Source organism: Bacteroides sp. AF34-31BH (assembly GCF_003602795.1).
GTDB lineage: Bacteria > Bacteroidota > Bacteroidia > Bacteroidales > Bacteroidaceae > Bacteroides > Bacteroides uniformis.
The window spans coordinates 176,062-291,404 of record NZ_QTLV01000003.1 but is presented as its reverse complement, the minus strand read 5'-3'; the positions used below and the strand labels follow the sequence as shown (position 1 = coordinate 291,404).

Sequence of the window (115,343 nt, the reverse complement as noted above, 5' to 3'; positions counted from 1 at the left end):
TTTATGCCCGTTGGATACAGTTCGGTACATTCTGTCCCATGATGCGATCACATGGGGAAGGTGCTCCCAGAGAAATCTATCAATTCGGCAAAAAAGGCGAGCCAATATACGATGCGATTGAGAAATACATTCGGTTACGCTACAGTTTGTTACCATACATCTACACAACTGCCTGGGAGGTAACTGCCAATCAGTCCAGCTTCATGCGTGCCTTGGCAATGGATTTTGCCCACGATCGCAACGTGTGGAACATCCACAATCAGTATATGTTTGGCAAATCCCTATTGGTATGCCCTGTAACCCAACCCATGTATACCCAAACAGTTTCGGACACCATCCGTGTAGAAGATTTCAGTACCGTTAAGTCTATGCGAATATATCTGCCTAAAAATACGGAATGGTATGATTTTTGGACCAATCAGAAACACTCCGGCGGACAATATATCGTGAAAGATACCCCTATTGACATTTTACCACTTTATGTGAAAGCAGGTTCCATCCTGCCAATAGGTCCCGAAGTGCAGTATAGCACCGAAAAATCATGGGACAACTTGGAGATAAAAGTGTATCCCGGTTGTAACGGCGAATTCACACTTTACGAAGACGAGAATGACAACTACAATTATGAAAAAGGAATGTACAGCACCATTACGATGAAATGGAATGACCGTACTCGCATGCTCACTATTGAAAATCGGAAAGGAGAGTTTTCCGGTATGTTGAAAGAACGGAAATTCAACATAGTAACTGCTGATGGCGCAAAAAAGGCAGTGGCTTATAATGGGAAAAAAGTAACGGTTAAAATGTAATGGTTTCTAAAAACAGCTATTAATTTGCATTATGGAAATAAATACTCGTATGAAAAAATATCATCATTATCTTACCCTTTTAAGTTTATTTATGCTGCTCGGCATCCTGAAATTGCAAGCAGCGATACAACTCCCTGCCATATTTTCCAACCATATGGTGCTACAACGTAACTCAGAACTTACTTTCTGGGGATGGGGTATTCCGGGAGAAACAATTTCCATCGCCCCCGAATGGATGAAAGGAGAAATAATCAAAACCCAAGTCAATAATACGGGGAAATGGTCAGCCCGTGTACCTTCCGGCGAAGCCGGCGGACCTTATGAGATTCGTTTCAGCGGCTCGTCAGAAGTAACCTTGACCGATGTCATGCTAGGCGAAGTTTGGCTGTGCAGCGGACAATCCAATATGGAATGGAGCGCCAACCACGGCATAAAGAACGGAGACGAGGAAACGGCAAATGCCCATTGTCCCAATCTCCGAATTTTTCACGTGGCCAGAATAGCCGCCCCGTTCCCTCAAGAAAACTGTTTCTCGCAATGGACACAGTGCACGCCCGAAACGATGCGCAGCACGAGTGCCCTGGCCTACTTCTTCGGCCGCAACATCCAGGAAGAGCTGGACGTGCCGGTAGGAATCATCGTAGCCGCATGGGGCGGAACCACCGCCGAGACATGGACGCCCCGCGAATGCGTAATGAGCGACCCGGTCTTGTGCGACTATCCGTATGAATCCAATCCTTGGTTTCCGGCTGAAACAGGCACGTTGTACAACAGCATGATTTATCCCGTGATGCCCTACGGCATTGCCGGATGCATCTGGTATCAGGGAGAAGCCAACCAAGGCCGTGCCAGCTCCTACGCCCGGGTGATGCAGCGGCTGATAGGCTCGTGGCGTACCGGATTTAACAAGGAATTCCCATTCTATCTGGTCCAGATAGCCCCCTTCCAATACCACTCCAAAGACAACGGACCGGCACTGCTACGCGAGCAGCAGGCCATGTTGCCCGAAATGCTGGACAAGGTCAAGATGATTACCGTGTCAGATTTGGTGGACAATGTGCAGGACATCCATCCACGTGACAAAAGAAGCGTAGGCAAACGTCTCGCCAATCTTGCACTGGACGATACATACCATATATATGCAGGCCCCTATAAAAGCCCGGTCTTTGAAAGCGCCTACCGCAAAGGCAACCATGTGACAATCTCTTTCAAAGACATAAAGAACGGACTGGCCGTACACGGGAAAAGGATAGAGGGGCTGATGATGGCCGCAGCCGGCCAGGAATGGCAAGAGGCCCGGGCCAGGATAGACGGGGGAAAGCTGATTGTCCCGGTAAAAGGAATCGAAAGCCCGGTTTCCATTCGCTACTGCTTCAGTGACGCTGCTCAAGGCAACCTTTTTTCAACGGAAGGCATCCCCTTAGCCCCCTTCCGGGCAGACAGCATTGCCTCTTCTGAAAACATTCCGGTTTCTACAGACAGCGCTTTGGAAGAATCTTTTGAATTCTCGCCCAAGTTCTCTACCGGCAATGCCAATCCCCTTCTCGACTTCCAATACATGGCCGACCCCACAGCAGTGGTGCACGACGGCCGCATTTATGTGTACGGTACTAACGACCACCAGCAATATGATGTAGTGGGCCGTAACGGGAAAAACACCTATCAGCACATCCATTCGCTGACGATGGTCTCTTCTGACGACATGGTGAACTGGACTTATCACGGAGTAATCAATGTAAAGGCTCTGGCTCCCTGGGGAATGGCTTCGTGGGCACCTTCCATCGCTTCGCGCAAGGAGGCCGACGGCAAAACCCACTTCTATCTGTACTACTCCAACAGCGGTTCCGGTGTAGGTATGCTGACCGCCACTTCCCCCGTGGGGCCCTGGACAGACCCATTGGGCAAATGTGTGGTAGACGGCAATACTCCAGGACTCGGCAAGTGTAAAGCTCCCTTCGATCCGGGAGTAGTCATCGACGACAAGGGCATCGGCTGGCTCTCCTTTGGCGGGGGCGACAGCGACGACTACATTCCCGGAGACGCACGCATCGTGCGGCTGGCAAATGACATGAAGACGCTGGACAGCGAAATAGTTGAAATAAAAGCGCCATACCACTTTGAAGCAAACGAACTGAACTATCTGAACGGCACTTGGATTTACACCTACAACACCAACTGGAAGAACCGGGATGCATGGCCCCACAAGGATATAGACAAGCCGAGCCGGTGCTGCATGAGCTACATGACGAGTCGCACGCCACTTGAGACAGACAGCTGGACCTATCGGGACAACTACTTCAAAAATCCCGGCGACTATGGCATGTCCGACAGCAACAACCATACACATCTGGTAAAATTTCAAGGGAAGTACTATCTCTTCTACCACTCACTGGGCTTGCAGGACAGCCGCGACCTCAAAGTGGGCGTCCGCAGTATCTGCGTGGAAGAAATAGAGGTGGACGAAAAGGACCTCACTATCCACATGGGCACAGCCACAGCCAAGGGCGTTTCACAAATCAAGCCTCTCGACCCGTTTGCGCAGCAACAGGCCGAGACCACAGCCGCCACACGCGGCGTTGCCTTTGAACCGACCGGACAGACAGGCAACATGTCTGCCGTAGGAAACAAGAGCGGACAGGCCATCTGTGTCCGCGGTGCGGAATTCCCGCAATCACCTCAAGCCATACAGATGAAGATAAAAGGGAAAGGCTCCATCGAAATACACATGGACAGTCCAGACGGTCCGCTCCTATCCACCTTGACCTTTGATACCGATACGTGGCAAACATTGACAAAGCCGTTGGACAAACAGATAAAAGGCAAACACGACATTTACTTCGTATTCGGGAACGGAAAGTTCTTATTTGACGAATGGAAATTCACAAAATAATGAATCCGTCGGCAGAATCTGCCCAGTATCTCTTCACCCTTGTGATGATATCGCTGCACAATTCGAGCCAACACACAACAAGCTAGCAAGTTACTTTGCCAGCGTTTTGCCACCATATTGGCAAAGTTTTGCCATGCCTTTGGCAAAGCTTTGCCAATGTGGTGGCAAAACCTTGCCAACTTGTCGGCAAGAAAGACAAAAGCAACATCGCTGTCCGCAAAGAGGCGGAAGCACGTCCTCAATATAATTCCGCTAACGGGAAAGAGACAGATTGGTTCCATTAACGGGCAGAAGTTTTAAAAAATGGGAAGGATTTGGCACAATAGTTCCGCGCAAATTCTCATTTATCGAACAAAAATTGTATTTTTGCCTGCGACTGAAAAATCAGTAATATCATAGAATAGACAATTCCCGAACAAATATGAGCGAAGATTTTGAAGCACCGAAAGATGATTTGGACAAGGAACTCCCGGCCGGGAGCGAAGAACACTCGGATTACAAACCTGCGGACGCAAAGGATGCCAATATAAAGCACCAACTGAGCGGCATGTACCAGAATTGGTTTCTGGACTACGCCTCATACGTTATATTGGAACGTGCCGTACCCCATATCATGGATGGTCTGAAACCCGTACAGCGGCGTATCCTCCACTCCATGCGCCGCATGGAAGACGGGCGCTACAACAAGGTGGCGAACATCGTAGGACATACCATGCAGTTCCATCCGCACGGTGATGCTTCTATCGGCGATGCTCTGGTACAACTGGGACAAAAGGACTTGCTCGTGGATTGCCAGGGAAACTGGGGTAACATTCTGACGGGTGACAGCGCCGCTGCCCCCCGTTATATCGAAGCACGTCTCTCCAAGTTCGCACTGGATGTGGTATTCAACCCCAAGACCACCGAATGGAAACTCTCTTATGACGGGCGAAACAAAGAACCGGTTACACTACCGGTAAAATTCCCACTGCTGCTTGCACAAGGTGTGGAAGGTATTGCCGTAGGCCTGTCATCCAAAATATTACCACATAACTTCAATGAGCTGTGCGATGCTTCCATCAGCTATCTGCACAACGAAGAATTCAAGCTGTACCCCGACTTCCAGACGGGAGGCAGTATCGATGTATCCAAATACAACGACGGTGAACGTGGCGGTGCGATACGCGTGCGCTCCAAAATAGAAAAGATAGACAACAAGACACTTGCCATTAAGGAAATTCCTTACGGGAAAACGGTGGCCAGTGTATGCGACTCCATCGTAAAGGCCAGCGAAAAAGGAAAAATCAAGATACGTAAGGTAGAGGACCTAACATCCGGCAGTGTGGAAATATTAGTGCATCTAGCCCCGGGTGTATCATCCGACAAGACCATCGATGCCCTCTATGCCTTCACCGACTGTGAAGTGAGCATCTCTCCCAACTGCTGTGTCATCGACGACCAAAAGCCCCACTTCCTCACCGTGAGTGATGTATTGCGCAAATCAGTCGACAACACATTGGCACTGCTACGCCAGGAACTGGAAATCCGTAAGGGAGAGATACTGGAAAGCCTGCATTTCGCTTCACTCGAAAAGATATTCATTGAAGAACGTATTTACAAGGATAAGGAGTTTGAACAAGCCAAAAACATGGATGCCGCCTGCGAACATATCGATGAGCGCCTGACTCCCTACTACCCGACTTTTATCCGCGAAGTGACCAAGGAAGACATCCTCCGGCTGATGGAGATAAAGATGGCACGTATCCTCAAATTCAACTCCGACAAGGCAGAGGAACTGATAGCACGCATGCGAAAGGACATAGAGGAGATAGACCACCATCTGGCAAACATCGTGGAATATACCGTCGACTGGTTCCGTATGTTGAAGGACAAGTACGGCAAAGCCTTCCCCCGCCGCACGGAACTGCGTAACTTCGACACCATCGAAGCAACCAAAGTCATCGAAGCCAACGAAAAGCTGTACATCAACCGCGAAGAGGGGTTCATCGGAACTGGATTGAAGAAAGACGAATTCATAGGCAACTGCTCGCCCATAGATGACGTGATTATCTTCTTCCGCGATGGAAAATATATCATCACACCGGTGGCCGACAAGAAGTTCGTGGGCAAGAATATACTTTATGCCAACATTTTTAAGAAGAACGACAAACGTACCATCTACAATGTCTGCTACCGTGACGGCAAGGAGGGGACAAGCTATATCAAGCGTTTTGCCGTCACTTCCGTGGTGCGTGACCGCGAATACGATGTGACACAAGGTACTCCCGACTCCCGTATCACCTACTTCACCGCCAATCCCAATGGAGAAGCTGAAATCATCAAGGTAACCCTGAAACCCAATCCCCGTGTACGCCGTATTATCTTCGAGGAGGATTTCAGCAACATCAATATCAAGGGACGGCAGGCCATGGGAAATATACTCACGAAACTCCCCGTACACAAGATAGCCTTGAAACAACGTGGAGGCTCCACGCTGGGCGGACGGAAAGTCTGGTTCGACCGTGATGTGCTACGTCTCAACTACGACGGGCGCGGAGAATATCTCGGAGAATTCCAGAGCGAAGACACCATCCTTGTCGTACAGAACAGCGGAGAGTTCTATGCCACCAACTTCGACTTGAACAATCACTATGACGATGGCATACGCGTATTGGAGAAATACGATCCGAACAAAGTATGGACCGCCGTACTCTACGATGCCGACCAGCAGAACTATCCTTACATCAAGCGTTTCTGCTTCGAGGCAACCGCCCGCAAGCAAAACTACTTGGGAGAAAACAAGAACAGCAGCCTCATTCTGCTGACAGACGAGTGCTACCCACGTTTAGAAGTGGTGTTTGGCGGCCACGACAATTTCCGAGAGCCGATGGTGGTGGAAGCCGACGAATTCATCGCCGTGAAAGGCTTCAAAGCAAAAGGTAAGCGCCTGACCACCTATACTATAGAAACCATCAACGAGCTGGAGCCTACCCGTCAACCGGAACCCTCGCAGAAAACCGAAGAGCAGGAAACGGATGAAGAACCGGAAATTCTGGACCCCGACCACGGTAAAAGCGAAGGGGACATACTGGACGAGATGACAGGACAGATGAAGCTGTTTTAATTACGAGATGGCACACAGATGTCTATAATCAACGATTAGTTATTAAAGTAAAATGATATTAACAAGTAAATGCAACTCAATACTCCTCCTCTACTGCCTGCTCTTCTCCAGCATCATCGGAGTGAGAGCACAAGAAGCACAATGCAGGGACTTCGACCGGGAGCTACGGGCTGACTCCACCAACCGTAACCGTATTATCACCCGTGCCACCATGTATGGTGTCGGCTTCACCAACGTGTTCGACACTTATCTTTCACCTCAGGAGTATAAGGGAATCGATTTCCGTATCTCCCGCGAAAGCATGCGGATGACACGGTTGATGGACGGCAACGTGTCTCTGCAAACTTTCTTCCAGGCAGACTTAGGATATACACACAACAAAGTAGACAATAACAATACATTCTCCGGACTGGCCAACTGGAACTACGGCCTGCATTATAATTTTCCAATCACGGGCAATTTCAAACTGCTTGCCGGAGGAGTCGGCGACTTCAACGGTGGCTTTGTCTATAATCTGCGCAACGGAAACAACCCCGCCCAAGCACGTGCCTATATCAACCTTGCCGCATCTGGAATGGCTATTTGGGACTTGCGCATCAAGAACCGTCCCATCACACTACGCTATCAGGTAAATCTTCCCTTGGCAGGTATCATGTTCATGCCCAACTATGGACAGTCCTACTACGAGATATTTACGTTAGGACATTGGGACGGAGTAGTGAACTTCACCTCCCTGCACAACCAGCCCTCTCTGAGACAAATGCTGACCGCAGACTTTCCGGTGGGACGTGCCCGGATGCGTTTCGCTTACATATGGGACGCACAACAGTCCAAAGTAAATGAAATAAAGACACATACTTACTCGCATGTATTCATGGTGGGGTTCGTAAAGGAACTCTATCTGTTTCCTAACAAGAGAAAGTAAAAAGTGACAAGGTGATAAACGATAAGATGATAAGGATAATGTGCATGAAAAGAAGATATATTTTAATAATTTGGAGTATCCTACTCACGTTATTGCCCCTATTGAACGGATGTATTCGTGAGGAAGAGTTCGACAATACCCCACAAGGCAATTTCGAAGCCTTGTGGAAAATAATAGACGAACAGTACTGCTTCCTGGACTACAAGCAAATAGACTGGGATGCCATCCATGACAAGTACCAGCCACTCATTACCCCGGGAATGAGCTACGACGGTCTATTTGAAATATTAGGTAACATGCTTGCCGAGTTAAAAGACGGACATGTCAACTTGTACTCTTCTTCCAACATGGCGCGCTACTGGGACTGGTATCTGGATTATCCTCGTAACTTCAACGAAAGTATCATTGAAAAGTACCTGGGAAGAGACTACCGCATTGCTGGAGGCGCCAAATATACCATATTGGAGGACAACATAGGATATATCTATTACGGTGATTTCTCCAGCGGCATCGGAAACGGCAACCTGGATGAGATTCTGTTATACCTTTCCGCTTGTAACGGCCTAATTATCGACGTGCGCAACAATGGTGGCGGCAACCTGACAAACGCCACCCGAATGGCACAACGCTTCACGAATGAAAAAGTACTGACGGGATATATTCAGCACAAGACCGGCAAAGGCCATAGCGATTTTTCAGATCCGACTCCCATTTATGTGGAACCTTCCAACAGTATCCGCTGGCAAAAAAAGGTAATTGTCCTGACCAACCGTCATTCCTATAGTGCAACCAATGATTTTGTCAACTCCATGCGCTGTTTTCCCAATGTCACCCTGGTTGGTGATAAAACCGGCGGCGGGTCGGGCCTGCCATTCTCTTCGGAACTGCCCAACGGATGGGGGGTACGCTTTTCTGCCAGCCCGCACCTCGATGCCCAAAAACAGCATATCGAGTTCGGCATCGACCCGGACAAGAAAGTGGATATGAGCAAAGAAGATGAGAACAATGACTTGGACACCATCATTGAGGAAGCAAGAAAAATACTGAAAGTGACTTTCTAAAACGACTTTATCTACAAAACAATTTGCCAAAACGAAAATTCTTTCTATCTTTGCTCCCGCTAATCGGAATTATTCCGCGGATGTGGCGTAATTGGCAGCCGCGCCAGACTTAGGATCTGGTGCCGTGAGGCGTGTAGGTTCGAGTCCTATCATCCGCACAATCCCTATAATAAATTTCAAAAGACAAACAACTAAGAGGGGAGGATATTCATTAAGAAGCATCCTCCCTAACCGCTTCAAGTACCTTTTTTATCTCATCAAAACACAATATTTAGAATACTTATTGTATCTTTGCTTCCAAGAAACACTTCGATTAACCTGAAAAAATGAAACAAAATACGATAAGACCGATGCTTTTCAAGTATTGGGTAGTGTGCCTTCTATTGTTCATCCTCTTCATCCAGGCCAGGGCTTCTTCCTTCATGCCCGCCGTCACCAACTATCTTGCCAAAGACTATGAAGCCGGTTATCAGAACTGGGCATGTGCGCAAGGCAGCAACGGCGAAATGTATTTCGGCAACAGCCAGGGGCTCCTGGTATATGACGGTTATCGCTGGACTCTCCACAAAGTGCCGGGGAACCATATTGTCCGTTCGGTGTATGTGAAAGAAGACCGTATCTATGTGGGGGCATTCGAGGAATTCGGCTATTTCAAGTATTCGGAGGCAGGCACTCTCCGGTACCATTCTTTGAGCAAATTCCTGAAAAATTTCCCCATGGAGAACAACGAGATATGGAACATTGTAGAGCTGGACGATCGCATCTACTTCCAGTCGTTCAGCGCCTGGTTCTCCTACGACGGGAAGATGGTACGCGCTTTCCGCAACAGACAGCAACAGCCGCTCTACTTCTACACCCAAAACGGACATATCTACACACAGATGATTGATGAGGACTTCTATGAATTCGACGGCAAGGATTTCCATCATCTCTTCCCCCGCAGCCAAGTGAACGATGACAATGTAGTGGCATTACTGCCCGACGGGGACGACAGCTTCTTGATGGTCACAGAGAATAACGGATTGTTCCGCTACAACGGTGACATCACTCCCTGGAAAACGGACATTGATACGGAACTAAAGAAACAGCGGGTGAACCGTGCTGTAATGACCAATGACTCTATATTCATGATAGGCACGGTCTTGAACGGTATATACGCCATCGACCGCAAAGGACATTGCCTTTGGCACTTCAACCTGGACAACCGCCTGGACAACAACACCGTCCTGGGGCTGTTCTGTGACAAAGACAACAACGTATGGGCAGCATTGGACGACGGCATTGCATACATCCACCACAACTCCCCCGTTATGCTGCTAACCCCTGCCAACCATGAAACCAAATTGGGTATGGTGTACGACATAGCCCATCGGGATGACTGTTTCTATCTGGCCACCAACCAGGGCTTGTACGAATACCACCAGATTACCGGGAATCTGCGCCTGCTTCCCCATACCGAAGGTCAGAACTGGTATGTAAAGGACATTGACGGGCAACTCTTTGCAGGCAACAATGCCCATACCTTATTAATAGGTGAAAAAGGGAACGTTTCCGTCATAAGCAATACCAACAGCAGTACGTGTCTGATAAAGTGCACCCTCTATGGCGAAGAGATACTGTTGGAATCATCCTACGCCGACTTGCGTATCTATAAAAAGAAGAACGGGCAATGGACCTTTTCGCATGTCATAGACGGCTTCATTGCACCGGTCATGCACTTGGAGGTGGACCAAAGCGGTGTCATCTGGGCTTCACACATGTATCAGGGAGTCTATAAAATAGTCTTGAGCGATGACTTGTCGGCTGTAAAAAGCGTACGGCACATCTCCCATTTAGGCTCGGAATATATCATCGGCCCTATCCAAGTAATGAAAATGCGAGGACGTATCGTCTTTTCCAGTCCCAACGGCTTCTATACCTATGACGACATCACCCGGCAGATTATCCCCTTCCAAAAGCTGAATGCCATTCTGCCCTATATCAGGAATGCTCATTCTGTGGTATCCGTCACGAACGACCGCTTCTGGCTGTCCGGTTCACATGAGTACGTACTGGTAGAGTACGCAGAAGGAGAGTACATCGTGAAGCAGCGCATCCTCATCGAACTGTTTGATTCTCCATGCATAGAGAACTACAACAATGTGTTCGTCGACAATGACGTTGTCTATTTTAATCTGAACAACGGAATCGCCAGTTACAGCAAAAACACAGACAGCCTCAGTCCTACTCTGGAGTCCGCCCTCTCACTGAGCTCGGTCACTGCTTCCTCTTCCGATAAAAAGGAGAAACGCCTGCCTCTGTCTGGAAATGTCGAACTGGAAAGCAATTACCGGGATTTGCTGTTCTCAGTAAGCCTGCCGCATTACAATAAATTGTCCGTACATTTCCATTATGTCCTGCAAGGAGGACAAGGCATGGCGCTGACATCGGACCTGAAAGAGCCCGAAATCCGCTACGGTAGCCTGGATTACGGAGAATACACATTCCAGGCAGAAGCCTATAATGATTTGGGACAGAAAATCGGTGAGGTGGAATATCATTTTGCCATAGCCCGCCCTTTCTACCTCTCCTATTATGCCTTTGCGCTCTATCTCATAGTTCTCACAGCGCTTGTCTACTTTTTCTCCAAGTGGCGCGCCAACCGTGCCATGGAAAAGAAACGGAAGGAGTATGAGGCAGAGCAGGTGCAGCAGAACATCAAGATGCGCGAGCAGGAGCATCTGATAACTCTGCAGCAACAGCAATTGCTGGAAGCCGAGTTGTCGGCAAAGAGTAAAGACCTTGCCAGCATGGCACTGGGTGTATTTGCCAAGAACGAGGTCCTGGAGAAACTTCGTACTGTCGTACAAGAGTCCCTGGTGAAAGGGCAATATGGACGCAAGAACCTCGAATCTCTGCTGAAGCTCATCAACGAAAACATCGAGACACAGGAATTTTGGGATGTATTCCAGAACAATTTCGACCTGATTCATGAGAAATTCTTCCGTAATTTGCGCGAACGTTATCCCAGTCTTACCGCTACCGACCTCCGTTTTTGTGCGCTGCTGCGCCTGAATCTTTCTACGAAAGACATTGCGCAAATGACCAACCTCACTATCCGGGGAGTAGAGGCAGCACGCTACCGTTTGCGCAAGAAACTGGATATCCCCGACGGAACGGGATTAGTGGATTTTCTCATCGACTTGAAATAAAGCGGCTACAAATCATTCAATCATAACAAACTGATTATTAGAAACAAGTAACACGAAAACGTAGTAAAACGGTACCCATTTTTACCCTAAACGTATTATCGTGGTAGTGTTTTTTTTTGCCTTACTTACCGTAATTACTTCCTTTGCCGGCAGAATTATTAACTCTTAAATTTAGTTTATGAGAAGGCAAACTTTATTTCTTCTATTCATGATTTTGTTCTCATTGCCACTGACAGTTTTGGCACAAGGAACAAAGACAGTTAAAGGAACTGTTGTTGATCAGAACAACGAACCGATTATTGGAGCCACGGTTGTAGTAAAAGGCTCTACTATTGGAGCAGCTACCGACCTCGACGGTAACTATGTACTGAACGGCGTCCCCGAAGACGCAACTCTCGTATTCAACTATTTGGGCATGTTGCCGCAGGAAATAAGCGCTGCGGGACAATCCGTCATTAATGTAAAGCTACGTGAAGATGCACAACTACTGGAAGAAGTTGTTGTCATCGGTTACGGTTCGGCCAAGGCGAAAGACCTGACGGCCCCGATTGACGTTGTCAAAGAGAAAGAACTTATCAATGTTCCTACCTCCTCCCCGATGGCAGCATTGCAGGGAAAGGTACCGGGTGTTAACATCATCAATTCGGGAACGCCGGGCGAAGGTCCTAAAGTGACCATCCGTGGTATGGGTTCCTTCGGTGACACTTCTCCTCTCTATGTAGTGGACGGAATGTTCTACGACAACATCAACTTCCTGAACAATTCCGACATTCAGGACATGACCATCTTGAAAGACGCATCCGCATCTGCCATCTACGGTGTACGCGCCGCCAACGGTGTTGTAATCATCACCACCAAGAAAGGAAGCCGCAACCAGGATGCCAAGATTACCTATAACGGTTATGTAGGTATTCAGAAAGCCACCAACCTGCTGGAGATGTGTAACTCTCACGAGTATGCCACCATGATGTTGGAAGCCAACCCGGAAGCTTACCGGTCGATTTTCGAAAAGTCAGTAGCCGAATTCGGAGGCAATATGGAAAACCTGCAATTCAATGCCGATACCAACTGGTATGACGAACTGTTGCGCACAGCCATGATGACCAATCACAGCTTGAATATCTCCGGTGGTACGGAAAAAGCGACCTACTCTGCCGGCATGAGCTATCTGGCACAAGACGGTATCATGGACGTGGAAAACTACTACCGCCGCTTGAACTTCCGTGCCGCCCTTGACTACGAAGCCCGCAAATGGCTGAAAGTAGGCTTCAACGGCGTATTCAGCAACTCGCAGCAGCAGCTTCCCAAGAATGCCGCATGGCAACAGGCATACAACACACCGTCTATCATCCCGGTGTATGATGACCGCCGCGACGATGCCGTGTTCCCTAAGAAGTACACATCGCCCGAGCAGGTGGGCCTGACCAACAACTTCAACAATCCGGTAGCCACTGCCAACTATTACGACAACCGGAACGAGACCTACCAAGTGCTGACCAACTTCTATGCACAGCTCAACCTCATCCCCGACAAGCTGAATATACGCAGTAGCTACAGCTACGACTACTCAATGATTCGCGGTTCTGAGTTCACTCCTACCTACTATGTAGGCACCAACCAGAAGAAAGAGGTTACCGAACTCACTAAAAAGAACACTAACTACTACAAATATATATGGGACAACGTGGCCACTTATACTGACAAGTGGGGCAAACACTCCTTTACCGGTATGCTGGGTGCATCCATGCGTCAAGAGCAATACCGCCTGCTCGAAGGTACCGCCACCAACGTGCCCGAAGGTGAGGACGTGTGGAAATACATCGCACTGGGCAACAAGGAAGGCGCTACGGTGAAAGACGACGGCTGGAAATACCGCGGTCTCTCCTATTTCACCCGACTGAATTACAACTACAACGACAAGTACATGTTGATGTTCACCTTCCGTGCCGACGGCTCGTCCAAGTACAACGACAAATGGGGCTACTTCCCCTCCATCGGTGCCGCATGGGTCATCTCCCAAGAACCGTTTATGAAGAACCAGAATATCTTCGACTACATGAAGCTGCGTGCCAGCTGGGGTAAGCTGGGTAACGACAAGATTGCTGCCAGTGCAGGCTTCGCAAGCATACAGAACGTACAGTCCGTATTCGGTCCCAATACCGCCATCGACGGATTCATCAACACCACCAACTTCAGCTGGCTGGGTTGGGAAGTAGTGAACGAAACCAACGTGGGCGTCAACTTCAGTACACTGAAGAACCGCTTGAACGCCGACATCGACTGGTACTACCGTCTGACTGACAACGCCGTGATTTCACCCAAGCTCCCGATGAGTGGCGAGCTGCTGGCCGGCAACAACGGACAGATTCTGAATACCGGTATCGACCTCTCCTTGAACTGGAACGACAAGATTGGCCAGGACTTCAATTACAACATCGGCGTCAATCTCTCTTATCTGCATAACGAAGTGAAAAGCCTAAAAGGAAACATGAAAATCATCAAAGGCGGAAAGACCGTGAATATGGTGGGCGAGACGATGAACTCATTCTATGGCTACAAGGTCATCGGCATCTACCAGACTCCTGAACAATGTGCTGCCGACCCCATCGCCGTGGCCAACGGACTGGAACCCGGCGACTTCATCTACGAGGACGTGAACGGCGACCATGTGATAGACGGAAACGACAAGCAGGTGTTGGGCTCATACGTGCCCAGCTTTACTTATGGCTTCAATGCCGGATTCTCTTATAAGAACTTCGACTTCAGCCTCACTACCTACGGACAAGCAGGCGGCGAACTGTGGAACCGTAAGCGTGCCCTGCGCTATGCAGCCGACTACTATAACTTTGACCGTGCACAGTATGAGAACCGCTGGACGGGTGCAGGCTCTACCAACGAACATCCGTCGGCCAAGGCTCTTCTCAAAACCTGGAACAAATCAGACAGTAACAACGCTTCCTATTTCGTAGAAAGCTCCGATTACTTCCGCATCCAGAACATCACGCTGGGCTACTCGTTCAAGAACTTGAAGATAGGCAGCTACGTGATGCCGGGACTCCGCCTCTCATTGACGGCCGACCGCCCCTTCACTACCTTCAAGGCCAACAGCTTCACACCTGAAGTGTCGGATGCCGAAGGTTGGGATACCGAAGTATACCCTCTGACTTCAACCTATACTTTCGGAGTGCAAATAGATTTCTAAACCCTAAAACGTAAAACAATGAAATTCTTAAAGAAAACATTCGCATATATACTTCCGGCCATGATGGTACTGGGAGGAGCTACCGCTTGCACCGATTTCATAGAAATCGATCCGGAGAACAAAGTTCCCGAACAAGGCGTGGACTTTACCAACAAGAACAATATGTACCAACCCGTAGTGGGTGCCTACTCCAAAGTACGCACACAGGGCATGCACTGGTGCAACGCACTATTGATGTTCACCCGCGACGGTGACGTGTGGTCGGGCCGTACCGATGACCAGGGCGATGCCGTGGCCTTCGGACGCAAGTTCAACTACAACAACTCATTCTGGGCACTGAACCAGGTATGGATGAACTTCTACGACATCATCCGCATCACCAATGCCGCCCTGCAAAGCCTCGACGGTTATGCCGAATATCTTGCTGCAGGAAGCGAAGATTACAAAACCTACGAATCCTATTGCGGCGAAGTACGTACCATCCGTGCATGGGCTTACTATTGTCTGGTGACCAATTTCGGTCCCACCGTCATCTACCGTGACAACCTGCAGACCGATTTTCGCCGTTCTACCGTAGAGGCCGTATATAATTATATGCTGGAAGATTTGAACTACGCCATCGACAAACTGCCCCGCATGCGTCCCAACCAGATGGAACACAAGGGAGCCGTGACAGCCTTCACCGCCCAAGCATTGGCCGCCCGCATCTATCTGCTGAAAGGAGACTATGCACAAGTGGAGACACTGACCGATGACATCATCAAGAACGGTGGATTCCGTCTCTACGACGACTTCTACCAGCTGTTCAAAATTCCCGGAAAGTTGTGTGACGAATCTTTGTTCGAATGCCAGGTAACAGACTACGGCAATGGTTCTGGCGATTACCTGGGCGTAGACCAATGGTTCAATTTCCAGGGTCCGAACATGGCAGAGAGGTATGATGAAGTAGTGAACGCAGACGGTACCATCAGCTACAAGCAAGCCGAAGGCACCAAGTCCATAGGCGGCTGGAATTTCATAGGCTATGAACCCGAGTTCGTGGCATGGGCCGAAGCCCGTGGCGAAGGTGTGCGTGCCGAAACTTCTTTCCTGAAAGCCCTGAGCAAGACGCGCGAGGGTTGGCAGGTAGGTCCCACATCGGCCACCAAGACCGACTGTTGGAACGGCAAAGGTTACCTTCCCTACAATCAGATGACTCTTCCACGTACAACCTACGGAGCCAACAATAATGTGCGTATCATCCGCTATGCCGAAGTACTGCTGATGAACTCCGAAGCCAAAGTCAGACTGGGCAAGGATGGAGACGCAGGCTACAACGAAGTGCGCCGGCGTGCAGGCATGAGCACCAAAACCGGTGTTACCCTGAAAGACGTGATGGACGAACGCCGGATGGAACTTTGCGGCGAATGGTGTGCCCGTTATGTGGACTTGGTGCGTACCGGCGATGCCGCCACCGTACTCGGTCCCAAAGGATGGACAGCAGAAAAGACTTATTGGCCCATACCGGCCAACCAGTTGGACGACCTTCCTGATTTGAAGCTGGAACCCATTGACGGAATTGCCGAATAAATCCGTTCCAATATGGTAAAAAGATTCCTAATCAGTTGTGGAATAGCCTTTGCCGCTCTGGCGGCAAAGGCAACCCCTGACGATTCCATCAAAGTGGTGAAGGGGCAAGTCAGTGACTATTACATCACTGTAACCCAAGACCGTATCGTAAAAGGACACGTACTGGACACCAACCGCCAGCCACTCGCAGGCGCCACAGTCATGTTCTTCGCAAGTCCCATGCACAATACCACTGCCCACGACGGCAGCTTTGCCATCAAAGGAGCGAAGAACGACGTGCACCTGTATGTCTACTATCCCGGGAAAAAGATAGTGAACAGAATCCTGGCACTGGATGAAACCGATATTGAGGTAGTGATGGAAAAAGAGGTACACAAGGCAACCGCAATCTGCCGCCCCGCCCAGGCGACCCGGTGGTATGACCCACAGGCGCCTCTGTCGCGCACCTTCTGCAATCCGATGAACATCAGTTACAACTTCGAGCCTTTCAACAACAATGTGCGTCCCAACGGTTCGTTCCGTTCCTCTGCCGACCCGATGGCGGTGGAATACAAGGGAGAATACTTTCTGTTCTCCACCAACCAGGGCGGTTTTCACTATTCCAAGAACCTGGTGGATTGGGATTTCGTTCCTGCCGGCTTCCAGCGCAAGCCTACGGACGATGACCAGTGTGCGCCGGCCGCCTATGTAAGCGGCGACACGCTGTTCTATACCGGCTCCACCTACGAAGGTCTGGCCGTGTGGTACAGCACGCATCCCAAAACGGGACGTTTCAAACGTGCCATCGAAAAGAACGTACTTCCTTCATGGGATCCTTGTCTGTTTCTGGACGACGACGGCAGATTGTATCTGTACTATGGCTCCAGCAATGAATATCCCTTGAAAGCGGTAGAACTGGACCGGAATGATTTCTACCCCATCAGCAAGATTCACGATGTCATGATGCTCCGCCCCGAAGAACACGGCTGGGAACGTTTCGGCATGAACAATGACGATGAAGTGACACTCCGCCCATTCACAGAGGGCGCTTACATGACCAAACACAATGGCAAATATTATTTCCAATATGGTGCTCCGGGCACTGAATTCAAAGTCTATGCCGATGGCGTATATGTTTCGGATTCCCCGCTGGGCCCGTTTGTCTACCAGAAGCATAACCCGATGTGCTACAAGCCGGGCGGTTATGTGCAAGGTGCCGGTCATGGAGGCACGTTCTGCGACGTGAAAGGCAATTACTGGCACGTGGCCACCTGCATGCTCTCCCTGAAGTACAAGTTCGAACGCCGCATCGGTCTTTATCCGGTGGCTTTCGACAAGGATGGTGTCATGTATTCGTCCACTGCCTTCGGCGATTATCCCAACTGGGCAGCACCGATGGACGTAAAGAACCCTGCAGAGCGTTTCACGGGATGGATGCTTCTGTCCTACGGCAAACCGGTGGAGGTATCATCTACGGATAGCATCCATGCAGCTTCCAACCTGACGGACGAAAGTATGCGCACCTACTGGGCAGCCCGTTCCGGCAACCCCGGCGAATGGGCCGGGATAGACCTGGGCAGTACAAAGAATGTACGTGCCGTGCAGTTGAACTTCTACGACCATAAAGCGGTTCAATACAACCGTGCCATGGATATTTATCACCAATACCGTATTTTTGCTTCCGAAGACGGAAAAGAATGGACATTGGTCATAGACAAGAGCGACAGTGACAAGGATTGTCCGCACGACTACATCGAGCTCAACGAGCCGTTGCGTGCCCGTTATCTGAAATACGAGAATGTGCACATGCCTACGGGAAATGTCGCCTTGTCCGGCTTCCGCGTCTTCGGGAACGGTGACGGCGATGTCCCGCAAGCCGTGAAAGGACTGACTGTGAAACGTGACAGGAAAGACCGCCGGAATGCCCTTATCTCCTGGCAACCCGAAGCAAGCGCCTATGGCTACAACATCTACTACGGCACCGCCGAAGGCAAGATGTACAATGCCATCACGGTACTGGGACAGACGGAATATGACTTCCGCGGACTGGATGCGGACACGGACTATTACTTCACTATCGAGGCGCTGAACGAAAACGGCCGCTCGCCATTGTGCAAGACGACAAAAAATTAAACACAAGAAATAAAGATATGAAAAAACCAATAATGATACATGTGCTGGCTTTGTTCCTGATTTCCACATTGGCGGGCTGTGCATCCTGCTCTTCCGACTTGAAGGAAAACGGGAAAGAGAACGGAAAAGAGGAAAAGCCCGACACAGAGGAAGTACGTCCCGAATCATTCGCTTCGGATGACGAAATGCTTGATTACATCCAGAAGGTACATTTGAACTACATGTGGGACGGTGCGGAACCGACCTCCGGACTGGCACGCGAACGCATCCACCTGGATGGGGATTATCCCGAAAAGGACCAGAATGTTGTCACCACCGGCGGCAGCGGATTTGGTATAGCCGGACTGCTGGTAGGCATCGAACGCGGCTTCATCCCCAGGGAAGAAGGCGTGAAGCGCCTGACCAAGATTGCCGATTACCTGAAACGCGCCGACCGCTTCCACGGCGTATGGCCCCATTGGTTGTACGGCCCTACCGGCAAGGTGAAACCTTTCGGACAAAAAGATAACGGCGGAGACTTGGTGGAAAGCTGCTTCCTGATGCAAAGCTTGCTTTGCGTACGCCAATACTTCCGCGACGGCAACGAGCAGGAAAAGGCGCTGGCAGAGAAGATTGACCAATTGTGGAAAGAGATGGAGTTCAGCTGGTATCAGAATGGCAAGGATGTCATCTACTGGCACTGGTCTCCCGAATACAACTGGGAAATGAACTTCCCGCTGGAAGGCTACAACGAAGCATTGATTGTGTATGTGCTCGCAGCCTCCTCCCCCACTTATCCCGTTCCGGCTTCAGCCTACCACAACGGCTGGGCACGCGGCGGCGGCATCAAGTCCGACTCTGCCCCCTACGGCCTGCCTTTGGAATTGAAACACAACGGAGCCGAGAAACTGGGCGGTCCCTTGTTCTGGGCACAATACTCGCACATCGGTCTGGACCCGCGCAACCTGAGCGACCGCTATGCCAACTACTGGAACGTGGTGCGCAACCATGCCCTCTCCAACTACCGCTACTGCGTGGAGAATCCCAAACAATACAAAGGTTACGGCGAGGACTGCTGGGGACTGACCGCCAGCTACTCTACCAAAGGCTATGCAGCCCACTGCCCGGGCGACAACGACCATGGTGTCATCACACCGACAGCAGCCTTGTCCAGTTTTCCCTACACACCGGAGGAATCCATGCGTGCACTGAAGTATTTCTATTCCAAAGGCGACTGGATTTGGGGCAAGTACGGATTCTACGATGCCTTCTCCGAGGGAAGTGACTGGACGGTGCCCCGCTATCTTGCCATCGACCAATGCACCATTGCCCCGATGATTGAGAACTATCGTTCCGGCTTGTTGTGGAAACTCTTCATGAGCTGTCCCGAGGTTCAGGAAGGATTGCAGAAGCTGGGATTTAAGGCTTAGGGATTTACGATTGAAGTTAGTATGCGACATGATGGAGCAGCTAAGCTTAAGTTGAATTTCTATATCACTATTCCCCTCCCCCTTCAGGGGGCCGGAGGGGATAATCAAAATTATATCATATGAAGAAATACACATTATTAGCAGCCTTGGCTTTCTCTGCCCTCACCGTGACGGCAACGCCCAAAGAAAACACATCCCAAGGCAATCCGCAGGAGATGGATAAATTCATTACGGAGCTGATGGGCAAAATGACGCTGCACGAGAAAATCGGTCAGCTCAACCTGCCGGTAACGGGAAACATCGTCACCGGACAAGCCAAGAGCAGCGACGTTGCCGGTAAAATCCGCAACGGTGAAGTCGGAGGTCTGTTCAACCTGAAAGGCGTGAAGAACATCCGCGAAGTGCAGAAACTTGCCGTAGAGAACAGCCGCCTGGGCATCCCCTTGCTGTTCGGTATGGACGTGATTCACGGTTACGAAACGGTATTCCCCATCCCCTTGGCACTCTCGTGCAGTTGGGACATGGAGGCTATAGAGAAATCGGCCCGTATCGCCGCCATTGAGTCGAGTGCAGACGGTATCTGCTGGACGTTCAGCCCGATGGTGGACATCTGCCGCGATGCCCGTTGGGGACGTGTATCAGAAGGCAACGGTGAAGACCCCTTCCTGGGTTCAGCCATTGCACAAGCCATGATTCGCGGTTATCAGGGCAAGGATATGAGTGCCAACAACGAGATAATGGCTTGCGTAAAGCACTTCGCACTGTATGGCGCCGGAGAAGCCGGCCGCGACTACAACACGGTGGATATGAGCCGCAACCGTATGTTCAACGAATACTTCCCTCCCTACAAGGCTGCCGTAGAAGCCGGTGTGGGTAGCGCAATGACCTCCTTCAATGAAATTGACGGAGTACCCGCCACTGCCAACCACTGGCTGCTGACCGACGTACTACGCAACCAATGGGGCTTCGACGGCTTCGTGGTGACAGACTATACAGCCATCTCCGAAATGATAGACCACGGAATCGGCGACCTGCAGGAAGTATCCGCACGTGCCCTGACCGCCGGAACAGACATGGACATGGTAGCCGACGGATTTATCGGCACACTGGAAAAGTCTCTGAAAGAAGGCAAAGTGACCGAAGCCGACATTGACAAAGCCTGCCGACGCATCCTGGAGGCCAAATACAAGCTGGGATTGTTTGCCAATCCGTACAAATACTGTGACGTGAAGCGTGCCGAAAAAGAAGTGTTCACTCCCGAGCACCGCTCCATTGCCCGCCAGATTGCCACAGAGACATTCGTGCTGCTGAAGAACCAGGACAACCTGCTGCCCTTGCAGCGCAAAGGCAACATCGCCTTGATTGGCCCGCTTGCCAACACCCGCGCCAACATGCCGGGTACTTGGAGTGTGGCAGCCACGGCAGACAGATACAGCACCCTATTGGAAGGTTTCAAGAATGCTGTCGGCTCCAAGGCCAACATTCTCTATGCACAAGGCAGCAACCTGATGTACGATGCCGACTACCAGACACGCGCCACGATGTTCGGCCGTGAACTGCCCCGTGGCAATGACCAAGAACTGCTGGACGAAGCCCTGAAAGTAGCCGCACAAGCCGATGTCATTGTAGCCGCCCTCGGCGAGTCCTCCGAGATGAGTGGTGAGAGCAGTAGCCGTTCCGAACTGGAAATGCCGGACGCACAGCGCCACCTGCTGGAAGCATTGCTGAAAACGGGCAAACCCGTAGTATTGGTATTGTTCTCCGGACGTCCCGTAGTGCTGACTTGGGAGAATGAAAATGTTCCCGCCATCTTGAATGTATGGTTCGGAGGTAGTGAAGCTGCAGACGCCATTGCCGACGTAGTGTTCGGAGACGTTTGCCCCAGCGGTAAGCTGACCACCACTTTCCCGCAGAATGTGGGCCAGTTGCCTATGGCATACAACCACAAGAATACCGGCCGTCCTCTGAAAGAAGGCAAATGGTTCGAGAAGTTCCGCAGCAACTACCTGGATGTGAGCAACGACCCACTATATCCCTTCGGCTATGGCTTGAGCTACACCACCTTCCGGTACAGTGACATCACGCTCAGTTCCAAGCAACTGAATGCAGACGGCAAACTGACTGCTTCCGTAACCGTGACCAATACGGGCAACTACGATGCGGATGAAATCGTGCAGCTCTATATCCGCGACCTGGTGGGCAGCATTACCCGCCCCGTGAAAGAGCTGAAAGGCTTCGAGCGCATCCACCTGAAGAAAGGCGAAAGCAAGCAGGTGACCTTCACCATTACCCCCGAATTGCTGAAGTTCTACAACTACGACATACAGTATGTATACGAACCCGGCGAGTTCCACGTAATGATTGGACCCAACAGCCGCGATGTAAAGACTACGAGTTTTGAGTTGAAATAGGTATAGTTTTGCTTTTAGGTAAGAGGGCAGTCCGCAAGAACCGGGCTGCCCTTTTTTAACACCGTCACCAAATCTTTTTTGCATTTTGATTGTTCAGAGGAGAAAACTGAATTAGTTATCCACTAAAAGATGAATGTAATGAAGAAGAACCTAAACCTTCCCAAGAAGAAAACCGGAAGACTAAGAAACCTATTTCTGACGGTGTGCCTGCTGGCAAGTGTCGCCGCATCGGCGCAGGAGAAAACAGTAACCGGTACCGTGACCGATGCCCTGGGTGACCCGCTGATTGGTGCCACCGTATTGGTGCAGGGAACCTCCAATGGCGTGATTACCGACATAGACGGCCGGTACTCCATCCAGGCCACCCCGGAGAACACATTGGATTTTTCCTATGTAGGCATGGTGAAGCAAGCTGTCAAGGTAGGCAGCCAGTCGGTAATCAACGTCCAGATGAAAGACGACTCGCAGATGCTGGCCGAAACCGTTGTCATCGGTTATGGCAGCGCCAAGAAGCGAGACCTTACGGGCTCCATCACCAACATTAAAGGCGACGAAATCGCCAACAAGCCGGTGGTCAACCCCGTATCCGCACTGCAAGGAAAGATTGCCGGCGTGCAGGTGATAAACTCCGGCAAGGCAGGCTCCGACCCGGAAATCCGTGTACGCGGAACAAACTCCATCAACGGCTACAAGCCACTCTATGTGGTGGACGGACTGTTCAACGACAACATCAACTTCCTGAATCCGCAGGACATCGAATCCATGGAGATACTGAAAGACCCGTCGTCGCTCGCCATCTTCGGTGTGCGCGGTGCCAACGGCGTGATTATCATCACCACCAAGAAGGCGAAAGAGGGACAGACACGCGTCAATATCAACGGCTCGTTCGGTTTCAAGTCCGTCACCGACAAAATTGCACTGACGGATGCCGAAGGCTTCAAACTGCTGTACAACGAACAGTTGAGGAATGAAGGCAACCCGGAATACAACTTCTCGGACTGGACGGGAAACACCAACTGGCAGGATGAAATCTTCCAGACTGGGTTCATCACCAACAACAACATCAGCATCACGGGTGCCTCGGACAAGAACAGCTTCTATCTCGGTGCGGGCTATGCTTACGAGCAAGGCAACATCAAGCACGAGAAGTACAGCAAAATCACGCTGAACATCAGCAACGACTATAAAGTGACGGACAACCTCAAGGTAGGTTTCCAATTCAACGGGGCACGCATGCTGCCCGCCGACACGAAGAGTGTGGCTACGGCCCTGCGCGCAGCTCCGGTGGCGCATGTATTCAATTCCGAGTACGGCCTCTACACTTCACTGCCCGGATTCCAGAAGGCACAGATGAACAACCCGATGGTGGACGTGGACCTGAAGGCGAATACCACGAAAGCCGAGAACTACCGTGGCTCGGGCAATGTGTACGGCCAATGGGATTTCCTAAAACACTTCCAGTTCAAGGCCATGTTCTCCCTGGACTATGCCTCGAACAGCACACGGACATACACCCCGGTTATCCAGGTATATGACGCAAGCGTCGAAGGAGACATAGCCACGCTGGGCAACGGAAAGACCGGAGTGTCCCAAGCCAAAGAGACGGAAATGAAGGTACAGAGCGACTATCTGCTGACCTACACCAACTCCTGGGGAGACCACAGCGTGACGGCCACAGCCGGTTTCACCACCTACTACAACAAGCTCGAGAATCTGAACGGCGCCCGTACCCAGGGAGTAGGTCTGGTCATCCCGGACAATCCCGACAAATGGTACATCAGCATCGGCGACGCAGCCACCGCCACCAACGGCAGTACGCAGTGGGAGCGCTCCACCGTGTCCGTGCTGGCACGCGTGCTCTACAACTACAAGGGCAAGTACCTGTTCAACGGCTCCTACCGCCGCGACGGTTCTTCCGCCTTCTCCTACACCGGCAACCAGTGGCAGAACTTCTACTCCGTCGGCCTGGGCTGGCTGATGAGCGAGGAAGCATGGATGAAGGACATCACCTGGCTGGATATGCTGAAACTGAAAGGCTCATGGGGCACACTGGGCAACCAGAACCTGGACCGCGCCTATCCCGCCGAACCGTTGCTGACGAATGCCTACTCCGCCGTGTTCGGCACCCCGTCTGCCATCTATCCGGGCTACCAGCTTGCCTACCTGCCCAACCCCAAACTGCGCTGGGAGAAGGTGGAAGCCTGGGAAGCCGGTGCAGAAGCCAACTTCCTCCGCAACCGCCTGCACTTTGAAGGGGTGTACTACAAGAAGAAAACCAAAGACCTGCTGGCCGAAGTGCCGGGCATCTCGGGCACCGTACCGGGTATCGGAAACCTTGGCTCCATCGAGAATTCGGGCGTAGAGCTTGCCTTGAGCTGGCGCGACCGGATAGGCGACTGGAACTACAACATCGGAATGAACCTTGCCACCATCAAGAACAAGGTACTGAGCCTCGTGCAGGAAGGCTACTCCATCATAGCCGGAGACAAGCAGCAGAGCTACACAATGGCAGGATACCCCATCGGCTACTTCTACGGCTACAAGGTGGAAGGCGTCTACCAGACCCAGGAGGAGATTGAGCACTCTCCCAAGAACACACTGGCAACCGTCACCCCGGGCGACCTGAAATTCCGCGACGTGAACGGTGACGGTGAAATCACCACGGCAGACCGTACGATGATTGGTAATCCTACACCCGATGTCACCTACGGCTTCACGCTCGGCCTGGGCTACAAGAACTGGGAGCTTGCCGTTGACATGATGGGACAAGGCGGCAATCAGATTTACCGTACCTGGGACAACTACAACTGGAGCCAGTTCAACTTTATGGAGCAACGCATGGACCGCTGGCACGGTGAAGGGACCAGCAACACCCAGCCGCTGCTGAACACCAAGCATACCATCAACAACCTGAACTCCGAGTATTACATAGAGGACGGCTCGTTCTTCCGCATCCGTAACGTGTCGCTGGCATACAACTTCGACAAGGCGCTGATTTCGAAGATAGGCATGCAGGCGCTGAAGCTCTACGTGAACATACAGAACCTGAAGACGTGGAAGCACAACACCGGATATACCCCGGAACTGGGCGGAAGCGCCATCGCCTTCGGGGTGGACGACGGCAGTTATCCGATGCCGGCGATTTATACGTTCGGATTTAATCTGACGTTCTAAAAGCCTCTCCCCTAAAAAAGAGTAACTTCAAACCTCCCCCGACTCCTTCAAAGGGAACGGGGAATGAAAAATATAAATTTATGAAACTGATAAAATACATATTTACATTGCTGGTGGGTGCAACAGCCCTCTCACTGACATCCTGCAACGACTTCCTGGACCGCGATCCGCTGGGGCAGTTCACGGAAGATGACTCTCCCAACGCCCTTGTAGGCGGGAAGATATTCAACGTCTACTACTTGATGCGCTCGTACGACATCACTGCCGGTATTCCAGCTTTTATGGTGCACATGGTGCGCAGCGAAGACTCCGAGAAAGGCAGTGACGCCGGCGACGGCAGCAACGAGGCCGCCATGTGGGACGACTTCGAATACACTGCCTCCAACGGGCCGCTCAGCGCCTATTGGGGACAGAACTACAAAATCATCTACCAGTGCAACGAAATCCTGGACGACATTGAGAAGAGCGGACACAAGGACGACACCGAAGCCATCCGCAACCGCGGCGAAGCGCTCTTCTTCCGTGCCTGGTGCTACTTCAACCTGGTACGCGCCTTTGGCGAAGTGCCGCTGGTCACCATCAAGGTAGTGGAAGCCTCCGATGCCAACGTGCCCAAGACCACGGCGGAAAAGATATACGAACAGATTGACAAAGACCTGACCGAAGCCGAAGAATGCCTGCCCCTGCGGTGGGACAGCGACTACACGGGACGGCTGACCTGGGGCGCCGCACGCTCCCTGCACGCACGCACCTATATGATGCGAAACGATTGGGACAATATGTACACAGCCTCCACCGAAGTGATAAAATCGGGCATCTACAACCTGAATACACCGGTCGACAAAGTCTTCACCGTAGAAGGGGAGAATTGCGGTGAGAGCATCTTCGAACTGCAATGCGAAGCCACCGATGCCATGAAAGAGGACGCCAGCATCGGCAGCCAGTTCTGCCAGGTGCAAGGGGTGCGCGGAGCCGGCGAGTGGGACCTGGGATGGGGCTGGCACATGGCCACCAAACTGATGGGAGAAGCTTTTGAACCGGGCGACCCGCGCCGGAACGCCACATTGCTCTACTTCCGCCGCAGCACGGACGAGCCCATCACACCGGAGAATACCAACCAGCCTTATGGCGAGTCACCCGTATCCACCGCCATGGGTGCCTACTTCAACAAGAAGGCCTACACGGACCCGACACTGCGCCGCAAGTACACCCGCATGGGTTTCTGGGTAAACATCCGCCTCATCCGCTACCCGGACGTGTTACTGATGGCTGCCGAAGCCGCCAACGAGAAAGGGCTAACGGGCGAAGCCGCCGGGTATCTGGAACAAGTACGCGCCCATGCCCGCGGCACACTGGCAGACGTGCTTCCGAAGGTAGAATCTGCCAGCCAGTCTGTGCTGCGTGACGCCATTCGCCACGAACGCCGCGTAGAGCTGGCACTGGAACCCGACCGCTTCTACGACCTCGTACGCTGGGGCATTGCCAAAGAAGTGCTGCAAGCTGCCGGAAAGAATTACCAAGACAAGAATGCACTGCTGCCTCTGCCCCAGACAGAGATAGACAAATCGAACGGAGTACTGGTACAGAACCCCGACTATTGATACCCGGCCAAAGGAAACAGCCGACCCAATCAATGGCAAAAGATCTGTTTTATAACTTGCTCTCAATCAAAGCATTGCTACTGCAAAGAGCTGCAAACTTTTTGCAGTGGCACTGCAAAAGTGTTGCAGTAGCACTGCACAACAGTTGCAGTGTCGCTGCAAAGCAGTTGCAGTAGCGCTGCAAATCGTTTGCAGTATCACTGCAGAGAAATTGCAGCACCGTTGCAAAGAAGTCATAGCGCCACTGCAATAGAGTGACGGCAATCTAAAAACAATGAAGGGAACATACTTACAAACAATTAATTCAATATGAATATGAAGAAAATTTTCAAGAGAACAAGTCTGCTGCTCGCGACCGCTTTAATAGGCGTCACCGTGCAGGCGCAGAAGTCTCCGCAGGACATGGACCGCTTCATCGACGCACTGATGCGCCGGATGACTGTGGAAGAGAAAATCGGCCAGCTCAACCTGCCCGTGACCGGAGAAATCACCACCGGTCAGGCAAAGAGCAGCGACGTGGCCAAGAAGATTGAGCAGGGGCTCGTGGGAGGGCTTTTCAATCTGAAAGGAGTGGCCAAGATACGCGACGTACAGAAACTGGCCGTAGAGAACTCCCGCCTGGGCATCCCCCTGCTGTTCGGCATGGATGTGATACATGGCTATGAGACCATCTTCCCCATCCCCCTCGGCCTCTCCTGCACGTGGAATATGGCAGCCATCAAGCAGTCTGCCCGCATAGCCGCTACAGAAGCCAGTGCCGACGGCATCTCATGGACCTTCAGCCCGATGGTGGACATCAGCCGTGACCCGCGCTGGGGACGTGTATCCGAAGGTTCGGGCGAAGACCCGTTCCTCGGAGGCGCCATCGCCCGCGCCATGGTGTTGGGGTATCAGGGAAAAGACCCGGACGACCAACTGAAACGGAACGACGAAATCATGGCATGCGTCAAGCACTTCGCACTGTACGGTGCCGGAGAAGCCGGACGCGACTACAACACCGTAGACATGAGCCGCAACCGCATGTTCAACGAATACATGTACCCCTATGAAGCAGCCGTCCATGCCGGAGTGGGCAGTGTAATGGCCTCTTTCAACGAAGTGGACGGTGTGCCCGCCACAGCCAACCGCTGGCTGATGACAGACGTGCTGCGCAAACAATGGGGGTTCAGCGGTTTTGTGGTGACCGACTTTACCGGTATCTCCGAAATGGTGGAGCACGGCATCGGTGACTTGCAGACCGTTTCCGCCCGTGCGCTCAACGCCGGTGTGGACATGGATATGGTGAGCGAAGGTTTCGTGGGCACGTTGAAAAAGTCGCTCACCGAAGGCAAAATAACCATGAAGACGCTGGATGCAGCCTGCCGCCGCATCCTTGAAGCGAAATACAAGTTAGGGCTGTTCGATGACCCTTACAAATACTGCGACCTCAGCCGTCCCGCACGCGACATCTTCACGCGCGAGCACCGCGACGCCGCACGCCGGATTGCCGCCGAAAGCTTTGTGCTGCTGAAAAACGAACCTTTTGAGGGACAAGGCAAGAAGTCTTCTCGTCCCGTCCTTCCTTTGGAGAAGCAAGGCACCGTCGCCGTCATCGGCCCCCTGGGCAATACCCGCAGCAACATGCCCGGTACCTGGAGTGTTGCCGCACGCCTGGACGACTATCCCTCTCTGTACGAAGGATTGAAAGAAATGACAGCCGGCCGGGTGAACATCACCTACGCCAAAGGCAGCAACCTCATCGGTGATGTAGCCTACGAGGAACGCGCCACCCTATTCGGCCGATCGCTGGGCCGGGACAACCGTACGGATAAGGAACTGCTGGACGAAGCTTTGAAGGTGGCCTCCGGTGCCGACGTGATTGTAGCCGCCCTGGGCGAGTCTTCCGAAATGAGCGGTGAAAGCTCCAGCCGTACCGACCTCGATATCCCCGACGTGCAACGCACCCTGCTGGAAGCCTTGCTGAAGACCGGAAAGCCCGTTGTACTAACCCTCTTCACCGGCCGGCCGCTGACGCTCACCTGGGAGCAGGAACATGTGCCCGCTATCTTGAACGTATGGTTCGGTGGCAGTGAAGCGGCATACGCCATCGGCGACGTACTGTTCGGTGACGTGAACCCAAGCGGTAAGCTGACCATGACTTTCCCGAAGAACGTAGGGCAGATACCTTTATTCTACAACCACAAGAATACCGGTCGCCCGCTGGCTGCCGGCAATTGGTTCGAGAAGTTCCGCAGCAACTATCTGGATGTGGACAATGAACCGCTGTATCCCTTCGGCTACGGGCTCTCATACACCACTTTCCAGTACAGCGACATCGCCCTCAGTACCCCGGTCATGGGACAAAATGGCTCCACCACTGCCGTAGTCACCGTGACCAATACCGGTAAGCGTGACGGCGCAGAAGTCGTGCAGCTCTATATCCGCGACCTCGTAGGCAGCATTACCCGCCCCGTACGCGAGCTGAAAGGCTTTGAAAAGGTGTTCCTGAAAGCGGGCGAAAGTAAGACCGTATCCTTCAAGATTACCCCTGAGCTGCTCCGCTTCTACGACTACGACCTCAACCACGTGGCCGAGCCGGGAGATTTCGATGTGATGATAGGTGGCAGCAGCCAGGCAGAAAAGACAGCCCGACTGACACTGAAATAAAATAAAATATTTAATATTGCACTCTAAAAACAAGAAAACATGAGATATACTACTTTACTCCTTTGTTTTTGCAGCATTCTGCTCCTTGGCAGCTGCAAGAGCCAGCCCTCCGCACAGAACGGACAGCCGCTGGAAGTGATGACGTTCAATGTCCGCCTGGATATTCCTTCGGACAGTGTAAACAACTGGAATTACCGCAAGGGTGACGCCTGCCGTATGATAGCCTACTACAGCCCCGACTTGCTGGGCATGCAGGAAGTGCTTCACAACCAAATGGAAGACCTAAAACGCGGGCTGCCGCAATACACAGCACTCGGTGTGGGGCGCGACGACGGCAAGGAAGCAGGCGAATACTGCCCGATATTCTTCCGGACCGACCGATTTACACTGGTGGAATACGGCAATTTCTCCCTCAGCGAGCAACCCGAAACTATCGGCATCAAGGGCTGGGACGCTTCCTACAACCGTGTCACCACCTGGGCGATACTGCAGGAAAAGAACAACGGACAAAAGTTTGTATATTTCAACACCCATCTGGACAACGACGGAAAGACAGCCCGCAAAGAGGGCGTGCAACTCATTCTCGACAAAATCAAGGAGATAGCACCGGACATGCCCGCCATCATCACTGGTGACTTTAACTGTACGCCCGGTGAAGAACCTCTGCAAACGCTGGAAAAGGGAGGAATGGAAAATGCCGCAAAGACAGCTGCCGTCACCTACGGTCCGTCCTGGTCTTTCCATGACTTCGGCCGTCTGCCGGTGGAGGAACGCGTACTGCTGGACTATGTCTTCGTGACTAAAAGCGCAAAGATAGACCGCTACCGCGTTATCCAAGACAAACCGGAGAACAGCTACCTTTCCGACCACTGTCCTATACTTGTTGAATTGACCGTGCAATGAATATAGATAAGTAAATGATAAAAAAACAAGTAAGCATTGGTACAATGAAAATACAATACTGTTTATTATTGTTCCTGCTGTTGCTCGGTTTCACGCAATGCAAAAGCCCCGCCGCCAAAGAAGACCGGCTGAGCGACGATGCCCTGATGGACACCGTACAGCGCCGTACCTTCAACTACTTCTGGGAAGGTGCCGAGCCCAACAGCGGACTGGCACGCGAACGCATCCACATGGACGGTGTCTATCCGGAGAACGACCAGAACGTAATCACGTCCGGTGGAAGCGGCTTCGGCATCATGGCTATACTTGCCGGTATAGACCGCGGCTATGTCACCCGCCAGGAAGGGCTGGAACGAATGGAGAAAATCGTCTCCTTCCTCGAAACCGCTGACCGTTTCCACGGTGCCTACCCACACTGGTGGTATGGCGATACGGGCAAGGTGAAACCCTTCGGGCAGAAAGACAATGGCGGCGACCTGGTAGAAACAGCCTTCATCATGCAGGCGCTGCTCTCCGTCCACCAGTACTACATCGACGGTTCGCCCGCCGAGCAAGCCCTCGCCGCCCGCATCGACAAGCTGTGGCGCGAAGTGGACTGGAACTTCTACCGCCAGAACGGCCAGAACGTGCTCTATTGGCACTGGAGTCCGGAATACGGTTGGGAAATGAACTTTCCCGTACACGGTTACAACGAATGCCTCATCATGTATATCCTTGCTGCCGCCTCGCCTACCCACGGCGTGCCTGCAGCAGTCTATCACGAGGGCTGGGCGCAGAACGGGGCCATTGTAGACCCTCATAAAGTGGAGAATATCGAGTTGCATCTGCGCTATCAAGGCACAGAAGCCGGACCGCTCTTCTGGGCACAATACTCGTTCCTCGGCCTCGACCCCATCGGGCTGAAGGATGAATACTGCGCCAACTACTTCGACGAGATGCGTAACCTGACGCTTGTGAACCGTGCCTACTGTGTCCGCAACCCCAAGCACTACAAAGGTTTCGGGCCCGACTGCTGGGGACTGACAGCCAGCTACTCCGTCAACGGATATGCCGCCCACGCTCCCAACGAACGCGACGACCAGGGAGTCATCTCTCCAACTGCCGCCTTGTCATCCATCGTCTATACCCCGGAACAGTCGCTGCAGGTGATGCGGCATCTCTACGAGATGGGCGATAAAGTCTTCGGACCCTATGGCTTCTATGATGCCTTCAGCCAGACGGACAACTGGTATCCCCGACGCTACCTCGCCATCGACCAGGGCCCGATAGCCGTGATGATTGAGAATTACCGGTCGGGGCTGCTGTGGAAGCTCTTCATGAGTCATCCGGATGTGCAGAAAGGACTGGAGAAACTGGGATTCTCAACGATTCCCAAATGACATCTTATGCTAAAAACGGGTGTATTGGAACAGACTATACACCATTTTTCAGACGCAGATGATGCAGATTTATTTTTCAGACAGAAGAACAAAAAGACAAAAGAGAGGAAATAAATATGTTCTTTTGTTCTTCTGTCTGAAAAATATTGCCCATTTCCACTCTCCCGAAACCCGCACTTCTCTATTCAGCAGAGAGTGCAAGCTTCAAAAAGGGATTTTTGGGCAATTCAATACCCTAAAGTTCATCTATTTGCGTCTTGATCCTCTCCACCCGGACAATCAAACTATCAAGTCTCTGTCTGTTCCTCCGGATAATTCGGGGACGAAAAACAAACCAGTTCAAACCAACCCACAGAAGGAAAACCGAATAGGCAACGACCCTGAACTGTAGTGAACTCTCCTGAATATGCTCGTACATATAAAGTCCTATTCCTACAGACAACGAGATGAAATAAAAGTTCATCAGCTTGGTTTGCATAAAGTTCTCCTTACGCCTCACGGCAAGTAACTCATTCAGATACTCCCGGTTGGATTGCTCCTCATCCACAATCCTATACAAGGGAATCATCTTATGAGTGAACACAGCAACAGTGCCCATAGCCACGATTGTCAAAAGAATCCCTATCTTCGTAACCAACAATTGCGGCTTAAAGTATATCCAGACAAACGCAACAAAGCAGATGGTCATCCATAAAACCGCATTAAGCACTATCAGTTCAAGAACCTTCTTTCTCTTGAAGTGATTTACCTCCTTGAATAATCCGGAACAGTCGGCAAATGGGACAGCCTGTTTCCGCCACAATTCTTTTATATCTATGTCACTCTTCATACGCTCTTATTTTCTTTGTCAACAATGCTTTGATTCGATGAATCCTCACCCGGACATTACCTTCAGACAGACCAGTGATTCGGGCAATCTCTGCCTGCCTGACATCTTCCAATTCGAGTGAAATGAGGATGCGGTCCATCTCCGGAAGTTCGGCAATGAGTTTGTACAACAGACGAAGCCGCAGACCGATACCCGTCCTTTCTTCTTCGGGCAGGTCGGTCGAGAGAGTAACCGGAACCATGCGGCTCTGCCGTTCCAACTGACGAAGACAGCGATTGGTGGCAATACGAAAAATCCAAGTACCGACTGCTGCCTCATTTCTGAATGACGACAGTTTCTGCCAAACGGCAACAAATGTCTCCTGAGCCATATCCTGGGCCAGACCATAATCATTCACATATCCCATACACAGACGGAACACCTTACTCCAATATTCCCTATATATAGCCTCAAACTCCACTCGTCACTCTTTTATAAAACCGGTTAGCTCATTCATAAACCACTCCTTATCATCAAACATCATGAAATGCAGTCCCTGCTCGGCATACCTTAACCGCACTCCGTGCAGATTCCTATACTGTTCATTTACAATAGATGCTATATTCTTGAAATGCGGTTCCAGCAAGACCAGGACCGGAACGGCAATACTTCTGATTCGCTCCCTCAAATCCGTGTTCGCAAAGTCACAATACATCGCGGCATACGTCTTTCTGTCAGAGGCTGCACCCCATTCCACGATTTCGTCAAACTTCAAAGAGTCCGTTGTCAAACTAGCCACACTCATTCGCTGCATCCGGACAAACTGCTCGTGGTTCATGGCAGTTATCCGGGTAATCATATCAGAACAGTCTTTATCCGCTACGGGGTTAAAGTCTGGGTGGGTCAAAGCCATCAAACAAGGCAAAGCATCCACTATGACAATCTTTCCAACGAGTGTGGGAAAGTCTGCTGCAACAGCAAGTGCCAGTCCGCCTCCCATACTGTGCCCTACGAGTATGGGGCTGTCAATCCTTTCTTCCTTAATGAATGTCGCAATCTCGTTTTTCCAGCCCTCGAAGGATGGATTTTTTTCCGGCGGTACACCGGCAAAACCAGCCATAGTCAACACGTAGCAGGTATAATGTGTTCCCAATTCCGCCACTGCCTCCTTCCAGACGTCTCCCGAACTCGCAAAGCCGGGAATAAAAATGACAGACTTCTTTCCTATACCCGATTTTATCACCGAAAAAGAGTAATCTTCTGCAAAAGAACAGACAGAAAACCAAAACAATACTAAAGTCAGAAATAACTTTTCCATCACTGTACACTTTTTAATTCACTCTTTAGATACAAAGAACTTGAAAATGTTACAATGCCGGTTACTATATTTTCCGTTCATTCCTTATCAACAAAAATACAATATTCCCCTGAGAACCAATACATATTATTTATTAATAAAAGAATTATCACTATCTTTGGGCAAATTCAAACCAATCATCATCATGAAACGTATCTTATTGGCCATCTGCATGATGGCAATGTCCGCACTATCTTACGGACAAAGTAACCGCGTCTCGTTCACTTTCGCCTGGCTCAGTGACGTACACCTCAATTCCTTCGCTTATGCCGAAGACGACCTGCGGCAATCCATTGAAGACATCAATGCCAATCCTGCCGTGGACTTCACGATTCTCAGTGGAGATGTCACCGAATTCGGTGATACAAAAGAGTTCCTGCTGCTGCAGGAAATACTGGAAGGCTTCAGGAAACCTTATCTGCTGCTGCCGGGAAACCACGACGTGAACTGGAGCGAAAACGGCTGCACCATGTTCAACAAGATTTTCCAAGCATCCCACTTCTGCTACGATTGGCAAGGAGTACGCTTCATCGGTTGTGGTGCCGGACCAAGCCTGCGCATGGGGCCTCCCCACATTCCACGTGAGGAAATACTCTGGTTGGACTCCATTGTACGGGCCACCCCTAAAGAACTGCCGGTCATTTTCGTCAACCATTTCCCACTGAACCGGGATTTAAGTAACTGGTACGAAGTGACGGATATTCTCAAAACACGCAATGTACTGGTGACTCTTGCCGGACACCTGCACACCAACCGCGCTTATGACGCCGAAGGCATTCCGGCAGTCATCGGGCGCTCCTCCCTGCGGAGGGAAGACCCGATAGGTGGCTATAATCTCGTCACAGTCAACGAAGATTCCATCACCTTCTGCGAACGCATCATCCAAACGGAAACCCGTCCCGCATGGAATGTTGTCCGCCTGAATGCAACAGCTATTGCTTCATCGAACATTCCGGGTGAAAAGAAAGATACCGTCTACTACCGCCCTGATTTCAGCATCAACAGCACCTATCCTGCCGTTCGTGAGGTGTGGAAGCAGAAAGACGTAACCGACGTTGCCTCACAAGGAAGCATTGACGGAGAACTGTATATCTATACCAATACGGCAGGAATGGTTCATGCCCTGAATGCCCGCAACGGAGAAACGGTATGGACTTATGCCACAGGAAATAAGATTTTCTCGGCTCCCTTCATCACTTCCCAACTGGTGGTTGTCACTTCCTGCGACGGGTTTATTCATGCACTGGACAAAAAACAAGGTTCCGCCCGTTGGAAATTCAACACGGATTACCCCATTGTAGCCTGCCCTACAGTAGCAAACGGCAATGTCTATACAGGCAGCAGCAACGGAAAATTCTACTCCATCCGCCTGGCAGACGGCACGCTCAATTGGGTTACCGACGGACTGAACGGCTACATCGAGTCCCGCCCGGCTGTAGACCACGAACGCATCTATATCGGAACCTGGGGAGCCATGTTCTATGCCATCGACCGGAAAACCGGGAAAAAAGTATGGGAATTCGACACCGGACGCGGAAGATACTTCTCTCCGGGAGCCTGCTGGCCCACAGTGCTGCCCTACCGGAAGAATGGAAAAGCATCAGAACAGGTCATAGTAGTCAGTTCCGACTACTTTGTACGCGCCTTCAACCCGGAAGACGGAAAAATCCTCTGGGCATCGGATGAAGCGAAAGGACGCGAATCGCTCGGTTTCTCTCCGGATGGAAAGACCATGTACATAAAAGGAATCAAGAACAACATTACGGCAGCAGATGTCTCAAAAGGAAACTACACTCCACTTTGGAATACATTGATGCCGTATGAAGGTAATTTCATCCCCACCCGCATGGAAACCACGGAAGAGTATGTGTTCATCCCTACCGAATTCGGAGTGGTCCATGCCGTGCGGACAGACGGAAGCGGGATAGCCTGGAGCCATAAAGTATCCCATTCGGCGGTCACCTCACTGAAGAAGGCAGGTGACCACCGTCTCATCGTCATGACAATGGACGGAACAGTCACCTGCCTGATATATCCGTAAATGAATTCGTAGCAGTCTATTCACCGCCGCCACCGGAACCGCTACCGCCACTCTTCACATCGTCATTGCTGATGGTGCGTGCAGCCTTCTTCACGCTTGCCTTCAGCTCGCCGATGCGGTAGCTGACGCTTATGCCGAAACGTTGGCGGCTATACTTATAGCTGCTTTCGCGTATAAAGCCGGCACCTTCGGTAGTAGAGCTCTGGTCCATATACTTCTTGAAGAAGTTGCTGGCAAAAGCGGACAAAGTGAGACGCTTGTTCAGGAATGACTTGTTGACACTCAAGCCATAATCGAAGAAGCTGCTACCCTTACCTTGCAGCATAATCCACGGCGTCTGTCCGAAGACATTCAGACTGATGCGCCAATCGTGGGGCAGCGTCTGCTGTGCACCACCGTAGGCAAAGAGGCTCCAGCCGTCGTTACGCATGCCCTCACTGCCCTCCATGTAAGAATAATCACCGCTCATGTTCATGTAGATACGTGTACGGGGAGTAGCGTTCCAGTTGACGTAAGCACTCACACTGGCACGGCGGGTCTTACCGATGTTGGCGTAGGTAGAATAGAGCACATCCTTTCCCGTGGGGTTCTTCAATCCCTCAATCTCCGTATCGGGCATGAGCTTCGTTACATTCTCAATACTGTTGTTGGTGAATGAATAGCGTGCTGAAAGGTTAATATTGAACTTCTGCGTGAAATTACTATAACTCAAATTGAATGCATGGCTCTTCTCACTGTCCAGTTCCGAATTACCCTGACTGATGTAGGAGGGGTCGGTATCATTCAGATACGGATTCAGGTACCAGATTCCCGGACGATAGATACGCATGTTGTAGCCCAAGCGCAGATTGGACATATCCGTCAGCTTGTAGCCGATGGAGGCGGAAGGCACTACGTCGTCAAAGTTCTTTGTGAAGTCCTCGCCACGCCCCACCAGATACTTCACATCCTGGATGGTATGCTCGTAGCGCACTCCCAAACGGCCGGACAGCCTTTTCACTTTCAGCCCATATCCCAGATAGGCGGCAATAATATCATTCAGATGCTTGTAGTGCGAGCTCTGCTCCTTGTTGTATTCATACTTTCCGGTATCGTCTGCATCAAAACGGTCGTCCTCCGAAGAGTTGTTGCGCAGGATGTACTTGGCACCAGCCTCCAGCGTATGCAGCTTGCCGATAGGCGTGGTATAGTCGGCCTGGAAAGTATGCTCGGTGGTGTTCTGCTCGCCGTCGTTATGCAAATTTCTCAGACGTTTCAGATAATCAGCCCAATCGGGATTATAGCCTTTGTCTATTTCATATTCCGTGTAGGAATCCGACGTTTGCGGACGGGTGTTTATCTTGTAGGAGAATGTCAGCATGCGGTCCTTCACCTTGAACAGACGCTGGTAGTCGACACCTCCATCGATGGAATACCAGGAAGACTTGCTGCGGTTGAAAGCCGAATAGCTATAAATGGGAGCGGCGTTTATGTTCTCCGGAAAGGTGGCGATGTAGTCCGTAGAGCCGTTGCTCTTGTTTCCGCCACCCCAAAGTCCGAAAGACATAGTGACCAAGCGCAGTGTATCTATTTCGTAGCTGGCCTCCATGCTGCCCGACTGGAAGGAACCGTGGCCCTTGTTACTGCCGTCATAGTCCAGATTGGAAGAATTCTCCGTAACAGCTTCCGACGTCACATGCTGGCTGCCGCTGCTGTAGTTGCGGGGCTGGTCATTATAATTGTAGTTGTAGCGGGCGCTGACAGTCAGCTTGCCGCTCTTTATCGTACCGAATGCTCCACCGCCTGCACCGCGGTTGCTGACGTTGGCACTGAACGTAGCCGTATAGCCTTCGAGTCCGCTACCCACGGTGACAATGTTCAGAATACCGCCCACACCTTCAGCATCATACTTGGGGCCGGGATTGGTAATCACCTCGATATGCTTAATGCTGTTGGCAGGCATACTCTTCAGTACCTCGGTCGGGTTATTGCTCATCATGTTGTTGGGCTTTCCGTTGACGTACACCTTGAAGCTGCTGCTCCCGTTCACCTGAATATTGTCCTCGCCGTCCACCGTCACCAACGGTACCTTGCGGAGCATCTCCAGCACAGAGTTCGACTGGGCATCAGGGTCATCCTGCACATTATATTCTATCTTGTCGATGTCCGCCTTTACCAAAGGCTTTTGAGCTACAATTTCCACTTGTCCCAGCTCATTGGAAGCATCCACGATGTAGAGTGTGCCGAAGTCCACCAGGTTCTCTCCAGCCTTCACAGAGAAATCCTTCACGATAGGGGTACGCCCCACGGAAGTGATGGTCATTACGAAGTTGCCCGTACCGGGAACTTTTTCCTGAAACTGGCCTTTCATATCCGTTACCAGCATTTTCAGCGCCTTTGCAGGGGCCTCTTTCTTCACGATTTTAATGGTAGCATAAGGTTCACCCTCCTGGGTGAGCGAGTCGAGCAAAATTCCTTTAACCTGGAAAGAAGTGTTTGCCGTGTTTTGCGCTGCAAGCAGTCCCGAAATCATCAGCATCCATAGCAGCACAGTCCATTTTGTTCTCATTGCGTTTCTTATATTTAGTGACTATTCATGTTTATTGTCTTGGTATTAGACGTTTCCCGTTCGAGTTTTGTCACAATGAATTCGGCAAAAATAGCCCCTTTTTCATGCATTTACGAGACTTTCGGAGTTAAAAAAGCAAAAAGAAAGCAATTTAGAGAAAATAGAAGAAAAGTAACAGACAGATATTTGCGGCAATAACAGAGCCGAATCCCCCCAATATCCACGGCCGCAAAGGGCTTTTTCCACCGGCAAAGAATAACGCGTAGCACATGTTTACCGCTATATTGCTGACAATAGCCTGCATGCTGCAAGCCGTAATTACCAGCACCGCCACGCTGCCCGTCCCTTGAAGCAGGTTCAGGATGAAAGGAGTGATGTCACTGAAGCCCGAAATGAAAGAGAGCAGGTTCAGCCCACCCGTACCGGCATACACCAGCGTATAGTGTGTCAAGATAGTGAACACGACAAACAGCATGGCAAAAATCAGCGCCACTTTAAACTCCAACGGATTACTGCTGTCCTCGTCCTCCGTGGTCTGCGTGCCGTCGTCCACCCGTTTCCGCTTGGAATGCAGATACCATGCCACGGCTGCCGTCACCACCGACATTATCAGCAGGTAGGGATAAATGGCCAGTAGCGTCTCCCGGCTGAAAATACCTATCAATATCAAGAAACGGAGGAACATCATACTGACCGCCAACAACATGGCCGCCACATATTCGGGAGCATCCTGCACAGAAGCCTTACGGCTCTTTCGCGCCAGTACGGAAATGGTAGCCGTGCTGCTGTACAAGCCTCCCACGATGCCCGAAACCAGAATGCCCGACTCATGGAAAACGTAACGCTTCAACAGATAAGAAAGGTAGGAAATGCCCGATACAACCACCGTGGCCAGCCAAATACTGTATGGCGTCAGGTTGATGCCGGGAATAAGATTCTCATTGGGCAGCATCGGCAGGATAATGCCGCTGATGGCAAGGAACTTGGCAAGCGTAATCATCTCGTCGTTCTTCATGCGCTGGGCCAGTTCCGTGAAGGTGTGTTTCAGCTCGGTGAAGAGCAGGACGGTCACTATGACCATGACGTAGAACCACGACGGCTGCGTGGCCACAATGGGAGCAATGCAGTAGGTGATGAGTGCAATAATGATGGTGGTTACTCCGAACACATGGTACTGTGACTGCTTCACATAATAGTTCAGTCCGAGCAGCAGTCCCAGAATGGCTCCTCCTCCCATGAACAGACGATAGCCCGTAGGGTCGAGGATATAGAGCAGATAGCCCAGAATGCCTATAAAAGTGAAGGTGCGGTCGGTACCGAAAAGCGTAGTTTCCCCTTCGCGCTTCAAGCTGATTTTACGCTGTGAAAGCCCGATGAGTAAAGAGAATACAGTGACCAAAAGGAAGGTGACCAGTTCTCTTGGCAGGTAGTCGTAAAGTTTCTCCATGACGATTAAACAAGTACGGCATACAATTGGTTTGCTACCATGTGGTGAAAGGGTGTTTCATCAGTTGCGAGTTATAGTAGCGGACATCTCCCGTCACCTCCCGTCCGATGAATGCAGGTTTCACGAAAGGCTCGTCTTCCGAGGAGAGTTCCACCTCGGCCACAGTCAGTCCCTCATTCTCGCCATAGAATTCATCCACCTCAAAGACGTGCTGTCCGCTGCGCACCAGGTAACGGGTCTTGTCGATGATACCCGGTTCGCACAGCTTCAGCAATTCCCGCGCTTCGCACAGCGGAATTTCCTTTTCCCACTCGTAGCGGCTGGTTCCCGATTCATTGGATGCACCCTTGATGGTGAGAAATCCCCGTCCATCGCGGATGCGCACCCGTACTGTCCGTCCACGTACACTGCTGATGTATCCTTGTACGATACGGCTGTGTGCATACGCTTGTGGCTTGTATTCTCCCGTCACGAGGAATTTCCGTTCTATCTCCTGCGGCATGTCGTTTCCAGTGATTTTATCAGCCCCAGTAAGAGTAAGCCACAAACATGGCGATGACCAATACAATGGCTATTACTCCCATCGTCATCATCACTTTCTTGGCTTGTTGCTCTTCCTTCTGGCTGTGCATTGCTTTCTTTTTACTTTTTCCCATGGTGTGTTTTATAGTTTAAAGTTCAACGATGAACAAAGTAAGAAGAAATTCGGGAAGAATGCAAATGAAAGGGAGAAAATTTATTCGCCACTTCCTGCAAACTCCATCAGGTAAGCTTTGATAAAGCCGTCTATCTTTCCATCCATCACACCATTCACATCACTGGTCTGGAAGTTGGTACGGTGGTCCTTCACGCGGCGGTCGTCGAAGACGTAGCTACGAATCTGGCTACCCCATTCGATTTTCTTCTTACCGGCTTCCACCTTTGCCTGCTCGGCCATGCGGTGTTGGAGTTCCTTGTCGTAAAGCATGGAACGGAGAAGGCGGAGAGCGTTCTCGCGGTTCTTGGGCTGGTCTCGTGTCTCGGTATTTTCAATCAGGATTTCTTCCTCTTCGCCCGTATATGGATCCTTATACTGATAGCGCAGACGGACACCGGACTCTACCTTATTGACGTTCTGTCCACCGGCGCCACCACTTCGGAAGGTATCCCATGACATGCGGGCAGGTTCGATGTTCACCTCGATGGTATCATCTACCAAGGGAGTGACAAACACGGATGCAAAAGAAGTCATACGCTTGCCCTGGGCATTGTAGGGCGAAACACGCACCAAGCGGTGTACACCGTTCTCACCTTTCAGGTAGCCGTAGGCATAATCGCCGGAAATCTCGATGGTACAAGTCTTGATACCTGCCTCGTCTCCTTCCTGCAGGTTGGCGATGGTGGCCTTATAGCCGTGAGTCTCGGCATAGCGCAGATACATACGCATCAGCATGCTTGCCCAGTCCTGGCTCTCCGTACCACCGGCACCAGAGTTAATTTTCAGCACACAGTCCATCTGATCGGCTTCCTCGCGAAGCATATTCTTGAGTTCGAGGGCCTCGACAGCAGTGATTGCCTTGGCATAGGCATCGTCCACTTCCTCTTCAGTCACCAGTTCGTCTTTGTAAAAGTCGAAAGCCAGTTGTACCTCGTCAGTCAAGGTCTTTACCTCATTGTAGCCGGAAATCCATTGCTGCAAGCCTTTCACTTTCTTCATCTGAGCCTCGGCAGCCTTCTGGTCGTCCCAGAAACCGGGAGCCTGGGTGCGGAGCTGCTCTTCTTCCACCTGTATCTTCTTTCCTTCAATGTCCAGATAGCGGTTCAACGCCTCGGTACGTTCTTTGATATCTTTCAGTTGTTCTGCGGTAATCATATATGCATTTACAATTTAGGAAGTGCAAAGGTATAAAAAAACACATAATTCCGCAATTGTCAATCCAATAAGTAATGCTAACGGCAAATGATTCCACCAGAACACCCTAAAGATTTATTCAAAAGACAAGGTGCCGAAAAAGGCCGGACAGTGGAACATGGGGCGTTCCAGCCCGATAGGACTCCAAGAAAGGAAGTGGGGAGTCTGGAGTTTGTCACCACACTTGTAGAAATTCCCTTTCATTGTTTTTCCGTCCAGAGAACCGACGGAATGCTGGAAGAAAGCGGAAACGGGAATAACCATGGCCAGTTCCCAGCTGCACTCGCCCAAACGTTCCTCGAAAGGTTCGCCGGCCAACGAGCTCCAACGTTTCACCATGCCCAGCACCTCCTGACTCGCCGTAGGACGGCGCTCATTGACTGCACCTCCCTGAATCAGCAGCCTGCCGGCGCAGTTACATTCGAAATTGTAATAGCGGTCGTCACCTTCGGGAGATACGAAGAATTCCACACAAGCATCTTCCCATACCCGGCCATTGTCTCCGGAGGCCACTGCACGCACACTGGCTTCCTTCACTTTGTAGTGGAGCAGGATTTCGCGCCCCGTATGGGCTATGCGGAAACTCACTTCCGGCTTGTAGGGATAATCTTTCCAGTTGACCACATCAAGGGGCTGAAACTCTATCCCGTTCTCGTCCAGCAAGGACGGCACAGCCTCACCTTCCGGTGAAGCCGTACACATTACTTTCTTTACGGACAAGCTCTTTCCACTCTGGGCATTGCAACAAACCATGCCTACCATTGAAAACACCAAGAGCAGAAGGAGTTTGCTCCCGTAATCTCTCACTATCATAAAACGTCCTTTCATTTCTTATTAGTAGAAGCCTTGTCTGCTACTGCTACATCCCAACCGGAAACAACGTCGCCGTAAAGATAGAATGTCACGTCAAAAGTAGTCTTGCTATTCTCATCCACCACTTGGTAGCAGCGTGTCGCGTCATAGGAATCCACCTCCTTGTACTCGCCCAATGCCAGCGGAGCCGGCTCTTCCTTGCCGGCAGCCTTGGCTATGATTTGCTGCATGCGTTCCTGCATCAGCTTCATAATGCCTTCATGCTTGAAGGGGTCGGGATCCGCCACTTCGGGATGGGTAGCCTTTATCACCCCGCCATTGGCGGCACGCACGACTCTGACACTGTCCGTATAAGCCTTGAACTGCCTCTTCACCTCCGGAGAACGCAGTCCATGAATGGTAAATACGGCAATTCCCTGGGCGCCGTTGTTGAGAGCGGCATCCATGCATTCGAACATCATCGGGCCGTCGGTGGCGGTCATGCCGCAGTACAGTGTAGTCATATCGTTCTTGTCGCGTACATTCTCAACCGTACAGTCGGAAATGAAGCTGGCATCGCCCGTATAGAAGGTATGGTAAACCATCGGGAACACGATGTCGAGATTCCATTTGCCCCAGTCCTGGCGCACCATGCGTGAAGCCATCTTCGGGGTGGGGAACGGGGAGGCAGCCATTGTCTTGCCGTAGGAGTGCACCACTTCGGCAATCATATTGGCCACTTCGGTTATCTGGTCGCAACGGAACTGGCGCCACTTCACATCGAGGGAAGGGTCTTCCTGCTCGCGGGGGTCATAACCATGCTGCTCCTTGAACAACCTGAGCATTTCCGGATGGTAACCGTAATCCCACGCAGCGTATTCACGGTCCTGCACAATGCCATAATGGGGCCACAAGGTGGTGGGAAGCACCACATCCACAAAACGATGATAGTCGATGGCAATGCCATTCAAGCCTTCCACTTCGCAGTAGGCCTTGATTTTTTCCTTGATGAACTCGCGGACTTCGGGCAATGCCGGGCAGAGAAACTTGTAATAGCCTACATAGGCGGTAGTGTCTGCCAGGCTCTTGCCGTTACGATTCACGCTGAACCATTCGGGATGCTCCTTCAATATCTTGTCACGGTCGTGTTCCAGATTCATGGTCCATAACCAGGCATACACTTCGATTCCGTGTTTATGGGCAACCGGTATGGCAGCCCGGTAATCGTCGGGAGTCGGCGCATTCAGCATAATTCCATCCATGCCGATGTCGTTCATCACTTGGCAGATGGAGTCGAAGTTCATGCCGGGACGATAGTCCAGCCACGTCCAGAACATGGGATATTCCTTGGTTGTTTCCTTAGCTCCCTGCTGGCACGAGAACATGCCCAGCGCAAGGAACAGCAGCAAGAATGCAGGTAAAAAGCTCTTTTTCATTCTATCTAAATTTTAAGTTTAACATGCAGTTTTTCCATCACCCACGTAACGCCGATTACCACAAAGGCAAAACAAAGGCAGTTGACCAGCCCCATGAATCCATGTGTGAACCAGTCCGGCAGGACAACACCGGTCACATCAGCAAAGCCATAGAAGACATAAGGCACCAGATAAGTGGTCAGCGTAGCCGTTCCGGCAGGGCGTATCAGGTTGAACCAACCTGTGACCTGATGGCTGACCAGATAGCCGAGCAGTGTGTAGAGCCCCACGGAAATGGCAGTCACATAGAACACCCAGGGAGGAGTACCACCCATCTTGGCCACAATCCAGAAATGGTGTGTCCCAATTCCGACCAGCAGAAGCAGAACGGCAACCGTCAGCCCATTGCGGAGTTTCCAGCCGTCACCCTTGCCGGCATAGCGGGCGCTGAGAATGGAAAGGATGACACCTCCCATTGTAAATGCGGGCAAAGCCCCGTTGCCGATATGCAGGATGGACAACATGCCCTGATAGAAGTTGCGTTCGGGAAAGGCAAGGATAGCCTCACCACCAAAGCCCTCGCGCAAAGGCGTACCCAGCAGGCATATCAGGATAAAGGCACCCCAGGCAGGCAGCAGATACTGCAACCGGTCACGGCTGAAGATATAGATTACGGCACATACCAGATAGGTCCAGCCGATGGAGCCCAATATTCCCCAATAGGCACCGAATACACCTCCCTGCGGATTGCGGAACGTGAAGGCAAGGTAAAGGAGAACCAATACTCCGATTATTTTAAAAGCACGGAAAAGGTTCTTCTGAGTGCCGGAAGCCGGTTTCGGATATTGGTTCCACACACCGATAAAGCCTATGGCCATCAGGAACCAGTATACTCCTATCGGATAGGGAGCTTCCGGTGAAAGCCGGAACTCCGAGTTCGTTATAAACGCCCCCATCACCAGCAAGGCAAAGGTGCGGGAAAGGATATGCCCCAAGGTGGACTCTGCCGAGAAGCCCTTGGCATATCTGCGCTCAATGGCGTAAGGTATGGACATTCCCACTGCAAACAAAAAGCAGGGGAATACAATATCCGCCAGTCCCATAAAATCCTCACCATAGACGGCATGTTCCAGCCAATGGGGTACGTCATGCACTTTCCAGAAGTCATTGACGAAAATCATGATGAACATGGTCAATGCCCTCAGCATGTCGATGGCCAGGTTGCGCCGTGAATAAACAGTCTTGTCACTCATATCATCTTGCTTTAGAATTCAGAAACCAACATCAGCCATCTGGCTGCCGAAGAGCCCCACACCTCTTTATAAGTAGCCGTATTGAACTGTGGCCAATAGGGCGCGTCCTCATTGAAATAGGACTGCATGCCTACGGGTATCTCTCCCACCGTTTCTCCGGGCAATGCCGTGTAGAGCTGCGGATAGTTGCTGCCTTCCCCATAAATCATGGACTGCCCGAAAGGATTCCGGCCTACAACCCAGAAGAGCTGCTGTTCTGCAATGTCTTTCAGTTCCTTGTCCTTCAGTACCCTGGCACAGATAGCGGCAGCTTTACCGGTAGACAAATGTACGGCAATATTTCCCTTAAACGAGAACCAGACGGGGAATATGCGCAAATAATGCTCTTTATCCAGACGGATACCGTTTTCGAGCTGTTCCTCAAAATCCTTATCGGCACCGCTGCGAATCCCTACCTGAACGGCATAGAAGTTGGCGGAATCCTTCACTTCATCTTTGTGATAGATGCCACTGGGCACCATTCCATAAGGATATACATACTTCATGATATTCTTCAGATAACCGCCATAGAGTTTCATGGCACGAATCCACTGCTCATACTCGGCATGGCCGGACTGTGTCTCGCAAAGGGCGGCAAGGGCTTCCATATAGGCATAGTCGCGAGACTGGTGGGTATAGTGTACAATGGACTTCCTGGCCAAATCACGGTAGAAGAAGCCGCAGGTCTTGTCTTTGTCTTTCAGCGGTTCGGTGCGCTGGCACTGCAAGGTGTAGCGGATAGCCTTCACGGCCTCATCGGCATACTGCTGTTCGCCGGTCAGCTTGTAGAGCATGCTGGCTGCCCATGAAATATTGGCGTGATACTGGCTTTCGGATGCCATGGCGGCATGTCCCCCACCCTTCTTTATCAGTTCGGCAAAGCCCAACTCATTAAAGCGTTTCATGGCATAACCGAAGTCTTCCTTTGCAATCTTTTTCAGATTGCTCCTGAGGGCTTCATCCTTCTCAACCATCATGGAGGCATACGCTTCAATTCCTGCAAGCAGGAAATTCTCCAAAGCTCCGTTATGGACAAGCAGTTCGCGGCGACCGGCATCATCGTCGGTGCCCACCTTACCGTCGGTCCATAGGTTGGTGCCCCATGTCTGTGCACGGTAGCCATCGCCCAGACGGGTCTTCATCACATAGTCCATTCCCCACAAAGCCTCTTCCATCAGGCGGTTGTACAAGTCTACATTGCCTTTTTCTTTGGCACGTTCGGCCATCAAGAGCAAGGAATAGGCTATCTCTCCCGTCTGTAAGGTCTGTTGGGACATATCGGCGGCATCGTGCCATCCTCCGTTTATAGGAATGATATGTCCGTTGTAAGTGGCATGCAGGTCATTATGACAAGCCCCGTGCTTTCCGGGAACGGGATAACCGCAACGCTCGCAGAACAGGAAGTTCACCATACGCCAGGCAGAATCATCCCACACATCCTGATGGATATAGAAAGGCAAGGTGGTGACATCCCCTACCTGAATGACGTAACGGCCTTGTGTCTTGAAGTCCGAGAAGTCTATCGTCTCGAACTCTCCCAGGCCGGTCTTTTCCTTACGAACGGGACCGGTATAAACAATGGCCTGCGTAGCGGCATCCTTCAACTGGAACTGTCCGCCGTGCTTTTCCACATTGACAATGGCGCTCTTGGGGCTCTCTATACTATAACCGGTAGTAGAGAAGATGATGCGGTTCTGTGCAGGCATCCAGCCTTTCACGGTTTCCGGGTTCTCCACCTTCTGAAGTTCCACGGCATCTACATCGAAGCGAAGAGAGTCACCCATAGTACGTTCTTTGCCGAACACTTCGATGGCAAATGAAATCTTGGTTACCTTGTCGCGCGCCAGTCCAGACATCTCGACGAAGCATTCGTTCCATTGGTTATTCTTCAGATTGATTTCGTGGTAGCCTTCCCGACCGTAAATGTCGGGTACTTTTATTTCTCCGTCATTCTCCACATAAAGGTTGAGGTAGATGCTGCGTGCTCCTTCGCACGTGGGATAGATATAGAACTTCAGACGGTTGTAACCTTCCCAGTCCGCGCCTCCTATATCATAAGAGGCCATGCAAGTGCCGCGTCCCAACCCCCAGCCGAGAATCTTCTCCGGATGGGCGGGAGCTTCCAGACGCAGACTGTACTTGCCGGACTTACTCCGTTCGTCAGTCAAACCAATCTTACCGATGCCCTTGTGCGACCATTTGGAGAAATCCTCCATATCACACAGCATCACGGTTTCCAACACTTTCTTTTTCAAGCCGAATGTTTCGAAAGCCTTTGTCTCGTCGAGCGGTAACGGACTGTGCACGTAGCCCGTACTGACGATGTCGGCTTTCAACTTTTCATCTACCTGGGCATGAAGCAAAACGGCCGGGGCACAAAGCAGACCGGTCAACAAGCAGAGAGGTTTAATGAGTTTCTTCATGATATATTTTAAGATTAAATCAGACTATTGAGAAAATTAAAATCAACTGTTAACTATATTGAGCAAAAAATATTTTTATAATCAAAGACCAACAAAAAAACACAAATCCTAATGTTAATGTATTGCTTATTAGTTAATAATCTTCAAAGAGATTATTTAAGGCCCAAACATCATCTTCGATTTCCATAAGACATTTTATTATTCAACACGTGTTAATCTAGTAATTTGATCTATATACTCCCTTTTCAAGGAATACTTTTCTCCATAAATAGTCGTAACACGAACAGAGACACCAGAAGTATATGGGCTTCCAAAAACAATATCCGCTGAATCATCATTAACACGGACAATCCACCCACCAGACGTATTCCAATTTTCATAACCAACAATCGGATGACTGCCTCGAACGCTCAACCTATGTACATCAACTCCCCAATGCTTCACTTCTTGAGGATAACCCACAAAATCTGCAGTAAAAGTAGATGGATACAAATATTCAATAGCTTTCTTGTCTCCCTCACTAAACCCAGACCATTGATATTCGGCAGTTCCTCCATTCATCACAGAATAGGAATCAGAATCAGGCGTTCCATAAATGTCATAAGCGTTAGATTCATTCCTTGATTTCCAATTTGTATGTCTTAAACCAAAGCAATGTCCCAACTCATGCACCATATTGTATATCTTCTGAAGTCTTGGAATGGTTTTGTTATAATCATAATCCAAATTTATCCAAATAGAGGGACCTGGTTTTCCGTTCATAGGCCAAGAGCCTGCCGCAATAGCATTGTTCGGTAAAGGAGTGCTGGCATCACTACGGATAAGTATATCCGGATTAGCAGCTGTAGTATAAGTCATTTTAAGGTTACTCAGAGGATTCCACAGATTGATGGCTTCCTGTATTTCATCTCGCCAATCATCTACACCTGATGCAGGTATCGAGCTATCAACACCAACGGTAATCGCTCTTTGTTTGGGGTGACCAATTAAACCGGTAGTATGATAAGCTTGTCTTGTTTGTGGCTGACCATAAGCAACAAGTTTACTTTTTTCTATATATATATCACCTTGAATCAGATATCCTGATTTTAGTTTTACTACATCTAAAGTATCAAATCCAAGTGATTGGATTATGCACATATCATCTCCGATAGAGGCGGGTCGTTGTGGCTTTTGTTTTTCAAAGCTAACTGCTTCTAATCCATTATCACAAGCACTTGTTAATGCTAAAAACATTGAATAGCACAATATGAATAAACTGTTCCGAATATATTTTGCATTCATAAAAATCAAGTATAATATCAAATATTGTATAAGGAGAAGTATGAGAAACATATCTCAGACTTCTCCCTATTTTCATTTATCAAAGATTATTTTTTCCAGAACTCTTTTATCTATGATACGATTAGCCTAGAAGTTCGGTTTATCTATATCCCAAAATACACGAGTACCCGCATTATCAGGACCACCCAATTTGGAAACCGCATCCGCATAGTCGGGATTAGTAGTTTTCTCAGCCAATGTGAAAGGCAGACGACGAGGTCCCAAATCCGTGTCAATCTCTCCTTGACTATAGTTAACGTCGTTCTTGAAAAGCTTAGGATAACCTGTACGACGATAATCGGCCCAACCGTTGATACCTTCGGGGAAGATAGCAATCCAGCGCTGTGTGGCAATCTTGGCAAACTTCTCTTCGTTGCTCAAAGCATCGTTCCACTTGGCTGTCACCTTGCTGACAGCTTTTGTAGAAGCTGTCGGCAACAAATTATCGTTATGGTCAGTTGCAGGAGTTTCACCTTCAAGGTAGTTTCCAATAACTGCTCCCCATTGTTCGAACGAAGTCTGTACCCCTCTTTCATAAAGGCTTTTTGCGGTTCCTTTGCCGTTAACGTTCCAACCACGCAAAGCAGCCTCGGCCTCCAGTAAAAGCGTTTCACTGGCAGTAACCAAAGGAATCGTTTCATCAATTTTTGTAGCAGGCGAACTTACCTTGCCAAAAGCCACGTCTTTAAAACCACCCGGAATATCAACACCTGTTCTAAAACCAACGACTTTACCATCTATTTCATTGGCCATCAGCTTCAAACGAGCATCGTTCATACCGCCCAAGATAGAAGTCATATTCGCATTCAAACTGCAATCGCCCCATGCAACCAAAGTTGTCAACGGATTAGTATAGCCTTTACCAGAGAATTTGAGGTTGCCATCGTTGGTTTCAATCAGACCATTAGAATCGCTCATGGCAGCTTCAGCTTCTGTCTGCGCCCAAACGGCATCAAACTTCACTACACGCATAGCTAAACGAAGACGCAAAGAGTTGCACAGCTTGGCCCACTTGGCAAGGTCTCCACCATAGGCAAGGTCGAAGGCACCAAAACCTACCACTGATTTCGTCAGAGCGTCACGCAATACATCTGCAGCCTCTTTCAATTCCTTAAAGAAAGCCTTATAGACCACATCACCAGCATCGTATTTACCTCCGGTGGCCGACTTGCCATATTCGGAATAGATGATGCAACCGTATTGGTCAGCCGTACGCGACATGGCAAGCACGCGGATAATGGTACTGATGGCATTGAAGTGAGCATAGGTATCCGGGTCTTCCGCACATTTTTTCTGTGCCTTCAGGCATTCCGACATGACCGTATTATAAGCATAATCCCAGCAGTAATCGTTCCAACCGGCATTCATGGAATAAGTCATATTATTGACATTGCCATTAAAGGGATTGATACTTGACATATAGCCGGAAAACATGTCGGCGTGCAAGTTCTGCGTCAACTGGAATTCCCAGTTTCCACCGCTGGTATTGTAATAAACCGACTTCATCATAGGTACAAAATGAGCACCTATATAATTACCGTCCTGTTTCAGTTCTTCGTCTGTAACCCCTTTGGGATCTGTATTCATATCTTCAAAAGCTCCCGTACAAGCAGTAAGGAAAGAGGCTGCTAAAAAAGCAATACCTGTATATTTTATAAATTTCTTCATATTTGCTAAATCATTTAAAAGTTAACCTTCAAGTTGAAACCAAACGAGCGATTAGTCGGCATACCGAATACATCGACACCTTGCAAACGATTGCTGGTAGACATCAGACCGTCCGGGTCGTAAGGAGCATTATTCTTGAAGAAGAACAGATTGCGCCCTATCAAAGAAATTTGTAGCCCTTTGATGAAGCCGGTTTTGGCAAGCAGTGCTTGCGGCAATGAGTAAGAGAGTGACAATTCGCGCAGACGGATGTTGGTAGCATCATACATATAGTGTTCTGTCACACCGGCACGTCCGCCCACCACATTGTAGAATTCCTGAATATTCCGGTTGTTTTTTCCACCGTCGATGCGGGTTCCTTCCAACATAATGTACCCACGGTCACGGGCATCACCCGATGTCTTGCTTACACCTTGTTGATCCAAGTCAGCTTCTGTCAATGACATCACATCACCGCCAAACCGTCCATCAATCAAGAAGTAAAGAGAAAAGTCCTTCCAAGTGATGGTGTTGCTCCATCCCAAATTGAAGTCAGGACTGGAATTGCCCAGCTTCACGGGATCCTTATTGACCATTGGAATAGTCATGGTCTCTTTCGTTCCGTCAATTTCCACTTCTTTCTTCTCATACTGAATCTTGCCATTGTCATCGCGTACAAACGTAGTACCATAAATATCACCGAACGAGCCGCCCACTTCCAGATAGCTCCATACATTATTACTTTCACCACCGTTGAACATAAAACGGTCAAGTTCATCCACCAGTTTGATTGCTTCATTCTTGTTGGTGGCAAAGTTCACACCTGTTTTCCAACGGAAATCCTTAGTCATCACCGGAGTGGCATTCAGCACAATTTCCACACCCTTGTTTTGGATTTCACCGGCATTGACATAATAACGCGCATAAGAAGAACCGGTAGGAGCCGGCAGATTGAAAAGCTGATCCTTGGTACTTGTCTTATAATAGGTAAAGTCAAACTCCAAACGGCTATTGAAGAAGCGCCATTCCGTACCGAATTCTATAGAAGTAGTTCTTTCCGGTTTCAGTTCGTCAAACGGGGCAGTAGTATTAAAGTTTACATTACCATTTTTGCTAATAGAATTGAGTGGATGAGAAATATAAGAACTCAATCCGTTACCCACTTGCGACCATGCACCACGAATTTTACCCAAGTCAATCCATTCGGGTAGTTTCAGCGTTTCGTTGAGCAACCAAGTCACACCTACCGACGGATAGAAGAAACCTTTGTTCTTGTATTTAGTGAATGCAAGTGTGGAAGTCCAATCATTACGAGCAGTGACATCTAGGTAAAGTTGGTCCATAAAGCCTACCTGTCCGGTGAAGAATACTGATTGCGACTGCGTGTGAGTCTTCCAATCGCTCGGAAGACCTCCGTTCACATCCACATTACCTATTACAAATACATTCGGAATGGAAAGCGTACCCGGATAGGAGTCAAATCCCGTACCTCTGCCGGTATAGTCATTTATACTGGCGCCGACTGATGCGTTCACACTAAACTTCTCGAATTGTTGCTGATAAGTAAACAGAATATCACCATAAGTGGTCAGTTCACTGCTTTCGCCATAGATATAACGGCCATTGGAACCCGTCTGCTGGGCGTTCAGACCCGCCAAGATAGAGCTGGTACCGGCATACATGTGTGTCTCATTCTTGTCGTTGATAAAGTCTGCACTACCACGGGCTTGCAGGCTAAAGAGTTTGTTAAACTGATACTTTACACTCAAATTAAACATGGCACGATAACGGGTATCCTCGTTAGGAGCTTTGTTAATCAACCAATAGGGATTCTGCTCAAAGTCGCCTGCACCTACACTGGCGTTCTGATACCAAGCTTGATCCATCATATTACGAGACGGATTAAGTACCTGATAGTTCTCTTTATAGTAGTAGAAGTCTTTGCCCCCTTCTACTCCACCACGTGGGAAGTGATAAAGACCTACCAGAGGATTCATATAGTAACCGCCGGAAGTTACACGGTTGTTACCACGCTGGTACATACCATTAATATTAGCATCAATAGTCAACTTGTTATTCAAGAAATTGGCAGTTTCGCGGAAGTTGAAGTTATGCTTCATCAGACGATTGTTTTCTACCACACCCTTTCCTACGGTATTGGCATACGAGAAATAAGTCTGCATAGCCTGCGAACCCATGCTCAAAGAAAGGGAGTTGATGGTAGTTACACCGGTTCTGAAGAACTCGTCGGCATAATCGGGACTACCGTTGATTTCACTACCCCAACTTTGGCCGGTACCTGTATAATGGTTTTGAAACTCGGGAATGCCATAAGCCGCATTATCAATCGTCGTACTTGAATTGAAAGTAATACTGGCGCGTCCTTCCTTGCCCTTCTTAGTGGTAATAATCACCACACCATTGGCAGCCGAACTACCGTAAAGTGCAGCAGCGGCAGGGCCTTTCAATATGTTCATGCTCTCAATATCATCGGGATTCAGATTGGAAATACCGTCGCCACGGTCGTAGTTACCACTGTCGTTGTCTCCGCCGATAGTAGTTGAGGTATTTTCGTTGGCAGATGAACCGAACGGTACACCGTCTATCACATACAACGGCTGGTTACTTCCGCTTACAGAACGGTTACCACGGATAATCACTTTAGAAGAACCTCCCAAACCGGAAGAACTCTTATTAATCTGCACACCTGCCGTCTTACCGGCCAATGCGTTCATCATATTGGGGTCTTTCACGCGTGCCAGTTCATCACCGTTTACCACCTGGGTAGAGTAAGTCAGTGATTTTTCTTTCTTTGCGATACCCAATGCCGTTACCACCACTTCATCCAGCAGCTTGGCATCATTCTTTAATGTGACTCTTATCGTCCCCGGAGTGATGGGAACTTCTTGTGTTATCATACCTACGAAAGACACTTGCAGGATTTTCGCACCTGCGGGCGCATCTGTAATAGTGAATTTGCCGTCTAAATCTGTTACGGCTCCGGTAGTGCTTCCTTTTACCAATACGGAAGCTCCGATAATCGGTTCATTGTCCTCAGCTGAAATAACGATACCGGTAATGGGGGAATTCTGGGCTGCTACCCAACCGATGGCTGCCAGCAGGCAAACCAAGGTCAGCATAATTCTTTTTTTCATAAGCTGTTTTTCGGAAAATAAATATTAGATTAAATGTGTTAAGTTAATAAACAGATTCTGATGGGGTCTGTCTTTCCGATTGACAAGCAGGGTTGAATGTCAATCTCATTTGTTTCTTTTTGTATGCTACATAGGCTATTAGAATGTTACGGTTAATACTCGAGCTTATTAAAATGTCTCTTATTCTGCAGATTTCTTTTTAAGCTTCGTATATAAAACCGGGTAGAGAACCGCAACCCTATCGAGAAACAGAAGTTTCTTTGCTAATAAAAGTTAATCGGGTTCGGAAGAAGAAGGAAAAACTAATACGATTTTCTTAATGTTGCCCTCACCGCCCTCACTCACTTCCCGAACCGCCCTGTTCATCGGCATTACATGGGTGAGTGAGGGCAAATAAAAAGGGTGAGGGCAAATTTTGCCCTCACCGGTGTTCGGTCTGTCCCGTTCCCTTGCTTTCTCTTGTCTCGTCCCCTTCTTTCTCTTGTTGTGTCCGCTTCTTTGTCTTATAGAGGCTTTGAGTTTCTGAGCGGCTCACTATAGTGGTCTGATTCGTTCACTATAGTGAACGGAGTTGTTCACCATAGTGAGCTGATTTGTTCACCCGAGTGAGCCGACAATGAACAAAGGCTGTTTCGGGGACAGACACCAAGCGTTTGAGGGATAAAGCAACGGGGAAAGACGGACTGAACAAGGGGAGCGTTCCGGACTACGTGCTTGAATCCCGTGACAGATGACAGACGGTTCTTCCCCTTTATCTTTGAAGAAGCTGTTTTGAAATGATAAATCCCCATTTATCTACCAGGCTGTTTTTTTAAGCCTAACTAACGTGCACATACTCGAGAGTCCTATCTGCCAAGGGCAAGTCCATACATAAAACAAACCGTCCGGCCCGGAATGAAAATAATTCACTCCAAGTCGGACGGTTCAAAAACAAACAAATGGAAATCTATTCCTCGTACATCTTGTCAATCAGCCCCTTGTAGTTCTTTGCCACTACAGAGCGTTTCAGCTTCAGCGTGTTCGTCAGCTCGCCACGCTCCATGCTGAACGGTTCGGTCAGGAGCGTGAAGCGCTTCACTTGCTCGTAATGGGCGAACTGTTGCTGCAAGGTATCGATACGGGCACGGAACAACGCTTGTATCTTGGAATGTTGCAGTAACTCATCCATATTGTTGTATGCAATGCCTTTCTCCTTGGCATAATCCTTCACAAAGCCATAAACGGGAACTATCAAAGCGGAAACAAACTTACGCTCATCGGCAATGACAGCAATCTGGTCAATGTAACGGTCAATAGCCAGCTTCGTTTCCAATGCCTGCGGCGAAATGTATTTTCCGTTGGAGGTCTTGAACAAGTCTTTGATACGCTCCGTCAGATACAGATGGCTATCCTTCAAATAACCGGCATCACCCGTGTGGAACCAACCGTTACGGTCGATGGCAGCAGCCGTTGCCTCCGGTTTCTTGTAATAGCCGGTAGTGATAGTCTTACCACGAAGAAGTATCTCGTTGTTCTCGCCAATCTTCACCTCCACATCAGGCATCACCGTACCTACGGAACCAATCTCATAGCCTTCGTTGAGGAAGCAGGAAACGGTAGCCGTAGATTCCGTCAGACCATAGCCCACCACCATGTTTATACCTACAGAATGCACAAACTCGCAGATTTCATCGGGCACAGCAGCACCTGCCGTAGGGAAGAAATTACCGTTCTCAATACCTATCGTCTTCTTCAGCAGAGCATAAATGGTCTTTTCGTAGAACTTGTATTTCAGATGAAGCATCATCGGAGGAGTCTTTCCTTGGCGCAAATAATCAATGTTATGCGTCCTGCCCACCTTGATGGCATCCAACATCATCGCTTTACGCAGACCGGTTTCCTGGGAAATCTTCTCCTGCACACCGGCATAGACTTTCTCCCAAAAACGGGGTACACTGCACATCAGTGTAGGGCGTATCTCTTTAATAGTAGTTTGGATATCTTGTGGACGGAGATTGATGCAGACCTGCACCCCCCGGTGTATACAAAGGTAGGTCCATGCCTTTTCGAATACATGGGTCAGCGGAAGGAAGTTCATGGAAACATCCCGGTCTGTCATGAAAGGCAATCGGATATCATGAATGCGGAAAGCCTCTCTATAATTGAAATGATGGAGCATGACACCTTTCGGCTCACCGGTAGTACCGGAAGTATAAAGGATATTGGCGAGGTCATCATCTGAGGCAGCTGCTGTACGTTCTTCTACAATGGCATTGTGCTGCAACTCTTCATCCATTGCCATAAATTCATCAAAATAGATGGAAGTCATGTCGCGCGGATCTTTCACCACAGCACGGTCGAAGATGATGAGCTGCTGCAGAGACTGGCAAAATCCGAACACGCTGAAAGCGGCATCGTACTGGAACTGCTCGCCTACAAACAGATAACGTATCTGTGCATCGTTGATGATATACTGTGCCTGGGCCGGTGAGCTGGTAGCATACAAAGGTATAGTCACCGCCCGGTTGGCGAATGCACCGAAATCAGTAAAGAGACATTCGGGTTTATTCTGCGAGAAGATACCGATATTCTCTTGTGGCTCTATTCCCAAAGCCACCATTGCATTGGCAGTCCGGCGTACAGTCTGTGAGAACTCTTTCCAAGAGATGGGTATCCATTGTGCAGTTTCATAGTCCCTGTATTTCAGGGCTATTTTGTCTCCATACTTCTCTGCCTGGCGATGCACCAGGACAGATAAATGATGATAAGTCATAACTTTTGATATTGGTAAATACGGTACAAAGGTAGTGGTTTCATTTGAAACTAATTTGATATTAGCGGGTAATTATTCAAACTTTACCTTTAAAGTATCCGACCATCCGTTAGCAAATTATCCACAAAAGATACTTTCTTTACCATTAAAACAATAGAAATATATTAAATATATATATATTTGTGGTGATATACAAACTAAATCAAATTCAATGAACATGAAAAAAGTATTGCTTTTAATGGCTATGCTGACCATAGGTTTAGCAAGCATCAATGCTCAAGACAACCTCAGATGGGGAGCAACAGTCGGCATGAACTCCAGTAACTTCTCCATTACCGGTTTCGACAGTAAAATAGGCTTTCATGCTGGGGTAAAGGCTGAAGTAGGATTGCCTCAAATTTCAGAAGGAGTCTACCTCGATATGGGTGCATTACTTACGCTGAAAGGAGCCAAAATAGACGGAGGCTCTGCTGCTTCTATCAAGTTCAATCCCTACTACCTGGAAATTCCTGTACACATTGGCTATAAATATGCAGTGAATGAGAACTTTGCCATATTCGGCAATGCCGGTCCTTATTTAGCCATCGGTCTTTTTGGCAAAGCCAAGGCAGAAGGAGATATTCTTGACGAATATGAGTTTGATGATAACTCCACCAATGTATTCGGGGATGATGCCATGAAGCGTTTTGATTTCGGTCTCGGATTAAAAGCCGGAGTCGAATTCAGTCAGAAATATCAGATTTCCATCGGTTATGACTGGGGACTGGTAGAGAACATTAAAGATTCAGGCAACAAAAACCGCAACTTGATGATATCACTCAGTTGCTTCTTCTAAACAATATTGAAAAAACAGAAAGGACGTCGGTTTGGCGTCCTTTTCATTTTTTATCCGTAAGTTTGCAGCAGGATTATTTATTTACCGAATATGATTTACGATATACCGACTTTAACTTCCGAAGCAATCGGATTGCTCAAATCACTGATAGCCATTCCTTCCTTGAGCCGCGACGAGGAGAAGGCGGCAGATTATCTGCAGAACTATATCGAAATGCAAGGCATGGCAACAGGACGTAAAGGCAACAATGTATGGTGCCTCAGCCCGATGTTCGACTTAAAGAAACCGACCTTGCTGCTGAATTCCCATATCGACACCGTAAAACCCGTCAACGGGTGGCGGAAAGATCCTTTCAAACCAACGCTGGAAAGTAATGGAAAGCTCTACGGGCTGGGCAGCAACGATGCCGGAGCCAGTGTAGTCAGCCTGCTGCAAGTATTCCTGACATTGTGCCGCACCACTCAGGCCTACAATCTGATATATCTTGCCTCGTGTGAGGAGGAAGTATCAGGCAAAGGGGGAATAGAATGCGTATTGCCGGAACTCCCTCCCATACAGTTTGCCATTGTAGGCGAGCCGACAGAGATGCAACCTGCCATTGCAGAAAAAGGATTGATGGTGCTGGACGTAACTGCTACCGGAAAATCGGGACATGCTGCCCGAAGCGAGGGAGATAATGCTATATATAAGGTATTGGATGATATTGCCTGGTTTCGTGATTACCGTTTTCCAAAAGAATCTTCCCTGCTGGGTCCCGTGAAGATGAGCGTAACCATGGTAAACGCCGGTACACAGCATAACGTCATTCCCGACCGTTGTACTTTTGTCGTAGACATTCGCAGCAACGAGTGTTATAGCAATCAGGAGCTATTCGATGAAATACAGAAACACATCACGTGTGAAGCCAAAGCCCGCTCCTTCCGGCTAAGCTCTTCACACGTAGCTCCGGAGCATCCGGTAGTGCAAAAGGCTATTGCCATGAAACGTACTCCTTTCGGCTCACCGACCTTGTCCGACCAGGCACTGATGCCATTCCCTTCTCTGAAGATGGGACCGGGGAAAAGTGCCCGTTCACACACTGCCGATGAATTTATCTTTGTCAAGGAGATAGAGGAGGCGATAGGGATGTATCTGGAGCTGCTGGAAGGAGTAAAAATTTAAATTATCATTATCTGTTCAGCCACGGCTCCGGATTCAGTTTTTCCTTCTCTTTCCTCAATTGGAAGTGTAGCACCGTACGACCATTGTCGGCCCCATCCGAGAAGATTTGTCCGAGAGTCTGTTTGGTGGCAACATCATCGCCCTGCTTCACCGAGGCCGATGACAAGTTGCAATAGACTGATATATAATTCCCGTGACGGACAAGGATATTGAACAGTCCGTTCAGTTTAAAGACAGCCGCCACTTTACCATTGAAGATGGCACGGGCTTGGGCACCCGGTTTCCCTTGTATATCAATGCCCTTATTGTCCAGCTTGACATTGCGCAAACCTTCCACAGAATACTGGCCGTAATGGCTGGTAATGATATACGCTCCGGTGATGGGCATCGGCAACTTACCGCGATTATTAGCAAAGTTCCCTGATAATTCACGGTCTGCCTTACTCATGGAGTAAGTTTCCAAAGGCTGTGCCTTCGGCTTTGCGGGCGTAGAGGCAGTTGCCGTTTTTTCGGTTTTCTCACCAGCCTTTTTACGTGCGGCTGCCTCACGGCGCGCTTCTTCTGCCGCACGCTTACGCGCTTTCTCTATTTCTTCCGCTATCAGACGGTCAATGCGTGCATTGAGCTGATTGGCTTCACGGCGTTTCTTATTCAGTTCGTTCTGCAATCCCCGCTGTTTCTTTTTCAGATTGGCTACCAACAACTTTTGTTCCTTCTCCTGCGCTTCCAGCTTGACTTTCTCCTCTTCACGTTCTTTCAACAATCCTTCCTTGGCAACCTTCACTTGCTGAAGCTCAGTCTTCTTACGGTTCACCTGCTCCTGCTTTTTCAACACTTCCTCGCCTTGCAGGCGCTGATAAGTAGCATATTCACGTACATAGCGCATGCGTCGATAGGTCTGTGCCAGGCTCTTGGCAGAGAAAATGAACATCAGCTTCTCTTCAATGGAGCGGTTCTTATACAAATATTGAACGGACGATTCGTATTTCTTCTTCTTGTCCCTTAGGTCACGTTGCAGGCGGGTCAACTGACGTTCTAATGAAGACAACTCGCGCTCTATGGATTCCACATCATTATTGATAGTCAGAATATAGCGTTTGCGCTCTTCTATCTGTCCGGTCAGTGCAGCAAGACCGTTCAACTGGCTTCCCACATCCTTCTTGGTGGTTATCAACAGCGTTTCCGACTCTGCTATCTGTTTCTGCAAGGCACCACGCTTGCTTTCCAGTTCCTTAATCAGCTTGTTGGACTGGGCAAGGAGCGGAGAAACCGGCAAAAGGAGGAGAAAGAAGAGAAGGAGAAGCTTCATAAGTTATGAGTTATAAGTTATGAGGGATTATCTGACAATTATCAACTAATCAAAGGTCCATCAGCATTTCCAGCAGTTCTTCCAGCTCCACCTCTTTATATTTCTGTGAGAGCTGGGTAGGAGTCAGTGCAAAAGGCTTATCCGAGAAGTTGGAAAGTTCAATCTTTCCCTTTTCCAGAGAGGGTATCCCGAGTTCCTTGCCGGTAAGCACCTTCTTGCCATTGGGTTTGGAAGCAGCATAAAGCAGTTTCTCCAAATGGGCAAAATCCGCCTTCTTGGGCAGCACATCCTTCAGTTCCTTACGTGTTGCACGGACATAACGTTTTCCCATACGGTCTACCAACAGAATCTCATCCGGGGTGACTTCCATACGTGCCACCTCCGTACGAAGTATCGGCATCAGAAAGGAAATCTGCATGCATTCTTCCTTCTTCAACTTCATCGTACCGTTCACAGTAAGGGTGGCATCTTTATGGGGTACCGTCAGCTGCACTTTGGAGGAAAGGCAGGCAGATTCTCCGGACAGAGAACTTGAGTGACGCGAAGTCTTGCAACCGGCAAGCCCCACAGCCAGCAACAACAGCAAGGACAATAGGCGGCACGTCCTTGCCATATCATTCAGCAGGTTTAGTTTCATCTGATATATATTTCTTTTTTTGTATTTTCTGTTTCAACGTATCAGAGCGATTGCCCTTATCCCAGGCTTGTTTCCAGTATTTCAAGGCACCTTCCGCATCGCCAGTCATGTAATAGATATCTCCGCAATGTTCCAAGACCACGTCACTGCTATCTTTATCATTCTTTATCGCCTCATCTATGTAGAGACGCGCCTCGGCATAATTACCTTTAACAAACAATATCCATGCATATGTATCGAGATAGGTGGAATTGTTCGGCTCGGCTTTCACTGTCTTGTAGCTCATCTCTTCCGCCTTGTCCAAGTCGCGGCGCTCCACGGAAAGATAATATGCGTAGTTATTCAAGGCACCGATGTTTGAAGGATTGTACACCAAAGCGGAATCATAAGCCGCATAAGCTTCCGCATGCAGATTCTTGGTGTGATAAGCATCACCGATAATGGCATAAAAATCTGATACGACCTCCTTCTTGCTGTCGTCCTTGACGTGCGACAAAGCCTTTTGACAGATGGCAAGGGCATCATCCGTCCGTTCCGCCTGGTTGTAGGCAATGGCCAGATAGAAATAGAACTCCAACATATCGGGATTGGACTCCACACCGGCTTCGCACAAATTCATTATTTCCTTGTAATCCTCCTGGCGCACAGCTTCCCCCAGCAATGTCATACGAGCCGCTGTGTTGGTAGGGTCTATCGCCAGAACCTGGCGCAGAACCGGTCCTGCCTCCTTGTTCATTCCTTTGGAAAGAAGATATTGGGCATACAGCAAAGGTAATTGCGCCTCATCGGGCTCCTGCTCCATGATACGGTTGAAGAGCGTAATGACACGTGTACTGTCCTTGCCTGCCTGCTCATTCTGCACGATGAACTGCCGCATCACATTCAGTTTGGTGTCCGAAGCCACTTTCTTGTTCAGCAACAGCGTGTCCAATTGCTGTTCATACAGCTCCTTCTGTCCGGTCTCTTCGTAGTAAGAAGCCAATGAGTACATGGCCATTGCATTGTCCGGCTCTTCGGCCAGCACCTTCTTGTAAATCTCATAAGCTTCCTGCTTTTTCCCGTTCTGCATATAGACATCCCCCAGCACAACCTGATAGCGCATATCGTTGGGATACTCTTCTACCAGACTTTCTATTTCATGAAAGGCGCTCTTGTCGTCCTTCTTTTGCAGATAGATGCGGAACTTCTCCATACTGAGCTGTTCATTCTTGCCCATCCGTTCCTCGAGCTTGTTCAGTATACCGATAACTTTGTCATACTCTTCCTGGCGGTTGTAAATCTCCAGCAAGTTGTATAGCGGGTCCAGCTTATCCGAGAAACGTACCGCCATATTTTCCAACAAGGCAGCGGCTTTCTCCGTTTCGTTTTGCTGCATATACAGATTGGCAAGTCCCTGGGCATACCAGTAATTATGGGGAGCATTCTCCACCGCCTTTTCCAAGGCGGCTTGTCCCAACTGCACCTGCTTGAGGTACATATAATACTGGGCCATCTCATACAAAGCCGATGATGCGTTCGGGTTTATCGTCAGGCAATGTTGCAGGACATCGAAAGCCGCATCATAGTCTTTCTGGACTTTCAGACGGGCGGCTTCAAGAAAGAAGTAGTCGTAACGGCGCTGCTGTTCGGGGGTAAGCTCCTTTACGGGCGAAACGTCGGCTTTCTTCGACTTCTTCCGTTTCTTCAATTCCTTCCGTGCCTTTTCAGACCGACCGTACCCGCTCATTTTCTCCTTAGAAGCTTGAACATTGGCAGCCTGCACTCCGTACGTAGTAAAGCAGAAGGTACCTATCAACAACGCAAGTATTATTTTTACTCTGATTCTCATCTATTTAATTATAAATTCTTAACCCGTAAAACGGAACAATATCCATTCATTTTTTACCCGTATGCCCGAAGCCACCGGCACCGCGCTCCGTCTCATCCAGCACTTCCACTTCCTGCCAAAGAGCTTGTTCGTGACGCGCTATCACCATTTGTGCAATCCTCTCCCCATCTTCGATGACGAAGGTTTCTGCAGAAAGGTTGACGAGAATGATACAAACTTCACCACGGTAATCGGCATCAATCGTTCCAGGGGAGTTCAGCACGGTAATCCCCTTCTTAATGGCCAATCCGCTACGCGGACGCACTTGCGCCTCAAATCCTTCCGGAAGAGCGATATAAAGGCCCGTAGGTACCAAACACCGCTGCATCGGAGCCAGCGAAATAGGTTCATTAAGGTTTGCACGGATATCCATTCCTGCAGACAGCTCAGTGGCATAAGCCGGAAGCGGATGCTTTGATTTATTGATGATTTGTACGTTCAACATGATGTTATTTACGATTTGACGATTTACTATTTACGATTGGGGCTACTTCTATTCTTACAATTCGAGTAATTCAAGTTTCGCAATTCATCTTCGTTTTACTATAAACTTGGGCGAAAATACGGCTTTTTATACAAAATAGTGATACATTTGCAGTTAAATAATAGTAACTTCAATCGTAAATAGTAAATCGTCAAATCGCAAATAACATCATGATGAATTGGAATACGCTCATATCTGCCAAACGTTTCGGACTGGAAGAGTTTCACCAGGAACGCCATGAAAACCGCTCGGAATTCCAACGTGACTATGACCGCCTTGTCTTCTCTGCCCCCTTCCGCCGTCTGCAGAACAAAACCCAGGTATTCCCTCTTCCCGGTAGTGTATTCGTCCACAACCGATTGACACACAGCTTGGAAGTATCATGCGTAGGCCGCTCATTAGGCAACGATGTATCGAAAGTTCTCATTGCCCGCCACCCGGAACTGCAAGGCAGCTACCTCACCGAAATAGGCTCCATAGTTTCGGCCGCCTGCCTGGCACACGACTTGGGAAATCCTCCTTTCGGACATTCGGGAGAACGAGCTATTTCCACCTTTTTTTCCGAGGGAAAAGGAATGTCCCTGAAGGGCCAACTGACACCTGCCCAATGGGAGGACCTTACTCACTTTGAAGGGAATGCAAATGCGTTCCGTCTGCTTACCCACCAGTTTGAGGGAAGGCGGCAGGGAGGATTTGTACTCACCTACTCCACCCTGGCAAGCATCGTGAAATATCCCTTTTCATCGAGTCTCGCAGGCAAGAAGTCAAAATTTGGTTTCTTCATTACAGAGGAAGAAAGTTTTCGCCGCATAGCAGAAGAACTGGGTATGGAGAAGCAGAACAATGCCCCGTTGAAATATGCCCGCCACCCGCTGGTCTACCTGGTGGAAGCCGCCGATGACATCTGCTACCAGATGATGGATATCGAGGATGCCCATAAACTGAAAATTCTGACTACACAAGAAACCAAAGAGCTACTTCTCTCTTATTTCTCGAAAGAGCGCCGAGCACACCGGCTCAAAACCATGGAGATAGTAAGCGACACCAACGAGCAAATAGCCTATCTGCGTTCCAGCGTTATCGGACTGCTTATCGGCGAGTGCGTGCAAGCCTTTGTAGACAATGAAGAAAAGATTCTGAAAGGAGAATTTGAAGGAAGCCTCATCAACCATATATCCGAAGTACCAGCCAATGCCTACAAGCACTGTGCAGACATCTCCCTGAAGAAGATTTACCGCTCACGCGACGTGCTGGACATTGAACTTGCCGGTTTCCGTATCATCAGTACCCTGCTCGAACTGATGATTGACGCCGTATGTTCTCCGGAAAAGGCATATTCGCAACTGCTCATCAATCGCGTATCGGGCCAGTACAACATAAAAGCGCCTGCACTCTATGAAAGAATACAGGCGGTATTGGATTACATCTCCGGAATGACGGATGTATTTGCACTTGATTTATACAGGAAAATAAACGGGAATAGCTTGCCAGCGGTATAACAGACGACAAGCATTCTTCCGGATAGTCCTATGACACAACCTTATTTGCTCCCGACGTAAGCTTGCACGACTCCGGTTCGCTCGCTATGAACGACTCGATGTGGCGGATGCGCTTTTCTGCCAGAATCTCGTCCACGGCAATCAGGATACCCGTTTCCTCCACATCTCCGAAACCGTAATTGATGGCTGTACCGAACATACGCATGGTAGGGCTAAGACTCATATAGGCATTCACCAACGGGGGAATATTGTACCCCGCCTTACGGATTTCACAATTCAAAATCTTATAGTCTTCCTTAAAAGAGTCTTTACAGAATAGAGCATCCAATTCATTCTCGTCCGACTCCAGAAGCAACGGTTTCATCGGAGTAATCAGGTTGTCCTTATCCGCAAAATGTTTCCGAAGGAAATAAAGAATCTTATCACGGCTCTGACGATGATAGCTGGGATACATAGTCACCTTTCCGAAGAAATACTTCACATTGGGCATGACTACGGTCAGTGCGCCCAAACCATCCCACAGATTATCCAACGCGAACAGCCCCTTGCTGTCAGCACGCGTAGACTGATACTCCAACGTAACGAACGAACGTCCCAATTCGATGGTCGTAGGAAGATAGTCCTTCAGAAACTTATCCGAAAAGTTGAACATGTGGGCAGTTGCCAGAATAGGGGCGCCATGTTCATCAAAACGCACATCCGTACCTAAGATATAACGGTATCCACCCAAAATTTCTTCTGCTTCCGGATTCCAGACAATCAACTGCTTGTACGGGTTGTCCATGATGTCATATTCATCAATATCCATAGACTTGCCCGTTCCTCCTCCCGCAGCACGGAATGCAATCTCGCGCAAACGGCCGATCTCCTTCATTGTATTCGGAGAGTCTTGGGCAGTAATGATATATATCTGATTATGACTTCTATTGGTCATGCGCAGACGCTTTTCCTCAGTCAACTCCGCTTTCAACAGCTCCTTGCTTATCGGTGCAATTACATCTTCCATATTTCTCTGTTAGTAGTTCTTCTTTTATATAAATACGGTCTCTCTACAATTTATATACAATATCCTTCACATATTGCGCCCATCCGGCCGGGCTTTTCGATTTGTCGAAAGTTTGCCAGGGGATAGGCTTCCCTATGGTGATGGTAAATGTTTTATGGCGATTCTTCAGCATTTCATCTGCCAGGTAAAGCATGGCGATATTGAACTTGATGCCCAACATCTTACAAAAATTGGCAAGATTATAAAAGAAGTTGGAGTTCCGCCCCTCGAAGTGGATGGGAACTACATCACGGTGGGCTTCGACACTCTTCACGATAAAGGTCTTTTTCCAATCCAAGTCACGGATGACCCCATTCTGCCTACGCGAACAAAGCCCTGCGGGAAACATGATGAGCTGATTGTCCGAAGCAAATCCCGCCTCCACCATTCTCGGGAAGTCTTTGGCCTGCTTTCCCGTCTTGTTGATGGGGATGCAAAGCGGCGCCAGTCCGTGCAGGTTCATCAGCAGGTCGTTGACCATATATTTCACCTTGCCACCATAAAAGGAGCCCAGGACATAACCCAACGCCACTCCATCCTGCCCACCCAGGGGATGGTTGGACACAAAAGTATAAAGCCCTTCTTTAGGCAGATTTTCCTCCCCCTTTACCACAATATTGGCATCAAGGAACTCCAGACAAGCTTTCAGGAAATCTACACCGACTTTATCTTTCGACTCCCGCAAAAAGACATTCAATTCCTCTTGATGAACGATATGCTTCAAATAAGAAACCACGAACTTGGGGATATACTTAGACTGCTTCGGAGCCTTTTCCCGAAGTATCTTGTCTATGTCAATCAAAAATAAAGAGTCGTCAGCCATTCTTCTTTTGATGAAATGAATGCGCAAAATTAACTCATCTTTTTAATTAATCGCAAAAAAATGACAGAAAACTGCACCCGAAATCTATCAAATAGCACCTAAAAACTGTCAATTGATAGTTTTTCCCCTAAAGTGTGTTTGAAATCCGTCTGCCTGAAAGAGAAAACTTCCGTAAACTTGCAATATCAAGATTAACGAAAAAAAACATAGCACATATGAACAATATAACATTTAAAAAAGACCTGCTCGGAGTTCAAGACGATTTATTGCGTTTTGCATACAAACTTACTTCCGACCGTGAAGAAGCCAACGACCTCTTGCAGGAAACATCCCTGAAAGCTCTGGATAACGAAGAGAAGTATACGCCCGATACTAATTTCAAAGGATGGATATACACCATCATGCGCAATATCTTCATCAACAATTACCGCAAAGTGGTGCGTGACCAGACTTTCGTGGATACCACGGACAATCTCTATCACCTGAATCTGCCGCGCGACGCCGCTTTTGAAAGCACAGAAAGCGCATATGACCTGAAAGAGATGCACCGCATTGTCAACGCCCTTCCACGGGAGTACAAGATTCCCTTCTCCATGCATGTCTCCGGCTTCAAATACCGCGAAATTGCAGAGAAGCTAGGGTTGCCCTTAGGCACGGTAAAGAGCCGCATTTACTTCACCCGCCAAAAACTACAACAAGACTTGAAGGATTTTGTTTAAGCACTCAGCATATAAAACCAGTGATTTCCATAAATTAAGAAGAGTACAGATTTTAGTTGTATCAAAAGAGAGAAAGGCAGGCCGGGACAATCCCGCGTCTGCCTTTCATGGTCTCGCCCCTTGTATTTCGTACACAAACTCATTCAAGCCGTTACGCTTTGCGACAATATTATTTACAAAAATCAGGATAGCAATCTCTGGCTACATCCCACTTTTCCACCTATCCGAGGCACTGAAAGCTAACCAAAGCCACCCGAAAACTGCCAATTGTTAGATTTTACCCCAAAGAGAGTTTGATTTCCGTCTATCAAAAAGAGAAATCATCCGTAGCTTTGCATCATCAATAAAACGAACAATAATTTAAAAAACATCCATTATGAATAATAGAACATTTACCCAAGACCTACTCGGAGTTCAAAACGACTTATTACGCTTTGCATATAAATTAACCTCCGACCGCGAAGAGGCCAACGACCTGCTTCAAGAGACATCCCTGAAAGCTCTGGACAATGAAGAGAAGTACACACCTGATACCAACTTTAAAGGATGGATATATACCATCATGCGTAATATTTTCATCAACAATTACCGTAAAGTGGTACGTGACCAGACATTTGTAGATACCACAGACAATCTCTATCATCTGAACACGCCGCACGACCTCACACTCGACAGCACAGAAGGCGCCTACGACCTGAAGGAAATGCACCGCATTGTCAATGCCTTGCCACGTGAGTACAAGATACCTTTCTCCATGCATGTCTCCGGTTTCAAGTACCGTGAAATCGCAGAAAAGCTGAACCTCCCACTTGGAACAGTAAAGAGCCGCATCTTCTTTACCCGCCAGAAACTGCAACAGGAACTGAAAGATTTCAGATAAGAGAATACGGCAACCTAAGAATTGTTTATTAATTGGCCGGATAAAAAAGTAAATATGCTTATCTTTGGGCAATCATGGGACACAAACCAAGATACCTAAAGAAAAACCGAGTAATTAATAAACAACATGAAGAAACAGACAATCATTACAGCCTGCACATTTGCAGCAATGACAATGGCTACTCCTGCCGTTTTTGCCGTACAGCCGGCCATGAGTAACCACGTATGCGCCTCCGACGCTATCAAGAAAGACAACCGACCGGTAGAATCAAAACGACTGTTCCGTTCCAAAGCCGTAGAAGAACAAATTCAACGGATACAGCAGCTGCTGAAAAATCAGAAGCTGTCATGGATGTTCACTAACTGCTTTCCCAACACGCTGGACACCACCGTCCATTTCCGCAAGGACAAGAAAGACGGGAAGCCCGACACATTTGTCTACACCGGAGATATCCATGCCATGTGGCTCCGCGACTCAGGTGCGCAGGTGTGGCCCTACGTACAGCTGGCCAATGAAGACAAGGAACTGAAGACGATGCTTGCAGGAGTCATCAACCGCCAATTCAAGCTGATTAATGTAGACCCGTTTGCCAACGCCTTCAACGACGGCCCCATCCCCGACGGACACTGGAAAACCGACCTTACCGACATGAACGACGAGGTGCACGAGCGTAAATGGGAAATCGATTCACTGTGTTATCCGCTACGCCTTGCCTACCATTACTGGAAAACGACCGGTGATACAAGCATCTTCGATGCCGAGTGGATAAAAGCAATCCAAAACATCCTGACCACCTTCCGCGACCAACAGCGCCGTGACGGACGCGGTTCCTACCATTTCCAGCGGGTAACTGAACGCGCACTGGACACGATGACCAACGACGGCTGGGGCAATCCGGTGAAACCGGTCGGACTGATTGCATCTTCTTTCCGCCCTTCCGATGACGCCACCACCTTCCAATTCCTGATACCCTCCAACTTCTTCGCCGTATCTTCGCTGCGTAAGGCAGCCGAGATTCTGACTGAAGTCAATAACCGCCCGGAGCTTGCAAAAGAATGTACCGACCTGGCCGGAGAAGTAGAAACCGCCCTACGAAAATACGCTACCTACAACCATCCCAAATACGGCACCATCTATGCCTTCGAGGTAGACGGTTTCGGCAACCACCTTCTGATGGACGACGCCAATGTACCGAGCCTTATCGCACTGCCCTATCTGGGCGATGTGGACATCAACGATCCTATTTACCAGAACACCCGTCGTTTCGTATGGAGCGAGGATAACCCATACTTCTTCAAAGGTACGGCAGGCGAAGGCATTGGAGGTCCGCACATCGGCTACGACATGATTTGGCCGATGAGCATCATGATGAAAGCCTTCACAAGCCAGAACGATGAAGAGATTAAAACTTGCGTGAAGATGTTGATGGATACAGAAGCCGGAACCGGCTTTATGCACGAGTCTTTCCACAAAGACAATCCCGCCAAGTTCACCCGCGCCTGGTTTGCATGGCAAAACACATTGTTTGGCGAACTCATTCTAAAACTGGTGAACGAGGGCAAGCTAGACTTGCTGAACAGCATACAGTAAAAAAACATTTATCCCCCCTGGATTCTGTGGATGAATGTAATAATCAACCACTCCAGGGGGAATATTATCACTCCTCCCTCCCATCATCTTCCGGTAAGTAGTAACGTTCACAAAATAGACGGGAAGTTAACAAAAAAAATTTCAGAAGTTAATACTAAAACAAGAAAGAGTTAAGAAAGAGCTTTATCCCAAACTTTGGTTTTTCCAAACCAAGCCTGGGGATAGAGAAACCAAGTCTTGGTTTAGATATCCGCAAAGCTGGGAAAGAAGTTTCCCACCCAAGACACCATTCCACCAACAAGCGACTTTCAAACCAAAGACCGTCATCCTCAACCGAATCTTTTCAAAAGAGACTACACGAATCCCCCACCAGCAAAGCGTTTCAAAAGCAGCTTCATTATCAAATGAATAAGCTATCAACAAGGTGTTGAAAACTTCTTCCTAAGATTTTAGTTAAAAGATTGTGGGGAATTGTGGGGAAATGTGTATTTTTACCGTCGCTTATTATAATAAGGTGAGAAATGATACAATTTTTAGGTAATATCGAGGCTAAGGCGGATGCAAAAGGAAGAGTTTTCATCCCGGCCACCTTCCGGAAACAGCTGCAAGCCGCTTCTGAAGAAAGACTCGTGTTGCGTAAGGACGTGTATCAGGATTGCCTGGTGCTCTACCCGGAAAGTGTATGGTTTGCCACTCAAAACCAACTTCGCTGCCGGCTGAATAAATGGAACGCCAAACAACAAATGATTTTCCGCCAGTTCGTAAGTGACGCGGAAGTCATGACCCCTGACGGGAACGGACGCATCCTGCTCCCAAAACGTTACCTGCAAATGGCGGGTATACAAAGTGATGTCCGCTTCATTGGTGTGGACAACACAATAGAAATCTGGGCTAAGGAACGTGCCGACCAACCATTCATGAACCCCGACGAGTTCAGCGAGGCTCTTGAAGAACTGCTGGGAGACGAAAATATTTGTTGTGACGAAAATAAGCTATAAACAACAGATGATGAAAGAAGAAACAACATATCACATCCCCGTATTGCTGATGCCGAGCGTAGATGCAATGAACATCCGTCCGGACGGCACGTATGTAGACGTAACGTTTGGTGGAGGAGGACATTCGCGCGAGATACTGTCCCGCCTGGAAGACGGCGGCCGGCTGCTGAGCTTCGACCAGGACGAGGATGCGGAACGTAACATTGTGAACAACCCGCATTTTACATTCGTACGCAGCAACTTCCGCTACCTGCACAACTTCCTACGCTATCACGGCATCGAAAAAGTGGATGCCATACTTGCCGACCTCGGCGTATCTTCCCATCACTTTGATGACAGCGAACGGGGATTCTCCTTCCGCTTCGACGGGGCACTGGATATGCGTATGAACAAGCGTGCCGGCCTGACCGCTGCCGACATCGTGAATACCTACGAAGAAGAAAAGCTGGCCGATATTTTTTATCTGTACGGCGAGCTGAAGAACAGCCGGAAACTGGCATCTGTCATCGTTAAGGCACGGGCTACGCAGAGAATTGCCACCATCGGCGAATTTCTGGAAATCGTCAAGCCACTCTTCGGCCGCGAACGCGAGAAGAAAGAACTGGCAAAAGTATTCCAAGCATTGCGCATTGAGGTAAACCAGGAAATGGAAGCACTGAAAGAAATGCTGTATGCGGCAACAGAAGCGCTAAAGCCGGGAGGCCGCCTGGTGGTGATAACCTATCACTCCCTGGAAGACCGTATGGTGAAGAATATCATGAAAACCGGCAACGTGGAAGGCAAGGCCGAAAAAGATTTTTTCGGGAACGTATTGACCCCGTTCCGGCTAGTCAACAACAAAGTGATTGTACCGGACGAGGAAGAGATAGAGCGCAATCCGCGTTCGCGCAGCGCCAAGCTGAGAATTGCAGAAAGAGTAATGAATGATTAGTGACTAGCAATGGAAAAGAAGCAAGAAGAAAAGAATACGGAAAAGGTGAAAAAACGCACCTCACTGAAGAACATCATCGGAGGCGACATTCTGGCCACAGACTTCTTCCGCCGCCAAGCCGGATTGTTGTTCCTTATCATGGTGCTTATCATTATTTACATCAACAACCGTTACGAATGCCAACTGCAACTGATAGAGATAGACAATCTTAAAAAAGAGCTGATAGACATCAAGTACGATGCCCTGACACGCAGTTCGGAATTGATGGAGCGGAGCCGCCAATCACGCATCGAGGAATACATCGCCACCAAAGAAAGCGATTTGCAGACTTCCACTAATCCACCGTACTTACTAAAATAATGGAGAATTGAGGATTAAAGTAATTTCAATAGTACATCGTAAATCGTTAAATCGTAAATAACATTGGCTGTAAATAAAAAAAACATAATGACCCGTTACTTCTTCGTCGTCCTACTCATGGGGCTGGTGGGGATAGCTATTGTTGTGAAAGGCGCCATGATTATGTTTGCCGAGCGACAGTACTGGCACGATGTAGCCGACCGCTTCGTAAAAGAGAATGTAACGGTGAAGCCCAACCGGGGAAATATCCTGTCCTCGGATGGCAAACTGATGGCAAGTTCGCTGCCGGAATATAAAATATATATGGACTTCATGTCCGGCGAAAGGGACGAGAAGCGCCGCAAAAAGGACCAGCAGCGCAAGGATTCTATCTGGAAAGCCAATTTCGATTCCATCTGTATCGGGCTTCATCAGATTTTTCCGGACATCAGTGCCGCCACCTTCAAAAGCCATCTGCGCAAGGGGCGGGAGATGAAGAGCCGGAACTACAACATTCTTCCCAACCGCAACCGGCGCATCTCTTACATTCAGTATAAGGAAGCCAAGCGGTTACCCGTATTCAAGATGAACAAGTACAGAGGCGGGTTCCACGAACAGATATACAACCAGCGTAAAAAGCCGTTCGGTTCTTTGGCAGCCCAAACCCTGGGCCGTCTCTATGCCGATACAGCCATGGGAGCCCGTAACGGCATTGAACTGGCCTTCGACACCCTGCTGAAAGGACGGAACGGTATTACCCACCGTCAGAAGGTGATGAATAAATACCTGAATATCGTAGACCTTCCCCCGGTAGACGGTTGTGACATCATATCCACCCTCGACGTAGGCATGCAGGACATCTGCGAAAAAGCCCTGGTAGACAAGTTGAAGGAAATCAATGCCAATGTCGGGGTAGCCGTACTGATGGAAGTGGCTACCGGAGAAGTAAAGGCCATTGTCAACATGATGAAAGCCGGAGACGGCAATTACTACGAAATGAACAGTAATGCCATCAGCGATATGTTGGAACCGGGCTCCACCTTCAAGACAGCCTCCATTATGGTGGCACTGGAAGATGGCAAGATAACCCCGGATACCGAGGTAGACACGGGCAACGGTATTATGAATATGTACGGCAGCAAGATGAGAGACCACAACTGGCACCGGGGAGGTTATGGAAAGATAGATGTGACACGTATTCTGGAAGTTTCTTCCAATGTGGGCGTCTCCTACCTCATCGACAAGCACTACAAGGATAATCCGCAGAAGTTCGTGGACGGTTTGAAGCGCATGAGCATCGACCAGCCGCTTCATCTGCAAATACCCGGTGAAGGGAAGCCCAACATCAAAGGACCCAAAGAGCGTTATTTTGCCAAAACGACTTTGCCGTGGATGAGTATCGGCTACGAGACTCAGGTACCTCCTATGAACATACTGACCTTCTACAATGCCATAGCCAACAACGGGGTCATGGTACGCCCCAAGTTTGTGAAAGCAGCGGTAAAGGACGGTGAGGTAGTGAAAGAATATCCTACGGAAGTAATCAATCCCAAGATATGTTCCGACCATACCCTGACACAGATCCGCGAAATCCTTCGGAAAGTGGTATCGCAAGGTCTGGCAAAACCCGCCGGCAGCAAGCAATTCTCCGTATCGGGCAAGACGGGTACGGCACAGATTTCTCAAGGAGCCGCCGGATATAAGTCGGGACGGGTGAACTACCTTGTAAGTTTCTGCGGATATTTCCCCTCGGAAGCACCCAAATACAGTTGCATCGTTTCCATCCAGAAGCCTGGGTTACCAGCTTCAGGCGGTCTGATGGCAGGTAGTGTCTTCGGGAAAATAGCAGAAAGAGTTTATGCCAAAGACCTGCGTTTTGACATACGCAGTGCCATAGACAGTACCACCAATGTGATTCCTCCCGTGAAAGCCGGAGAGATGAACGAAGCACTCCTTGTACTGAATGATTTGAAAGTGCCCGTTCAGAAACAGTTCACCGGACAAAAGAAAAAGGAACAGTGGGGGCATACACAAGCAGCTCCGTCGGCAGTCATCCTGCAAGACCAGGAACCGGCCTCGGGCACCGTGCCCAGCGTGGTAGGTATGGGAGCGAAAGATGCTGTCTACCTTTTAGAGAGTAAAGGACTGAAAGTAAGGCTAAACGGCGTAGGACGGGTGAGGAACCAGTCCATAGCAAGCGGTAGCCGGATAGTGAAAGGACAAACCATAGCCCTGACACTACGTTAACATGAGAATAAACAAGATTTGGATATACACTATATATAATAAGGTATGAGATTAAGTGATTTGTTGCAAACAATACAGCCGGTCCGGATTACCGGAAGTACAAGCATGGAGATAACGGGGGTGAATATAGATTCCCGCCTGATAGGAACCGGACATCTGTTCATGGCCATGCGTGGTACGCAGACCGACGGGCATGCCTATATTCCGGCTGCCATCGATAAAGGGGCTGTTGCAGTATTGTGTGAAGAATTGCCGGAAGAGCTTAAGGCCGGCATCACCTACATTCAGGTGAAAGACAGTGAAGATGCCGTAGGGAAAGTGGCTACCACTTTCTATGGCGACCCTACATCCAAGATGGAACTCATCGGCGTGACCGGAACCAACGGAAAAACAACCGTTGCCACCTTATTATATAATACTTTCCGCTATTTCGGCTACAAGGTCGGACTGGTTTCCACTGTATGCAATTACATCGACGACCAGCCCGTACCGACCGAACACACCACCCCGGACCCGATAACCCTGAACCGCCTGCTCGGAGAAATGGCAGATTCCGGCTGCAAGTATGCCTTCATGGAAGTCAGTTCCCATTCCATTGCCCAAAAGCGCATCAGCGGTCTGAAGTTTGCCGGCGGTATTTTCACTAATCTGACCCGCGACCATCTGGATTATCATAAAACGGTGGAGAACTACCTCAAAGCCAAGAAAAAGTTCTTCGACGAACTGCCAAAAGGAGCTTTCAGCCTGACCAACCTGGATGACAAGAACGGACTTGTGATGACGCAGAATACCCGTTCGAAGGTATACACCTACTCTTTGCGTAGTCTTAGCGACTTCAAAGGCAAAGTCTTGGAGTCTCATTTCGAGGGAATGTTGCTCGACTTCAACAATCACGAACTGGCAGTACGTTTCATCGGAAAGTTCAATGCCTACAACCTGCTGGCAGTATTCGGTACTGCCGTATTGCTTGGCAAGAAAGAAGAGGATGTACTGGTTGCCCTCAGCACGCTGCATCCGGTAACCGGCCGCTTCGATGCCATCCGTTCACCGAAAGGCTACACCGCCATTGTGGACTATGCGCATACTCCAGACGCCCTGGTCAATGTATTGAACGCCATTCACGGAGTGCTGGAAGGAAAAGGGAAAGTGATTACCGTTGTGGGCGCCGGCGGCAACCGCGACAAAGGCAAGCGTCCCATCATGGCCAAAGAATCCGCCCGCTTGAGCGACCGGGTCATCATCACCTCCGATAACCCGCGCTTTGAAGAGCCGCAGGACATCATCAACGACATGCTGGCGGGACTGGATAAAGACGACATGCAGAAAACCATCAGCATCACCGACCGCCGCGAAGCCATCAAGACAGCCTGCATGCTGGCACAGCCGGGAGACGTGATTCTCGTTGCAGGCAAGGGGCATGAGAATTATCAGGAGATTAAAGGCGTGAAACACCATTTTGACGACAAAGAGATATTAAATGAGATAATGTGCTGATATGCCAATGTGCTAATTGCCATGCGGCATGTAGGATATTCATTCCTTTACCAGCAGATATACCAGACTATCAATTAGCATATTGGCACATTAGCACATTAAACAATTAAATAATTAACATCATGTTATACTATTTATTTCAATGGTTAGACAAATATGACTTCCCCGGTGCGGGCATGTTTGGCTATACATCCTTCCGTTCGTTGATGGCAATCATTCTGGCATTGCTCATTTCGAGTATCTGGGGAGATAAGTTCATCAATCTACTGAAACGCAAGCAGATTACTGAAACGCAACGTGATGCCAGCATCGACCCGTTCGGCGTAAACAAGGTGGGAGTACCCAGCATGGGCGGTGTCATCATTATTTTTGCCATACTCATTCCTTGCCTACTACTGGGCAAATTGAGCAATATTTATATGATATTGATGCTGATTACCACAATCTGGCTGGGGTCGCTGGGCTTTGCCGACGACTACATCAAGATATTCAAGAAGGACAAGGAAGGCCTGCACGGTAAGTTCAAAATCATCGGTCAGGTAGGCTTGGGACTTATCGTCGGACTGACTCTCTACCTCAGTCCGCAGGTGGTTATCCGCGAGAACATAGAAATAGAGAAACCGGACGGACAGATAGAAGTGGTGCATGCCGCCAAGGAAATCAAGGCAACACAGACCACCATCCCATTCTTCAAGAGCAACAACTTCGACTATGCCGACCTAGTGGGCTTCATGGGTGAACATGCCCAGACAGCAGGTTGGATACTGTTTGTGATTATCACGATTTTCGTAGTTACCGCCGTCAGCAACGGAGCCAACCTGAATGACGGAATGGACGGAATGGCGGCAGGGAACTCTGCCATTATCGGACTGACCTTGGGAATACTCGCCTACGTATCGAGCCACATCGAATATGCCGGCTACCTGAATATCATGTACATTCCCGGCTCGGAAGAACTGGTAATCTTTATCTGTGCCTTTATCGGTGCACTTATCGGCTTCTTGTGGTACAATGCCTATCCGGCCCAAGTATTCATGGGCGATACGGGCAGTCTGACCATTGGAGGAATCATCGCAGTATACGCCATCATTATTCACAAGGAACTGCTGATACCCATCCTTTGCGGTATCTTCCTGGTGGAGAACCTTTCGGTCATCCTGCAACGCCTCTATTACAAGGCAGGCAAGCGGAAAGGCGTGAAACAACGTCTCTTCAAAAGAACACCGATACACGACCACTTCCGCACTTCCATGAGCCTGATAGAGCCGGGATGCAGCGTAGTATTCACCAAACCGGACAAGCTGTTCCACGAATCCAAAATCACCATCCGCTTCTGGATTGTGACGATTGTATTGGCAGCGATAACGATTATAACATTAAAGATTAGATAATAATTATTCAATATGCTAATGTGCCAATGTGCTAATTGCCATGCGGCACGACAGCGCAGCTCATTAGCACATTGGCACATTAATCATATTAGTACATTATGAGAATTGTAGTATTAGGAGCTGGCGAAAGCGGCGCAGGCGCTGCCGTACTGGCCAAAGTGAAAGGATTCGACACGTTCGTCTCCGACATGTCCGCCATCAAAGACAAATACAAGGAACTGCTGGATAAATACGGCATTGCCTGGGAAGAGGGACACCACACAGAAGAGCTGATTCTGAATGCTGACGAAGTAGTGAAAAGCCCCGGTATTCCCAACGACGCTCCGCTCATTATGAAATTAAAGGAAAAAGGTACGCCCATCATCTCTGAGATAGAGTTTGCGGGACGGTACACTGACGCAAAGATGGTCTGTATCACCGGCTCGAACGGAAAGACTACAACCACCTCGCTCATTTATCACATCTTCAAGAGTGCAGGCCTGAACGTCGGCCTCGCCGGCAACATCGGCAACAGCCTGGCCTTGCAGGTAGCCACGGAGCAGCATGATTACTACGTCATTGAGCTGAGTTCCTTCCAGCTGGACAATATGTATAACTTCCGTGCCAACATTGCCGTACTGATGAACATCACACCAGACCACTTGGACCGTTACGACCACTGTATGCAGAAATATGTGGACGCCAAATTCCGCATCACCCAAAACCAGACACCGGAAGACGCTTTTATCTTCTGGAACGACGACCCCATCATCAAGCGCGAGCTGGACAAGCATGGCCTGCGCGCCCATCTCTACCCGTTCGCTGCCGTGAAGGAAGACGGGGCCATCGCATACGTGGAAGACGGTGAAGTGGAAATCAACGAACCGATAGCCTTCAATATGGAGCAAGAGGAGCTGGCGCTGCACGGCACACACAACCTATACAATTCGTTAGCCGCCGGCATCTCGGCCAATTTGGCCGGCATCCGGAAAGAATATATCCGCAAAGCCTTGTCCGACTTCAAGGGAGTGGAACACCGGTTGGAGAAAGTAGCCACCGTACGCGGCGTGAGCTTCATCAACGATTCCAAGGCTACGAACGTAAATTCCTGCTGGTATGCCCTACAAAGCATGACCGGCAAAACCGTACTTATCCTCGGCGGTAAAGACAAAGGAAACGATTACACGGAAATCGAAGACCTCGTACGCGAAAAGTGCTCTGCCCTGGTCTATTTGGGATTGCACAACGAAAAGCTGCACGCCTTCTTCGACCGTCTGGGACTGCCCGTAGCCGACGTGCAGACCGGCATGCAGGATGCCGTAGAAGCAGCCTTCAAGCTGGCAAAGAAAGGTGAAACCGTGTTGCTCAGTCCTTGCTGTGCCTCCTTCGACCTCTTCAAGAGCTATGAGGACCGCGGCGATCAGTTCAAAGCATGTGTCAGAGCACTATAAGATACAGATGCCGTAACAGTCCTATTACGAATTCCGTAACAAGAACGGCAACTTTTAATTCTTTAATTATTAATTTTTAATTTGCGAAGCATTGGATTTATTAAAGAGCATATTCAAAGGCGATAAAGTGATTTGGATTATTTTCCTTTTCCTTTGCCTCATCTCCATCACAGAGGTATTCAGTGCTGCCAGTACGCTGACCTACAAGAGTGGCGACCACTGGGGACCGATTACGCAGCACAGCATCCTCCTGATGGTAGGCGCCGTCATTGTAGTACTGGTACACAACATCCCCTATAAATGGTTTCAGGTGTTCCCGGTATTCCTGCTTCCGATATCCATCGGACTGCTGGCTTTTGTGATGCTGATGGGATTCATTACCGGCGACCGCGTAAACGGCGCAGCCCGCTGGATGACCTTCATGGGCATTCAGTTCCAGCCGTCGGAAATAGCGAAGATGGCCGTTGTCATCGTTACCGCCTTTATCCTCTCGAAAGGGCAGGATGAAGACGGTGCAAGTCCGAAAGCCTTTAAGCGCATCATGATTATTACCTGCATTGTCTGTGGCCTTATCCTGCCGGAAAACTACTCGACGGGAATGCTGCTCTTCGGAACGGTCTACCTGATGATGTTCATCGGGCGGGTATCTGCCAGGAAACTGCTGATACTGGGAGGAGGGATTGTGGCATTCGTAACAGTCTTTGTCGCCTTCCTGCTGGCCACGCCAGACAAGACATTGGAAAATATACCGATGGGGCACCGCTTCACCACTGTAAAATCCCGTATTGCAGACTTTACCAACAAGGAGGAAGTTCCTGCCGCCAAATTCGACATCGACGGCGACGGGCAAGTGGCACATGCCCGTATTGCCGTAGCTACGAGCAACGTTGTAGGCAAGGGTCCGGGAAACTCCGTACAGCGTGACTTTCTGAGCCAGGCATTCTCCGATTTCATCTATGCCATCATCATCGAGGAACTGGGACTGGTAGGCGGAATAGTCGTTGTGTTCCTTTATGTCTGCCTATTGGTGCGAGTGGGCCGTATCGCCAAAAAATGCGACCGCACTTTCCCCGCTTTCCTCATTACCGGAATAGCCTTGCTGCTCGTCACGCAGGCGCTGTTCAACATGATGGTTGCCGTAGGTCTGGCACCCGTCACGGGACAACCGCTTCCACTCATCAGCAAGGGTGGTACATCCACTTTCATCAACTGTGCCTACATCGGCATGATACTGAGTGTCAGCCGCTATACAGCCAAGCTGGAGGAACAGCGGATGCATGATGCGCAAGTGCCGATGCTGATAGATGCCGGAAATGCCGAGCACCCGGAACAACCTGCCGACAGCGAAGCACAGACAGCCGCTGAGCCGACAGCAAAGGTACTGAACAGTGATGCGGAGTTTGAATAACAGCCTCTCCCCAACCCCTCCCCCGTAGGGAGGGGAGAAAAGAATGATTGAGCAATGGAAAGGATGCCAATAATACAAAAATAAAAAAGAACAAGAATATGAGTAAAGATATGAACAACTATACAACCAAAAGTAACTCTACCCCCCTCCCTACGGGGGAGGGGTCGGGGGTGAGGCTTATCATCAGCGGCGGCGGCACCGGAGGACATATCTTTCCGGCCATCTCCATCGCCAACGCCATAAAAGAGTTGTGTCCCGACGCAGAGATTCTCTTCGTAGGTGCCGAAGGAAGAATGGAAATGCAGCGTGTTCCCGATGCCGGTTACCGGATTATAGGCTTACCCGTTGCCGGATTCGACCGCAAACATCTGTGGAAGAACTTCTCCGTACTGCTGAAACTGATACGGAGTCAGTGGAAAGCACGGAACATCATCAAGGAGTTCCGCCCACAAGTGGCCGTCGGTGTAGGTGGCTATGCCAGTGGTCCTACGCTGAAAATGGCGGGCATGATGGGTATTCCCACGCTGATACAAGAACAGAATTCCTACGCCGGTGTCACCAACAAGCTGCTGGCACAGAAGGCATGCAAGATTTGCGTGGCCTACGAAGGTATGGAAAAATTCTTCCCGGCAGAAAAGATAATCATGACAGGTAATCCGGTGCGCCAGAACCTGCTCGGACATTCCATCCTGCACGCAGACGCCGTAAAGTACTTCGGATTGAACCCGGAAAAGAAGACTATCCTCATTCTGGGCGGCAGTCTTGGAGCGCGTACCATCAACCAGACATTGACTGCCGGACTGGATGTCATTCGTACCCACCCCGACGTACAGTTTATCTGGCAGACTGGCAAGATATACATTGACCAAGTCAGAGAAGCCATTACAGCCACTACGGGAGAAGCCGTACGTAACCCGCATATCAGTGCCATTCCGAATCTGTATGTGACGGACTTCATTAAGGATATGGCAAACGCCTATGCCGCTGCCGATCTGGTGATTTCACGTGCCGGAGCCGGTTCCATCTCCGAGTTCTGCCTGCTGCACAAGCCGGTCATCCTGGTTCCCTCACCCAATGTGGCAGAGGACCACCAGACCAAGAATGCGCTGGCGCTGGTGGATAAGGGTGCAGCTATCTATGTGAAGGATGTGGAAGCGAAAGAGAAGCTGCTGCCGGTGGCGTTGGAGACAATCGCTAACCCCGAGAAGTTGCAAGACTTAAGCAAGAATATCGCCAAGCTGGCGTTGCCTGACTCGGCGACAATTATTGCGAAGGAGGTATTGAAGTTAATTAAGAAATAAATTAGGAGAGTATCTTAATGAAAGATATGAATATAGAAACAATCAAATCCGTTTACTTCATCGGCGCCGGCGGCATCGGCATGAGTGCGCTGATACGTTATTTCCTCTCTAAAGGAAAGACAGTAGCGGGCTACGACCGTACGTCGAGCGAACTGACAGAACGTCTGATTACGGAAGGAGCACAGATACACTACGAAGAGGATATCGACCTTATTCCGGAGGAGTGCAAAGACAAGGCAAGCACGCTCGTGGTCTATACCCCCGCCGTGCCGCAAGGGCATGCAGAACTGACCTATTTCCGTGAAAACGGCTTCAACATACATAAGCGCTCCCAAGTATTGGGCATCATCACCCGCAGCAGTAAAGGCCTGTGCGTGGCAGGTACGCATGGCAAGACTACCACCAGCACCATGGCTGCCCACCTGCTGCACCAGTCACACGTGGGCTGCACCGCCTTCCTCGGAGGCATTTCGAAGAACTACGGTACGAATCTGCTGCTTTCCGCCACCAGCCCTTATACCGTTATCGAAGCGGATGAGTTCGACCGCTCCTTCCACTGGCTATCGCCCTGGATGAGTGTCATTACTGCCACCGACCCCGACCACCTGGATATATACGGCACCAAAGAAGCCTATCTCGAAAGCTTCCGCCACTACACCACGCTTATCCAGCCGGGCGGCGCCCTGATTCTGCACAAAGGACTGGAAATGCAAGCCGACGTACAACCGGGCGTCACCACCTATACCTACTCGCGCAACGAAGGCGACTTCCATGCCGAGAATATCCGCATCGGAAACGGTGAAATCTTCATCGACTTCGTGGCGCCTGACACCCGCATCAACGATATTCAGTTGGGGGTTCCCGTCAGTATCAACATCGAGAATGGTGTTGCCGCCATGGCACTCGCCCATCTCAGCGGTGCCACCGACGAAGAAATCAAGCAAGGCATGGCAAGCTTCCGCGGAGTGGACCGCCGTTTCGACTTCAAGCTGAAGAATGACCGGATTGTATTTCTCAGCGACTATGCCCACCACCCGGCGGAAATAGCCCAAAGCGTGAAGTCCGTCCGCGAGCTGTACCAAGACAAGAAGATAACCGTCATCTTCCAGCCTCACTTGTACACCCGCACCCGCGACTTCTACCGTGACTTTGCAGACAGCCTTTCCCTATCCGACGAGGTGATTCTGACAGAGATATACCCTGCCCGCGAGCAACCGATTCCCGGCGTGACGAGTCAGCTGATTTATGACAACCTCCGCCCCGGCATCGAGAAATGCATCTGTAGGAAAGAAGACGTCCTCAGCCTCCTCGCCCAAAAGCACACCGAAGTATTGGTAGTGCTGGGAGCCGGAGACCTGGACAACTATGCGCCCCAAATCACCCAACTATTATCAGAAAAATATCATGGTTAAAAGGATTCTACTTTCTATCGTTCTGTTGCTTGTCATTGCTTACCTGGTAGTGGCTGTCACAGCTTTCAACCGCAAGCCCACCTCGCAGGTGTGCCAAGACGTGGAACTGGTGATAAAAGACACGGTATATGCCGGCTTCATCACGAAGAAGGAAGTAGCTACCCTGCTGGAAAAGAAAGGCATCAGCCCCATTGGGAAAGACCTGGAACGCGTGCGTACCAAGACCTTGGAGCGCGAACTTGCCAAGCATCCCCTCATCGACCAGGTGGAGTGCTACAAAACCCCGAGCGGCAAGCTCTGCATCGAAGTGACCCAGCGCACCCCCATCCTGCGCGTGATGAGCGCCAACGGCGAAAACTACTATCTGGACAACAAAGGTACCGTGATGCCCCCCGATGCAAAGTGCGTTGCACACCTCGCCGTTGTAACCGGAAATGTAGAAAAGTCGTTTGCCATGAGGGATTTATATAAGTTTGGTGTATTTTTGCAAAAGAATTCTTTTTGGAATGCACAGATAGAGCAAATTCACGTATTGCCCGGCAAGAACATCGAGTTAGTGCCCCGTGTCGGCGACCATCTTATCTATTTAGGCAAGATTGCCGGATTCGAGAAGAAGCTGAAACGTGTAAAGGCATTCTACGAAAGAGGATTGAACCAGGTGGGTTGGAACAAATACTCCCGTATCAGCGTTGAATTTGATAATCAAATCATCTGCACAAAGAGAGAGTAGAGAAAGGGATTTACTAATAGTCCTTCTTTATCAAAGCGCAGCAAATAGTAAATTGTAAATAGTAAAATAGTAAATAAATAGATATGGCAACAACAGATTTCATCGCCGCTATCGAGTTGAGTTCTTCCAAGATTTCCGGTATCGCAGGAAAGAAGAGCAGTGACGGAAGTATCCAGGTGTTGGCTTATGCACGCGAAGATGCATCCCCGTTTATACACAAAGGGGCCATCTACAACATTGACAAGGCCGCACAAGCGCTGACTTCCATCATCAACAAGCTGGAAGGCCAGTTGAACAACTCCATCGCCAAAGTATATGTAGGCATCGGCGGACAATCATTGCGCACGGTGAGGAATGCGGTAAGCCGTACGCTGGAGGAAGAGAGCATCATTTCGCAAGAACTGGTAGACGAGATTTGCGACGAGAACCGTGATGTACCCTTGGTAGACATGAGTGTGCTGGATGTAGCCCCGCAAGAATACAAGATAGACAACACGCTGCATGTGGAGCCCGTAGGAGTTGCCGGAAGATACATCACCGGGCAGTTCCTCAACATCGTGGCGCGTGCCTCGCTGAAGAAGAACCTCGAACACAGTTTCGAGCAAGCCAAAGTGGAAATTGCCGACGACCTGCTCGTGGCTCCCACTGCGTTGGCCAAAGCCGTGCTGACCGAAAACGAGATGCGTTCGGGCTGTGCACTGGTGGACTTCGGTGCCGACACCACCACCGTGCTGGTCTATAAGAACAATATCCTGCGCTACCTCAGCGTACTGCCGCTGGGTGGAAACAACATTACCCACGACATCACTTCCCTGCAAATGGAAGAGGAAGATGCCGAGAAGCTGAAACTGCAATACGGTGATGCCCTCTACGAGGAGGAAGAAGACGCCGAGACCCCTGCCGTATGCACGTCGGAAGACGGCCGTACCTTTGAACTGGCCCTGCTGAACAATATTATCGGAGCACGTGCAGAAGAAATTCTTGCCAACGTATGGAACCAGTTGCAACTTTCCGGCTACGAGGACAAACTTTTCTCCGGTGTTGTATTCACCGGTGGAGGAGCCAATCTGAAGAATCTTGAGAAAGCCTTCCATAGAGTGAGCAAGATTGAAAAGGTAAAGACCGCCAAGTTCGTACAGACCACCGTCCACACACGCAGCGACGAGCCCAAGAAGGACGGCATGCACAACACACTGCTGGGCCTGCTGGCTGCCGGCAACGAGAATTGCTGCCTGCAAGAGGTGAAGCCGGTGCAGCAGCCTGCCTCCCATGTTCCTCCCAAACCGGTCGACATATTCGTTGACGACGAAGCGCTGAAAGAGCAGGAAGCCGCCGCACGCGCCGCCAAGGCACAGCGCGAGAAGGAAGAGAAAGAACGCAAGGAGCGTGAGCGCAAAGAAAGGGAGCTGCGCGAAAAGGAAGAAAAGAAGAAGAAAAAGAAAGAAGGCCCCAGCTGGTTCGAAAAGACTTTCAACAAGCTTTCCAACGAAATCTTCTCGGACGACGATATGAAGTAATAATGTGATAATGTGCCAGAAAATTAAGTTATTATGGAAGATATAGTACAATTCGATTTCCCGACCGATTCACCGAAAATCATTAAAGTAATCGGTGTAGGCGGAGGTGGCGGCAATGCCGTGAACCATATGTACCGGGAAGGTATACACGACGTGACGTTCGTACTGTGCAACACAGACAACCAAGCGTTGAAGGACTCTCCCGTGCCCGTGAAGTTACAGCTTGGAAAAGAAGGCCTGGGAGCCGGAAACCGCCCTGCCCGTGCCCGCAAGGCAGCAGAAGAGAGCATCGAAGACATCAAGAATATGCTGAACGACGGCACCAAGATGGTATTCATCACTGCCGGAATGGGCGGTGGTACCGGTACGGGTGCCGCACCCATCATTGCACAAACCGCCAAGGAAATGGACATCCTGACCATCGGCATCGTCACCATCCCTTTCCGCTGGGAGGGCGACAAGAAGATAGACCAGGCACTGGATGGCGTAGAGGAAATCAGCAAGCACGTAGATGCCCTGCTGGTCATCAACAATGAAAAGCTGAGCGAGATATACAGCGAGCTATCCGTGGACGACGCGTTTGACAAGGCCGACGACACCCTTTCGGTAGCCGCCAAGAGTATTGCCGAAATCATCACCCTGCATGGAAAGGTGAACCTCGACTTCAACGACGTGAAAACAGTGCTGAAGGACGGCGGCGTAGCCATCATGAGTACCGGCTACGGCGAAGGTGACAACCGTGTCAGCGAAGCCATCAAGAACGCGCAGCACTCGCCGTTGCTGAACAACAACGACATCTTCAACTCCAAGAAAGTACTCCTCAACATCTCTTATAGTGCACAATACAAGCTGATGATGAGCGAGATGGACGAGGTGAAGGAGTTCATGAACCGTTTCAGCCGCGACTTCGAAACCAAATTCGGTATGGCCATTGACGACAAGCTGGAACAGAAAGTGAAAATCACCCTGCTTGCCACCGGTTTCGGTATCCAGGACATCCACATGAAGGAAATGGACGACCGCATCACCCAGCGCACCGCCGAAGAACAGCAACGCCTTGCCGAGCTGGAGGAGGAAGAGGAACAGAGACGCAACCGCCGCGAAGTGTACTATGGCAAGGATGCCAATGCCCGTTCCCAGCGCAGCCGCCGTCGCCATATCTATCTCTTCAATCCCGAAGACATGGACAACGCCGACATCATCAGCATGGTAGAGAATTCTCCGACCTATCTGCGTGACAAAAGCACGCTGAACAGCATCAAGATGAAGGCAGAGCAGGAAGGGCAGCTCGCCACCGAAGCCGCGCAAGAGGCAGAAGGCGGTGCAGGGGGAGTCATCACCTTCTGATTTTTCCGTTCCCGATATGTAAAACCATCCTCCTCCCCTTCGGGGGAACAGGAGTAAACCTATAACAATATGGATTTATTTGAAAAAGTCAGCGAAGACATTAAAACAGCCATGAAAGCCAAAGACAAAGTGGCTCTCGAAACATTGAGAAACGTAAAGAAAGTATTCCTTGAAGCCAAAACCGCTCCCGGAGCCAACGATACCCTGAGCGATGCAGATGCTTTGAAGATTATCCAAAAACTGACCAAGCAAGGCAAAGACGCCGCTGAAATCTATGTACAGCAAGGTCGCCAGGACTTGGCAGACGATGAGCTGGCACAAGTAAAGGTGCTTGAAACCTATCTGCCCAAGCAGATGAGCGCCGAAGAACTGGAGGCAGCCTTGAAGGAAATCATAGCCGAAGTCGGCGCCACCAGCGGCAAGGACATGGGCAAGGTGATGGGTGTAGCCAGCAAGAAACTTGCCGGACTTGCCGAAGGCCGCGCCATCTCAGCCAAAGTAAAAGAGTTGCTGGGATAAAGAAATAAACTTCCCCTATCATATAAGCCGTGCTTCAACAGAGGGACTCAGCGTCCAAAGTCTGTTGAACACGGCTTTTTACATACCAATCCATATCCTCCCCCACAAGAGATTATACGCTATCTATCAACGCATTATATTTACCGACCGTTTACCATAAGATGTAAAAGCCGTTACCTAATGATGTAACGACGGTTACCCTATATTGAAACGGTCGTTACCCTATATTGTAACGACCGTTACAGCTTATCGTAACGACCCTTACAGCAGTAAGTAAAACTCCCTACTCCTATAATAAAGGCAGCGCACACTTATTGGGCCGTTACATCGACGATAATCAATCAAAAAGCTCCTTCAATACCTCAAGTGATTTCAATACCGGGAAATCCGGCAGATGCAGACGATAATATTCATTCATAATGTTCAGGCAGCGGGTACGCTCCAACCGGTTCATGGTGAAAAGATGCATCGTTTCATAATTCATGCGCATCAGCTGTGTCAGGCGGGCCGCCTCCTCGGGAGCGATGTAATTGGAATGGAGCTGCGGACGCAAGGGAGTGAAACAAGCATTCTGCAAATCGAAGTAATCTCCGGCATGATAATCCTCCAGGTTGGGATACAAACCGAGAAAACGGGAAAGGCGCATCAGGAAGACCAGATGGAAATTGGCAAACCCCTCCCTGCATTCATCCAGCCAGATGACGGAATGATACAGATAAGCAAACAGCGGACGGTTCTCCGCCTCCTCCCGGACGGCGCGATAAAGGAATTCCGAAAGAAACAAAGCGATGGCAGATTTGTAGGGATCGTAGGGAAGCGTGGCGAAAGGATAAAGAGACTTCGCCTCCTTCACCTTATATATAGTGGCATTAGGACGGAAATCGGCTTCAAGTTCCACCAATGCCAGCGGCTGGAAGAGTACCGGCTTCACCGCCGCCTTGCGCGAACGGGGTATGGACACCATGAAGGAAGCCCTGCCAGCCACCTCCGTATAGATGTCTGCAATGAGAGATGTATCCTTATATTTCAAGGTATGCAGCACAATTCCCAGTGTTTTCTGTAACATTCCCGATTTCTTTATCTGGTTTCAATCTGATAACAAAGCTACAAAAAAAGCCCGAAAGAAGAGAAACAAAAGGAGAAGAATAAAAAAACAAGGTAAGGAGTGCAAAAAGCAAAAGCACGTATTACACTGATTTTCAACAAACAAGACGCTAACCTATGACAAAAAGCAACAAAAAGCTATATTTTTTTCTTGCGAATGTTTTGGTAATTCAAAAATAGTTTCTACCTTTGCATCCGCAAACGAGAAATAAAGGCTCTTTGCAAGAGCGGAAACGCTCATCAAAGGATGGCCCGTTCGTCTATCGGTTAGGACGCAAGATTTTCATTCTTGAAAGGGGGGTTCGATTCCCCCACGGGCTACAAAATAAAAAAATAAACGAATTAAAAAAGATTAGTCGAGATGGCAAATCATAAATCATCACTGAAGAGAATCAGACAAGAAGAAACAAGAAGACTTCACAACAGATATTATGGCAAGACCATGAGAAACGCTGTTCGTAAGCTTCGTGCTACTACAGACAAAGCTGCAGCAACAGCAATGTATCCGGGTATCACAAAACTGTTGGATAAATTGGCTAAGACTAATGTAATCCACAAGAACAAGGCTAACAACCTGAAGTCAAAATTGGCTATCTATATCAACAAGCTGGCTTAAGTTGACTGTTACACAAAAGATATTACAAGGCTGGACTTTTTAGTCCGGCCTTTCTCATTTATACCTCTCTATTTACCTGCTTCCACACAAGTTTCTTTTCTGTGCTAAAAAGCTGTAAACTACCCGAATTTATCCGTTTGTTTAGCACCATATCCCGAGGATTTTCACTATATTTGCTCTGTTATTACAATAAGGAAAAAAGATTATGACTGAAGAACAGATTCACTCCAATAACGGGAGCTATTCTGCCGAAAACATCCAGGTACTGGAAGGTTTGGAAGCAGTGAGAAAGCGTCCCGCGATGTATATTGGCGACATTAGCAGCAAAGGGCTTCACCACCTGGTGTACGAGGTTGTGGACAACTCCATCGACGAGGCACTTGCCGGCTATTGCGACCACATCGAAGTCACCATTAACGAGGACAACTCCATCACCGTACAAGACAACGGACGTGGTATCCCGGTAGACTATCACGAAAAGGAAAAGAAATCCGCACTGGAAGTTGTAATGACCGTACTGCATGCCGGAGGTAAGTTCGACAAAGGTTCCTACAAGGTATCGGGAGGTCTGCATGGTGTAGGTGTATCTTGCGTAAACGCCTTGTCTACACACATGACTACCCAGGTTTTCCGTAACGGAAAAATCTATCAGCAGGAATATTCCTGCGGACATCCGCTCTACTCCGTCAAGGAAGTGGGCACAACAGACATTACCGGTACACGCCAGCAGTTCTGGCCGGACGATACCATCTTTACGGAAACAGTCTACAACTATGATATTCTTGCCACCCGCATGCGCGAGTTGGCTTACCTGAACGCAGGCATCAAGATTTCACTGACCGACCTTCGCGTAAAGGACGAAGAGGGAAATGCCAAGAAGGAAATCTTCTACTCGGAAGAAGGCCTGAAGGAATTTGTGCGCTACGTAGACTCCTCACGCGAGCACTTCATGAACGATGTAATCTACATCAACACCGAGAAGCAAGGCACACCGGTGGAAGTAGCCATCATGTACAACACTTCTTATAACGAAAATGTACACTCTTACGTAAACAACATCAATACCATTGAAGGGGGTACCCACTTGGCAGGTTTCCGCCGTGCACTGACCCGTACATTGAAAAAATACGCCGAAGACAACAAGATGCTGGAGAAAGCCAAGGTAGAGATTGCAGGCGACGACTTCCGCGAAGGATTAACTGCCGTTATCTCCATCAAGGTGGCAGAGCCTCAGTTCGAAGGACAGACCAAGACAAAGCTGGGTAACAACGAAGTGATGGGTGCCGTAGACCAGGCTGTGGGCGAAGCCCTCACCTACTACTTGGAGGAACACCCGAAGGAAGCCAAGCTGATTGTAGACAAGGTGATTCTTGCCGCCCAGGCACGTATCGCCGCACGTAAGGCACGCGAATCCGTACAACGCAAATCGCCGATGTCCGGCGGTGGCATGCCCGGTAAGTTGGCCGACTGCTCCAGCAAGGACCCGGAAGAATGCGAATTGTTCCTCGTCGAGGGTGACTCGGCAGGCGGTTCAGCAAAGCAAGGCCGTAACCGTGCGTTCCAAGCTATCCTGCCGCTTCGCGGTAAGATTCTGAATGTGGAAAAGGCCATGTGGCACAAGGCATTCGAGAGCGACGAAGTAAACAATATCATCCAGGCGCTGGGCATCCGTTTCGGCGTGGACGGTGAAGACAGCAAAGAAGCGAACATTGACAAGCTGCGCTACAAGAAGATTATCATCATGACCGATGCCGACGTCGATGGTTCTCACATCGACACGCTGATTATGACGCTTTTCTTCCGCTACTTCCCGCAAGTTATCCAGCAGGGTTGCTTGTACATCGCCACTCCTCCCCTTTACCTTTGCACCAAAGGCAAGGCGAAAGAGTATTGCTGGACAGACCAGCAGCGCCAGAAGTTCATCGACACTTACGGCGGCGGTTCGGAAAACGCAGTACACACCCAACGCTACAAAGGTTTGGGTGAAATGAACCCGGAACAGTTGTGGGAAACCACCATGAATCCGGAAAACCGCATGCTGAAGCAGGTGCATCTTGAAAATGCAGCCGAAGCCGACTATATCTTCTCCATGCTGATGGGTGAAGACGTGGGCCCGCGCCGCGATTTCATCGAAAAGAATGCAACGTATGCAAATATTGACGCTTAATAAATAATAAATAACCAACCTCACATCTTACAACGAGGAAGCCCCGGACGGGCAGGATAATCCTGCTGACCGGGGCTTTTCCTTTATCCCTCTTCTCCTCCAAAGAAGAGGCCCGTCTCCGCACGGAAGAACTATAGGATTCCTTGTTTTTTCATCTCTTCCACTACCAATTCCAGCTCTGCATACCAGTCCTCACCAAACTTACGGATAAGCGGCTCTTTCAGAAACTTGTACACGGGCAGATTTTCCTTTTGTCCCAACAGCATAGCGGCTTTGCAGACATCCCAACGATGATAGTTCACTGCCTTATAGAGTCCGTAGTTCCCCACCCTTATCGGATAGAGATGGCAGGATATAGGTTTGTAGAAGTTGGTCCTACCCTCACGGTAAGCCTTTTCGATGGCACAATAGCAACAGCCTTTATCATCATAGCAGGTAAAGACGCAATCCTTGTTGTTCACAATAGAAGTCACCAGGTCACCTTCACAATCGGTATAGACCACACCTTGCTCCTCTATCACGGTGCGGGCTTCGGGAGAAAGCTCGTCCCAAATCAGCGGAAGCACCTCTTCCAGTTTCTCCACCTCGTCCAGCTCTACGGGAGCACCGGCATCGCCCTCAATGCAACAAATCCCCTGGCAGGCACCCAAGTCACACAAGAACTTCTCGCGCAAGACATCGAAAGAAACCACAACATCACCAATCTGTATCATAATCGTTCTATTGAAAAAAGACGCGGATTATCCGGATTGCACAGACTCAACTTTAAGAGCATCCGTGGAATCCGTATAATCCGCGTCTAAATATTGTTACGGCTTTGACGCCTTACTTAATCAAATCCTTACCAGTCATTTCGGCCGGCTGCTCCATACCCAAGATATGCAGGATAGAAGGAGCTACGTCAGCCAATACACCGTTCTCAACCTTGGCGTCCTTGTTTGCAGTAACGTAAACGAAAGGAACGGGGTTCAGAGAGTGGGCAGTATTCGGAGTACCATCCTCATTCAGAGCATGGTCGGCATTACCGTGGTCGGCGATGATGATTACTTCATAATCGTTTGCCTTGGCAGCCTCAACGGTGTCTTTCACACATTCGTCGATGGCTTTCACTGCCTTCTCAATAGCTTCGTAGATACCGGTATGTCCCACCATATCACCATTGGCGTAGTTCACCACGATGAAATCGAACTTCTGGGTCTTGATAGCTTCAACCAACTTGTCCTTCACCTCGTACGCACTCATTTCAGGCTTCAAGTCGTAAGTGGCAACCTTCGGAGAAGGAACCAGGATGCGCTCTTCAGCATCGTAGGGAGTCTCGCGGCCACCGTTGAAGAAGAAAGTCACGTGTGCATACTTCTCTGTTTCGGCAATGTGCAGCTGGGTCTTGCCATTGGCAGCAAGATATTCGCCCAATGTGTTCTGTACATTCTCCTTATCAAAAAGGATATGTACACCCTTGAAGCTGGCGTCATACGGAGTCATGCAGTAGAACTGCAGGCCCGGAATGGTTTGCATGCCTTGTTCGGGCATATCTTGCTGGGTGAGGACAACGGTCAATTCCTTGGCACGGTCGTTACGGTAGTTGAAGAAGATTACAACATCACCTTCCTTGATGGTACCGTCGAAGCCACCGTTCACAATCGGCTTGATGAATTCATCCGTAACGCCTTCGTCGTAGGACTCCTGCATAGCCTGGACCATATCCGTAGCAACCTTGCCTTCACCGTTTACCAACAAATCGTAGGCAACCTTCACACGCTCCCAACGTTTGTCACGGTCCATTGCATAGAAACGTCCCACGATGGAAGCAATCTTGCCGGCAGACTTCTCGCAATGAGCAGTCAACTGCTCAATGAAACCTTTACCACTCTTCGGGTCGGTATCACGACCGTCCATAAAGCAGTGGATGAAGGTATTCTCGATACCGTATTCCTTGGAAATATCGCAGAGTTTGAACAAATGGTCAAAAGAGCTGTGCACGCCACCGTTGCTGGTCAGTCCCATAAAGTGGATATTCTTGCCGTTTTCCTTTGCATATGAGAAAGCAGAAACAATTTCCTTGTTCTTCAGGATGCTGCCATCGGCACAAGCACGGTTAATCTTCACCAAATCCTGGTAAACAATGCGTCCGGCACCGATATTGAGGTGACCTACTTCAGAGTTACCCATCTGTCCGTCGGGCAAACCAACGTTTTCACCGCTTGCCTGAAGCTCGGAATGCGGATAAGCTGCCAACAGACTGTCCCAATACGGAGTAGGTGTATTGAAAATCACATCATCTTTGCCTTGATCGCCGATGCCCCAGCCATCAAGAATCATTAAAAGGGCTTTCTTACTCATAATATTAATCGAATTTAATTGTATAATCTTTTTGTATGATACAAACGTTCTTTATAGTAGGAACCTGTTTTTGCGCTGCAAAGGTACAAAAAACAGCTGTTAAAGCGTACTGTTTCAAATGATTTATGTACTTTTGCCACGCTTAAAAAATAAAAAACAAGAAATATGGACGATTCAAACCCACGAACGTGCAATAGTATTCACCAATAAAACGAACGGAGACGTTGACTGCAATGCCTCTGTTCCAAGCTGAAAGGAGGCAAACAATGAGAAAGTATCTCTACAGTGAAAACGGCTTCACTGAAAAGGCCGAATGGCAACCCAACTGCTGGGTCAACGTAGAATGCCCGGACAACGATGATTTCAAATTCCTTACCGAAGAGCTGAAAGTTCCCGAATCATTCCTGGAAGACATAGCCGACGTGGACGAGCGCCCGCGTACGGAAACAGAAGACAACTGGCTGCTGACCATCCTCCGCATCCCGATGCAGAGCAACCAACGCGGCGTGCCGTTCATCACCGTGCCCATCGGCATTATCACCAATGACGGAATCATCGTTTCTGTCTGCTATCACCACACGGAGCTGATACCGGACTTCATCCAGCACACACGCCGGAAGAACATAGTCGTCAACAATAAACTGGATTTGATTCTGCGAATCATCTACTCTTCCGCCGTCTGGTTCCTGAAGTATCTGAAACAGATAAACAACGACGTGGCCACCGCCGAAAAAGAGCTGGAGAAAAGCATCCGCAACGAAGACCTCCTGCAACTGATGAAGCTGCAGAAGACGTTGGTCTACTTCAACACTTCCATCCGTGGCAATGAAGTGATGATAGGACGGCTGAAAAACATCTTTCAGGACACCAATTATCTGGATTTGGAATTATTGGAAGACGTGGTCATCGAGTTGAAGCAGGCATACAATACCGTGAACATCTACAGTGATATTCTGACGGGAACCATGGACGCCTTCGCCTCCATCATCTCCAACAATGTGAATGCCATCATGAAACGTATGACAAGCCTCAGCATTACACTGATGATTCCCACGTTGATAGCCAGTTTCTACGGCATGAATGTGGACATCCACCTGGAGAGTTTTCCGCACGCGTTTATTTTCATCATACTTTTGTCGGCAATATTATCAGCAGTGACATTCGTATGGTTCAGAAGGATTAAGTGGTTCTAAACAGCATCATTGTCCGAAGTTCAGCGACAACTGCCCATCCCCCAAGAGATTGAACGTCAAGCGATGATAGGGTGTAGTGCCCCGCTCAGCAATGGCGGCACGATGTTTCTTGGTGGGATACCCCTTGTTACGATTCCAGTCATAATACGGATATTCCTCGTGAAGGCGGTTCATGTAGTCATCACGATAGGTCTTTGCCAAAATGGAGGCGGCAGCGATGGAAAGGTACTTCCCGTCTCCTTTCACTACGGTAGTATGCGGCAAGTCCCGATATTTTTTAAAGCGGTTGCCGTCTATCAGCAGATGTTGCGGACGGACATTCAGTTGGTCAACAGCACGGTGCATGGCAAGAAAGGAGGCATTGAGAATATTGATTTTGTCAATTTCTTCGGGAGAGACGACGCCCACCGCCCATGCCAGAGCCTCTTTTTCAATCACTTCACGCAAGGTATAGCGTTGTTTTTCCGTCAGCTGCTTGGAGTCGTTCAAAAGTTCATTCTTAAAGTCCGTTGGCAGAATAACAGCAGCGGCATAGACCGCACCGGCCAGACAGCCGCGACCGGCCTCATCGCATCCTGCCTCTATCAAATCTTTATTCAAATAAGGTAATAACATATATATCGCTATCTTTGAGGCACAAAGATAAATCTTTTTGGAGGGAAACCGGACTTCTAAGAAGAATTAATTAAATTTGCAGAAACAAGACGATGCCATGAAGAAAAACCTATGTCTACTACTCGTATGTCTTCTGTCAGCAGCTGCCCCACTGCAAGCTCAAGACATGCAGCAAGCACAGAAATTGATTGACCAAGCACAGAAATACCTGTACAACAACCCCAAACAAGCTTCCTACTATGCAGCTCAGGCTTCTGCCTTGTTTCCCGAAGATGAGCCCAGTGAGGTCCGCGCACAAGCTATGATTCTCTACTGTCAAGCCGAACAATTGTTGGGGAACTTCGACCTAAGTATCAAGAATCTTTATGACACCCAAAAATATATCCATCCCACCAACAAAAAACAAATGGCACAACTCTGCTCCTTGATGGGGCGTGTATACAGCAAACTAGGCGATTACAACAAAGCCATTGAACTGAACGACAAAGCAACCTCCATCTTCAAATCCATCGGCGATTCCACCTCTGTGGCCGGATGCTATAACGAACGTGGAGTAATGCACCACTTCATGAGTGAATTTACCGTTGCCGAGCGTTTCTTCCAGCGTGCGCTGGCCATCAACCGTGCCCAACGAAACCTGAAAGAGATTGCAACCAACCTGAACAACCTCTGTCTGTACCGGGGAAATACGGAAGAGAAACTTTCTTTCATCCAGGAAGCCATCACCATCAACAAGAATCTGGATGCCCAATGGTCTCTTGGCGAAAACTACAACAACATGGGGAAACAGTATTACTATGACAAGCAATACTCCAAAGCCTTGGAAGCCTTGCATAAAGCCTACGAGTATGCCCACAACATCGGAGCCCGCGAACTGATTTGCGACAATTACGAATATTCGTCCATGGTATATGCAGCTATAGGTGACTATGCCCAAGCCTATAAGTATCTGAACAAGAGGTACCACCTGGGCAAGGAACTGCAAAGTAGCAACAAGCTACGCAACATCGAGCAGGAAATTTCCTACAAAAGATACCAAGACCAAAAATATGCTACTGAAATGCAGGAACAAACCTACAAGATAGAGCTACTGAAACGCAATTTGTGGCTTTTGGGCAGCGTACTTATTCTGGGAATAGCTTTCAGCATCTTTCTATATAAATGGTATAAACGCCGAAAAGATTTGCAACTGATAGAAGCACGCTACCAATTGCAACTGTCCGAAAAAGAAGTGGCCGAACTGAAGATGCATCAGCAAGAGCTGGAACTTCAAAATGTACACAATGCCCTGGCTACCAGTCGGCAGGAGGCAACCAGCTTCGCCGTATTCCTGAAAAGCCGCAATGAACTGCTGGACAAAATACGCGGAATGGTGAAAGAAGGATATAAGATGGACGCGCAAGCCATCACGCCCCACCTGAAGAAAATCAACGCATTCATCAGCCAGAGCCAAAGCGGAGACAAAACCAACAGTGCCCTATTGACAAACATCGATGATAAAAGTAATGAATTCCTCCAAAGACTGGTAGCGATTCATCCCAAACTGACACAAGGCGAGAAATATCTTGCCACCCTGCTAAGGGTGAACCTGTCTACCAAAGAAATATCCATGTTGACCGGCACCACCCCCAAAACCATCAATATGAACCGATACCGCCTGCGCAAATCCCTCAACCTCTCTTCCGAAGAAGACCTAACCGACTATCTACAGAATATATAACCCGGCTCAAGGCTGAAAATATTTATTTTGCATTTCTACCCTCACCGCCCTCACTGCTTACCTAAAAGTCTTTATTCATCGGACTTTCAGAGGTGAGTAAGGGCAATTTCAAAAAGGTGAGGGTAAAGTTTGCTCTCACTTTGTCTCAGTAGAAACAAGGCATCGAACAAGTAAGCATAGGCTCGCAAGTCCGGAAGAAGGGACTACTGTATCAGTATGCAAATGAAAGAACCGTCTACTGATGACGTTTATAAAGAAAAAAAGTGTCTAGTGAAATCAGGAAAAGACAGGAAAAGACAGCTTTCTTTTTGTTTCCCCCAATATAACCGCTTGTTTCAACACACAGAACGGTTTGTTTCGACGTGTAGAACAATGTGTTTCATTAGGGCGAACACTTTGTTCCATTATAGTGAACACTTTGTTTCATACTATATAAACACCTTGTTTTATGTTGTGCAAACAAAACGTTTTATACTACATGAACGAAGTGTTTTGTACTGCAGAAACAAAGTGTTCATCACTATGAACTAATAAGTTATCCGTATTTTGCAAGAGATAAGATATGAATGTCATCCGTCTTATACTCGACTTCCTCTTTTACAGATGGCTTGCAGATAAAACATCTGCAAACCATCTGCAAGGGACATCATTGATAAACAGTAGTATCTCAACTCTCCTCCGGGGAGGAGAGTTGAGATACTACTGTTTATCAATGATTATAAAAGACCTGCGAAACTTGAGTTGCTTGATATTTCTAAAAGAGTTGGTTTCCTTCTTCATCTAATCACCGTTTACTTGCGCAACTCAATAATTAATGTAAATCGGGAAAAGTTTATGTGGATATAGTTTTGTAGATATAGAATATCTCATTTACTCCTATTTATCAAATACTTACAAAACTATTTGTAGATAATAAAACAAAGAATATCCCTCTCTTGTAGTCTGCTTGTAGATAACATTCATTAGCAATTCCTGTTTATGAAGCTTAATTTAGCATTGTGAAAAACCAATAGTATTAACCTTAAAAACTTATTCAAATGAGTAAAAGTAACTACTACAAAGAAAGAGTCATTCAGCTACTTCTCTTCTTTGCTTTTATGCTGCCTATGGGCGCATTGGCACAGAACATTCAGCTGAACGGTACCGTAACCGATGTTTCCGGTGAATCTGTCATCGGAGCCAGTGTATTAGAGAAAGGAACAACAAATGGAGTAATCACTGACATCGACGGTAACTTTACCCTCAGCGTTTCCCCAAAAGCCACTATTATTATCTCTTACGTGGGCTATGCTCCACAAGAAATCGCCCTCAATGGTCGCAAGGAATTGAAAGTGGTGCTGAAAGAAGACACCGAACTACTGGACGAAGTAGTCGTTATCGGTTATGGCACACAAAAGAAATCGGATGTTTCCGGTTCGGTAAGTTCCGTATCGGGCGATAAACTAAACAACATACCTACCGCTAATGCCGAAACTGCCCTGCAGGGTATGGCTCCCGGTTTGATAGTTAACTTTGGTAGCGGTGCCGCCGGCTCCACTCCCAGCCTGCAGGTGCGCGGTGTAACCACTTATGGAACAGACAACTCTCCGTTGGTAATTATCGATGGCGTTCCGGGTGATATGAGTTTTCTGAACCCCGAAGACATCAAGTCAATGTCTGTATTGAAAGACGCTGCCACCGCCGCTATTTACGGAGCACGCGCCGCCGCAGGCGTTATCCTGATTGAGACTTACCGTGGTACCAAATCCAAACCCAAAATCACGTTCTCAGCTTATTGGGGAGTGGATCAGATAGCCAAGAAACTGGATGTCTGCAATGCCGAAGAATTTATCCACATGGCAAAGATGGCCCGTACAAACGCCGGTCAAAACCCCAAAAACTGGCCTGCTTACATTGCGGCTTATGAGCAAGACCCCACACAGTTTGGCGACACCGATTGGCAGGACGAATACTACCGCAACGGCTTCACACAGAAATACAATGTGGGGTACACTAGTGGCAGTGAGAATGCCAACGTAGCTTTGTCCATATTCTATTCAAAAAACGAAGCCATCGTGACCGGCACGGGTGACGAGAAATATGGCTTCCGCTTAAACTCAGACATGAAACGCGGCAAGTTCAAAGTGGGCGAATCAGTAAACTACAGCCGTTGGGAATCGGAAATGGAAGCCAACTCAGGTTTTCCCGGCATATACCAAGTGACCAACATGGAACCTATCGCACGTCTGTATGACGAGAATTGTGACGGCGGATACGGTGGTGCCATCCCCGGCATGAACATGAGCGATGCTGCCAACATGGTAGGTTATAATAACCTGATTGAGAACACCCGCGCCACAGATTACATCAAAGGATCGGGCTATCTGCAATATGAGCCCATCAAGGGACTGGTAATCAAGGCACAAGCAAGCCGTAGCCTCCTTTTCCGCGAAACCCGCGTATTCAAACCTACTTACGAACTGGGTGCCATGAAGTGGAACGAAAGCGCCTCACTATCACAGACCCGCACCAGAAGCGTCAACGACCTGCTGGAACTGACTGCCAACTACAACTTCACCATCAAAGACAGTCACGACTTCGCCTTCCTGCTGGGAGCTTCACAAGAAGAAAGCACTTACGACCTATTGGGTGCATCGGGTTCCGAATTCGAGAACAACGACATGGGCATTCTGGGCCAGGCACGCAAAGACTATGGTGTGCAAGGTGAAAAGACCCGTAGCGGCTTGCGTTCCGTATTTGGCCGTGTGAACTATAGTTGGAAAATGCGCTACATGTTAATGGCCTCGTTCCGCTATGACGGTTCTTCACGTTTTGCCGACGGTAACCAGTGGGGGTTCTTCCCCTCTGTATCAGTAGGCTGGAACATTGCCAACGAACCTTTCTGGGAAGATATGAAAGAAACAGTCAGCTCCTTCAAATTGCGTATGAGCTACGGCGCCCTCGGTAACCAATCGGTACCTCTCTATCTCTACATTCCCAAATTGGACTCCAACGCCGACAACATCAACTACCCCTTCGACGGCAAAGTCGTAAACCAGGGATATGCAGTACGTAGCCTCCCCTCAAGGAACATCAAGTGGGAAACTACCTTCTACAAAAACATCGGTGTGGACATGAGCCTATGGAACAACAAACTGGAATTCTCGATTGAAGGTTACATCAAGGACACCAAGGACATGCTTTCCGAAAAGAACATCAGTCTGTCTACCGGTTACGGTGCACTGACGGTGAACGACGGTGAACTGCGCACCACCGGTATGGAAATGCAACTGATTTACCACGGTAATGCAGGTAAGGACTTCAAGTATGACCTTGACTTCAACCTGAGCCACTTCAAGAGTAAACTGAAATCAATGGCAGACCCCAACTATATGTACGAATATGGTGCTTCACGTACCTACGTGGGTGGTTACTTCGGTGAATTCTGGGCTTACGAAACCGCAGGCATCATCCAAAATGAAGCAGAAGCCAAACTTTGGAAAGAATCACACGGACGCAAGGACAGCAAAGGCAACTGGATTCCCATGCAGCCCAACGCAGAACCCGGTGACCTCCGCTTCGTAGACCAAAACGGTGACGGCATGCTGGACAGCGATGACAAGAAGCTTCTGGGCAACGGTTGCCCCAAGGCCTCTATCGGCTTCAACGTAACACTGAATTACAAGAACTTCGATTTGGTAGCCAACTTCTACGGTGACCTCGGTGTAGACCGTTACAACTATACCAAATATCAATTGGAACGTATGGATACCAAGTTCAACTATGGCAGAAACGCACTGAAAGCATGGACTCCGGAGAACCCCAACACCAACATTCCACGTGCCGTATACGGCGACCCGAACAAGAATGCTCGCACTTCCGACCGTTTCATCGAACGAGGCGACTTCTTCCGCCTGAACAACTTGCAACTGGGCTACAACCTGCCTGCTACAGTTTGTGGTAAGTTGGGCATCAGCAACCTCCGTTTCTATGTAGGTGGTACACGCATCTTTACCATCACCGGTTACAGTGGCTATGACCCCTCTACCAACGGTGGTATTGACCGCATGGGTTACGACTATGCTTCATCACCTCTATGCCGCACTTTCATGGCCGGTATTAAATTCGGATTTTAATTGAACCAAAACTTTAAAAAAGATGATTATGAAATTAAAGAATATATTATTGTGCGCCTCAGTCTTAGGAGGCCTGGCACTCTCTTCATGTACCGGAAATTTCCTGGATGAAGACAGAAACCCCAACTCACTGGACCCCGAAAACTTCTGGAAGAGCGAATCCGACATCCTCAAAGGACTTACCGCAGCCTACGCTGGACTACAGCCTACCATCGAATGGGCGCAACCTTTCGAACGCTACATTGTGATAGACAACTACCGCAGCGACGAGCTGGACTACCGCCCCGACGTGACCGCCTGGATGGAACTGGCCATGTACAACAACGAATCGACCAACTACGTGCCCAACGATGAATGGACCAACCTCTATACCAGTATCAACTATTGCAACCAGTGTCTGGACAACATTCCCAATGTGCCCGACAACGATGACGAAGGCATCAAGCAGACCAAAGCGACCAGTATTGCCGAGGCACGTTTTCTGAGAGCCTTCTACTACTACCGTCTCTTCATCAACTTCGGTGAAAGACTACCAATGTTCGAGCACGAACTCGAAGGTACCGAAGAGGAATTCTATCCTCCTCAGGTAGAAGCCGGCAGACTGAAGACTTTCATCGAGACAGAACTGAGTGAATGTCAAGCCAACCTTCCCGAAAAATGGAATACAAACATGGCCGGACGCGTCACTAAATATACTGCCGCAGCACTCTTAGGCAAATACTATATGTTCATCGGCGAAAAGGCCAAAGCCAAAACAGAATTCTGGAAAGTCATTGACAGTCACAGATATGAACTGATGGAGAACTATGGCGACAACTTCAACGGACTACACGAGAACAATAAGGAATCCATCCTTGAAGTACAGTTCACCGGAAGTCTGGAAGGCGGGCACTACGAATACAATCTCTTTACCTTGCACTTGGGTCCCGACAGTGGCTGTGGCGCATACGAGGAAGCATATCCGTCCAAATGGTTATTCAATACACTGAAGAAAGACCTCACCGAAGATGGGGAATACAGCGACCGATTGTATGAGACTATCATTTTCGACGATCCCAAATCCCGTCCGTTCTATTACGAAGACGGCAAAGGATTCAGTGATTACCACCAAGAAGACAATATCTACTGGCGCAAATATGTGACTTACGACAAGTCATTGGGTGATTACTGGGATTATTCCGGTTTCAACATCCCCCTCATCCGCTATGCGGACATCCTGTTGCTCTATGCCGAGTGTCTGAACGATGAAGGAAACTCTAAAGAAGCCATCAAATACATCAACAAAGTACGTGACCGTGTACACGTAACGCCACTGTCCGACACCCTAAGTAAAGAACAAGTGCTGAAGCACCTGCAGGATGTGGAACGTCCTTGCGAACTGGCCCTCGAAGGCTCACGCTGGTATGATCTCATCCGTTGGGGCATTGTAGAAGACGCACTTAAGAGTCATGAAAAGCCTTTCGCAAGCAATTTCATATCGACCAAGCATATCAGACTCGCTATCCCTCACAAAGAATTCCTGATGAATCCTGATTGGGTGCAAAACGAAGGTTACACAAAATAACCGATAACCCTACAACTCAGTCTCTATCGGAAGCGAAATGCCGGAAACGGGATCCCATCCGATAGAGATTGCTTTTAATAGAACTCTCTGTTTCAAGACTTCATTTCATCATATACTTAATTTACCATGAGACATCCAAATAAAAACATCGCTTTGACTGGCATCGTTGCCTGCATACTGGCCTCGTGCGTCAAAGCTCCCACTTCTTCAGAACCGCTTTTATCCAAGCAAGCGGACTTCTGTAATCTTATCAACATAAAGAACACTCCCGCCGGAGCCGTAGACTGGGATGCCTACGTCTTTGCCGACAAAGGTGCTTGGATGGCATACTCACTGCCCGACAACGAAAACCGTCGCCATGCCGGTGCTTTCATGGGACCTATGGTCATGACCGGACGCGGATGGATAGCTGCCGGACTCGCCGAACCTACGCTGTGGGTGAACGGCGAACAGTATAGGATGGTGTACAATGTACAGACCACCCGATACCTCCCCGGCAAACTGATACAGGAATACAACGATGAGAACTTAAACTTCACTACCGAATTGTGCTACCTCACCTCACGTTCCGTAGCCATACGTTCAATCGTGAAGAATATGAGCCAAAAACCGGTAAAGGTCAGCTTCGACTGGAACGGAGGCGTATACGAGCCTACCTCTGTCGTAAGCAGCATAGATAAAGGTCTCTCTTTCATCCGCCCCAAAGATTCCACGAACACGGTAATCCGATTCCTCACAGCAGACAAGATTCAGGCTGTGGGGAGCGATAGCCTGCACGTCACAGAAAAAAGTGAAATGACCCTGGAACCCGGCAAGACTTATCAGTCGGAGATGACTCAAACCCTAACGCTGCGCGGTGAAGACACAGCCAAAGAACTGGCTGCCATAGCAACGCTGAATATAGACAATTGCTTTGAACTAAACGAACAGCAATGGAACGCACAAATCGCTTCGTTGCTGAGCGGAAACAGCAAGTACCTCAAGGACAACAAATACCGCAAGGTACTCGTAAAAGCAATGATGACCCTGAACAGCAACTACCGCACCCCTGCCGGTGACATCCTGCATGGCGGCAGCAACCCGTCGTACAACGGATTCATCAACGGCATCTGGTCGTGGGACTCCTGGAAGATTGCTTCGGGCAACGTACATTTCAACGAGGAGATAGCCAAAAGCGAAATGATTACCCTCTTCGACTATCAAGCCGACAACGGCATGGTACCCGACTTCATCAGCTACAACAAGAAATACAATAACTGGCGCGATGCCAAACCGCCCGTAGCCGCCTGGGGAGCCATGAACGTGTATAAAGCTACCGGCGACAAGAAATTCCTCGAAACAATGTTCGACAAGCTCTATAAGTTCCATCAGTGGTGGTATGCCGAGCGCGACCACAATCACAACGGCATCTGCGAATACGGTTCCACCGACGGCACTCTCATTGCTGCCTGTTGGGAAAGCGGCATGGACAACGGCGTACGCTTTGACGATGCCGTGATGCAGAAAAACAGCGAGAAGGCATGGTCCATGAACCAGGAGAACATCTGCCTGAACTCGTTCCTCTACGTAGACAAGACCATCCTCGCCGAAATGGCAACCCTCCTGAACAAGCCCGAACTGGCGGCACAGCTTAATGCCGAAGCCAAAGTCATCAAGGAGTTCGTACAGACAAAGATGTGGGACAAGGAAACCGGATTCTTCTACGACACCCGTATCGATACCGGCGAGCACATCAAAGTGATGGGTGCCGAATGCTGGCTGCCACTCTGGGCAGGCATCGCCACTCCCGAACAGGCCAAACAGGTGATGCAGAAGATGATGGACCCGCAGAAGTTCAACTCCACCCTTCCATTGGGTACCTTGGACATCAGCCATCCTCGCCTGCGTCCCGTGCGCGGCTACTGGCGCGGTCCGGTCTGGGTAGACCAAGTGTACTTCGGTATCACCGGCCTGCGCAACTATGGTTTCGACCGGGAAGCCGACATACTGACTGAGAAGTTCATCAACAACGCCCAAGGACTCACCACCGACGGCCCTATCCACGAGAACTACAACCCGCTGACCGGCGAAGCGCTCAATTCGCCTAACTTCGGCTGGAGTTCGGCATGTATCATCAAGATGCTGCTCGATGAGTAACTCTCACGCAAAACAACTCTCAAAAGTCTGAAAAGACAAACGATTATACATCATTAAAAGCATACGAATATGAATAAGATACATTCAATCTGCACCCTCGCACTGATGCTACCGTTATGCGCATTTGCACAGTACGACGGTACACCCATGACCAAGACGGGCGACACCAAGAAAGCGGAAACCGCCGTAAGAACCGACAAATATCCTCACTCGGACAACGATTGGGAAAACTTTGATGTGTTGCACATCAACCGTCTGCCTTCTGCCGCCACCTTCATGGCCTACACCACCAAAGAGAAAGCAGTGAAGAACGACAAGAGTCAATCGGAATATTTTCAGTCGTTGAACGGTACCTGGAAGTTTCAGTTTGTTCCCCGTTCGGACCAGCGCCCGATGGACTTCTTTGAAAAAGGCCACGATGTAAGCGGATGGGGCAACATCAAAGTGCCCGCCAACTGGGAAATGGAAGGCTATGGCCATCCTTTCTATGTAGGTGCCGGCTACGGCATCAAGCGCAACCCGCCACTCATTGCCGTGGAAAACAGTCCCGTAGGTTCCTACAAACGCACATTCAACGTCCCTGCCAACTGGAAAGGCAAGCAAATCGTCCTCCACTTCGGAGGCGTGGCCTCAGCTTTCTATGTGTGGGTCAACGGTGAAAAGGTGGGTTACTCGCAAGATTCCAAGACCCCCAGTGAGTTCGATATCACCCCCTATGCAGTAACCGGACAGAACGAGATTGCCGTGCAGGTATTCAAGTTCAGCGACGGCTACTACTTAGAAGATCAGGATTACTGGCGCTTTGCCGGTATACAACGTGATGTGTACCTTTATGCCCGTCCCAACATCCACGTGCGCGACTTTGAAGTAGTGACCGACCTCGACAACGAGTATAAGGACGCCGACTTCCACCTCTATGCGGAACTGGACAATGCCCAAAACTCCCAACGTACTCAAACGCCCAAGGTAAAAGGTGCCGAAGTGGAAGTGAGCCTGACGGACAAAGAGGGAAAAGTCATCTACACCGAACGCCAACGCGCCAAAGACAACAAGCTGCACTTCCTGAAACACATCGAAACGCCCCTACTGTGGAGTGCTGAAAAGCCCAACCTATACCAGATGATGATTACACTGCGTGCCAACGGCCAGACACAGTACATCTGCCGCAACATCGGATTCCGCAAATCGGAAATCAAACATGCACAGTTACTCGTCAACGGGCAACCCGTCTACATCAAGGGCGTAAACCGCCACGAACACGACCCTTACCACGGCCATGTAGTGGACGAAGCCTCCATGATACGCGACCTGGAACTGATGAAACAAAACAACATCAACAGCGTGCGCACCTCCCACTACCCCAACGACCCGCGCTGGTATGAACTGTGCGACATCTACGGCATGTATGTAGTGGACGAGGCCAACATCGAAAGCCACGGCATGGGCTACAAACCCGACCAATGCCTCGCCAACCAACCCGAATGGCAGAAGGCTTTCATCGACCGTACAGAACGTATGTTTGAACGCGACAAGAACCACCCCTGCGTCATCATCTGGTCATTGGGCAACGAAACCGGCTCAGGCTGTAACTTCCAAGCCACCTATGCTTGGATTCATGCCCACGACCGTTCCCAACGCCCCGTACACTCCGAGGACTCTGGCAAAAACCGTCCTTTCACCGACATCTTCTGCCCCATGTACAAGAAGATAGACGTGTTGATAAACCATGCTCTCTATCTGCCCACCATGCCCCTCATCCTCTGCGAATACGCTCATGCTATGGGTAATAGTGTGGGCAATCTGCAAGACTACTGGGACATCATCGAGAAGTACCCTTCTCTACAAGGCGGTCACATCTGGGACTGGGTGGACCAGGGTCTTTACAACAAGACCGACGACGGTAAGTTCTACTGGGCCTACGGCGGCGACCTTGCCCCCGAAGGCACTCCAAGCTCGGCCAACTTCTGCATGAACGGCCTGATTGCCGCAGACCGCACATTGAAGCCCCACATACATGAAGTGAAACGGGTATACCAGAATATGGCTTTCAGATTGCTCGATTATCACGAAGGATTGGTAGAGCTTAGAAACAAGTTCTTCTTCACCAACCTGAATGACTTTGACTTCACTTGGCGTTTGGAAGGCAACGGCGAAGTATTGGCACAAGGACGCATAGATAATGTAGATTTACCCGCCCAACAGACAGGCGTATTCCGGACACAGTTCCCCACCATCCATTCCTCCGAAGGAGTAGAATATTACCTGAATTTCTATGCCAGCCAGAAGCGCGACGAGGGTCTGCTGAAGGCCGGTACACAATTGGCTGCCGAACAAGTGAAGCTTCCCTTCTATAAGGCTGTTACCCCCAAAGCTGCCTCAGGCAACGTGACGGCAAGCGACAGCGAAGCCCTGCTTGTCCTCACTGCCGGAAATGTCAGTGTAGGATTCGACAAAGCCACCGGAGCACTCTGCTCGTTCAAGGAAGGCAAGGAAGAGATGATTAAGGAAGCACTGCGTCCCAACTTCTGGCGTCCGGTGACGGACAATGACATGGGCAACGACATGAACAAGACCCTGCGCCCGTGGCGTGAAGCCGGACGTGGCGCCAAACTCACCTCATTGGAGAAAACAGCGCTCGACAAAGATGGCTATGAAGTAGTGTCACACTACCGTCTGCCCGAAGAAGTTGCCGGTTCGGAATTCATTGTCCGCTACCGCTTCTCACCGAGAGGCAGCCTCGATGTGAACTGTACTTTCATTCCTGCCAACGACACTTTACCTTTGATGCCCCGCATGGGTGTGAGCATCACCCTGAACAAGCAATACGACCAAATGGCATGGCTAGGTCGAGGTCCGCACGAGAACTATTGCGACCGCAACGGTTCTTCCTTCGTGGGTCTGTACAAAGGTAGCGTAGCCGAACAGTACTTCGCCTACGACCGTCCACAAGAAAACGGCAACAAGACCGATGTACGTTGGATGAGCCTCACCGATCTGAAAGGCAATGGCCTGATGGTTATCGGTGCACCCACAATCAGCGGCAGTGCCTACCTCTTCCCGACAGAAGATTTGGATGAACCCGGCACACGCAAGTCACAACGCCATATCTCAGACATCCAACCCAAAGATATGGTGACTTGGAACATAGACTTCAAGCAGATGGGTGTGGGTGGAGATACCAGTTGGGGAGCCTACCCGCATCAACCATACCTGATTCCTGCCCGTAAGATGGAATTCTCATTCCGCTTATGCCCTGCACAAGAAAAAGGAGTGAAAGAGAACCAAAGATATTTGGAAATGAAGTAATTTTGCAATTGTCAAACCTCAGAAGCGCCTTCCCCTCTTTAAACAGGAGGCGCTTTTGAGGGTAAGACAGCTTTCCATCTATTCACAAAACCATACAGACAATGTTTACAATCATCGGACTAATGCTCACAGGAATGCTGCTGGGCTACCTCTTACGGAAACGGGACTTAAAGAAGATTCATCCAATCATCACCCTGCTTATCTGGCTGCTACTGTTTATCCTCGGTATTGAGGTAGGAAGTAACGAAGAGATTATCAGAGGACTCCATACCATCGGATATGAAGCCGTTGTCCTCACCCTGGGAGGGACCTTGGGAAGTGTTATCGCTGCTTGGGCACTCTGGAGAGCCTTGTATAAAAGGAAAGGAGGCAGGGCATGAAAGGAAGTCTTATCATTGTGGGCTTTTTTGTATTGGGTACGATTTGTGGTGTGTGCCATCTGCTGCCTTTTGATATTGCAGAAACCAATATCAGCTATTACGCGCTTTGCGCGCTGATGTTCAGTGTAGGGTTGAGCGTAGGCAACGACCCGCAGACCCTGAAGAACTTCCGTTCACTCAATCCGCGGCTGGTATTCCTGCCCATCATGACGATACTGGGAACACTGGCAGGTTCGGCAGCCGTCAGTCTGATTCTGACACACCGTTCTATAACGGACTGTCTGGCCGTAGGCTCGGGATTCGGCTATTACTCGCTCTCCAGCATCTTCATTACCGAATACAAGGGAGCCGAGCTGGGCACCATCGCCCTGCTTGCCAATATCAGCCGGGAGATTCTGACACTGCTGGCCGCCCCGTTGCTGGTACGATGGTTCGGAAACCTTGCCCCCATCTCTGCCGGAGGAGCCACGACGATGGACACCACACTGCCCATCATCACACGGACAGCCGGACAGCAGTTTGTTGTAGTTTCCATCTTCCACGGGTTTGTGGTCGATTTCAGCGTTCCGTTCCTGGTGACATTGTTCTGCTCGATATAGGGCTTTTACCCTCTTTTGACAGACACCGGTCTCTGACAAGAGCCATTTTTATATCACTAAATCCTATTAATAATGAAAACCAAACTTTATACCTTTCTCCTTTCTTCGCTGCTTTGCACCGGTGCCCTGGCCGACAACGAGCCGTGGCAGAACCCGCAAGTCAACGAAATGAACAGAGAACCGATGCACGCCCACTTCACTCCGTTTACGAATGAAGCCAACGCATTGAAACAACGTGCCTTGCCCGCCAACGTACGGTTCGACGTTAATCCTGCAACGGAACGCCGTATCACTCTGGACGGCACCTGGAAATTTCTTTTTTCAAAGAACAATGACCTCTGCCCCAAAGACTTTCACAAGCCCGGATTCAGTACCCGCAAGTGGAGTAAAATTGAAGTTCCGGGAAGCTGGGAACTGCAAGGCTTCGATGCACCTATCTATACAGATACCCGTTATCCGTTCCCCCCCAATCCGCCCTACGTGCCTACCGACTACAATCCCGTAGGTGCTTATATCCGCGAGTTCACCGTCCCGGCTAGCTGGGAAGGCATGGACATCTTCCTTAATTTCGAAGGGGTGGAGTCTGCCTACTATGTATGGGTAAACGGCGAATTGGCAGGATATGCAGAAGACAGCCGCCTGCCGTCGCACTTCAACATCACCCACCTGCTGAAGAAGGGCAACAATAAACTGGCTGTAAAAGTATTCCGTTATAGCGACGGTTCCTACCTGGAAGGCCAGGACTACTGGAAATACAGCGGCATCGAACGGAGTGTTTATCTCTACGCCCGCCCCCAGAGCCGCGTCAAGGACTTCCGGATGACAGCGGAACTGATAAACAACTACAAGGATGGCGAACTAAAGCTGGACGTATTCCTCCATCGGCCTAAAGCCGGAGAAACGGTGGAAGTCAAGGTAATGGACAAGGACAAGGTTATCTATGATCGGAAAAAGTCCATAACCTCTGCCACAGACACTTTGTTTACCCAGCAGCAAGTGTTCCCGAATGCACGAGCCTGGAATGCCGAAACACCGAACACCTACACGCTGGTAGTCAGCACCTTTGATGCACAAGGGAAACCGCAGGAATCCTTTACGCACCTTTTTGGCTTCCGTACCGTGGAAATGATGAACGGCATGCAGATGATTAACGGCCAGGCCGTCCTCTTCAAGGGGGTGAACCGTCACGAGCACGACCCGCACAAGGGACGTACCATCACCGTGGGGTCCATGATACACGACATCCAGCTGATGAAGCAGTTCAACCTGAACGGTGTACGCAACTGCCACTACCCGAACAACTATGCGTGGTACGAGCTTTGCACAGAATTCGGACTTTATATGGTAGACGAAGCCAACATCGAGAGCCATGGCATGATGTTCCACAAGGATGAGACCCTTACCAACTATCCCGACTGGGAGGTGCCTTTCATGCAGCGCATGAGCCGCATGATTGCACGCGACCGCAACTACTCCGCCATCGTGACTTGGTCCATGGGCAACGAGTCGGGCTACGGCAAGCACTTCGAAACTCTGTATGACTATACCAAGAAGATAGACCCCACCCGTCCCGTACAATACGAAGGGGGTGGTTACAACTCAAAGAGCGACATCTACTGCCCCATGTACGCACGCATCTGGAGGCTGCGCCAGCACGTGAACCAGCGTGATGCCCGCCCCATGATTCTCTGCGAATATGCCCATGCCATGGGCAACAGTGTAGGAAACTTCCAGGACTACTGGGACTTGATTTACAAGTACGACCAACTGCAAGGCGGTTTCATTTGGGACTGGGTGGACCAGACGTTTGCCATCAAGGACGAGAACCAGCGCGACATCTGGGCTTTTGGCGGCGACATGGGATTTGTAGGCGTCGTCAACGACTCCAACTTCTGTGCCAACGGCCTGATTGCTGCCGACCGCACCCCGCACCCGCACATCTACGAAGTGAAGAAGGTATTGCAATATATCCATTTCGAACCACTCGCCTTCACCCCGAACAAGATAAAGGTCACCAACTGGCACGATTTCATCGGATTGGAAGGATATACCCTCCGCTGGGCAGTGGAATGCGACGGCAAGACCGTTCAGAACGGTGAGATGGATTTCCCCAAGATTGCTCCCAGAAACTCTGCCAACATAGAATTGCCACTGAAAGCGCTGCCTGCCGACGGCAAGGAGTATTTCCTCACACTGCGTGCATTCACCAAGCACGAAGCGCCATTAGTACCGAAAGGACACGAGGTTGCCATCGAACAATGGGAATTGCCTTCTGCACCGTCAGCCAAAACTGTTCAGCCGGTGGAAGGAACGCTGACCGTAGACCGCAACAACGAAACACTGACCGTGAAAGGCAACAACTTCCAGGTAGCTTTCTCTACCCGAAACGGTGAAATGACAGAGTTGAACTACACCGGAAAGAATCTGATTAAAGAAGGGCTACAACCCAACTTCTGGCGCCCGTTGACCGATAATGATATTCCAAATGGGCACCTGATACGCTGCGGCACCTGGAGAAACGCCGGACGCGATGCCAAACTGCAGAACATCGAAGTTGCAGAAGCCGGACAAACGGCTACTGTCACTGCGACCTACCGCATGGAAGAACAAGATGCTGATTTGCAGACTCTCTACAAAATCACTCCCGACGGCAAGGTTCAGGTAACCATGCACTTCACCCCCGGCAAGAAGCCATTGAGCGAGATGCCTCGTCTGGGCATGCGCATGATACTCCCTGCCGAATATGAAATGATGACCTGGTTGGGCCGTGGTCCGCAAGAGACGTACGCCGACCGCAAGACGGGAGCATTGATAGGCCTCTACAACGCCACGGTGTGGGAACAATTCCATCCGTATGTACGTGCCCAAGAGACGGCCAATCATTGTGACGTACGCTGGGTGGCCCTGCGCAATGCTGCCGGTGAAGGTCTGCTGGTAGTGGGCGAGGAACCGTTGAGCGTAAGCGCCTGGAACTTCCCGATGGAGGACATTGAATACCGTCCCTCACAGATGGAGCGCCGCCACGGTGGAAGCATCCAGAAGAAAGATATGATATGGCTCAACATCGACCACAAGCAGATGGGCGTAGGCGGTGACAATACCTGGGGAGCACAAGTTCATCCCGAGTACACCATCACTCCGCACGAATGGAAATACAGCTTCACGCTCGCCCCTCTCGCACCGGAGGATGATGCAGCGGAACAAGCGCACAAATAACCGTTAAATACCTCATTCATATGAAATACAAATTTATACGCATACTCTGCTTCACATTGTTGGCCGCAGGCATCGCAGCCTGCACCCCCGGCATGAAAAGCACTACGGAGAAACGGTATGCCTTCGCCGACATACTGGACATCTCCTACACTCCCGACACCCTGCACCGCTGCTATGGTTGGTTCACCGACGCCGGCTCGTGGATGGGCTTCACGCTGCCCGAACGGCAACAATGGGTCAACGGCTTCTGCGGCCCCTTCAGCCTCGATATGTTCCGCCGCCAGTGGATGGCACAGTCAGCCGCCGTCGTAAGCTTTGCCAAAGATACACAAGAGATTTTTGTTCCGGATTCCACTTGCTATTACCCCGGCGAGCTCTATATGTCGGCACATTCCACCCACGGGAGCATCACGCAACGGCTCAACTTCACAAGTGCCTCGACCGCCTTGCTGCGCATCGAAGCCGACACGGCTGAAGACCTGCTGCTCTCCGGTAGCCAATGGGGCAAAGACATCACCGTCAGCGTAGAACAGAACTCCGTCATCGCCCGTCATCCCAGTGGCGAAACCGTGACCGTGACCTTTACCCCCAATGTAGAGCTGGCCAAGACCGACAATAACTATACAGCCCTCGTCCGCTCTCCGCGCTACCCTGTCAACGTAGCCATCTCTTTCTTCACTTCCGAAAAAGAGATGACTGCCAACCTGCAAAACCTGCCGAGCCTGCTCAACAATCCCGCCCCCGCCCTGCAAGCCAATGCCGAACGTTGGGAAGGTTACCTCACCAAGATACTGCGCAAGGACATGAAGCCCGAATATGACCGTATCGCCGTGAAAGCCGTCACCACGCTCATCTCCAATTGGCGGACACACCGCGGTGGATTGCTTCACGAAGGTATCATCCCGAGCCATGCCGTAGGCTATTTCGTCGGCTTTTGGGCATGGGATAGCTGGCGCTTCAGTGCCGGAACCGCCAAATTCGACCCCGAACTGGCCAAGAACAACATCCGAGCCATGTTCGACTACCAGCAACCGGACGGCATGATTATCGACTGTATCTACACCGACCCCTCCGAGAACAATGCCCGTGACAGCAAGCCTCCCTTGGTATGCTGGGCTGTCGATGAAATATTTACCCATACGGGTGACACCGCCTTCGTTGCCGAGATGTATCCGCAACTGCTCTCCTATTATAGATGGTGGTACGAGAAGCGCGACCACAACCGCAATGGCATGTGCGAGTACGGTGCTACCGACGGAACACTGGAAGCTGCCGCCTGGGAAAGCGGCATGGACAACGCCATCCGTTTTGACGGCGCCGTGATGCTGAAAAACGAAGGCTACGAGGATGCCTGGAGTATGGATCAGGAGAGTGTGGACTTGAACGCTTATCTGGCACTGGAATGCAAACTGCTGAAGAAATTCTCCAGCCTGCTGAAGATACCTTTCGACGCACCGGACTACAGTAGCCAGGTAGCCGACTATTTCTTTGACAAGAACATCAACTTCTTCTGCGATCGCCGCCTGAAGGACGGTTCATTCATCGAAGAGCCGGGCTGCGAAGCCTACACTCCGTTGTGGACCCGGATTGCCACACAAGCGCAAGTGGACAGCATGCTGCCCATGCTTCAAGATACGGCAAAGTTCTCCACGTATATCCCCTTCCCGACCATTGCCGCCGACAATCCCAAATACAATCCGCGCGGCTACTGGCGTGGCCCCATCTGGCTGGACCAAACCTACTTTGCCATCCGCGGACTGCGCAACTACGGCTACAACCGGCTGGCAGATGAATATACGCTGCAAGTCTTCGACCGCCTGAGTGGGCTGAAAGAGGGTGCTCCCATCCACGAGAACTACGGAACCCATACCGGCGAACGCCTGAAAGCTCCCCATTTCAGCTGGAGCTCCTCACATCTGTTGATGATGTACGACGATTACGGTAAGTAAACCGGGATTCCATATATGTCATAACTCACCACAGATTACACAGATTCACGCAGATTTTTTTAGTTTATTGATATCTGACATATTTATCTGTGTGAATCTGTGTAATCTGTGGTGAGTTATGACACTTTCATGAAGAACAAAAGCGATATGATTATTATCGGTAAACCTGCACCGGAAGCTCTCCACGCAAAGCTCCCAGCGCATTCATTACCAATGCTTCCAATTCGTCTTCTCCGGGATAGACGTGGACGGGAGCAAGGAAAGACACGCGCTCCTGCAACCGCGAAGTGATGTACTCGGAATGTGCCATACCTCCCGTAAGCAGAATGGCGTCCACCTTGCCATAAAGCACAACAGCAGCACCGCCTATCTCCTTGGCAATGCGGTAAATCATGGCATCAAGCACCAAAGCGGCATGGGTGTCTCCCTCAGCGATGCGCCTCTCTATGGCGGGAATGTCGGTAGTACCCAAATGGGCGGCAAGTCCCGCCTTGCCGGAAATACGTTTCTTCAGTTCTTCGGTAGTGTAACGCCCCGAGTGACAAAGGTCTATCAGTTGCCCGGCGGGCAGGGTACCTGCACGTTCGGGCGAAAAAGGACCGAAACCGTCGAGGGCATTGGGCACGTCCACCGCACGGCCGTGGCGGTGGACTCCTACGGAAACGCCTCCACCCAAGTGACAGACAATCAGATTGAGGTCTTCGTAATGCACGGGAGCTTCGGGCTGCAGGGCACTACGCTCGGCAGCATAGCGCCGGGCGATGGCTCGCTGGTTCAAGGCGTGCCAGATGGTGATGCTGGGCATCAGAGGCGAACCGGTGATGCGTGCCACATCGTCCAGTTCGTCCACCACGCCGGGATCGGCTATGAAAGAGGGGCAGCCGGGCAGCATGGCGGCAAGTTCGTGGGCTATCAGACAACCTAAGTTGCAGGCGTGGGTACGCATGGCGTGGAGCATATCGTCCAACATGGCATCGTTCACGGCATACACACCGCCAGGAATGGGTTTCAACAATCCCCCACGGCCGACGATGGCATCGAACTTAAAGGGAATGTCATTGGCCTCCAGCGCTTCCAGCACCAAGTGCTTGCGGAATTCGAACTGGTCGATGATGCGGGGAAATTGGGAAAGCT

General features: G+C 49.6%; 77 protein-coding genes and 2 tRNA genes (2 of these 79 only partly in view). 52 read left to right on the top strand and 27 right to left on the bottom strand.

Annotated elements, in window-relative coordinates; translation table 11 throughout:
• The 18 genes from DWZ67_RS07305 to DWZ67_RS07215 form a co-directional block, all read left to right on the top strand.
• On the top strand, positions 1-809 hold the 3' portion of the coding sequence (locus tag DWZ67_RS07305) for a TIM-barrel domain-containing protein (protein WP_120138460.1). It extends 1,582 nt beyond the left edge of the window; only the last 809 of its 2,391 coding nucleotides appear in the window; its start codon lies beyond the left edge, outside the window; the stop codon is at positions 807-809.
• Between the two features lie 49 nt (positions 810-858).
• A complete protein-coding gene (locus DWZ67_RS07300; protein WP_240058016.1) occupies positions 859-3,699 on the top strand; it encodes a family 43 glycosylhydrolase in 2,841 nt (946 codons plus the stop codon).
• Positions 3,700-3,857: 158 nt separating this feature from the next.
• A complete protein-coding gene (locus DWZ67_RS20580) occupies positions 3,858-3,983 on the top strand; it encodes a hypothetical protein (protein WP_255342453.1) in 126 nt (41 codons plus the stop codon).
• Positions 3,984-4,120: 137 nt separating this feature from the next.
• Positions 4,121-6,802, top strand: a complete 2,682-nt coding sequence (locus tag DWZ67_RS07290) for a DNA gyrase/topoisomerase IV subunit A (RefSeq protein ID WP_057086967.1) — start codon at positions 4,121-4,123, stop codon at positions 6,800-6,802.
• A gap of 52 nt (positions 6,803-6,854) precedes the next feature.
• Complete coding sequence (locus DWZ67_RS07285) at positions 6,855-7,727, top strand: DUF3316 domain-containing protein (RefSeq protein ID WP_120138458.1); 873 nt, start codon at positions 6,855-6,857, stop codon at positions 7,725-7,727.
• A 44-nt stretch (positions 7,728-7,771) separates the two neighbouring features.
• Complete coding sequence (locus DWZ67_RS07280; RefSeq protein WP_085931088.1) at positions 7,772-8,788, top strand: S41 family peptidase; 1,017 nt, start codon at positions 7,772-7,774, stop codon at positions 8,786-8,788.
• Between the two features lie 76 nt (positions 8,789-8,864).
• Positions 8,865-8,946, top strand: a tRNA-Leu gene (locus DWZ67_RS07275).
• Positions 8,947-9,114: 168 nt separating this feature from the next.
• Positions 9,115-11,979, top strand: coding sequence for a hypothetical protein (locus DWZ67_RS07270; protein WP_120138456.1), 2,865 nt, complete (start codon positions 9,115-9,117; stop codon positions 11,977-11,979).
• A 178-nt stretch (positions 11,980-12,157) separates the two neighbouring features.
• Positions 12,158-15,181, top strand: coding sequence for a SusC/RagA family TonB-linked outer membrane protein (locus DWZ67_RS07265; RefSeq protein WP_005830322.1), 3,024 nt, complete (start codon positions 12,158-12,160; stop codon positions 15,179-15,181).
• 18 nt (positions 15,182-15,199) lie between these two features.
• Positions 15,200-16,750, top strand: coding sequence for a RagB/SusD family nutrient uptake outer membrane protein (locus DWZ67_RS07260; protein ID WP_005830324.1), 1,551 nt, complete (start codon positions 15,200-15,202; stop codon positions 16,748-16,750).
• A 12-nt stretch (positions 16,751-16,762) separates the two neighbouring features.
• Positions 16,763-18,862: a family 43 glycosylhydrolase gene (locus DWZ67_RS07255; RefSeq protein WP_057086965.1), complete on the top strand. Its 2,100-nt coding sequence runs from the start codon at positions 16,763-16,765 to the stop codon at positions 18,860-18,862.
• 17 nt (positions 18,863-18,879) lie between these two features.
• Positions 18,880-20,271: a glucoamylase family protein gene (locus DWZ67_RS07250; RefSeq protein WP_034525906.1), complete on the top strand. Its 1,392-nt coding sequence runs from the start codon at positions 18,880-18,882 to the stop codon at positions 20,269-20,271.
• A 119-nt stretch (positions 20,272-20,390) separates the two neighbouring features.
• Complete coding sequence (gene bglX, locus DWZ67_RS07245; protein ID WP_120138454.1) at positions 20,391-22,682, top strand: beta-glucosidase BglX; 2,292 nt, start codon at positions 20,391-20,393, stop codon at positions 22,680-22,682.
• A gap of 138 nt (positions 22,683-22,820) precedes the next feature.
• Positions 22,821-25,856, top strand: coding sequence for a SusC/RagA family TonB-linked outer membrane protein (locus DWZ67_RS07240; RefSeq protein ID WP_120138552.1), 3,036 nt, complete (start codon positions 22,821-22,823; stop codon positions 25,854-25,856).
• 80 nt (positions 25,857-25,936) lie between these two features.
• Entirely contained in the window at positions 25,937-27,457 is a 1,521-nt protein-coding gene (locus DWZ67_RS07235) for a RagB/SusD family nutrient uptake outer membrane protein (protein WP_009037721.1), read from the top strand.
• 315 nt (positions 27,458-27,772) lie between these two features.
• Positions 27,773-30,103 (top strand): beta-glucosidase BglX, encoded by a 2,331-nt coding sequence (gene bglX / locus DWZ67_RS07225; protein ID WP_120138550.1) that lies wholly within the window; start codon positions 27,773-27,775, stop codon positions 30,101-30,103.
• 39 nt (positions 30,104-30,142) lie between these two features.
• Positions 30,143-31,006: an endonuclease/exonuclease/phosphatase family protein gene (locus DWZ67_RS07220; RefSeq protein ID WP_016272459.1), complete on the top strand. Its 864-nt coding sequence runs from the start codon at positions 30,143-30,145 to the stop codon at positions 31,004-31,006.
• A 44-nt stretch (positions 31,007-31,050) separates the two neighbouring features.
• On the top strand, positions 31,051-32,385 hold the full coding sequence (locus DWZ67_RS07215; RefSeq protein ID WP_117713771.1) for a glucoamylase family protein: 1,335 nt from the start codon (positions 31,051-31,053) through the stop codon (positions 32,383-32,385).
• Positions 32,386-32,620: 235 nt separating this feature from the next.
• Here the strand turns inward: DWZ67_RS07215 and DWZ67_RS07210 are convergent, their stop codons facing one another.
• The 3 genes from DWZ67_RS07210 to DWZ67_RS07200 are packed head-to-tail and all read right to left on the bottom strand — an operon-like array spanning position 32,621 to position 34,511.
• Entirely contained in the window at positions 32,621-33,214 is a 594-nt protein-coding gene (locus DWZ67_RS07210) for a hypothetical protein (protein WP_009037717.1), read from the bottom strand.
• The gene (locus DWZ67_RS07205) at positions 33,204-33,674 is read right to left on the bottom strand and encodes an RNA polymerase sigma factor (RefSeq protein ID WP_009037716.1); all 471 of its coding nucleotides are present in this window, start codon (positions 33,672-33,674) and stop codon (positions 33,204-33,206) included. Before DWZ67_RS07205 ends, DWZ67_RS07210 begins: the two co-directional genes overlap by 11 nt.
• A gap of 3 nt (positions 33,675-33,677) precedes the next feature.
• A complete protein-coding gene (locus tag DWZ67_RS07200; RefSeq protein WP_016272457.1) occupies positions 33,678-34,511 on the bottom strand; it encodes an alpha/beta fold hydrolase in 834 nt (277 codons plus the stop codon).
• 184 nt (positions 34,512-34,695) lie between these two features.
• Here DWZ67_RS07200 and DWZ67_RS07195 point away from each other — a divergent pair, with 184 nt between their 5' ends.
• Complete coding sequence (locus tag DWZ67_RS07195; protein ID WP_207888806.1) at positions 34,696-36,591, top strand: PQQ-binding-like beta-propeller repeat protein; 1,896 nt, start codon at positions 34,696-34,698, stop codon at positions 36,589-36,591.
• Between the two features lie 16 nt (positions 36,592-36,607).
• On the opposite strand, the gene DWZ67_RS07190 is transcribed toward DWZ67_RS07195, so the two are convergent.
• The 13 genes from DWZ67_RS07190 to DWZ67_RS07135 form a co-directional block, all read right to left on the bottom strand.
• Positions 36,608-39,139, bottom strand: a complete 2,532-nt coding sequence (locus tag DWZ67_RS07190) for a TonB-dependent receptor domain-containing protein (protein WP_034529267.1) — start codon at positions 39,137-39,139, stop codon at positions 36,608-36,610.
• Between the two features lie 151 nt (positions 39,140-39,290).
• Entirely contained in the window at positions 39,291-40,586 is a 1,296-nt protein-coding gene (locus tag DWZ67_RS07185; RefSeq protein WP_005830344.1) for an MgtC/SapB family protein, read from the bottom strand.
• A 34-nt stretch (positions 40,587-40,620) separates the two neighbouring features.
• Entirely contained in the window at positions 40,621-41,088 is a 468-nt protein-coding gene (locus DWZ67_RS07180) for a CYTH domain-containing protein (RefSeq protein WP_009037712.1), read from the bottom strand.
• A 19-nt stretch (positions 41,089-41,107) separates the two neighbouring features.
• Entirely contained in the window at positions 41,108-41,242 is a 135-nt protein-coding gene (locus DWZ67_RS20575) for a hypothetical protein (RefSeq protein WP_005830349.1), read from the bottom strand.
• An 80-nt stretch (positions 41,243-41,322) separates the two neighbouring features.
• Entirely contained in the window at positions 41,323-42,438 is a 1,116-nt protein-coding gene (prfB, locus tag DWZ67_RS07175; RefSeq protein ID WP_005830350.1) for a peptide chain release factor 2, read from the bottom strand.
• A 114-nt stretch (positions 42,439-42,552) separates the two neighbouring features.
• Positions 42,553-43,305, bottom strand: a complete 753-nt coding sequence (locus DWZ67_RS07170; RefSeq protein WP_009037711.1) for a carbohydrate-binding family 9-like protein — start codon at positions 43,303-43,305, stop codon at positions 42,553-42,555.
• Positions 43,302-44,705: a family 10 glycosylhydrolase gene (locus DWZ67_RS07165; protein ID WP_034529265.1), complete on the bottom strand. Its 1,404-nt coding sequence runs from the start codon at positions 44,703-44,705 to the stop codon at positions 43,302-43,304. The genes DWZ67_RS07170 and DWZ67_RS07165 overlap by 4 nt, the downstream gene beginning before the upstream one ends.
• Before the next feature lie 5 nt (positions 44,706-44,710).
• Complete coding sequence (locus tag DWZ67_RS07160; protein ID WP_009037709.1) at positions 44,711-45,937, bottom strand: DUF5009 domain-containing protein; 1,227 nt, start codon at positions 45,935-45,937, stop codon at positions 44,711-44,713.
• A gap of 11 nt (positions 45,938-45,948) precedes the next feature.
• On the bottom strand, positions 45,949-48,399 hold the full coding sequence (locus DWZ67_RS07155; RefSeq protein WP_009037708.1) for a glycoside hydrolase family 9 protein: 2,451 nt from the start codon (positions 48,397-48,399) through the stop codon (positions 45,949-45,951).
• 198 nt (positions 48,400-48,597) lie between these two features.
• Positions 48,598-49,683: a M57 family metalloprotease gene (locus tag DWZ67_RS07150; RefSeq protein WP_227741064.1), complete on the bottom strand. Its 1,086-nt coding sequence runs from the start codon at positions 49,681-49,683 to the stop codon at positions 48,598-48,600.
• A gap of 126 nt (positions 49,684-49,809) precedes the next feature.
• Positions 49,810-51,390 (bottom strand): SusD/RagB family nutrient-binding outer membrane lipoprotein, encoded by a 1,581-nt coding sequence (locus tag DWZ67_RS07145; protein WP_009037705.1) that lies wholly within the window; start codon positions 51,388-51,390, stop codon positions 49,810-49,812.
• A gap of 14 nt (positions 51,391-51,404) precedes the next feature.
• Positions 51,405-54,524: a SusC/RagA family TonB-linked outer membrane protein gene (locus DWZ67_RS07140; protein ID WP_009037704.1), complete on the bottom strand. Its 3,120-nt coding sequence runs from the start codon at positions 54,522-54,524 to the stop codon at positions 51,405-51,407.
• Between the two features lie 946 nt (positions 54,525-55,470).
• A complete protein-coding gene (locus DWZ67_RS07135) occupies positions 55,471-57,276 on the bottom strand; it encodes an AMP-dependent synthetase/ligase (RefSeq protein WP_009037703.1) in 1,806 nt (601 codons plus the stop codon).
• A 217-nt stretch (positions 57,277-57,493) separates the two neighbouring features.
• On the opposite strand from DWZ67_RS07135, the gene DWZ67_RS07130 reads away from it, so the two are divergent.
• Together DWZ67_RS07130 and DWZ67_RS07125 are read left to right on the top strand one after the other, a co-directional pair.
• Positions 57,494-58,111: a porin family protein gene (locus tag DWZ67_RS07130; protein ID WP_005834577.1), complete on the top strand. Its 618-nt coding sequence runs from the start codon at positions 57,494-57,496 to the stop codon at positions 58,109-58,111.
• Positions 58,112-58,201: 90 nt separating this feature from the next.
• Positions 58,202-59,272, top strand: coding sequence for a M20 family metallo-hydrolase (locus DWZ67_RS07125; RefSeq protein ID WP_044468527.1), 1,071 nt, complete (start codon positions 58,202-58,204; stop codon positions 59,270-59,272).
• A 7-nt stretch (positions 59,273-59,279) separates the two neighbouring features.
• Here the strand turns inward: DWZ67_RS07125 and DWZ67_RS07120 are convergent, their stop codons facing one another.
• From DWZ67_RS07120 to dut, 4 genes are read right to left on the bottom strand one after another with little or no spacing between them, the layout of a single operon-like run.
• Positions 59,280-60,581, bottom strand: coding sequence for a murein hydrolase activator EnvC family protein (locus DWZ67_RS07120; RefSeq protein ID WP_005830365.1), 1,302 nt, complete (start codon positions 60,579-60,581; stop codon positions 59,280-59,282).
• A gap of 49 nt (positions 60,582-60,630) precedes the next feature.
• On the bottom strand, positions 60,631-61,218 hold the full coding sequence (locus DWZ67_RS07115) for a DUF4292 domain-containing protein (RefSeq protein ID WP_005830366.1): 588 nt from the start codon (positions 61,216-61,218) through the stop codon (positions 60,631-60,633).
• A complete protein-coding gene (locus tag DWZ67_RS07110) occupies positions 61,196-63,046 on the bottom strand; it encodes a tetratricopeptide repeat protein (protein WP_120138450.1) in 1,851 nt (616 codons plus the stop codon). Before DWZ67_RS07110 ends, DWZ67_RS07115 begins: the two co-directional genes overlap by 23 nt.
• 46 nt (positions 63,047-63,092) lie before the next feature.
• Entirely contained in the window at positions 63,093-63,527 is a 435-nt protein-coding gene (dut, locus tag DWZ67_RS07105) for a dUTP diphosphatase (protein WP_025831605.1), read from the bottom strand.
• Between the two features lie 212 nt (positions 63,528-63,739).
• On the opposite strand from dut, the gene DWZ67_RS07100 reads away from it, so the two are divergent.
• Complete coding sequence (locus DWZ67_RS07100) at positions 63,740-65,068, top strand: deoxyguanosinetriphosphate triphosphohydrolase (RefSeq protein WP_008662705.1); 1,329 nt, start codon at positions 63,740-63,742, stop codon at positions 65,066-65,068.
• A gap of 28 nt (positions 65,069-65,096) precedes the next feature.
• On the opposite strand, the gene DWZ67_RS07095 is transcribed toward DWZ67_RS07100, so the two are convergent.
• A complete protein-coding gene (locus DWZ67_RS07095; RefSeq protein ID WP_008662703.1) occupies positions 65,097-66,074 on the bottom strand; it encodes a GNAT family N-acetyltransferase in 978 nt (325 codons plus the stop codon).
• Between the two features lie 43 nt (positions 66,075-66,117).
• Positions 66,118-66,936, bottom strand: coding sequence for a 1-acyl-sn-glycerol-3-phosphate acyltransferase (locus DWZ67_RS07090; protein ID WP_005830371.1), 819 nt, complete (start codon positions 66,934-66,936; stop codon positions 66,118-66,120).
• 215 nt (positions 66,937-67,151) lie between these two features.
• Between DWZ67_RS07090 and DWZ67_RS07085 the strand changes: the two genes are divergently transcribed.
• The 17 genes from DWZ67_RS07085 to DWZ67_RS07000 all read left to right on the top strand — a co-directional run bounded on the left by DWZ67_RS07085 (position 67,152) and on the right by DWZ67_RS07000 (position 87,189).
• Entirely contained in the window at positions 67,152-67,655 is a 504-nt protein-coding gene (locus DWZ67_RS07085; protein ID WP_008662699.1) for an RNA polymerase sigma factor, read from the top strand.
• A gap of 376 nt (positions 67,656-68,031) precedes the next feature.
• The gene (locus tag DWZ67_RS07080) at positions 68,032-68,535 is read left to right on the top strand and encodes an RNA polymerase sigma factor (protein ID WP_005830374.1); all 504 of its coding nucleotides are present in this window, start codon (positions 68,032-68,034) and stop codon (positions 68,533-68,535) included.
• Positions 68,536-68,703: 168 nt separating this feature from the next.
• Positions 68,704-70,125: a glycoside hydrolase family 125 protein gene (locus DWZ67_RS07075; RefSeq protein WP_085931532.1), complete on the top strand. Its 1,422-nt coding sequence runs from the start codon at positions 68,704-68,706 to the stop codon at positions 70,123-70,125.
• Positions 70,126-70,646: 521 nt separating this feature from the next.
• The gene (mraZ, locus tag DWZ67_RS07065) at positions 70,647-71,123 is read left to right on the top strand and encodes a division/cell wall cluster transcriptional repressor MraZ (protein ID WP_005834563.1); all 477 of its coding nucleotides are present in this window, start codon (positions 70,647-70,649) and stop codon (positions 71,121-71,123) included.
• Positions 71,124-71,133: 10 nt separating this feature from the next.
• Complete coding sequence (rsmH, locus tag DWZ67_RS07060) at positions 71,134-72,054, top strand: 16S rRNA (cytosine(1402)-N(4))-methyltransferase RsmH (protein WP_008662693.1); 921 nt, start codon at positions 71,134-71,136, stop codon at positions 72,052-72,054.
• Between the two features lie 9 nt (positions 72,055-72,063).
• Positions 72,064-72,414, top strand: coding sequence for an FtsL-like putative cell division protein (locus tag DWZ67_RS07055; protein WP_005830386.1), 351 nt, complete (start codon positions 72,064-72,066; stop codon positions 72,412-72,414).
• An 87-nt stretch (positions 72,415-72,501) separates the two neighbouring features.
• Entirely contained in the window at positions 72,502-74,640 is a 2,139-nt protein-coding gene (locus DWZ67_RS07050) for a penicillin-binding protein (protein WP_120138448.1), read from the top strand.
• Positions 74,641-74,685: 45 nt separating this feature from the next.
• Entirely contained in the window at positions 74,686-76,134 is a 1,449-nt protein-coding gene (locus tag DWZ67_RS07045; RefSeq protein WP_016272445.1) for a UDP-N-acetylmuramoyl-L-alanyl-D-glutamate--2,6-diaminopimelate ligase, read from the top strand.
• Between the two features lie 122 nt (positions 76,135-76,256).
• Positions 76,257-77,525, top strand: a complete 1,269-nt coding sequence (mraY, locus tag DWZ67_RS07040) for a phospho-N-acetylmuramoyl-pentapeptide-transferase (RefSeq protein ID WP_005830392.1) — start codon at positions 76,257-76,259, stop codon at positions 77,523-77,525.
• A 95-nt stretch (positions 77,526-77,620) separates the two neighbouring features.
• On the top strand, positions 77,621-78,955 hold the full coding sequence (murD, locus tag DWZ67_RS07035; protein ID WP_035457556.1) for a UDP-N-acetylmuramoyl-L-alanine--D-glutamate ligase: 1,335 nt from the start codon (positions 77,621-77,623) through the stop codon (positions 78,953-78,955).
• 91 nt (positions 78,956-79,046) lie between these two features.
• The gene (locus DWZ67_RS07030; protein ID WP_005830397.1) at positions 79,047-80,363 is read left to right on the top strand and encodes an FtsW/RodA/SpoVE family cell cycle protein; all 1,317 of its coding nucleotides are present in this window, start codon (positions 79,047-79,049) and stop codon (positions 80,361-80,363) included.
• A 98-nt stretch (positions 80,364-80,461) separates the two neighbouring features.
• Positions 80,462-81,664 (top strand): undecaprenyldiphospho-muramoylpentapeptide beta-N-acetylglucosaminyltransferase, encoded by a 1,203-nt coding sequence (gene murG, locus DWZ67_RS07025; RefSeq protein ID WP_120138548.1) that lies wholly within the window; start codon positions 80,462-80,464, stop codon positions 81,662-81,664.
• 26 nt (positions 81,665-81,690) lie between these two features.
• Entirely contained in the window at positions 81,691-83,076 is a 1,386-nt protein-coding gene (gene murC / locus DWZ67_RS07020) for a UDP-N-acetylmuramate--L-alanine ligase (RefSeq protein ID WP_120138546.1), read from the top strand.
• Positions 83,069-83,806, top strand: coding sequence for a cell division protein FtsQ/DivIB (locus DWZ67_RS07015; RefSeq protein ID WP_005830403.1), 738 nt, complete (start codon positions 83,069-83,071; stop codon positions 83,804-83,806). The genes murC and DWZ67_RS07015 overlap by 8 nt, the downstream gene beginning before the upstream one ends.
• An 83-nt stretch (positions 83,807-83,889) precedes the next feature.
• A complete protein-coding gene (gene ftsA, locus DWZ67_RS07010; RefSeq protein WP_117749206.1) occupies positions 83,890-85,323 on the top strand; it encodes a cell division protein FtsA in 1,434 nt (477 codons plus the stop codon).
• 33 nt (positions 85,324-85,356) lie between these two features.
• Positions 85,357-86,670 carry a cell division protein FtsZ gene (gene ftsZ / locus DWZ67_RS07005; RefSeq protein WP_005830408.1) on the top strand — a complete coding sequence of 438 codons (1,314 nt, stop codon included), beginning with the start codon at positions 85,357-85,359 and terminating at the stop codon, positions 86,668-86,670.
• A 69-nt stretch (positions 86,671-86,739) separates the two neighbouring features.
• Entirely contained in the window at positions 86,740-87,189 is a 450-nt protein-coding gene (locus tag DWZ67_RS07000; RefSeq protein ID WP_005830410.1) for a GatB/YqeY domain-containing protein, read from the top strand.
• A gap of 337 nt (positions 87,190-87,526) precedes the next feature.
• Here DWZ67_RS07000 and recO read toward each other — a convergent pair whose 3' ends face one another.
• The gene (gene recO / locus DWZ67_RS06995) at positions 87,527-88,255 is read right to left on the bottom strand and encodes a DNA repair protein RecO (RefSeq protein ID WP_005834546.1); all 729 of its coding nucleotides are present in this window, start codon (positions 88,253-88,255) and stop codon (positions 87,527-87,529) included.
• 287 nt (positions 88,256-88,542) lie between these two features.
• Here recO and DWZ67_RS06990 point away from each other — a divergent pair.
• The 3 genes from DWZ67_RS06990 (at position 88,543) to gyrB (ending at position 91,076) form a co-directional block, all read left to right on the top strand.
• Positions 88,543-88,614, top strand: a tRNA-Glu gene (locus tag DWZ67_RS06990).
• 40 nt (positions 88,615-88,654) lie between these two features.
• Positions 88,655-88,909, top strand: a complete 255-nt coding sequence (gene rpsT / locus DWZ67_RS06985; RefSeq protein WP_005830420.1) for a 30S ribosomal protein S20 — start codon at positions 88,655-88,657, stop codon at positions 88,907-88,909.
• Positions 88,910-89,114: 205 nt separating this feature from the next.
• Positions 89,115-91,076 (top strand): DNA topoisomerase (ATP-hydrolyzing) subunit B, encoded by a 1,962-nt coding sequence (gene gyrB, locus DWZ67_RS06980; RefSeq protein WP_005830422.1) that lies wholly within the window; start codon positions 89,115-89,117, stop codon positions 91,074-91,076.
• Positions 91,077-91,207: 131 nt separating this feature from the next.
• Here gyrB and DWZ67_RS06975 read toward each other — a convergent pair whose 3' ends face one another.
• Both DWZ67_RS06975 and gpmI read right to left on the bottom strand, forming a co-directional pair.
• Positions 91,208-91,789, bottom strand: a complete 582-nt coding sequence (locus DWZ67_RS06975) for a DUF3109 family protein (RefSeq protein ID WP_008662683.1) — start codon at positions 91,787-91,789, stop codon at positions 91,208-91,210.
• A gap of 112 nt (positions 91,790-91,901) precedes the next feature.
• Positions 91,902-93,416, bottom strand: coding sequence for a 2,3-bisphosphoglycerate-independent phosphoglycerate mutase (gpmI, locus tag DWZ67_RS06970; protein WP_005830427.1), 1,515 nt, complete (start codon positions 93,414-93,416; stop codon positions 91,902-91,904).
• Between the two features lie 266 nt (positions 93,417-93,682).
• Between gpmI and DWZ67_RS06965 the strand changes: the two genes are divergently transcribed.
• Positions 93,683-94,609: a magnesium transporter CorA family protein gene (locus DWZ67_RS06965; RefSeq protein ID WP_005834540.1), complete on the top strand. Its 927-nt coding sequence runs from the start codon at positions 93,683-93,685 to the stop codon at positions 94,607-94,609.
• A gap of 6 nt (positions 94,610-94,615) precedes the next feature.
• On the opposite strand, the gene DWZ67_RS06960 is transcribed toward DWZ67_RS06965, so the two are convergent.
• Complete coding sequence (locus DWZ67_RS06960; protein ID WP_008662678.1) at positions 94,616-95,224, bottom strand: ribonuclease HII; 609 nt, start codon at positions 95,222-95,224, stop codon at positions 94,616-94,618.
• 97 nt (positions 95,225-95,321) lie between these two features.
• On the opposite strand from DWZ67_RS06960, the gene DWZ67_RS06955 reads away from it, so the two are divergent.
• The 9 genes from DWZ67_RS06955 to DWZ67_RS06915 all read left to right on the top strand — a co-directional run bounded on the left by DWZ67_RS06955 (position 95,322) and on the right by DWZ67_RS06915 (position 114,209).
• Positions 95,322-96,944, top strand: a complete 1,623-nt coding sequence (locus tag DWZ67_RS06955; RefSeq protein ID WP_005834536.1) for a tetratricopeptide repeat protein — start codon at positions 95,322-95,324, stop codon at positions 96,942-96,944.
• A gap of 1,037 nt (positions 96,945-97,981) precedes the next feature.
• Positions 97,982-101,059 carry a SusC/RagA family TonB-linked outer membrane protein gene (locus DWZ67_RS06950; RefSeq protein WP_120138446.1) on the top strand — a complete coding sequence of 1,026 codons (3,078 nt, stop codon included), beginning with the start codon at positions 97,982-97,984 and terminating at the stop codon, positions 101,057-101,059.
• 28 nt (positions 101,060-101,087) lie between these two features.
• Complete coding sequence (locus tag DWZ67_RS06945; RefSeq protein WP_005834532.1) at positions 101,088-102,623, top strand: RagB/SusD family nutrient uptake outer membrane protein; 1,536 nt, start codon at positions 101,088-101,090, stop codon at positions 102,621-102,623.
• Between the two features lie 126 nt (positions 102,624-102,749).
• Positions 102,750-104,759 (top strand): MGH1-like glycoside hydrolase domain-containing protein, encoded by a 2,010-nt coding sequence (locus DWZ67_RS06940; RefSeq protein WP_005834530.1) that lies wholly within the window; start codon positions 102,750-102,752, stop codon positions 104,757-104,759.
• 69 nt (positions 104,760-104,828) lie between these two features.
• Positions 104,829-108,065 (top strand): glycoside hydrolase family 2 TIM barrel-domain containing protein, encoded by a 3,237-nt coding sequence (locus tag DWZ67_RS06935; protein WP_120138445.1) that lies wholly within the window; start codon positions 104,829-104,831, stop codon positions 108,063-108,065.
• Positions 108,066-108,166: 101 nt separating this feature from the next.
• Positions 108,167-108,445, top strand: coding sequence for a LysO family transporter (locus DWZ67_RS06930; protein ID WP_005834527.1), 279 nt, complete (start codon positions 108,167-108,169; stop codon positions 108,443-108,445).
• Positions 108,442-109,044, top strand: a complete 603-nt coding sequence (locus DWZ67_RS06925; RefSeq protein WP_005830487.1) for a lysine exporter LysO family protein — start codon at positions 108,442-108,444, stop codon at positions 109,042-109,044. Before DWZ67_RS06930 ends, DWZ67_RS06925 begins: the two co-directional genes overlap by 4 nt.
• A gap of 72 nt (positions 109,045-109,116) precedes the next feature.
• Positions 109,117-112,260, top strand: a complete 3,144-nt coding sequence (locus tag DWZ67_RS06920) for a glycoside hydrolase family 2 TIM barrel-domain containing protein (protein WP_120138443.1) — start codon at positions 109,117-109,119, stop codon at positions 112,258-112,260.
• A 20-nt stretch (positions 112,261-112,280) separates the two neighbouring features.
• Positions 112,281-114,209 (top strand): MGH1-like glycoside hydrolase domain-containing protein, encoded by a 1,929-nt coding sequence (locus DWZ67_RS06915; RefSeq protein WP_008662663.1) that lies wholly within the window; start codon positions 112,281-112,283, stop codon positions 114,207-114,209.
• A 154-nt stretch (positions 114,210-114,363) separates the two neighbouring features.
• Here the strand turns inward: DWZ67_RS06915 and buk are convergent, their stop codons facing one another.
• Positions 114,364-115,343: the 3' portion of a butyrate kinase gene (gene buk / locus DWZ67_RS06910; protein ID WP_005830498.1), read on the bottom strand. It continues 103 nt past the right edge of the window; the window shows 980 of its 1,083 coding nt (coding positions 104-1,083); its start codon lies off the right edge, out of view; it ends in the stop codon at positions 114,364-114,366.

Bases quoted from the DNA above. Each gene is read 5' to 3' on its own strand.
- DWZ67_RS07300 (WP_240058016.1), top strand. From the start codon at position 859: ATGAAAAAATATCATCATTATCTTACCCTTTTAAGTTTATTTATGCTG.
- DWZ67_RS07290 (WP_057086967.1), top strand. From the start codon at position 4,121: ATGAGCGAAGATTTTGAAGCACCGAAAGATGATTTGGACAAGGAACTC.
- DWZ67_RS07285 (WP_120138458.1), top strand. From the start codon at position 6,855: ATGATATTAACAAGTAAATGCAACTCAATACTCCTCCTCTACTGCCTG.
- DWZ67_RS07280 (WP_085931088.1), top strand. From the start codon at position 7,772: ATGAAAAGAAGATATATTTTAATAATTTGGAGTATCCTACTCACGTTA.
- DWZ67_RS07270 (WP_120138456.1), top strand. From the start codon at position 9,115: ATGAAACAAAATACGATAAGACCGATGCTTTTCAAGTATTGGGTAGTG.
- DWZ67_RS07265 (WP_005830322.1), top strand. From the start codon at position 12,158: ATGAGAAGGCAAACTTTATTTCTTCTATTCATGATTTTGTTCTCATTG.
- DWZ67_RS07260 (WP_005830324.1), top strand. From the start codon at position 15,200: ATGAAATTCTTAAAGAAAACATTCGCATATATACTTCCGGCCATGATG.
- DWZ67_RS07255 (WP_057086965.1), top strand. From the start codon at position 16,763: ATGGTAAAAAGATTCCTAATCAGTTGTGGAATAGCCTTTGCCGCTCTG.
- DWZ67_RS07250 (WP_034525906.1), top strand. From the start codon at position 18,880: ATGAAAAAACCAATAATGATACATGTGCTGGCTTTGTTCCTGATTTCC.
- bglX (WP_120138454.1), top strand. From the start codon at position 20,391: ATGAAGAAATACACATTATTAGCAGCCTTGGCTTTCTCTGCCCTCACC.
- DWZ67_RS07240 (WP_120138552.1), top strand. From the start codon at position 22,821: ATGAAGAAGAACCTAAACCTTCCCAAGAAGAAAACCGGAAGACTAAGA.
- DWZ67_RS07235 (WP_009037721.1), top strand. From the start codon at position 25,937: ATGAAACTGATAAAATACATATTTACATTGCTGGTGGGTGCAACAGCC.
- bglX (WP_120138550.1), top strand. From the start codon at position 27,773: ATGAAGAAAATTTTCAAGAGAACAAGTCTGCTGCTCGCGACCGCTTTA.
- DWZ67_RS07220 (WP_016272459.1), top strand. From the start codon at position 30,143: ATGAGATATACTACTTTACTCCTTTGTTTTTGCAGCATTCTGCTCCTT.
- DWZ67_RS07215 (WP_117713771.1), top strand. From the start codon at position 31,051: ATGAAAATACAATACTGTTTATTATTGTTCCTGCTGTTGCTCGGTTTC.
- DWZ67_RS07210 (WP_009037717.1), bottom strand. From the start codon at position 33,214: ATGAAGAGTGACATAGATATAAAAGAATTGTGGCGGAAACAGGCTGTC.
- DWZ67_RS07200 (WP_016272457.1), bottom strand. From the start codon at position 34,511: ATGGAAAAGTTATTTCTGACTTTAGTATTGTTTTGGTTTTCTGTCTGT.
- DWZ67_RS07195 (WP_207888806.1), top strand. From the start codon at position 34,696: ATGAAACGTATCTTATTGGCCATCTGCATGATGGCAATGTCCGCACTA.
- DWZ67_RS07190 (WP_034529267.1), bottom strand. From the start codon at position 39,139: ATGAGAACAAAATGGACTGTGCTGCTATGGATGCTGATGATTTCGGGA.
- DWZ67_RS07185 (WP_005830344.1), bottom strand. From the start codon at position 40,586: ATGGAGAAACTTTACGACTACCTGCCAAGAGAACTGGTCACCTTCCTT.
- DWZ67_RS07180 (WP_009037712.1), bottom strand. From the start codon at position 41,088: ATGCCGCAGGAGATAGAACGGAAATTCCTCGTGACGGGAGAATACAAG.
- DWZ67_RS20575 (WP_005830349.1), bottom strand. From the start codon at position 41,242: ATGGGAAAAAGTAAAAAGAAAGCAATGCACAGCCAGAAGGAAGAGCAA.
- prfB (WP_005830350.1), bottom strand. From the start codon at position 42,438: ATGATTACCGCAGAACAACTGAAAGATATCAAAGAACGTACCGAGGCG.
- DWZ67_RS07170 (WP_009037711.1), bottom strand. From the start codon at position 43,305: ATGAAAGGACGTTTTATGATAGTGAGAGATTACGGGAGCAAACTCCTT.
- DWZ67_RS07165 (WP_034529265.1), bottom strand. From the start codon at position 44,705: ATGAAAAAGAGCTTTTTACCTGCATTCTTGCTGCTGTTCCTTGCGCTG.
- DWZ67_RS07160 (WP_009037709.1), bottom strand. From the start codon at position 45,937: ATGAGTGACAAGACTGTTTATTCACGGCGCAACCTGGCCATCGACATG.
- DWZ67_RS07155 (WP_009037708.1), bottom strand. From the start codon at position 48,399: ATGAAGAAACTCATTAAACCTCTCTGCTTGTTGACCGGTCTGCTTTGT.
- DWZ67_RS07150 (WP_227741064.1), bottom strand. From the start codon at position 49,683: ATGAATGCAAAATATATTCGGAACAGTTTATTCATATTGTGCTATTCA.
- DWZ67_RS07145 (WP_009037705.1), bottom strand. From the start codon at position 51,390: ATGAAGAAATTTATAAAATATACAGGTATTGCTTTTTTAGCAGCCTCT.
- DWZ67_RS07140 (WP_009037704.1), bottom strand. From the start codon at position 54,524: ATGAAAAAAAGAATTATGCTGACCTTGGTTTGCCTGCTGGCAGCCATC.
- DWZ67_RS07135 (WP_009037703.1), bottom strand. From the start codon at position 57,276: ATGACTTATCATCATTTATCTGTCCTGGTGCATCGCCAGGCAGAGAAG.
- DWZ67_RS07130 (WP_005834577.1), top strand. From the start codon at position 57,494: ATGAAAAAAGTATTGCTTTTAATGGCTATGCTGACCATAGGTTTAGCA.
- DWZ67_RS07125 (WP_044468527.1), top strand. From the start codon at position 58,202: ATGATTTACGATATACCGACTTTAACTTCCGAAGCAATCGGATTGCTC.
- DWZ67_RS07120 (WP_005830365.1), bottom strand. From the start codon at position 60,581: ATGAAGCTTCTCCTTCTCTTCTTTCTCCTCCTTTTGCCGGTTTCTCCG.
- DWZ67_RS07115 (WP_005830366.1), bottom strand. From the start codon at position 61,218: ATGAAACTAAACCTGCTGAATGATATGGCAAGGACGTGCCGCCTATTG.
- DWZ67_RS07110 (WP_120138450.1), bottom strand. From the start codon at position 63,046: ATGAGAATCAGAGTAAAAATAATACTTGCGTTGTTGATAGGTACCTTC.
- DWZ67_RS07100 (WP_008662705.1), top strand. From the start codon at position 63,740: ATGATGAATTGGAATACGCTCATATCTGCCAAACGTTTCGGACTGGAA.
- DWZ67_RS07095 (WP_008662703.1), bottom strand. From the start codon at position 66,074: ATGGAAGATGTAATTGCACCGATAAGCAAGGAGCTGTTGAAAGCGGAG.
- DWZ67_RS07090 (WP_005830371.1), bottom strand. From the start codon at position 66,936: ATGGCTGACGACTCTTTATTTTTGATTGACATAGACAAGATACTTCGG.
- DWZ67_RS07085 (WP_008662699.1), top strand. From the start codon at position 67,152: ATGAACAATATAACATTTAAAAAAGACCTGCTCGGAGTTCAAGACGAT.
- DWZ67_RS07080 (WP_005830374.1), top strand. From the start codon at position 68,032: ATGAATAATAGAACATTTACCCAAGACCTACTCGGAGTTCAAAACGAC.
- DWZ67_RS07075 (WP_085931532.1), top strand. From the start codon at position 68,704: ATGACAATGGCTACTCCTGCCGTTTTTGCCGTACAGCCGGCCATGAGT.
- mraZ (WP_005834563.1), top strand. From the start codon at position 70,647: ATGATACAATTTTTAGGTAATATCGAGGCTAAGGCGGATGCAAAAGGA.
- rsmH (WP_008662693.1), top strand. From the start codon at position 71,134: ATGAAAGAAGAAACAACATATCACATCCCCGTATTGCTGATGCCGAGC.
- DWZ67_RS07055 (WP_005830386.1), top strand. From the start codon at position 72,064: ATGGAAAAGAAGCAAGAAGAAAAGAATACGGAAAAGGTGAAAAAACGC.
- DWZ67_RS07050 (WP_120138448.1), top strand. From the start codon at position 72,502: ATGACCCGTTACTTCTTCGTCGTCCTACTCATGGGGCTGGTGGGGATA.
- DWZ67_RS07045 (WP_016272445.1), top strand. From the start codon at position 74,686: ATGAGATTAAGTGATTTGTTGCAAACAATACAGCCGGTCCGGATTACC.
- mraY (WP_005830392.1), top strand. From the start codon at position 76,257: ATGTTATACTATTTATTTCAATGGTTAGACAAATATGACTTCCCCGGT.
- murG (WP_120138548.1), top strand. From the start codon at position 80,462: ATGAGTAAAGATATGAACAACTATACAACCAAAAGTAACTCTACCCCC.
- murC (WP_120138546.1), top strand. From the start codon at position 81,691: ATGAATATAGAAACAATCAAATCCGTTTACTTCATCGGCGCCGGCGGC.
- DWZ67_RS07015 (WP_005830403.1), top strand. From the start codon at position 83,069: ATGGTTAAAAGGATTCTACTTTCTATCGTTCTGTTGCTTGTCATTGCT.
- ftsA (WP_117749206.1), top strand. From the start codon at position 83,890: ATGGCAACAACAGATTTCATCGCCGCTATCGAGTTGAGTTCTTCCAAG.
- ftsZ (WP_005830408.1), top strand. From the start codon at position 85,357: ATGGAAGATATAGTACAATTCGATTTCCCGACCGATTCACCGAAAATC.
- DWZ67_RS07000 (WP_005830410.1), top strand. From the start codon at position 86,740: ATGGATTTATTTGAAAAAGTCAGCGAAGACATTAAAACAGCCATGAAA.
- recO (WP_005834546.1), bottom strand. From the start codon at position 88,255: ATGTTACAGAAAACACTGGGAATTGTGCTGCATACCTTGAAATATAAG.
- rpsT (WP_005830420.1), top strand. From the start codon at position 88,655: ATGGCAAATCATAAATCATCACTGAAGAGAATCAGACAAGAAGAAACA.
- gyrB (WP_005830422.1), top strand. From the start codon at position 89,115: ATGACTGAAGAACAGATTCACTCCAATAACGGGAGCTATTCTGCCGAA.
- DWZ67_RS06975 (WP_008662683.1), bottom strand. From the start codon at position 91,789: ATGATACAGATTGGTGATGTTGTGGTTTCTTTCGATGTCTTGCGCGAG.
- gpmI (WP_005830427.1), bottom strand. From the start codon at position 93,416: ATGAGTAAGAAAGCCCTTTTAATGATTCTTGATGGCTGGGGCATCGGC.
- DWZ67_RS06965 (WP_005834540.1), top strand. From the start codon at position 93,683: ATGAGAAAGTATCTCTACAGTGAAAACGGCTTCACTGAAAAGGCCGAA.
- DWZ67_RS06960 (WP_008662678.1), bottom strand. From the start codon at position 95,224: ATGTTATTACCTTATTTGAATAAAGATTTGATAGAGGCAGGATGCGAT.
- DWZ67_RS06955 (WP_005834536.1), top strand. From the start codon at position 95,322: ATGAAGAAAAACCTATGTCTACTACTCGTATGTCTTCTGTCAGCAGCT.
- DWZ67_RS06950 (WP_120138446.1), top strand. From the start codon at position 97,982: ATGAGTAAAAGTAACTACTACAAAGAAAGAGTCATTCAGCTACTTCTC.
- DWZ67_RS06945 (WP_005834532.1), top strand. From the start codon at position 101,088: ATGAAATTAAAGAATATATTATTGTGCGCCTCAGTCTTAGGAGGCCTG.
- DWZ67_RS06940 (WP_005834530.1), top strand. From the start codon at position 102,750: ATGAGACATCCAAATAAAAACATCGCTTTGACTGGCATCGTTGCCTGC.
- DWZ67_RS06935 (WP_120138445.1), top strand. From the start codon at position 104,829: ATGAATAAGATACATTCAATCTGCACCCTCGCACTGATGCTACCGTTA.
- DWZ67_RS06930 (WP_005834527.1), top strand. From the start codon at position 108,167: ATGTTTACAATCATCGGACTAATGCTCACAGGAATGCTGCTGGGCTAC.
- DWZ67_RS06925 (WP_005830487.1), top strand. From the start codon at position 108,442: ATGAAAGGAAGTCTTATCATTGTGGGCTTTTTTGTATTGGGTACGATT.
- DWZ67_RS06920 (WP_120138443.1), top strand. From the start codon at position 109,117: ATGAAAACCAAACTTTATACCTTTCTCCTTTCTTCGCTGCTTTGCACC.
- DWZ67_RS06915 (WP_008662663.1), top strand. From the start codon at position 112,281: ATGAAATACAAATTTATACGCATACTCTGCTTCACATTGTTGGCCGCA.